General features: G+C 45.0%; 112 protein-coding genes, 1 tRNA gene and 1 pseudogene (2 of these 114 cut by a window edge). 35 read left to right on the top strand and 79 right to left on the bottom strand.

The window, feature by feature from the left end; all coding sequences use genetic code 11:
• The 3 genes from pth to ABD943_RS08925 all read left to right on the top strand — a co-directional run.
• Positions 1-383, top strand: the 3' portion of a protein-coding gene (gene pth, locus ABD943_RS08935) for an aminoacyl-tRNA hydrolase (RefSeq protein ID WP_345292847.1). Its footprint begins 211 nt before the window's first position; the window shows 383 of its 594 coding nt (coding positions 212-594); its start codon lies beyond the left edge, outside the window; its stop codon occupies positions 381-383.
• A 26-nt stretch (positions 384-409) separates the two neighbouring features.
• On the top strand, positions 410-1,501 hold the full coding sequence (gene ychF / locus ABD943_RS08930; RefSeq protein ID WP_345292846.1) for a redox-regulated ATPase YchF: 1,092 nt from the start codon (positions 410-412) through the stop codon (positions 1,499-1,501).
• A 172-nt stretch (positions 1,502-1,673) separates the two neighbouring features.
• Positions 1,674-1,750: transfer RNA gene (locus ABD943_RS08925), tRNA-Met, on the top strand.
• A 193-nt stretch (positions 1,751-1,943) separates the two neighbouring features.
• Here ABD943_RS08925 and ABD943_RS08920 read toward each other — a convergent pair.
• From ABD943_RS08920 to ABD943_RS08890, 7 genes are all read right to left on the bottom strand, one after another.
• A complete protein-coding gene (locus tag ABD943_RS08920) occupies positions 1,944-2,525 on the bottom strand; it encodes a hypothetical protein (RefSeq protein WP_345292845.1) in 582 nt (193 codons plus the stop codon).
• A 237-nt stretch (positions 2,526-2,762) separates the two neighbouring features.
• A complete protein-coding gene (locus ABD943_RS08915) occupies positions 2,763-3,056 on the bottom strand; it encodes a HigA family addiction module antitoxin (protein ID WP_345292844.1) in 294 nt (97 codons plus the stop codon).
• A 57-nt stretch (positions 3,057-3,113) separates the two neighbouring features.
• Positions 3,114-3,395, bottom strand: a complete 282-nt coding sequence (locus ABD943_RS08910) for a type II toxin-antitoxin system RelE/ParE family toxin (RefSeq protein WP_345292843.1) — start codon at positions 3,393-3,395, stop codon at positions 3,114-3,116.
• Positions 3,396-3,530: 135 nt separating this feature from the next.
• Positions 3,531-4,913, bottom strand: a complete 1,383-nt coding sequence (gene dbpA / locus ABD943_RS08905; RefSeq protein WP_345292842.1) for an ATP-dependent RNA helicase DbpA — start codon at positions 4,911-4,913, stop codon at positions 3,531-3,533.
• A gap of 192 nt (positions 4,914-5,105) precedes the next feature.
• Positions 5,106-6,329 (bottom strand): bifunctional alpha/beta hydrolase/OsmC family protein, encoded by a 1,224-nt coding sequence (locus tag ABD943_RS08900; RefSeq protein ID WP_345292841.1) that lies wholly within the window; start codon positions 6,327-6,329, stop codon positions 5,106-5,108.
• Between the two features lie 116 nt (positions 6,330-6,445).
• On the bottom strand, positions 6,446-8,161 hold the full coding sequence (locus ABD943_RS08895) for a DUF3592 domain-containing protein (RefSeq protein ID WP_345292840.1): 1,716 nt from the start codon (positions 8,159-8,161) through the stop codon (positions 6,446-6,448).
• A gap of 110 nt (positions 8,162-8,271) precedes the next feature.
• Positions 8,272-8,622, bottom strand: coding sequence for a hypothetical protein (locus ABD943_RS08890; RefSeq protein WP_345292839.1), 351 nt, complete (start codon positions 8,620-8,622; stop codon positions 8,272-8,274).
• Positions 8,623-8,807: 185 nt separating this feature from the next.
• On the opposite strand from ABD943_RS08890, the gene fabV reads away from it, so the two are divergent.
• Entirely contained in the window at positions 8,808-9,989 is a 1,182-nt protein-coding gene (fabV, locus tag ABD943_RS08885; RefSeq protein ID WP_345292838.1) for an enoyl-ACP reductase FabV, read from the top strand.
• A 434-nt stretch (positions 9,990-10,423) separates the two neighbouring features.
• Here the strand turns inward: fabV and ABD943_RS08880 are convergent, their stop codons facing one another.
• The 5 genes from ABD943_RS08880 to mpl all read right to left on the bottom strand — a co-directional run bounded on the left by ABD943_RS08880 (position 10,424) and on the right by mpl (position 14,838).
• Positions 10,424-11,029 carry an LON peptidase substrate-binding domain-containing protein gene (locus ABD943_RS08880; RefSeq protein ID WP_345292837.1) on the bottom strand — a complete coding sequence of 202 codons (606 nt, stop codon included), beginning with the start codon at positions 11,027-11,029 and terminating at the stop codon, positions 10,424-10,426.
• On the bottom strand, positions 11,022-11,783 hold the full coding sequence (locus ABD943_RS08875; RefSeq protein WP_345292836.1) for an ABC transporter permease: 762 nt from the start codon (positions 11,781-11,783) through the stop codon (positions 11,022-11,024). Before ABD943_RS08875 ends, ABD943_RS08880 begins: the two co-directional genes overlap by 8 nt.
• Entirely contained in the window at positions 11,780-12,715 is a 936-nt protein-coding gene (locus ABD943_RS08870; protein WP_345292835.1) for an ABC transporter ATP-binding protein, read from the bottom strand. The genes ABD943_RS08875 and ABD943_RS08870 overlap by 4 nt, the downstream gene beginning before the upstream one ends.
• A 150-nt stretch (positions 12,716-12,865) precedes the next feature.
• Positions 12,866-13,489: a flavin prenyltransferase UbiX gene (locus tag ABD943_RS08865; protein WP_345292834.1), complete on the bottom strand. Its 624-nt coding sequence runs from the start codon at positions 13,487-13,489 to the stop codon at positions 12,866-12,868.
• Complete coding sequence (mpl, locus tag ABD943_RS08860; protein ID WP_345293365.1) at positions 13,486-14,838, bottom strand: UDP-N-acetylmuramate:L-alanyl-gamma-D-glutamyl-meso-diaminopimelate ligase; 1,353 nt, start codon at positions 14,836-14,838, stop codon at positions 13,486-13,488. The genes ABD943_RS08865 and mpl overlap by 4 nt, the downstream gene beginning before the upstream one ends.
• 474 nt (positions 14,839-15,312) lie before the next feature.
• Between mpl and ABD943_RS08855 the strand changes: the two genes are divergently transcribed.
• A complete protein-coding gene (locus ABD943_RS08855; protein WP_046561762.1) occupies positions 15,313-16,578 on the top strand; it encodes a 6-phosphofructokinase in 1,266 nt (421 codons plus the stop codon).
• Positions 16,579-16,722: 144 nt separating this feature from the next.
• Here the strand turns inward: ABD943_RS08855 and ABD943_RS08850 are convergent, their stop codons facing one another.
• Positions 16,723-17,472, bottom strand: a complete 750-nt coding sequence (locus ABD943_RS08850) for an HNH endonuclease (RefSeq protein ID WP_345292833.1) — start codon at positions 17,470-17,472, stop codon at positions 16,723-16,725.
• 295 nt (positions 17,473-17,767) lie between these two features.
• On the bottom strand, positions 17,768-18,388 hold the full coding sequence (locus ABD943_RS08845; RefSeq protein ID WP_345292832.1) for an energy transducer TonB: 621 nt from the start codon (positions 18,386-18,388) through the stop codon (positions 17,768-17,770).
• A 150-nt stretch (positions 18,389-18,538) separates the two neighbouring features.
• Here ABD943_RS08845 and ABD943_RS08840 point away from each other — a divergent pair, with 150 nt between their 5' ends.
• Positions 18,539-20,002 carry a rhomboid family intramembrane serine protease gene (locus ABD943_RS08840; RefSeq protein ID WP_345292831.1) on the top strand — a complete coding sequence of 488 codons (1,464 nt, stop codon included), beginning with the start codon at positions 18,539-18,541 and terminating at the stop codon, positions 20,000-20,002.
• 19 nt (positions 20,003-20,021) lie between these two features.
• On the opposite strand, the gene ABD943_RS08835 is transcribed toward ABD943_RS08840, so the two are convergent.
• Positions 20,022-21,461, bottom strand: a complete 1,440-nt coding sequence (locus ABD943_RS08835) for a B-box zinc finger protein (RefSeq protein WP_345292830.1) — start codon at positions 21,459-21,461, stop codon at positions 20,022-20,024.
• A 165-nt stretch (positions 21,462-21,626) separates the two neighbouring features.
• Positions 21,627-23,630: a sodium-translocating pyrophosphatase gene (locus ABD943_RS08830; protein ID WP_345292829.1), complete on the bottom strand. Its 2,004-nt coding sequence runs from the start codon at positions 23,628-23,630 to the stop codon at positions 21,627-21,629.
• A gap of 323 nt (positions 23,631-23,953) precedes the next feature.
• Here ABD943_RS08830 and ppa point away from each other — a divergent pair, with 323 nt between their 5' ends.
• Positions 23,954-24,484 carry an inorganic diphosphatase gene (gene ppa / locus ABD943_RS08825; protein WP_345292828.1) on the top strand — a complete coding sequence of 177 codons (531 nt, stop codon included), beginning with the start codon at positions 23,954-23,956 and terminating at the stop codon, positions 24,482-24,484.
• A 76-nt stretch (positions 24,485-24,560) separates the two neighbouring features.
• Here ppa and ABD943_RS08820 read toward each other — a convergent pair whose 3' ends face one another.
• From ABD943_RS08820 to ABD943_RS08805, 4 genes are all read right to left on the bottom strand, one after another.
• On the bottom strand, positions 24,561-25,121 hold the full coding sequence (locus tag ABD943_RS08820; protein ID WP_345292827.1) for a hypothetical protein: 561 nt from the start codon (positions 25,119-25,121) through the stop codon (positions 24,561-24,563).
• 3 nt (positions 25,122-25,124) lie between these two features.
• The gene (locus ABD943_RS08815) at positions 25,125-25,685 is read right to left on the bottom strand and encodes an RNA polymerase sigma factor (RefSeq protein WP_345292826.1); all 561 of its coding nucleotides are present in this window, start codon (positions 25,683-25,685) and stop codon (positions 25,125-25,127) included.
• Positions 25,686-26,098: 413 nt separating this feature from the next.
• On the bottom strand, positions 26,099-27,106 hold the full coding sequence (locus ABD943_RS08810; RefSeq protein ID WP_345292825.1) for a DUF2333 family protein: 1,008 nt from the start codon (positions 27,104-27,106) through the stop codon (positions 26,099-26,101).
• A 24-nt stretch (positions 27,107-27,130) separates the two neighbouring features.
• Positions 27,131-27,589, bottom strand: coding sequence for a copper chaperone PCu(A)C (locus tag ABD943_RS08805; protein WP_345292824.1), 459 nt, complete (start codon positions 27,587-27,589; stop codon positions 27,131-27,133).
• A gap of 68 nt (positions 27,590-27,657) precedes the next feature.
• On the opposite strand from ABD943_RS08805, the gene ABD943_RS08800 reads away from it, so the two are divergent.
• The gene (locus ABD943_RS08800; protein ID WP_345292823.1) at positions 27,658-28,341 is read left to right on the top strand and encodes a fumarylacetoacetate hydrolase family protein; all 684 of its coding nucleotides are present in this window, start codon (positions 27,658-27,660) and stop codon (positions 28,339-28,341) included.
• A 42-nt stretch (positions 28,342-28,383) separates the two neighbouring features.
• Here the strand turns inward: ABD943_RS08800 and ABD943_RS08795 are convergent, their stop codons facing one another.
• The 7 genes from ABD943_RS08795 to dusA all read right to left on the bottom strand — a co-directional run bounded on the left by ABD943_RS08795 (position 28,384) and on the right by dusA (position 37,164).
• Positions 28,384-29,286 carry an MBL fold metallo-hydrolase gene (locus ABD943_RS08795; RefSeq protein ID WP_345292822.1) on the bottom strand — a complete coding sequence of 301 codons (903 nt, stop codon included), beginning with the start codon at positions 29,284-29,286 and terminating at the stop codon, positions 28,384-28,386.
• Positions 29,287-29,406: 120 nt separating this feature from the next.
• On the bottom strand, positions 29,407-30,513 hold the full coding sequence (locus ABD943_RS08790; RefSeq protein ID WP_345292821.1) for a phospholipase A: 1,107 nt from the start codon (positions 30,511-30,513) through the stop codon (positions 29,407-29,409).
• 122 nt (positions 30,514-30,635) lie between these two features.
• Positions 30,636-33,491, bottom strand: a complete 2,856-nt coding sequence (locus ABD943_RS08785) for a M16 family metallopeptidase (protein ID WP_345292820.1) — start codon at positions 33,489-33,491, stop codon at positions 30,636-30,638.
• A gap of 155 nt (positions 33,492-33,646) precedes the next feature.
• Positions 33,647-34,183, bottom strand: a complete 537-nt coding sequence (locus ABD943_RS08780; protein ID WP_345292819.1) for an SRPBCC family protein — start codon at positions 34,181-34,183, stop codon at positions 33,647-33,649.
• Positions 34,184-34,263: 80 nt separating this feature from the next.
• Positions 34,264-35,205, bottom strand: coding sequence for a hypothetical protein (locus tag ABD943_RS08775; protein WP_345292818.1), 942 nt, complete (start codon positions 35,203-35,205; stop codon positions 34,264-34,266).
• A 19-nt stretch (positions 35,206-35,224) separates the two neighbouring features.
• Positions 35,225-36,196, bottom strand: coding sequence for a hypothetical protein (locus ABD943_RS08770; RefSeq protein WP_345292817.1), 972 nt, complete (start codon positions 36,194-36,196; stop codon positions 35,225-35,227).
• A 35-nt stretch (positions 36,197-36,231) separates the two neighbouring features.
• The gene (gene dusA, locus ABD943_RS08765) at positions 36,232-37,164 is read right to left on the bottom strand and encodes a tRNA dihydrouridine(20/20a) synthase DusA (protein WP_425559473.1); all 933 of its coding nucleotides are present in this window, start codon (positions 37,162-37,164) and stop codon (positions 36,232-36,234) included.
• Positions 37,165-37,340: 176 nt separating this feature from the next.
• On the opposite strand from dusA, the gene ABD943_RS08760 reads away from it, so the two are divergent.
• Entirely contained in the window at positions 37,341-37,886 is a 546-nt protein-coding gene (locus ABD943_RS08760; RefSeq protein ID WP_345292815.1) for a DUF2799 domain-containing protein, read from the top strand.
• Positions 37,887-37,947: 61 nt separating this feature from the next.
• Here ABD943_RS08760 and htpX read toward each other — a convergent pair whose 3' ends face one another.
• From htpX to dnaB, 5 genes are all read right to left on the bottom strand, one after another.
• On the bottom strand, positions 37,948-38,847 hold the full coding sequence (gene htpX, locus ABD943_RS08755; protein WP_345292814.1) for a protease HtpX: 900 nt from the start codon (positions 38,845-38,847) through the stop codon (positions 37,948-37,950).
• A 207-nt stretch (positions 38,848-39,054) separates the two neighbouring features.
• Positions 39,055-39,765 carry a PepSY domain-containing protein gene (locus ABD943_RS08750; RefSeq protein ID WP_345292813.1) on the bottom strand — a complete coding sequence of 237 codons (711 nt, stop codon included), beginning with the start codon at positions 39,763-39,765 and terminating at the stop codon, positions 39,055-39,057.
• Between the two features lies 1 nt (position 39,766).
• Complete coding sequence (locus tag ABD943_RS08745) at positions 39,767-40,183, bottom strand: secondary thiamine-phosphate synthase enzyme YjbQ (RefSeq protein WP_345292812.1); 417 nt, start codon at positions 40,181-40,183, stop codon at positions 39,767-39,769.
• A complete protein-coding gene (alr, locus tag ABD943_RS08740) occupies positions 40,183-41,265 on the bottom strand; it encodes an alanine racemase (RefSeq protein WP_345292811.1) in 1,083 nt (360 codons plus the stop codon). The genes ABD943_RS08745 and alr overlap by 1 nt, the downstream gene beginning before the upstream one ends.
• A gap of 17 nt (positions 41,266-41,282) precedes the next feature.
• On the bottom strand, positions 41,283-42,674 hold the full coding sequence (gene dnaB / locus ABD943_RS08735) for a replicative DNA helicase (RefSeq protein WP_345292810.1): 1,392 nt from the start codon (positions 42,672-42,674) through the stop codon (positions 41,283-41,285).
• Positions 42,675-42,893: 219 nt separating this feature from the next.
• On the opposite strand from dnaB, the gene ABD943_RS08730 reads away from it, so the two are divergent.
• The 3 genes from ABD943_RS08730 to ABD943_RS08720 are packed head-to-tail and all read left to right on the top strand — an operon-like array spanning position 42,894 to position 44,140.
• Positions 42,894-43,289, top strand: a complete 396-nt coding sequence (locus ABD943_RS08730; protein ID WP_345292809.1) for a thiol-disulfide oxidoreductase DCC family protein — start codon at positions 42,894-42,896, stop codon at positions 43,287-43,289.
• Positions 43,290-43,292: 3 nt separating this feature from the next.
• Positions 43,293-43,700 (top strand): hypothetical protein, encoded by a 408-nt coding sequence (locus ABD943_RS08725; protein ID WP_345292808.1) that lies wholly within the window; start codon positions 43,293-43,295, stop codon positions 43,698-43,700.
• Between the two features lie 38 nt (positions 43,701-43,738).
• A complete protein-coding gene (locus ABD943_RS08720; RefSeq protein WP_345292807.1) occupies positions 43,739-44,140 on the top strand; it encodes a GFA family protein in 402 nt (133 codons plus the stop codon).
• 236 nt (positions 44,141-44,376) lie between these two features.
• Here the strand turns inward: ABD943_RS08720 and rplI are convergent, their stop codons facing one another.
• Genes rplI through rpsF form a run of 3 tightly spaced genes read right to left on the bottom strand, consistent with a single transcriptional unit; the run spans position 44,377 to position 45,503 of the window.
• Positions 44,377-44,841: a 50S ribosomal protein L9 gene (gene rplI, locus ABD943_RS08715; protein ID WP_345292806.1), complete on the bottom strand. Its 465-nt coding sequence runs from the start codon at positions 44,839-44,841 to the stop codon at positions 44,377-44,379.
• 24 nt (positions 44,842-44,865) lie between these two features.
• Positions 44,866-45,093, bottom strand: a complete 228-nt coding sequence (gene rpsR, locus ABD943_RS08710) for a 30S ribosomal protein S18 (protein ID WP_223578583.1) — start codon at positions 45,091-45,093, stop codon at positions 44,866-44,868.
• Positions 45,094-45,107: 14 nt separating this feature from the next.
• Positions 45,108-45,503, bottom strand: coding sequence for a 30S ribosomal protein S6 (rpsF, locus tag ABD943_RS08705; protein WP_345292805.1), 396 nt, complete (start codon positions 45,501-45,503; stop codon positions 45,108-45,110).
• A 373-nt stretch (positions 45,504-45,876) separates the two neighbouring features.
• Here rpsF and thrA point away from each other — a divergent pair, with 373 nt between their 5' ends.
• The 3 genes from thrA to thrC are packed head-to-tail and all read left to right on the top strand — an operon-like array spanning position 45,877 to position 50,545.
• Positions 45,877-48,321, top strand: coding sequence for a bifunctional aspartate kinase/homoserine dehydrogenase I (gene thrA, locus ABD943_RS08700; RefSeq protein ID WP_345292804.1), 2,445 nt, complete (start codon positions 45,877-45,879; stop codon positions 48,319-48,321).
• Positions 48,318-49,277, top strand: a complete 960-nt coding sequence (gene thrB / locus ABD943_RS08695) for a homoserine kinase (protein WP_345292803.1) — start codon at positions 48,318-48,320, stop codon at positions 49,275-49,277. The genes thrA and thrB overlap by 4 nt, the downstream gene beginning before the upstream one ends.
• Positions 49,277-50,545, top strand: a complete 1,269-nt coding sequence (gene thrC / locus ABD943_RS08690) for a threonine synthase (RefSeq protein ID WP_345292802.1) — start codon at positions 49,277-49,279, stop codon at positions 50,543-50,545. The genes thrB and thrC overlap by 1 nt, the downstream gene beginning before the upstream one ends.
• Before the next feature lie 17 nt (positions 50,546-50,562).
• Here the strand turns inward: thrC and asnC are convergent, their stop codons facing one another.
• Positions 50,563-51,030 carry a transcriptional regulator AsnC gene (gene asnC, locus ABD943_RS08685; protein ID WP_345292801.1) on the bottom strand — a complete coding sequence of 156 codons (468 nt, stop codon included), beginning with the start codon at positions 51,028-51,030 and terminating at the stop codon, positions 50,563-50,565.
• A 154-nt stretch (positions 51,031-51,184) separates the two neighbouring features.
• Here asnC and asnA point away from each other — a divergent pair, with 154 nt between their 5' ends.
• On the top strand, positions 51,185-52,177 hold the full coding sequence (gene asnA / locus ABD943_RS08680) for an aspartate--ammonia ligase (protein WP_345292800.1): 993 nt from the start codon (positions 51,185-51,187) through the stop codon (positions 52,175-52,177).
• Positions 52,178-52,233: 56 nt separating this feature from the next.
• Here asnA and ABD943_RS08675 read toward each other — a convergent pair whose 3' ends face one another.
• A complete protein-coding gene (locus tag ABD943_RS08675; RefSeq protein ID WP_345292799.1) occupies positions 52,234-52,944 on the bottom strand; it encodes a hypothetical protein in 711 nt (236 codons plus the stop codon).
• 121 nt (positions 52,945-53,065) lie between these two features.
• Between ABD943_RS08675 and ABD943_RS08670 the strand changes: the two genes are divergently transcribed.
• Genes ABD943_RS08670 through ABD943_RS08655 form a run of 4 tightly spaced genes read left to right on the top strand, consistent with a single transcriptional unit; the run spans position 53,066 to position 56,666 of the window.
• The gene (locus ABD943_RS08670) at positions 53,066-54,283 is read left to right on the top strand and encodes an Nramp family divalent metal transporter (RefSeq protein ID WP_345292798.1); all 1,218 of its coding nucleotides are present in this window, start codon (positions 53,066-53,068) and stop codon (positions 54,281-54,283) included.
• A gap of 7 nt (positions 54,284-54,290) precedes the next feature.
• Positions 54,291-55,052 (top strand): 5-oxoprolinase subunit PxpA, encoded by a 762-nt coding sequence (gene pxpA, locus ABD943_RS08665; protein WP_345292797.1) that lies wholly within the window; start codon positions 54,291-54,293, stop codon positions 55,050-55,052.
• A complete protein-coding gene (gene pxpB, locus ABD943_RS08660; protein ID WP_345292796.1) occupies positions 55,052-55,732 on the top strand; it encodes a 5-oxoprolinase subunit PxpB in 681 nt (226 codons plus the stop codon). Before pxpA ends, pxpB begins: the two co-directional genes overlap by 1 nt.
• Complete coding sequence (locus ABD943_RS08655; RefSeq protein ID WP_345292795.1) at positions 55,722-56,666, top strand: 5-oxoprolinase subunit C family protein; 945 nt, start codon at positions 55,722-55,724, stop codon at positions 56,664-56,666. Before pxpB ends, ABD943_RS08655 begins: the two co-directional genes overlap by 11 nt.
• Here the strand turns inward: ABD943_RS08655 and rlmB are convergent.
• The 3 genes from rlmB to ABD943_RS08640 all read right to left on the bottom strand — a co-directional run bounded on the left by rlmB (position 56,644) and on the right by ABD943_RS08640 (position 60,216).
• Positions 56,644-57,399 carry a 23S rRNA (guanosine(2251)-2'-O)-methyltransferase RlmB gene (rlmB, locus tag ABD943_RS08650; protein ID WP_345292794.1) on the bottom strand — a complete coding sequence of 252 codons (756 nt, stop codon included), beginning with the start codon at positions 57,397-57,399 and terminating at the stop codon, positions 56,644-56,646. The genes ABD943_RS08655 and rlmB overlap by 23 nt on opposite strands.
• A 10-nt stretch (positions 57,400-57,409) precedes the next feature.
• Positions 57,410-59,788 carry a ribonuclease R gene (rnr, locus tag ABD943_RS08645; RefSeq protein ID WP_345292793.1) on the bottom strand — a complete coding sequence of 793 codons (2,379 nt, stop codon included), beginning with the start codon at positions 59,786-59,788 and terminating at the stop codon, positions 57,410-57,412.
• Positions 59,789-59,922: 134 nt separating this feature from the next.
• A complete protein-coding gene (locus tag ABD943_RS08640) occupies positions 59,923-60,216 on the bottom strand; it encodes an outer membrane protein assembly factor BamD (protein ID WP_425559470.1) in 294 nt (97 codons plus the stop codon).
• 131 nt (positions 60,217-60,347) lie between these two features.
• Here ABD943_RS08640 and hldE point away from each other — a divergent pair, with 131 nt between their 5' ends.
• On the top strand, positions 60,348-61,781 hold the full coding sequence (gene hldE / locus ABD943_RS08635) for a bifunctional D-glycero-beta-D-manno-heptose-7-phosphate kinase/D-glycero-beta-D-manno-heptose 1-phosphate adenylyltransferase HldE (protein WP_345292792.1): 1,434 nt from the start codon (positions 60,348-60,350) through the stop codon (positions 61,779-61,781).
• A 46-nt stretch (positions 61,782-61,827) separates the two neighbouring features.
• On the opposite strand, the gene argH is transcribed toward hldE, so the two are convergent.
• The 6 genes from argH to ABD943_RS08605 are packed head-to-tail and all read right to left on the bottom strand — an operon-like array spanning position 61,828 to position 68,730.
• Entirely contained in the window at positions 61,828-63,144 is a 1,317-nt protein-coding gene (gene argH, locus ABD943_RS08630) for an argininosuccinate lyase (RefSeq protein ID WP_345292791.1), read from the bottom strand.
• Between the two features lie 12 nt (positions 63,145-63,156).
• Positions 63,157-64,083 (bottom strand): N-acetyl-gamma-glutamyl-phosphate reductase, encoded by a 927-nt coding sequence (gene argC, locus ABD943_RS08625; RefSeq protein ID WP_345292790.1) that lies wholly within the window; start codon positions 64,081-64,083, stop codon positions 63,157-63,159.
• Positions 64,080-65,402 carry an acetylglutamate kinase gene (locus ABD943_RS08620; protein WP_345292789.1) on the bottom strand — a complete coding sequence of 441 codons (1,323 nt, stop codon included), beginning with the start codon at positions 65,400-65,402 and terminating at the stop codon, positions 64,080-64,082. The genes argC and ABD943_RS08620 overlap by 4 nt, the downstream gene beginning before the upstream one ends.
• A complete protein-coding gene (locus tag ABD943_RS08615) occupies positions 65,395-66,504 on the bottom strand; it encodes an acetylornithine deacetylase (RefSeq protein WP_345292788.1) in 1,110 nt (369 codons plus the stop codon). The genes ABD943_RS08620 and ABD943_RS08615 overlap by 8 nt, the downstream gene beginning before the upstream one ends.
• A complete protein-coding gene (locus ABD943_RS08610; protein WP_345292787.1) occupies positions 66,504-67,712 on the bottom strand; it encodes an argininosuccinate synthase in 1,209 nt (402 codons plus the stop codon). Before ABD943_RS08610 ends, ABD943_RS08615 begins: the two co-directional genes overlap by 1 nt.
• Before the next feature lie 10 nt (positions 67,713-67,722).
• Positions 67,723-68,730, bottom strand: coding sequence for an N-acetylornithine carbamoyltransferase (locus tag ABD943_RS08605; RefSeq protein ID WP_345293363.1), 1,008 nt, complete (start codon positions 68,728-68,730; stop codon positions 67,723-67,725).
• Between the two features lie 418 nt (positions 68,731-69,148).
• Here ABD943_RS08605 and ABD943_RS08600 point away from each other — a divergent pair, with 418 nt between their 5' ends.
• From ABD943_RS08600 to efpL, 3 genes are all read left to right on the top strand, one after another.
• Positions 69,149-70,930 carry a choice-of-anchor I family protein gene (locus tag ABD943_RS08600; protein ID WP_345292786.1) on the top strand — a complete coding sequence of 594 codons (1,782 nt, stop codon included), beginning with the start codon at positions 69,149-69,151 and terminating at the stop codon, positions 70,928-70,930.
• A gap of 157 nt (positions 70,931-71,087) precedes the next feature.
• Complete coding sequence (locus ABD943_RS08595) at positions 71,088-72,590, top strand: S10 family peptidase (RefSeq protein ID WP_345292785.1); 1,503 nt, start codon at positions 71,088-71,090, stop codon at positions 72,588-72,590.
• A 290-nt stretch (positions 72,591-72,880) separates the two neighbouring features.
• A complete protein-coding gene (gene efpL / locus ABD943_RS08590; protein ID WP_345292784.1) occupies positions 72,881-73,450 on the top strand; it encodes an elongation factor P-like protein EfpL in 570 nt (189 codons plus the stop codon).
• A 124-nt stretch (positions 73,451-73,574) separates the two neighbouring features.
• Here the strand turns inward: efpL and ABD943_RS08585 are convergent, their stop codons facing one another.
• From ABD943_RS08585 to orn, 12 genes and pseudogenes are all read right to left on the bottom strand, one after another.
• Positions 73,575-74,876: an adenylosuccinate synthase gene (locus tag ABD943_RS08585; protein ID WP_345292783.1), complete on the bottom strand. Its 1,302-nt coding sequence runs from the start codon at positions 74,874-74,876 to the stop codon at positions 73,575-73,577.
• Positions 74,877-75,088: 212 nt separating this feature from the next.
• Complete coding sequence (locus ABD943_RS08580) at positions 75,089-75,274, bottom strand: DUF2065 domain-containing protein (RefSeq protein ID WP_345292782.1); 186 nt, start codon at positions 75,272-75,274, stop codon at positions 75,089-75,091.
• Positions 75,275-75,337: 63 nt separating this feature from the next.
• Positions 75,338-76,225, bottom strand: a complete 888-nt coding sequence (gene hflC, locus ABD943_RS08575; protein WP_345292781.1) for a protease modulator HflC — start codon at positions 76,223-76,225, stop codon at positions 75,338-75,340.
• A gap of 11 nt (positions 76,226-76,236) precedes the next feature.
• Entirely contained in the window at positions 76,237-77,295 is a 1,059-nt protein-coding gene (hflK, locus tag ABD943_RS08570; protein ID WP_345292780.1) for an FtsH protease activity modulator HflK, read from the bottom strand.
• Positions 77,296-77,395: 100 nt separating this feature from the next.
• Positions 77,396-78,685 carry a ribosome rescue GTPase HflX gene (gene hflX, locus ABD943_RS08565; RefSeq protein WP_345292779.1) on the bottom strand — a complete coding sequence of 430 codons (1,290 nt, stop codon included), beginning with the start codon at positions 78,683-78,685 and terminating at the stop codon, positions 77,396-77,398.
• Between the two features lie 128 nt (positions 78,686-78,813).
• Positions 78,814-79,137: pseudogene (hfq, locus tag ABD943_RS08560) on the bottom strand (RNA chaperone Hfq); the annotation flags it as partial.
• Between the two features lie 177 nt (positions 79,138-79,314).
• Positions 79,315-80,220, bottom strand: coding sequence for a tRNA (adenosine(37)-N6)-dimethylallyltransferase MiaA (gene miaA / locus ABD943_RS08555; protein WP_345293362.1), 906 nt, complete (start codon positions 80,218-80,220; stop codon positions 79,315-79,317).
• Positions 80,221-80,258: 38 nt separating this feature from the next.
• Entirely contained in the window at positions 80,259-82,031 is a 1,773-nt protein-coding gene (mutL, locus tag ABD943_RS08550; RefSeq protein WP_345292778.1) for a DNA mismatch repair endonuclease MutL, read from the bottom strand.
• A gap of 19 nt (positions 82,032-82,050) precedes the next feature.
• Complete coding sequence (locus tag ABD943_RS08545; protein WP_345292777.1) at positions 82,051-83,367, bottom strand: N-acetylmuramoyl-L-alanine amidase; 1,317 nt, start codon at positions 83,365-83,367, stop codon at positions 82,051-82,053.
• A gap of 47 nt (positions 83,368-83,414) precedes the next feature.
• On the bottom strand, positions 83,415-83,912 hold the full coding sequence (tsaE, locus tag ABD943_RS08540) for a tRNA (adenosine(37)-N6)-threonylcarbamoyltransferase complex ATPase subunit type 1 TsaE (RefSeq protein ID WP_345292776.1): 498 nt from the start codon (positions 83,910-83,912) through the stop codon (positions 83,415-83,417).
• Positions 83,913-83,928: 16 nt separating this feature from the next.
• Positions 83,929-85,518 (bottom strand): NAD(P)H-hydrate dehydratase, encoded by a 1,590-nt coding sequence (locus tag ABD943_RS08535; protein WP_345292775.1) that lies wholly within the window; start codon positions 85,516-85,518, stop codon positions 83,929-83,931.
• 3 nt (positions 85,519-85,521) lie between these two features.
• Positions 85,522-86,082, bottom strand: coding sequence for an oligoribonuclease (orn, locus tag ABD943_RS08530; protein WP_345292774.1), 561 nt, complete (start codon positions 86,080-86,082; stop codon positions 85,522-85,524).
• 116 nt (positions 86,083-86,198) lie between these two features.
• Here orn and ABD943_RS08525 point away from each other — a divergent pair, with 116 nt between their 5' ends.
• The 5 genes from ABD943_RS08525 (at position 86,199) to ABD943_RS08505 (ending at position 89,874) form a co-directional block, all read left to right on the top strand.
• Positions 86,199-86,582: a 4a-hydroxytetrahydrobiopterin dehydratase gene (locus ABD943_RS08525; RefSeq protein ID WP_345292773.1), complete on the top strand. Its 384-nt coding sequence runs from the start codon at positions 86,199-86,201 to the stop codon at positions 86,580-86,582.
• 21 nt (positions 86,583-86,603) lie between these two features.
• A complete protein-coding gene (rsgA, locus tag ABD943_RS08520) occupies positions 86,604-87,581 on the top strand; it encodes a small ribosomal subunit biogenesis GTPase RsgA (protein ID WP_345292772.1) in 978 nt (325 codons plus the stop codon).
• A gap of 367 nt (positions 87,582-87,948) precedes the next feature.
• Positions 87,949-88,800 (top strand): archaetidylserine decarboxylase, encoded by an 852-nt coding sequence (gene asd / locus ABD943_RS08515; protein WP_345292771.1) that lies wholly within the window; start codon positions 87,949-87,951, stop codon positions 88,798-88,800.
• A gap of 118 nt (positions 88,801-88,918) precedes the next feature.
• Positions 88,919-89,458 (top strand): cytochrome b, encoded by a 540-nt coding sequence (locus tag ABD943_RS08510; protein ID WP_345292770.1) that lies wholly within the window; start codon positions 88,919-88,921, stop codon positions 89,456-89,458.
• A 29-nt stretch (positions 89,459-89,487) separates the two neighbouring features.
• Positions 89,488-89,874 (top strand): MGMT family protein, encoded by a 387-nt coding sequence (locus ABD943_RS08505; protein WP_345292769.1) that lies wholly within the window; start codon positions 89,488-89,490, stop codon positions 89,872-89,874.
• An 18-nt stretch (positions 89,875-89,892) separates the two neighbouring features.
• On the opposite strand, the gene ABD943_RS08500 is transcribed toward ABD943_RS08505, so the two are convergent.
• The 3 genes from ABD943_RS08500 to ABD943_RS08490 form a co-directional block, all read right to left on the bottom strand.
• Complete coding sequence (locus ABD943_RS08500; protein WP_345292768.1) at positions 89,893-90,258, bottom strand: TraR/DksA family transcriptional regulator; 366 nt, start codon at positions 90,256-90,258, stop codon at positions 89,893-89,895.
• 28 nt (positions 90,259-90,286) lie between these two features.
• Positions 90,287-90,625, bottom strand: coding sequence for a YqcC family protein (locus ABD943_RS08495; protein ID WP_345292767.1), 339 nt, complete (start codon positions 90,623-90,625; stop codon positions 90,287-90,289).
• A gap of 129 nt (positions 90,626-90,754) precedes the next feature.
• Positions 90,755-92,980, bottom strand: a complete 2,226-nt coding sequence (locus tag ABD943_RS08490) for a TonB-dependent receptor family protein (RefSeq protein WP_345292766.1) — start codon at positions 92,978-92,980, stop codon at positions 90,755-90,757.
• Positions 92,981-93,170: 190 nt separating this feature from the next.
• On the opposite strand from ABD943_RS08490, the gene ABD943_RS08485 reads away from it, so the two are divergent.
• Together ABD943_RS08485 and greB are read left to right on the top strand one after the other, a co-directional pair.
• On the top strand, positions 93,171-93,383 hold the full coding sequence (locus tag ABD943_RS08485) for a hypothetical protein (RefSeq protein WP_345292765.1): 213 nt from the start codon (positions 93,171-93,173) through the stop codon (positions 93,381-93,383).
• A gap of 9 nt (positions 93,384-93,392) precedes the next feature.
• Positions 93,393-93,881, top strand: coding sequence for a transcription elongation factor GreB (gene greB, locus ABD943_RS08480; RefSeq protein WP_345292764.1), 489 nt, complete (start codon positions 93,393-93,395; stop codon positions 93,879-93,881).
• A gap of 13 nt (positions 93,882-93,894) precedes the next feature.
• Here the strand turns inward: greB and ABD943_RS08475 are convergent, their stop codons facing one another.
• Genes ABD943_RS08475 through uup form a run of 4 tightly spaced genes read right to left on the bottom strand, consistent with a single transcriptional unit; the run spans position 93,895 to position 97,883 of the window.
• The gene (locus ABD943_RS08475; RefSeq protein ID WP_345292763.1) at positions 93,895-94,920 is read right to left on the bottom strand and encodes a lipid A deacylase LpxR family protein; all 1,026 of its coding nucleotides are present in this window, start codon (positions 94,918-94,920) and stop codon (positions 93,895-93,897) included.
• Between the two features lie 18 nt (positions 94,921-94,938).
• Positions 94,939-95,340 carry a hypothetical protein gene (locus ABD943_RS08470; protein ID WP_345292762.1) on the bottom strand — a complete coding sequence of 134 codons (402 nt, stop codon included), beginning with the start codon at positions 95,338-95,340 and terminating at the stop codon, positions 94,939-94,941.
• 11 nt (positions 95,341-95,351) lie between these two features.
• Positions 95,352-95,933: a DNA endonuclease SmrA gene (smrA, locus tag ABD943_RS08465; RefSeq protein ID WP_345292761.1), complete on the bottom strand. Its 582-nt coding sequence runs from the start codon at positions 95,931-95,933 to the stop codon at positions 95,352-95,354.
• Positions 95,934-95,984: 51 nt separating this feature from the next.
• Entirely contained in the window at positions 95,985-97,883 is a 1,899-nt protein-coding gene (uup, locus tag ABD943_RS08460; protein WP_345292760.1) for an ATP-binding cassette ATPase Uup, read from the bottom strand.
• A 43-nt stretch (positions 97,884-97,926) separates the two neighbouring features.
• On the opposite strand from uup, the gene ABD943_RS08455 reads away from it, so the two are divergent.
• Positions 97,927-98,574: a class I SAM-dependent methyltransferase gene (locus ABD943_RS08455; protein WP_345292759.1), complete on the top strand. Its 648-nt coding sequence runs from the start codon at positions 97,927-97,929 to the stop codon at positions 98,572-98,574.
• 59 nt (positions 98,575-98,633) lie between these two features.
• Here the strand turns inward: ABD943_RS08455 and ABD943_RS08450 are convergent, their stop codons facing one another.
• The 7 genes from ABD943_RS08450 to ABD943_RS08420 all read right to left on the bottom strand — a co-directional run bounded on the left by ABD943_RS08450 (position 98,634) and on the right by ABD943_RS08420 (position 107,077).
• Positions 98,634-99,404 (bottom strand): DUF4097 family beta strand repeat-containing protein, encoded by a 771-nt coding sequence (locus tag ABD943_RS08450; RefSeq protein ID WP_345292758.1) that lies wholly within the window; start codon positions 99,402-99,404, stop codon positions 98,634-98,636.
• A 55-nt stretch (positions 99,405-99,459) separates the two neighbouring features.
• The gene (locus ABD943_RS08445; protein WP_345292757.1) at positions 99,460-101,307 is read right to left on the bottom strand and encodes an AsmA family protein; all 1,848 of its coding nucleotides are present in this window, start codon (positions 101,305-101,307) and stop codon (positions 99,460-99,462) included.
• A 363-nt stretch (positions 101,308-101,670) separates the two neighbouring features.
• A complete protein-coding gene (locus ABD943_RS08440; RefSeq protein WP_345292756.1) occupies positions 101,671-103,353 on the bottom strand; it encodes a glutamine--tRNA ligase/YqeY domain fusion protein in 1,683 nt (560 codons plus the stop codon).
• A 176-nt stretch (positions 103,354-103,529) separates the two neighbouring features.
• Positions 103,530-104,105 carry a PqiC family protein gene (locus ABD943_RS08435; protein ID WP_345292755.1) on the bottom strand — a complete coding sequence of 192 codons (576 nt, stop codon included), beginning with the start codon at positions 104,103-104,105 and terminating at the stop codon, positions 103,530-103,532.
• The gene (locus ABD943_RS08430; RefSeq protein ID WP_345292754.1) at positions 104,102-105,079 is read right to left on the bottom strand and encodes an MlaD family protein; all 978 of its coding nucleotides are present in this window, start codon (positions 105,077-105,079) and stop codon (positions 104,102-104,104) included. The genes ABD943_RS08435 and ABD943_RS08430 overlap by 4 nt, the downstream gene beginning before the upstream one ends.
• A gap of 79 nt (positions 105,080-105,158) precedes the next feature.
• Positions 105,159-105,956 carry an ABC transporter ATP-binding protein gene (locus ABD943_RS08425; protein ID WP_345292753.1) on the bottom strand — a complete coding sequence of 266 codons (798 nt, stop codon included), beginning with the start codon at positions 105,954-105,956 and terminating at the stop codon, positions 105,159-105,161.
• Between the two features lie 2 nt (positions 105,957-105,958).
• Positions 105,959-107,077: an ABC transporter permease gene (locus ABD943_RS08420; protein ID WP_345292752.1), complete on the bottom strand. Its 1,119-nt coding sequence runs from the start codon at positions 107,075-107,077 to the stop codon at positions 105,959-105,961.
• Between the two features lie 191 nt (positions 107,078-107,268).
• Between ABD943_RS08420 and ABD943_RS08415 the strand changes: the two genes are divergently transcribed.
• From ABD943_RS08415 to dxs, 3 genes are read left to right on the top strand one after another with little or no spacing between them, the layout of a single operon-like run.
• Complete coding sequence (locus tag ABD943_RS08415) at positions 107,269-107,517, top strand: exodeoxyribonuclease VII small subunit (protein WP_345292751.1); 249 nt, start codon at positions 107,269-107,271, stop codon at positions 107,515-107,517.
• A 38-nt stretch (positions 107,518-107,555) separates the two neighbouring features.
• Positions 107,556-108,446: a (2E,6E)-farnesyl diphosphate synthase gene (gene ispA, locus ABD943_RS08410; protein ID WP_345292750.1), complete on the top strand. Its 891-nt coding sequence runs from the start codon at positions 107,556-107,558 to the stop codon at positions 108,444-108,446.
• Positions 108,447-108,464: 18 nt separating this feature from the next.
• Complete coding sequence (gene dxs, locus ABD943_RS08405) at positions 108,465-110,321, top strand: 1-deoxy-D-xylulose-5-phosphate synthase (RefSeq protein WP_345292749.1); 1,857 nt, start codon at positions 108,465-108,467, stop codon at positions 110,319-110,321.
• A 706-nt stretch (positions 110,322-111,027) separates the two neighbouring features.
• Here dxs and ABD943_RS08400 read toward each other — a convergent pair.
• The 7 genes from ABD943_RS08400 to ABD943_RS08370 all read right to left on the bottom strand — a co-directional run.
• The gene (locus tag ABD943_RS08400; protein WP_345292748.1) at positions 111,028-111,366 is read right to left on the bottom strand and encodes a hypothetical protein; all 339 of its coding nucleotides are present in this window, start codon (positions 111,364-111,366) and stop codon (positions 111,028-111,030) included.
• Positions 111,354-111,848, bottom strand: a complete 495-nt coding sequence (locus ABD943_RS08395) for a phosphatidylglycerophosphatase A family protein (RefSeq protein WP_345292747.1) — start codon at positions 111,846-111,848, stop codon at positions 111,354-111,356. Before ABD943_RS08395 ends, ABD943_RS08400 begins: the two co-directional genes overlap by 13 nt.
• Before the next feature lie 21 nt (positions 111,849-111,869).
• Positions 111,870-112,895: a thiamine-phosphate kinase gene (gene thiL / locus ABD943_RS08390; protein WP_345292746.1), complete on the bottom strand. Its 1,026-nt coding sequence runs from the start codon at positions 112,893-112,895 to the stop codon at positions 111,870-111,872.
• Between the two features lie 52 nt (positions 112,896-112,947).
• Complete coding sequence (gene nusB, locus ABD943_RS08385) at positions 112,948-113,376, bottom strand: transcription antitermination factor NusB (protein WP_345292745.1); 429 nt, start codon at positions 113,374-113,376, stop codon at positions 112,948-112,950.
• A 34-nt stretch (positions 113,377-113,410) separates the two neighbouring features.
• Positions 113,411-113,884, bottom strand: a complete 474-nt coding sequence (gene ribH, locus ABD943_RS08380; RefSeq protein ID WP_345292744.1) for a 6,7-dimethyl-8-ribityllumazine synthase — start codon at positions 113,882-113,884, stop codon at positions 113,411-113,413.
• A gap of 113 nt (positions 113,885-113,997) precedes the next feature.
• Positions 113,998-115,116 (bottom strand): bifunctional 3,4-dihydroxy-2-butanone-4-phosphate synthase/GTP cyclohydrolase II, encoded by a 1,119-nt coding sequence (gene ribBA / locus ABD943_RS08375; RefSeq protein WP_345292743.1) that lies wholly within the window; start codon positions 115,114-115,116, stop codon positions 113,998-114,000.
• A 10-nt stretch (positions 115,117-115,126) separates the two neighbouring features.
• On the bottom strand, positions 115,127-115,343 hold the final stretch of the coding sequence (locus tag ABD943_RS08370; RefSeq protein ID WP_345292742.1) for a riboflavin synthase. It continues 386 nt past the right edge of the window; only the last 217 of its 603 coding nucleotides appear in the window; its start codon lies off the right edge, out of view; the stop codon is at positions 115,127-115,129.

The following is a 115,343-nucleotide window of genomic DNA, read 5'->3' as shown; positions in this document are numbered from 1 at the left end:
TAAGTGGCAAAGCCATTCAGGCCGTCGCTAACTTTTATAAAATTAACCCCGAAGAAATCCTCGTCGCTCACGACGAACTGGATATCGATCCGGGTACGCTAAAGCTCAAAAAAGGTGGCGGACACGGCGGTCACAACGGTTTACGTGACACCGTCAGTAAATTAGGTAACAACAAAGACTTCATGCGCTTGCGCGTTGGCATCGGCCATCCAGGACATAAAAGCCAAGTCACGGGATACGTGCTTGGAAAACCGAGTCCTGATGATCGTAACGCCATCAACCTCGCCATCGATGAAGCCGTACGCGAAACCCCAACGCTTTTAAATGGCGACTGGGACAAAGCCGTACATCGACTACACAGCGTAAAAGCAGGCGCTGAATAACCCAATCAATCGTAGAGAGAAGTAACATGGCACTAAATTGTGGAATCGTGGGCTTGCCCAATGTTGGAAAATCAACACTCTTCAATGCACTGACTGACGCAGGCATCGACGCTGCCAACTACCCTTTCTGTACTATTGAACCGAATACTGGCGTGGTGCCAATTCCTGACCCGCGTTTAGACGCTATTTCAGCAATTGCTAAGCCACAGAAGATCTTGCCGGCCACGATGGAATTCGTAGACATCGCAGGCCTAGTGGCAGGCGCCTCGAAAGGCGAAGGCTTAGGTAACAAGTTCCTCGCCAACATCCGCGAAACTCACGCTATCGCCCACGTGGTTCGCTGCTTCACCAACGACGACGTCGTACACGTAGATGGTAAAGTTGATCCACTGGCTGACATCGACACCATTAACACCGAATTAGCACTAGCGGATTTAGAAGCGGTAGAAAAGCGCATGATTAAAACGGCGAAAGTCGCTAAAAGCGGCGACAAAGACGCTAAAATCGAATTAGAGCTGTTAGAGAAAGCCAAAGCCTGCTTAGACGAAGGCAACGCCCTTCGTAGCATGGACCTGGACAAAGACGAGCGCAAACTGATGCGCAAGTTTCAGCTGATCACGATTAAGCCAACTATGTACATCGCCAACGTCAGCGAAGATGGTTTTGAAGACAACCCTCTCTTAGACCAAGTTCGCGAGTTCGCAGCCTCAGAAAACGCCGAAGTGGTGCCTATCTGCGCCTCTATCGAATCTGAAATCGCTGCGCTGGATGATGAAGACAAAATCGACTTCCTAGCCGACTTAGGCCAAGAAGAGCCAGGTTTAAACCGCGTAATCCGCGCTGGTTACAACTTACTAGAACTACAGACCTACTTCACTGCTGGCGAAAAAGAAGTTCGCGCATGGCAAGTTAAAGTCGGCGCCACAGCCCCACAAGCTGCTGGCGTGATACACACAGACTTCGAAAAAGGCTTTATCCGCGCCGAAGTCGTCGCTTATGACGACTACATCGCTGGAAACGGCGAAGCAGGCGCCAAAGAAGCCGGAAAATGGCGCCTAGAAGGCAAAGACTACATCGTCAAAGACGGCGACGTCATGCACTTCCGATTCAACGTATAACCGATTACAAAAAAGGCGTATATTTTAAAATAGCACGTCATTACCCGGCTGGACCGGGTAATCTCGGCTCATAAAGATCGGACTTCCGATTAAAGAAAAAAATCTGATTGTTTTATCGTTTTAGGCTTGACATAAAGCCCCGAAATCACGAAAATACGCGCCACTGAATTAAGGCTATGTAGCTCAGCTGGTTAGAGCACAGCATTCATAATGCTGGGGTCGGTGGTTCAAGTCCACCCATAGCTACCATATTAAAAAAGGCTTACAGAGCAATCTGTAAGCCTTTTTTATTTATGAAGTTTTCTGTAAGTCCACCCTAAGTCCACGAGCAAAGGGCTTTAACAAAACCATACTGATACTTTACTTATAACTGTCCTACCAAATCAGTATATTAGGCTTCATTTTCTTACAAAATAACCTCCTCAGTGACAGCGGTCTAGCATTACTTCTTTATACAGTCCACAAGCATATTATTTATTGTTATTAGTTCTTTAACTATAGTCACAGAACTAATAAGTGTGGATACCGTCTCAATCATAAGCTCCTCTTTTCCCTTTCTCTGCTGAACAATATAACTCGGTGCGTCAAACTTGATTTCAAGAGGTGTTATTTCCTCCGCATCAAAGGGGAGATTAATGTAATTAAGCATTTCAAACACTTCTGAGCAGTTTGTACTATCAAACTCAAATTTTTCCACTTCAACTAGCTTAGCTGCTTCAACGAACATCAATTTTGGCGAAGTATTGAGAATATCATAAAACTGCTCCTTAATTGGCTTTCCTAGAGAATGTAAAGCATCTATTTTTTTATCCTTAAAGTTATATAAATACAGCTTTGTTTCTGAATTTTTCGTTCCAGTCTGTAAAAAATATAAGTCGTGGTTACTGCTTGAGTTTAAGTCAAAGTATCTATAATAAGCTTCGGTATAAATACGGCTCTGCATCATCAGATTTTCGGGTGATTGTTCCCCTCTAGAATGATGCATTACTGAGACTAGTAACGTTATCAACACTATGTATTTCATAAAGTTTAATCCTCAATAGTTCTATAGAGTTGATGGAGACAGACACATTTATTTAAACTTTCCTTTCTCTAAACTTTTTTTGCCTCTCATTTTACCGCCGTTAAGAAGTTGTAATGCGGCGTCGAGGATGTCGGTTTTGACGGCGACGTAGGCTCAGCTGTTGGCGATTTGGATTTTGCCAACGTTGCTGCCTTCGATGCGATAATTGCTGGTCAATGTAAATATAGCTTTATATTTTCAAGCTAAAGCTTCCAGCCTTTCGACTTCAGGAATGTCGCCTTTCTGTTCCTCTTCCCAAATATTCAAAGCATTTTGCATATTTAGCCAAGAAGCCACACTTGTTTCGGTAAAAATAGCTAAGCGATGAGCTAAGTCAGGTGTGCAAGGAACTCGCTCATTAACAAAGTTGGATAAGTGCTTTCTTGTTATGCCTAACATAGTAGCAGCTTTTGAAATTGACATCCCAATCGGCTCAAGCACATCCAGTTTGAACGCTAAGCCCGGGTGTGTGGGTTTACGCAATCTTCTCATAACTTCTCCATTCAAAGCGTTATTAACGCTTAAGGCCAGTGGCCTGCTATCATCTATTTAGTGGTAGTCTTCATAATCAACTACAACGGCATCATCATCATCGAACTCAAATGTAACACGCCAGTTACCGTTTACCTTAACTGCCCACCGCCCTTGTTGCTTAGGCTCTAGCTTGTGCAGTGCGTAACCAGGCAACCTCATATCCTCTGGCTCTTTTGACGAATCAAGTCTATCCAAAATTCGCTCAAGCTTATTATGATGATCTGCCCTAATTCCCTTTGTCTCTCCCTCATAGAAGAACTTTTCTAATTTTTTATTTCTAAAACTTTTTATCGCCACGCAGACTCCTTTCCCAACACTCCATCAACCTATTGTAACCAACCTGGTTACACTTTTCAAATTAATTACCGCTACAGTGTTGTAGCAACGCTTATCTCTTATTTCCATATTAATCGAGCTAAGGATAATAACCGCTTAAATCTTTCGTGCTCTGAACTTTTTGCCTTTCATTTTGCCGCCGTTGAGGAGTTGTAGTGCGGCGTCGAGGATGTCGTTTTTAACGGCGACGTAGGCCCAGCTGTTTGCGATTTGGATTTTGCCGACGTCGTTGCCTTCGATACGGTAGTCTGCTGTGAGTGCGCCTAGAATATCGCCGGGACGGAGTTTTTGCTTTTTGCCGCCGTCGATTTGGATGGTGGACATTGGGGCTTTGTAGGTTGGTTGGTTTAATAACTTGGTGTCGGGTAAGCCGAATGTTTCTAATTCTTGTCCTAGGTATTCGCCAAGGCGTTTTAGTTTATGCTTTTCTTTATTGATGACAATTGAGCAGGCGTGGCCTTTGTTGCCTGCGCGGCCGGTACGCCCGATGCGGTGCACGTGGACTTCGGGATCGCTGGCGATATGGTAGTTAATCACTAAGTCGAGTGAGTCGATATCTAACCCGCGAGCCGCAACGTCGGTGGCGACCATAATCGAGACGCTGTTGTTGGTGAAGCGTACGAGTGCTTGGTCACGTTCTTTCTGGTCAAGATCGCCATGCAACGCTAGGACGCTAAAGCCGCTACTTTTTAAATACTGAGTTAAATCTTTAACGTGACGCTTGGTATTACAAAAGACCACTGTAGAGTCTGGGCGGAACTGTAGTAACAGTAATCTCACCGCAACATCACGCTCTCCTTCATCACTGATACGGTAAAAGTCTTGCTCAATGCTGGGGTTGCTTTGCTGATCATCCGCTTTAACTGACACGGCTTCGACCATGACGTGATCAGCGATGGCTTGGATCTCTTTAGGGTAAGTGGCGCTGAATAGTAGCGTTTGTCGTGCGCGTGGGATTTCAGCGACGATGGCTTCCATCGCGTCTTCAAAGCCCATGTCTAACATTCTGTCCGCTTCGTCTAAAACTAATGTTGAGACTGAATCAAGGTCTAAGGTTTGCTTCTCTAAATGGTCCAAAATTCGGCCTGGCGTGCCGACAACAATATGGGCACCAAACTTTAACGAATCAGCCTGTGGCCTTAGCGGCGTACCACCACATAAGGTTAGTACCTTAATATTAGGAATGGGTCGCGCTAGACGACGAATTTCTTCCGCCACCTGCTCCGCCAGTTCACGCGTCGGACACATCACCACCGATTGCACCGAGAAATTTTTTGGCTCTAATTTTTGTAGAATGCCTAACCCAAACACCGCGGTTTTACCCGAGCCAGTTTTCGCCTGCGCGATGACATCTTTACCGTCTAGTACGTGTGGTAACGCTTGCTCTTGGATTGGGGTCATGCCCTCAAATCCTAACTCGGCTAGATTAGCGATTAGCTCTTGTTGAAGCTTTAACGTTGTAAAAGCGGCATGGCTCATTGTTATGTCCCGTGTGAGGTCGTTATGATGAAGTGTAGCAAGCTTGGTGTGCAGAAATAAAGCTACTGGCTGGCACCAGAATGTAGGATCTGGGAGCAAGCTCTTGAAGGTATGCGAATTATAGACACCTCCAAGGGGTTGTCAAAGAGTATTCTTGTCGAAGAGAGTATTCTCATCAAAGAGAGTATTGGCTCAGGAATATTCCAACACGGTTTCAATAATCGATTCGCTGTGCAGGGTTTTGTGCACCGGGCATAAGTCTGCGATTTCGAGTAGCCGCTGGCGTTGCTCTTCGGTGATATCCGCTTCAATAACGATACTTCGATGAAACTTGTCGATCTTGCCGTTTTTATCCCCTTTTTTGGCTTCACAATGATCACAATCTTCAAGGTGTACCTTATCGTGGCTAACATTAACGATGACTTTCGATACGTCGAGCTTTTTGCGGCGCGCATACATATTTAAGGTCATGGCTGTACAGGTTCCTAGCGCGGTAGACAAGAAGTCGTATGGTGTTGGTCCTAAGTTGGTGCCGCCGAGTCGCTCTGGTTCATCAGCTAAAAAAACATGCCCATTAGCGTTAACGCGATTCAAGAACCCCTCTCCAGTTTGTGCAGCGATCACAACTTTATCTTGAGCTTTGGGTAATAAGGGTTCTTCTTTTGTATCGATATAACGGCTGGCCCAACTCGCTAAAACGTGCCCAGCATACATAGAATCTTCGGTCTTACTCATGAGGTGATCGGCTTTATCCAGAGTGATAAAGCTCTTAGGATGTAGCGCTGACTTATAAATCGTTTCGGCTTCGCTGATAGAAACAGTATCGTCGATTGGCGAGTGCATCACCATAAGCGCCTTATTGAGCCCGTGAATATCGATGTTGTGTTGCTGCACATCATCCACGAAGTCTTGTTTAAAAGTAAAAGGACGTCCGGCGAGTTTGATCGTCGCTTCGCCTTTCTCTTTTAACGTTTGTAACTCGGGCTCCAGTTGATGCAGTACGTGTTCTGGGGATGCAGGAGATCCAATTGTCGCTACGGCTTTGGCCGAGGAGATATCTTTTGCTGCGGCCAGAATTGCTGTGCCACCTAGCGAGTGACCGATAATAATCTGTGGCGCTTCATAATCAGCTGCTAAAAAGTTGGCAGCATCGATCAGATCATTCACATTGGTGGTAAAGCTGGTGTCCGCAAAATCACCTTTACTCGCGCCCAGACCTGTAAAATCAAAACGTAAGGTGGCAATACCTTCATCAGCTAAGGCGTTGGCGATATTTACCGCTGAATTGATATTTTTAGTGCAGGTAAAGCAATGGGCAAACAGCGCATAGGCTTGAGTCACTCGATGCTCAGGGAAATGAATCACTCCAGATAATTCAAAACCATCTTTTGTGGTAAAGTTTACTTTCTTCTGCATCAGACCATCCCCTTTGTTCGGTGATTTCTTTTACTCGATACTTTCTTTTACTCGATACTTTCTTTTACTCAAGAATGACTATCAGATGGCTGACGTCTGCTTTTGTTACAAACACCCTAGCCAGCTATGCCAAGTTCACTATTCAGTTGCTCGATAAAATTATCAACGTCATTAGAGTTCAATAAGTACTTCGCAATAACTTCCTTGGTGCCGTCTTTGCTCTTCACAGAAAGGTGGTAATACTGCTTATTACCTGAACTCATATTACTTTCACGTGTAATTTTTTCGATGTCGCTTTTATTGAAACGATAAACTTTGCTGAATAACGATCCTTTTTTACAGATTAACACTCCAGAGCTCACGGCAATGCGACTCCTGAATAACAAGACATTCAGGCCAATAAAAAATATAAGAAGTCCCATGCCACCAAAAGCTATCAGGAACAAATAACTAGACTCCGCCATAAAAACCCCTAAACCAATAGCAAAAAATACCAGCCCAAAGATTAAGGTTCCGATTCCTAAGGCTTTGTGTCTAAAGGCTTTAAAGTAGTACTCTTTTCCGTAATTCGAGTGCGACTCTACGATATCCAAGTATCGCCAATCACCACCTTTCGATGTTACTGAGCCTTCTGTAGATTGCTCACTAAACAAATCTTCTTTCGGCGTTTCGGGCTCTATTCTGTGCGCCACGACAAACGCAGGAAGCTCAAACATCAACTGCAAGTCTGGGCCTTTTTGTTTCTGCTCGACTTTCACAACCCATTCAATTTTATTATTCACATCAGCATCGCTCGACTCAGGCAAGCCTTCTGGGATTTTTACGTCAAAATCCACAGCAAACTGTTGTGCTTGATGCTGTTGTACAAGAAGCCGCTGATCATCTTGCCACAGTATTTTTGTGGTAGTTCTAGTTTCTTTACCGCTACGGCGGCGAGTCACTCTTTGACAGCTCAGGGTTAGCATCACTTCCCGCTCTTTGAGCTCACCATTGATAATAATTTTTCCGGAATTACGCCCACCAATGACTAAAGGCGTTTGCTGTAACACGAGCTTGGAGTCACCAAACGCTTTTTCCCGACGGTAATAAATCACTGTCAAGACAATCATTCCTAAGCCAACTAAAGGGAACAAAAAAACCAAGAGCTGCAATGGCTCCTTAAAATAATTGCCTTCGTGAAGGACTCCGATAGTGCCCGGTAGCGAAATCAGATTCCAAATAATGGCGAAGCCGAGCATGACCTTAAAGGCACTTTTTGTTTGGCACCTAAAATCATTGCCCTGCCACTCTTTACGCCACAACCATGGTTCTTCGCTATGAGTTTCCTGGAATACTTCTTTTTGAGCTAAGCGCTTAGCTCCCCAGCGAGCCCACAACATAATACCCAATCCAACACCGCCGAACACTAGTAAGAAGATGGAATAAAAGCCCAGCATTCCCCAGCGCATGGTTCGATCCAGCACGCTTTCACTGGGACTTTCTGGGTTAACGTAGGCTTTGAGTTTCTGTTGGCTGCTTGCGTGCCTTAGATTCCGATAAAGTTGCTGCTGGTAGCTGCCGATATTATCCGTGCCAGAATAGAAAGACACTTGGTTCGATTGGTATTCTCGATCATTAAACATATAGCGGTAAGTCCCTTTTACGCCATAAGTCGTGCTGCCGTCGTCGGTAGAAGACACCTGCTCCAGGCTGATTATTTCCGCATCTACCACAGACCAGTCTTGGGCTCGCCAGACGTTAACGCTTGAGATAAGCCCCCAAACAAAAATAGCCAATCCGGCTAAGAAAAACACACCACCGAATAGGGTTAAACAGCCAGCGCCTTTGTTCATAATTGTTCTTTATAAGATATTTACCCGTACATTAGCAGAATTGCTCAGGGTCAACAATTTTCGGGGAGTCACTCACTCTTTAAGCTTGTTAATGCCATTAAATAGTGACGTTATGACACCGAAACATTCACAACCTTAATTTTGTCGTCTTGCACCATTAAATGCAGGAAAGCTAAATATTCGTTTCCCGATATCGTGTACCATTGCTTCCAATATATTCGTGCATCCGTTGCTTTTCGAACAACGCCCATCAACTCCCTTTCTGCAAAATAGCCTAAAACCTTTTGGTAGCTTCTGCATTGTTGTTCAAAATTTTCTTCCGTCACTATACGCTTCATATTATCGCTAAAGTCTCTAACATGACGCTCATAATCAATATCGGTAGAAGCTTGCATTAAGTTATCCATAATTGGCTCTGCAATAGCCATGACCTCAGAGTCCTTCATTTCTAACCAATTCATTCAGCTCCTCCACATCAACATTTACAAGAATTCATCGCCAGCTTAACACTATCAACCGCTATTCTTATTTGGAAATACTTAAAAAACACGATTGTTTCAAATTATTCATTCGCTATCTGGTAGTACCCCTTTCCCTTAAAAAAACGTTACAATAGCGCCATATTTTTATCTGGAGTTGTTTTTTTATGATTATTAAGCCGAAAGTACGTGGTTTTGTTTGTACTACGTCGCACCCTCAAGGTTGTATCGCTCACGTGAATGAGCAGATTGAGTATGTGAAGAAGAATAAGCCTGAAGTTACGGCTGATAGCCCTAAAAATGTGTTGGTTATTGGTTCTTCGACGGGTTATGGCTTGGCGTCGCGTATCGTGTCGGCGTTTGGTTATGGCGCTAAGACTTTAGGTTTGTTTTTTGAGAAAGAAGCGACTGAAAACAAGACAGGGACTGCGGGTTGGTACAACAACCGTGGTTTTGAGCTTGCTGCTGATGAAGCGGGCCTTTGGAATAAGTCGATCAATGGCGACGCTTTCTCGAACCAAGCGAAAGAAGACGCGATTAAGATCATTAAAGAAGAGATGGGCAAGATTGACCTAGTGGTTTATTCATTAGCCTCTCCTCGTCGTCAAGATCCTAATACAGGTGACGTTTATAAGTCTGCGCTTAAGCCTATCGGTGAAGCGGTGACTGAGAAGACGTTGAATACCGACAAAGGCTTGGTTCACGACATTTCCATCGAGCCAGCGACTGAGGACGATATTCAAAACACCATTAAGGTTATGGGTGGCGAAGATTGGGAGCTTTGGATGGAGGCTCTGGACGAAGCTGGTGTATTAGCCGATAACGTCAAAACAACCGCTTACACCTATATCGGTAAGAAATTGACTTGGCCAATTTATGGTCACGCGACGATTGGTAAAGCGAAAGAAGATCTGGATCGTGCTTCGCACGCGATTCATGAGATGTTGCAAGATAAGTACAACGGCTCGGCAAACGTGTCTGTCTTAAAGGCGGTTGTGACGCAAGCAAGTTCGGCGATCCCGGTGATGCCTTTGTATATTTCATTGCTGTATAAGGTGATGAAGGAAAACGACGTGCATGAAGGACCTATCGAGCAAATTCATGAGTTGATTGTTGAGCAGATGTACGGCGATAACGCGGTGTATGATGATACTCGTCGCTTCCGTCTCGACTTAAAAGAGCTTGATGACAAGATCCAAGAAGAAGTTGAGCGTCTTTGGGAGATTGCGACTACTGAAAATATTAGTGAGATTTCTGACTACAAAGGTTATCAGCACGAGTTCTTCAAGCTGTTTGGCTTCGAGGTCGATGGCGTGGATTACGATAAGGACACCAGCCCTATCGTTTAGTGCTTGGAGTCTTCATCAACATATCAATGTCTTCAAAAAGGCACCTGTTTAGGGTGCCTTTTTTGTTGATGCATCTTTGTTTACACGCCAGGGAGCACAAACCATATTTGCATTAATAATTCTTATCACATACATTTTAATGCAGATGTGATTTTGGCGTTAAGTCATACCTGCATAAACTGTCAGATTTATTTACATTCCCTTTGAAAACAAATACTTCCAAACGTGGATTGGTTAACATTTCTACATTATACGCTATGGAAAAAACCAATTAATAGGGTTAATCTATATCCATGTTTGAGCATCATTGTCTTCCCTACACTCAGACAAGTTAATTTGGAAAATAAGTTTATCAATGCGCAAGCCATTAGCCCACCACCTGGTGGGCTCTTTTTTGCCTGTATGAAAAGTTGCACTAGAGGGTTATGGTTAAACTACTTCAACCACGCCAGCATCTGATACAGCATGGCAATACGGGTTTCAAGGTGGCTTTCTTCTAAAACGGCCTGCTTCTGCGGTTCGGTGACCGGCAGGAACTCCGTCAAACGCTCGACAATAAAGTCCATGTGCTGCCAGCGCTCCGGTGCTTCTAAGATTTCTACCTGAGGATGCTTTCCTAAGTCGGTCAGCAAGTCGATCAACTCCCCCTGATTATCTCTAATAGGCACTTGTGGCAAGTTTTCTAAGAAAGACACATTGGCGCTAATAAGGTTATCAGGAAGAATGGAACTGGAGTTCACCTTAACTCTTTGCCGCCCTAAGCAGGTAATCAGCAAAATACCGTCTTCACGTTGATCAAAATCTACGATCTCAACATAAGTACCATAAGTGAAAGGTGTGGCGGGGATGCCGGTCTCGTTACCTTTCTTAATAAGGCAGGTGGCGAACCCCTGATTGTTCGACAATTGGCGCGCGATCATATCCAGATAGCGCTGCTCAAAAATTTGCAGCCGAAGCACGCTATCTGGGAACACGACCCGCTGTAGCGGGAAAATCGGTAGAACTTGGTTATCGCCGCCTAGGCTGCCAGTATCAGGCACGTAAGCCAATACCTCGGTTCAATAAGTACATCGCAAAGCTGGTGAGTAGCGCGATAAAGACTAGAATTATCGCAAAAGCAATGCCTATCTGAATATCCGACTTACCTAAGAAGCCATAGCGGAAAGCATTTACCATATAAATAATCGGGTTTAACTTCGAGACGCCTTGCCAAAACTCTGGCAACAAACTGATCGAGTAAAAAACACCGCCTAAGTATGTTAATGGCGTTAAGATAAACGTCGGTACAATCGCCACATCATCAAACTTCTTAGCGAATACCGCGTTGATCAATCCGCCGATAGCGAACAAAATCGAGGTCAAAAACACCACACTAATAACAACCCAGAAGTTATGGATCTGTAAGTCGACAAAGAAAGACGCGACGATAGTGACAATCAGGCCAGTGAATAATCCGCGTAGCACGCCACCGCCGACATAGCCCGCTAAAATCACCCAATTAGAGACCGGCGACACCATCATTTCTTCAATCGAGCGCTGATATTTCGAGCTAAAAAACGACGACACAACGTTGCCGTAGGAGTTGGTAATAACCGACATCATGATTAAGCCCGGCACGATATACTCCATGTAGCCGAAGCCATCCATCTCACCCACACGCGAGCCGATCAAGTTACCGAAGATCACGAAATACAAGGTCATGGTTATCGCTGGTGGTAGCAGCGTTTGCGACCAAATGCGGGTCCAGCGTGTTATTTCTTTGATGACAATGGTTTGGAAGGCAACTAAATTCATGACTTAGGCCCTCCATGTGGATTTTCAACCAGACGCACAAATAACTCCTCTAAACGATTCGCTTTGTTTCTCATGCTTAAGACCGTAATGTCATGTTTGCTTAATTCTTGGAACACGCCATTAACGCCTGCCCCTTTATTAACATCGACTTCAATCGTGGTTTCATCACGAACGCAAACGTCATAGCCATTGAGCTCAGGCATTTGCGCAGGCAAGCCCGTGGTATCCAGTACAAAGGTTTCAACATCCAGTTTTGACAGCAACTCTTTCATGCTGGTGTTCTCAGCAATTTCACCGTGATTAATGATGGCAATATTACGACACAAGCTTTCAGCTTCTTCTAAATAGTGAGTGGTCAATACGATGGTTGTTTTCTTGTCACGATTCAGATCTTGCATGAAGTCCCACATCGAACGACGTAACTCAATATCAACACCAGCCGTTGGCTCATCCAGAATCAACAGTTTTGGTTCATGAATAAGGCCACGCGCAATCATCAAGCGACGTTTCATACCGCCAGACAGTTCACGCGACTGCGCATTACGCTTATCCCATAATCCCAGTTGTTCCAAAATAGGCTGAGCACGCTTTTTTGCTTCTTTGCGCGAGATACCGTAATAACCCGCCTGCTGTACGATAATCTGCTCCACGCCTTCAAACATGTTGAAGTTAAATTCTTGTGGCACCAAGCCCAGTTGTTTTTTGGCATTGGTGAGATCGGTATCAATGTCATGCCCAAAAACTTCAACTTTACCGGCGCTTTTATTGACCAGCGCACTGATGATACCAATGGCGGTCGATTTACCAGCACCATTAGGGCCTAGCAGTGCAAAAAAGTCACCCTGCTCTACTTCAAGGTTGATCCCTTTTAAGGCTTGCGTGCCATTATCATAGGTTTTGCATAAGTCTTTAATCGATAATGCTTTTGTCATTTAAGTACCATGTTTTTATTTGTCACATCACTCCACAAGTAAACTCAGGAGCGCGGATATTGTCATCCTGAACTGGATTCAGGATCTCATAAAACGTAAATCTCATACCAGAAAAGATCCTGAGTCAAGCTCAGGATGACAGCGAAGCCGTCAATTACCGCTGTAACCCCAGCGATGTCCAAGGTCGTGCTCTAGATCCAAATGATCAAGAATACGCGCCACCATAAAATCGACTAAATCATCAATCGACTTGGGCTCATTATAAAAGCCCGGTGACGCTGGCATGATAGTCACGCCCATCTGCGATAAGCGTGTCATATTCTCTAAATGAATCGTATTGAACGGCGTTTCACGCGGGACCAAGATTAACTGTCCCCGCTCTTTCATCACCACATCAGCGGCACGCTCAATTAAATTATCCGAGGCGCCATGCGCTATAGCGCTCAAGGTTCCCGTGCTACAGGGACAGACGATCATTTGTTTCGGTGCGCTCGACCCACTCGCCACTGGAGACATCCAATTATCGCTAGAGAATGCTTCAAGCGCCCCAGCGTCGATGGATAACTGTTCCGCAAGTTCACGCTCAATCACACTCGGCGACTTGTTAACCTGCACTCCACACTCGGTCGCCAAAACGACGCGCGCAGCGCTGGACAGCATCAGGTAAACTTTGTGGTAATGCTTAGTCAGTTCTTGCAATAACTTCAAGGCATAAGGTGCGCCCGAAGCGCCCGTTATGGCGAGAGTGATTGCAGTGTTCTTTTTCATGCTCATTCAGCTAATAGCTCCAACAGCTTGCCGTGAATTCCGCCAAAACCGCCATTACTCATGACAAGAATTTGGTCATTGGATTGTATCATTTTTGAGACGGCATGCAGAATCGCATCCACATCCTCCAATATCTGTACGCTTTTGAGCTTTTCAAGCTGCGCTTGGGGGAACTGCCAGTTATACTCATTGGGTTTGTGAATAATCACTTCGTCAGCTTCAGCTAAGGTTGGAATCAAGGTGTCTTTATGGATGCCCGAACGCATCGTCGCTGATCGCAAATCCAAAATAGCAATAACACGCTTCTCACCCACTTTCTTTCGAAAACCGCCCAAGGTCGTTTGAATCGCTGTCGGATGGTGTGCAAAATCATCATAAACCGCTACACCGCCCACTTCGCCTTTTAGCTCCATTCGACGTTTCACATTGCGGAACTCGGATAGTGCATCGCAGCAATGATGGGCGGGGACGCCAGCGTGTCTAGCCGCAGCAATCGACGCCAAGCCATTGACGACGTTGTGCAAGCCGATCAACTCCCAGTTAACTTCGCCCTGTTTTGCCCCGGCAAAGAAAACCTCAAAATGACTGCCATCTTCTTTGAGTAGCTTGAATTGCCAGCCATCTTCCGGGCCAATCAACTCTTTCTCCGACCAGAAGCCCATGTCTACGACTTGTTGTAAATACTGTTCATCGTCAGGGTAAATGACTAAGCCATTGCCCGGGACGATTCGAAGTAAGTGGTGGAACTGAGTCTTAATCGCCTCGATATCCTTAAAAATATCCGCGTGGTCAAACTCAAGATTATTCATGATAAGTGTGCGCGGTCGGTAATGCACAAACTTCGAACGTTTATCGAAAAACGCCGTATCGTACTCGTCGGCCTCTACCACAAAAAACGGCGACTCGGTTAAACGTGCAGATAACCCAAAATTCTCAGGAATCCCACCAATCAAAAAGCCTGGATTTAGGTTCGAATACTCCAAGATCCAAGCCGTCATACTCGCCGTCGTGGTTTTACCATGGGTCCCCGACGCTGCCAGTACCCACTTGTCATTTAGAATATTCTCCGACAGCCACTGCGGCCCAGAGCGATAATTCAAACCCTGCTCAAGCACATACTCTACCGATGGGTTACCGCGTGACATCGCGTTGCCGACCACCACACAGTCGGTGTGTTCAGGTATGTGCTTCGGATCAAAGCCCTGAATTAACTCAATGCCCTGCTCCTCCAACTGAGTGCTCATCGGCGGATAAACGTTCTGATCGCTACCACTGACCGAAATCCCCTGCTGCTTCGCCAGCAAAGCAATCCCGCCCATAAAAGTACCGCAGATGCCTAAAATATGAATATGCATGTATGAATTATCAATAATCTGATGAAACTTTGCTGACAATCATAAGCCAAGCATGATTTTTCGTCATCTTTTCAGGAAAGAAATCTCAAAATACGGTAAAATCGCCACAAATTTGTCCTAATCCTCATGATTTTGTCAGGGTTAGGGGTGTTTCGGTGCTCAATAGGCTTGCACCAATAACCCCATAAACATTTGCCGAAGCGACTACAAAATTATAGTGCAAATTGGGCAAGGACAGCCCAATTTAATCAAAACGAAACAGGACGTTTCGTTTGATGGCACGTCATAATTTTTAGTTGCAAGGGAAGCCGAAGGCCGAATGTTTGGGGCGCCCTTTCTTTTCGCCCTTTTCTTTGGGCGAGCAAAGAAAAGGGTAATCAATACGTATAGAGATTTAGCACTATGAATGTCTCAAGTGCTGATAACGGGAAACTTGGTTATATCCCCAATTTAGAAATTAAGGTTTAATTTATTATGCCAAAGAAAAAGTATAACGCCTTCTACGCCCAATCCGGCGGCGTAACAGCAGTCATCAACGCAACAGCCTGTGGCGTGATTGAAACAGCTCGTAAATCACTCAACATCAATAAAGTCTACGCAGGTCGTAACGGTATTATCGGTGCTTTGCGTGAAGAGTTGATCGACACCAGCAAAGAAACCAAAAAAGACATTGCTGCACTAAAGCATACGCCATCGGGTGCTTTCGGTTCTTGCCGCTATAAGCTGAAAAGCTTGGAAGAGAATAAGGCCGAGTACGAGCGTTTAATCGAAGTGTTCAAAGCGCACGATATTCGCTATTTCTTCTATAACGGTGGCGGCGATTCGCAAGATACCGCGCACAAAGTGTCGCAGTTAAGCGAAAAGATGGGCTTCCCGATTACTTGCATCGGTATTCCAAAAACCGTCGATAACGATTTACCGATTACCGACAACTGCCCAGGCTTCGGCTCGGTTGCTAAGTATGTCGCGGTTTCGATTCGCGAAGCAGCTTTCGACGTTAAGTCGATGGCGGAAAGTTCGACCAAAGTTTTCGTGATGGAAGTCATGGGCCGTCATGCGGGCTGGATTGCTGCTGCAGGTGGCTTGGCTTGTGAAAAAGATGGCGATGCGCCACACATTATTCTGTTCCCAGAAATCGCGTTCAATAAAGAAAAGTTCTTAAAGAAAGTTGAGCGTACGGTTAAGAAACACGGTTATTGTGCAATCGTCGTATCTGAAGGCGCGGCTTATAAAGACGGTACTTTCTTAGCTGACGCAGGCACAGTGGATGCCTTCGGTCATAAGCAATTAGGCGGCGTAGCGCCAGTAGTGGCACAAATGATCAAAGGTGAGCTTGGTTACAAGTATCACTGGGCAGTGTGTGATTACTTACAACGCGCCGCGCGTCATATCGCCTCTGAAACAGACGTTGAGCAAGCTTACGCCATGGGTCAAGCAGCGGTTGAGTTTGCTGATGCAGGTAAAAATGCAGTGATGCCAACGATCGTTCGCAAAAACACAAAGTCATACCGCTGGACAGTTGGCGAAGCCAAACTGGCAGACGTCGCTAACGTCGAAAAAATGATGCCACGTAAATACATCTCACGTGACGGCTTTGGCATTACCGAAGAATGTCGCGAATACTTACAGCCATTAATTGTCGGCGAAGCCTACCCGCCATACAAAAACGGCTTACCGCAATATGTGGAACTTAAAAACGAACTTGTTAAGAAGAAACTTAAAACTAAGTTCGAGATTTAAGTATCTCGTCTGATATAAAAAAGGCCTCAATTGAGGCCTTTTTTTTGCTAAACCGATTCTAACTGGCTTCAAGTTACTACTGCAAACTTCCTAAAGCCTTGCTTATGGAAAGTGTGTGTATAGCGAGTATTTTTTCCAGTAGAGTTACTTATTAGATTTAATTTCATTAATTAGCTCCTCAATACTAATGCTACCTTTTCTATGCAGCATAGCATGACAGTTAGGACAAACTGGCCTTAGATCTGTTATAGGGTTGACCTCATATTCATCACCAATATCCGACACTGGGATAAGATGGTGAACATGAATGAATCCCTTACCTCTTCGTCCGTAGGTATTTTCAAAGTTAAAACCGCAAACAGTACAGCTTACTCCATATCTGTTGATGCACTCAGATCTGGCTTTAGAATTACGTTCGTAGGAGTTAACTGTAATAATTTTTTTACTCCCTTCTTTTAGTGCGCTAGGCACTTCTTCGGGATAGAGGTTGTCTGGACTTTCAATTCTATTGGAATGCTCTATGATTTTAATATGATACGATGAAAAATTATGTTCCGTACTATTTGATTGATTATCAACTAGGGGGGCGCTTAAGCTTAATTTATTAGTGTTCGCTGCAGAGATAAATATATCTGCTGTATTTTCCTTATTTCTAAATTTCGTTTTAGGTTCAGATATCGCTCCTGAAGGAATATGAACAAAAAGCATTTGTCCTGATTGCTCATTGTTTAGCACAAAGTACAGGTCTTCCTCAAATTTACCGAAAGGAACGTTTAACCACCAACCATTTTTCCCACCATAAGCAGATAGATTCGCCCAATGTGTATTCTTACCCGTAAGAGAAATATGCTCATGACTTTTATTGATTAGTGCTATTGCCTGATTCTTGTTCATAAGTTCGTTTTAAATCTAACTTTAGATTACCGGATAATATCGTTAACATTTTGATTTTAAATTGCGTATTTCACCTATACTAGCAAGATCAGTAGTTTAGAGGAAGTATGTGAGTGGGTAGGTTACCTACCAAGACGTACAGCCTACGTTTTCTTAATACGTCATTCACCACGGGTATTCCTTTCAGCCCCCGCGAAGGCGGGGATGACGTGCTTGCTAGAGAATGACAGTTTATCTCTTTAATTTTTAAAAAGATCCTGAATCTAGTTCAGGATGACAATCCTGTTGGGTTATATCAATCCTGATCCATATTGAATTCAATCTTGACGGTTTGCCCGACGCTGGCGATTGGCTGGCCGTTAGTCATGCCTGGTTTGAATTTCCACTTACGCAATGCTCGCACGGCTTCTTTGTCAAAAATCTTACGAGGCTCGGAGTCTATAACGGCGATATTCGATAAGGTGCCGCTGGTATCGACGTCGTATGTCAGCAGTACCCATCCTTCTAGCCCGCGCTGCTGTGCCACAATAGGGTAATTCGGTTGTGTACGATACATGGGCATGGCTTCGGACTCCTGCGAAAAATCCACTGCGGGAGCATCACCTAAACCATCAGGCAGCCCGATAACGTCTGGCGTTTCAATAAACACCCACTCTTCTGTTGAAGTATCAATCTCGCTTGAGTCTATGGGATCACCATCACTGTTCGGCGCGGGCTCAATCGCTGGTGGTTGAGGTGGCTTTACCACTTCAGGTCTCGGCTTAGACTTTTCCTCTGGAATAGTTATCTCACTCAGCTCTACCGTCGGTGGCGGCTCTTCCTCTTTAGTTTGCGGATCTTTGATCAGTAGGCTCATAAAAAATAACAAGCCTGCTGTAATAATGACAGCTAGCACGACCGATAGGATTGTTCTCATAATGTTCCCCTTTTTAGTACTTTCAACTCTATAAACGGCTAAACCAATAAAAGGGGTTAAATTTTTTGTCATTTGTTTATAATTAGCTCAATGACGATAAACAATAACCATTGAGAACCATAATAACGACGAAGGATCGGAGCGCTTGCCATGCTTTTATTACCCGCCGAAAACGGCATTTCTAAGAATAATCCACCCTACTTAACGATTGCCTTAATCTTGATCAATATTGCTGCGTATATTGTTCTACAAACGAATGACAACAAAGTGTTTAGCGATGCGGGCGAATACTACGTAAAGTCTGGATTGTTGAAAAAAGAGCGTGACGTGTTTGAGGAGTACGCTTTAGAAAATCGAACTGAACTCTATCACTCAATTCATAACAATCAGTTTTTACCCGATCAATACTTAGTCCAACTGATTCTCACTGATAAGCACTTTACGCACTACATTACGAAGCTTAGTAGCTATTCTCTTGATTGGCGGCAAAAGCGTAATACAGTTAATGAAACCTTAGAAGACTCATCCTATTACAGTTACGCTTATTACCCCTCCGAGCCGAGTGTATTCACGGCCTTTACTCATATGTTTATGCATGGCGGTGTTGAACATTTGCTCGGAAACATGCTGTTCTTATTTCTCTTTGGTTTTAATTTAGAGTTGTTATTAGGTCGAGGCAAAATGTTTGGCCTGTATATCGTTTCAGGGCTAGCTGCGGTTACATTCTTCTCCTTAACCACCAGTGATAAGTATGTGCCGTTAGTCGGTGCTTCTGGCGCTATTGCGGGCCTAATGGGTGGCTTTTGCGGCTGGTATGGACTTAAGAATATTCGTTATTTTTATTGGCTCTTCGTGGTTTTCGATTACGTTAAGCTTCCCGCGGCTTTGGTGTTTATCTACTTCCTCGCGAAAGAATACATTATGTCGACCATCAGCGATGATAATGTCGCTTACATGGCTCACTTTGGCGGGCTGATCGCAGGCTTTGCGTGCGCCATTCTATTTAAAATACTAGCCAAAGCGCCAAAGGAAGAAACAGCAGACGTATCGGTGCCGTCCCCTTCGGCAGCCGATAGAAGTCACGCAAAATATGAAGAAGCTTGTGCGGCTTTTCAGCAACTCGATTTCGAGCGAGCTCGTATGCTATTTTCACAGTTGATTGAACAGGATCGTCATCAAATCGAGTCCTACTCAAAACTTTATGCGCTGGAAAAGGTCAATCCGACATCAAAGAATTTTTCAAACCTAACGAATCTGATTGTCTTGCGTTCCACCAATGATCCAAGGTTGAACAAGTTAGCGGATATTGCGCTTGGCGAAATCACCAGTAACGGTAACGGTTTGAAAACGTTACCTGCTGAGACATTAATTCGTTACACCACGCAGCTTGTGAAAAAAGGGCAGCTTCACCAAGCCAAGCCTTTCGTTAATTTCTTGGTTAAGAACTATGACTTTAATGAGCAGGTGCCTAAGTTACTGTTCCAGTTTGGTTTGGCCTGCGAAGAAGATAATGACCATATCACTTACAAGAAGGTCTTTACTTTCCTCAGCAAAAAGTACCCTGATACTTTCATCGGCGAGGAAGCGAAGAAAGCTTTAGCCAAGTCCAACTAAAGCTTAAGTTTTTTTATCGCTATGACTTAGAAGGGATCGGTTGCTGCATCGACTGACACACTTGCCTAAGTTGCTGTGCTTCCCTTTGATGCGAGCCCCGAGGGTATTTGCTTAATAACTTGTTGATCATTGCTAATGCTGTCGTGTCATTATTCATGACTTCGGATTCAAAGCGTGCTCGGGACAGCATTAACCAAGGAATGTTAACATCACTCTGCATCTTTTCGCTGACTGAACTTAGCTTGTTCACTTCCTCTAAATAGCGCTTGTGCTTCATTTGATTGACCAGCACGGATCTCGCTTTAGCCGTCATCGGTTTAAAGCGGGGTTCAAACGCTGTAATCTCTTGATAAAGACGCAATGCATCTACACCAATACCTGATAAGTTAGGGTTTTGATAGTAGTTATTGGCTGCTTTGATCGCACCTACTGGATTTTTACGAACAATGTTCAATCGTACTAAGCGCTCAAGCGCTTTAACCGTATGTCTTTTGTCCTGGGCCAAGTCATATAACACCTCCTCAGCATCCTCGAAACGGCCTTCTTGGATATAGACATCGGCCTTCGCCAAAAGACGTCGCTCTAATGCGTTGTCACTCTCCGTATCCAGCAAGTTCTCTGCATCAATGCCATAGCCTAATTCGTTATGGTATTGGAAGGCGACATAGCCAAACATGCTAAACTTCACGATGTAAAAATACGCCAGCGCGGCAAAGAGCATTGGGTACGCAACCGCTTGCGGCAGCCAAAAATGCAGTTGACTTTGTGCGAACTCCAAACTGAAATCAATCAGGAAGGAAAAGCCAAATAATAATAAATAGGGCCAGCCGATGGCCTTAACGCAACTTGCGATTCGTGCTGGGTTTACTGCCGAGGAAACATGCTTCTCCATCGCTAAAATGATTAGCATGGCCGGAGTAGCAAACGAAACAACGGCTATGTAGGGGAGAATAAAACCACTGCCAAAAATATACCCCCCAATAAAGCCGTTGCCGATTAAAACACAATACAGGACAATGACTTTAAGCGTCATCGAATCAGAATTAAACGTTAAGGCCTCATCATAACTGGGCGCATCTAGTTTCCCCCGAGCTCCTCTAGTTAATACCGTAAACACATAACCGATACCAATCGAGTACAAGGCCAACAACAGTAGCAACTGGATCATCATAATTGGAATAAAGTCAGTGATCAGCCCTACAACAAAAGCAATTCCCATATACGTCAGCAAGAAGTTATAGGCATTTTTTTGCCACGGGTACTTATTGAATTCTGAAAGCTTATTCCAAAAAGGGGTGACCTTGTCGCTGACACCATAAGACTCAAGGTGCGTTCGGCACAACAAGCAACGAGGCGCAATTTCACGTTGGTTGATGTCACAACAATCAATACAAAATGAGGTGTCACACTGATGGCAAAACCACTGCGCTTTTTCTTTATTATGGTATTTACAGTTCATTCCTTGTCCTTTGACAGAATAATCACGTTAACTTTTTAGTTCTTATTTTTTAATATCTCCGTGTTACTTTACCAAAATGAGAATGGTTTCTCACTACGAAATCCTCCTGACAAACAAAAAACACCGCAGAGAAAGCTCTGCGGTGTTTCAAGTACCGCTCTTAGATTAAAGTAGTGGTGCAATCACAAGAGATACAATCGCCATCACATTAATTAAAATGTTCATTGATGGCCCTGAGGTATCTTTAAACGGATCGCCGACAGTATCGCCGACCACGGTTGCGGCATGTGACTCCGAACCTTTTCCACCATGGTGACCTTTCTCGACATATTTTTTAGCGTTGTCCCAAGCACCACCGGCGTTGGCCATCATTAAAGCCAACGCGACTGCCGTGATCAAGGCTCCACCCAACATCCCACCAAGCGCTTCGGCGCCAAGCAAGAAGCCAACCAGCGGCGGTGCGGCTACCGCTATCACGCCCGGCAAGACCATCTTTTTTAAGGCCGCTGTCGTCGCGATATCCACACACTTTTTCGTGTCTGGTTCAGCCGTACCTTCCAATAGGCCTTTAATTTCACGGAACTGACGCCTGATTTCATGGATCATGGCGAAGGCCGCATCCCCAACCGCTGTCATTGTAATTGAGGCAATCAAGAAAGGAATAACACAACCGATAAATAAGCCCATCAATACCGTTGGATCACCAATATGGAGCACAAAATCTTCAACCCCATTGTGTGCATCCAAGGTTTCCACAAAGGCGGCAATAATGGCTAGCGCCGCTAATGCCGCGGCACCAATCGCAAAACCTTTACCGATCGCTGCGGTTGTATTGCCCAGCTCATCCAATGAGTCGGTAATTTTTCGAGTGTCTTCACCCAGCCCACCCATTTCGGCAATACCGCCAGCGTTATCCGCCACCGGCCCGTAAGCATCAATCGCCATGGTGATACCTACTGTAGCCAACATACCTACGGCAGCAATACCCACACCGTATAAACCGGCCAGTTCCGTTGAAAGATAAATAATCGCGGCAATAGTTAAAATCGGTAAGACCACGGACTGCATTCCCACCGATAGCCCCGTAATCATTACCGTAGCAGAACCAGTTTCCCCCGATTTTGCGATTTTACGCACAGGCTTAGCGGAGGTGTAATACTCGGTCACGAGGCCGATAATAATGCCACCAACGGCGCCACATAAAACCGCCATCCACACATAGCTCGACACTTCCATGTAGCCAAGTAGGAAGTAGGCAGCAATAATAAAGAGTACCGCCGAGCCTATCGTTCCAACTCGTAACGCCACTTCGGGGCTTTTCTTTGACATGACCTTAACCAACACAATACCGAGGATTGAGCAGATTAAACCCACGGATGCTAAGGCTAAGGGTGCGGCCATGAGCGCATTTTTCGAACCTAAATCACTGCCCCCTAGAGTCGCTGCAATCGCGATGGAGGCAATCATTGAGCCACAATACGACTCAAAAATATCCGAGCCCATACCGGCAACATCGCCCACATTATCGCCGACATTATCAGCAATAACGCCTGGATTACGCGGGTCATCTTCTGGAATACCGGCTTCGATTTTACCGACTAAGTCTGCGCCTACGTCTGCTGATTTGGTGAAAATCCCCCCACCAACACGACTGAATAGCGCCACCGAAGAGGCTCCCATGCCGAACCCATGAATATAGTGTGCGCTAGTCGGATCTGAGCCAAAGTACCAATATAGTGACCCTAGACCGATTAACCCGAGCGAAGCCACGCAGAGCCCCATGATGGAGCCTCCAAAAAAGGCAACGCTTAATGCCTCGGCTGGCCCCTTACTATGCGCCGCGGTTGTGGTGCGGACGTTAGCTTTAGTCGCCGTATACATGCCAATATAACCCGCTAGCGCCGAAGATATGGCACCGACAGCAAAGGCTAAAGCTGTGTTATAACCGAGCGGAGAAAACCACAGTATAATAAGCAAAATGCCCGCAAAAATTGCGAGCATTTTATATTCTCGGTGCATAAAGGTCATAGCACCAGTATGGATAGCGTCTGAAATCTTTTTGATTGCACTATCCCCTTCAGGGTATTTCTTGACCACGCCGTAAATGATAAAGGCGATAATCAAACCCAGCACGCCGAGTGCTGGCGGCAGATATAGCATCTCTTGCATAAAGCCCCCAATTGATTTTATCTCATTGAATGTTATATAAATTTTCTTTTTTGCAAATTTAGTCTATAGCAGTTTTACCAGTTGTACAATTTATAAACAAGCTGATTATCAATTAACCAATTTATTTTGTGAACAAGCGCTTATCCGTGAGTTTCATGAAATATGGCCATGATTATCCTTCACTATAAGTAACCTTAGGTTGTGCAGAGTTATTTTGCTTTGGATTAAACGGCTCTCCACCCCTTAGAGGCGTGTATTTTCTAATCGATTGAGTATATAATACGCGCCCTCTGAAAGCCCTAACACGCAAAAAAGGTAATACAATGAGTTTGGATAACGTACCTGCGGGTAAAAACGTCCCAGAAGAAATTAATGTCATTATCGAGATCCCTGCTCACAGCGATCCGATCAAATACGAAGTTGATAAAGAGACTGGCGCGGTATTTGTTGACCGTTTCATGGCAACTTGTATGCACTACCCGACAAACTACGGTTATGTAAACCAAACGTTGTCGGCAGACGGCGATCCCGTTGACGTTTTAGTTCCAACTCCATTCCCGCTAATTCCTGGCTGTGTGATTCCTTGTCGCCCGGTGGGTGTACTTAAGATGACTGACGAGTCTGGCGAAGATGCGAAAGTTATCGCGATTCCAACAGGCAAGCTGAGCAGCATGTACCAAGGCATCCACAATGTGGACGAGCTTCCTGAATTGCTACTCAACCAGATTGAGCACTTCTTCCAACACTATAAAGATCTTGAGCCAGGTAAGTGGGTTAAGATTGCCGGTTGGGAAGGTGCTGAGTCCGCTAAGAAAGAAATTCTTGACAGCATCGAGATGTACAAAAACAGCTAATCAGTGCTATTTGTGCATAACCTGCAAAGCCCGCAACATTATTCATGTTCGCGGGCTTTTTTGTATTCTACCGATACTAGACAACCAACTGACGTAATATCGTTCGTTCCTTTTGATACAGCCAATACAGTCGTTGTTGTAAGCGCCCACTATCGGGATTTTTAGCCAAAGCATGGCGATATTGCTGTTGAGCATCACGCAAACTGTCAAGCGAGGCTAAGGTCTCCGGCGACACCAACTGACCATTCTCACTCACCATATAACCGAGCTTTGCATAATAACTGGCATTCGCTTGCTGCAAACTTCCAATGGTCAGCTGGTAAGTGCTTGGCACAGTTTTGGCTGGAGTCGTATCAGTCGCAGCACTTATCACCGTCTGATTGCTGATTGCTGAATCCTGAATTACCCCCTCTTGATCTAGGTAGATTGGCGACATAGCCGCGATCAATAAGGCGCAAGCGGCAACAGCCAAGCCCCATCGAATACGAAAGGTATGACGATTTTTGTGTTCAGGCTGCAACGGCTCAGCGCCAGCATCAGACTCTATAGCTTGTTGAATCTGTTGCCAGCGATCAGGCGCTTGCGCTTGATTCGGCAAGCCCTGTAATTGCTTCACTAATTCGTCATCTTTATTCATACATTAACTCTCGCTCTCGACCGTTAACAGGTCTCTCATCAAACTGCGCGCACGATTTAGGTGCGCCTTGCTCGTTCCCGCTGCGATATCTAGCTGCTGGCCAATCTCTTGATGGGTCATGCCCATCAAGTCGTGCAGTATCAGTACATACCTTGCTTGCGCTGGCAACTGGACAATGGTTTTCTCCAAATCAATTTGCGAAGCGCTATGGGTTGCTGACAGGCTTTGCTCAAACTCTCGTTCCCAGTCATGATCCTGCACCAGATCTAAGCGACTCTTTCGTTTATCCGCCAGCACAGTATTCACCGCAATACGGTGGATCCATGTTGAAAACTGACTATCGCCTTTAAAGGATGATAGGGCCTGCCACGCTTTAATAAACGTTTCCTGCATAAAATCTTCCGCATGCCCCTTGCAACCACAAAGACGTAAGCACAAGAGGAAGATTTGGTTGGAGTGGTGCCGGTACAATACTTCGAACGCACCAACGGAACCTTCCTGCGCTTTATTAACAAGCCAAAGAATATGTTCAGGTTCTAATGTTGTTGCTTCTATTGCTGACAAAGCATCTACTGCATGGTGTTTACTCGTTAGATGATGATTACAGCAAAAAGGTTTAAACGCAAAATAAAAAAAGCCCCGCATTAGGGTGCGGGGCAAAACAGAGTCATTTCTAAAAAGTTTGGGGAAGAACATGACTCGTGTGGCGTCCGTGCCAACTACTATTCAACTTAAGGAGTACAAATTTCAACCAACGGTTATACTGTAACGAGAACGGCGTGAAGGTTATGTCAACGCCATGATTTTCTATACAATCAATAACTTAACAATGGCTTAGTGCATTGAAAATGTCTCGGAAACCGTCTAATTGGCTGATATTAGGCTTTCATTATGGTGTGGATAAGGGTAAAAAGGAAATTGATTGATTTGATACTCGCAATAGTCTTTAGCTATTACGAGTATCTAGGCAAAGTTCTTTAGCCTCGCTTAAGCAGTTCAATTAAGTCAATAATCGCTGCATTAGCTCGCGAAATATAAGAAGACATCACCAGCGAGTGATTGGCTAAGAATCCAAATTCATTACCGTTAACAATCATGGGACTCCACACCGTCTCTTGGGTCGCCTCCAGCTCCATAATGATTTGCTGAAACGAAGCCACCGCATTTTTGTCACGCAGAACACTATCGAAATCATGCTCTACCGCCTTTAGAAACTGTATTAAAGCCCAAGTCGAACCACGCGCTTCCCAAAACACATCATCAATCTCCATCCACGGCGTTTGCACCGTGACTAACTGGCCTTTCCCTGTTGACTGTTGTGCTGAAGGATCGTTGGATAAATCGGTATTCATACGAGTACGGCCGACACTAGCACTTAAACGCTGCGACAGACCGCCAAGACGCTTATTCACCAGATAGAGCCACGAGCGGAGATTATCGGCCCTGGCATAGAACTGCGTTTCTGTATCTGAAGGGTCGGTCAGTCGATCTCGGTAATCACGCAGTAAATCAACGCCTTTTTGATATTCGCGTTCAGCTCGCGGGAACATCCATTTACGATGGTTGATATTAAAAGCAGGCTCCGCAAACTTCAACGCCTCATCTTCTAACGACTGTGATTGCGAACGGCTCATGTCATTTCTTAAGACCTGGACAATATCTCGAATCTGTACCAAGGCGCCAAACTCGTAGGATGGCATGTTATCCATGAAAACACTTGGCGGTAAAATATCATTACTTAAGTAACCGCCACTTTTATTGAGCAACGACTCAGCAACCTGAGCAACCGTCTCAACCGTCACATAACCCACAGGAGGATTTCCCGGATACTCCTTGACCACAGAATCAGCGCTAACAGGCTCCGGCTCAGAACTCCAAATAAAGGTAAAAACCAACATCAGGATCATTAACAGGACAAAGCCAGTTAAAATCCAAGTCCACTTTTTACGCTTCTTAGCCGATTGCGGCTGTGTATCAACATTCATTGTTTATCCAGTATTTTGCGAGGACTACTGATTAGCATCGCGCACTTGTGCAGTAACATCAAGTGACGGCTTGTTAGCAAAGTGTAACCTGATGTTATAGCTCTTAGCGCCGTCAGACATATCAAGCCCCATAATCATGACGTGTTTCGCTCCAGGCTCGAAATGAACGGTGTCCTCGATCACAACCTGCTCCAAATGCTCCATTTTAGCCATATCATTGACGACTTTTGTCTCGTGCATCATGACATGCCCAGCTTGCTCCATAGAGACTTGAGTGAGCGTTACAGGAGCGCCGGTGTGATTCTTGATGGTCATAAAAGCTGCCGTGTTGGTCATGCCTGGTGGCATCTTTCTAACCCAAGCATCACTGACTTCAATGCCCTCTTTGGGGGCTTCTTGGCTACACGCCAAGACCAGCGACGCCAGCAAAAGTGTTAATATCGCCTTTAAGTATAGGCTCAAAGAAATAGCTCGATTCATCATTCTTCCGTTGGCAAAAAGTCGTAAAGCCGTTATTGTACTTTGAACTTCCTCCAAACTCTATGCGAGTCATGACAACACTTTTTCCGATACCCAGCACTCCCCAGTTACCCATTCTCGGCAGTGAACTCTATTTCCCGGTTCGCCGAGTCTACTGCGTCGGCCGTAACTATGCCGCTCACGCCAAGGAAATGGGGCATGATCAGCGTGAAACACCCTTTTTCTTTACCAAACCAGCGGATAGCCTTGTGCACTCACCGAAGTCTCTCGCTTATCCGCCGATGACAAATGAACTGCACCACGAGGTAGAGCTGGTTATTGCGATCAGCGAAGAAGTGGTCGAAGCTAATGAACATCAAGCCGCGGATAGCATTTATGGCTATGCTTTGGGAATCGACTTAACCAAACGCGATATTCAAGCGGAAGCAAAGCAAAAAGGCCGTCCTTGGGATCTGTCAAAGGGTTTTGACCAGTCCGCGCCAATTACTTCAATTCAGCCAATAGCAGAACTGGATGAAATCACTCAAGGCTTTATTTCCCTCTCAGTTAATCAAGATATGCGCCAAGAAGGTCAATTAAAAGATATGCTTTGGTCGCCGACGGAAATCATTACAGAGTTATCCAAACACATCACATTAAAGCCTGGTGATCTTATTTTTACCGGTACACCATCGGGTGTTGGCGTGGTTGAGCGCGGGGATAAAATTGAAGCAAAGCTCAATCAAGAACTTGCACTCAACTTTTATATCGAATGATGGCTTGAGTGATGAGGGGGAACTCCCCCTCGATAGTTTTGCTTATAGACTGTTGTAGATAAAAGTCACGATTTGATCTGGCTTGATAAAGTTTTTACCATTCTTTTCATCAAACTCAGCACTCGGCTTAGCCGCAATAACGGCTTCTAGCGATTTGCCCTTGCTCTTAAGCGCCGCAACGTTACCCCGCAAACTTGTTAACATCGCAACATAGTCAGCCATTTCCGCTTTAGTCGACATCGGGCCGTGACCAGGAATAATTTTAGTCTTGTCATCCGACAGCTCTAACCCCTTTTGCAAAGCAGCGATGTAGCCATCTATCGAGCCGCCACTATCGGTATCAATAAAAGGATAGCCAATATTGAAGTAAGTATCGCCCATGTGCAGAACATTATCTTTTGCGAAATAAATAATCGCATCACCATCGGTGTGGGCATTTGCGACATGGTAAACCCGCATCTCATCATTGTTAAGATGTAGGCTCAGCTCGTGATCAAAGGTGACCACCGGCAGCGCTGCCTTCGGAGCGGCTGGGACTTCTCGGTCAAAGAACGCCATCACTTGATCACTGTTCATACGTTTACGGACGTTATCATGAGCGACGATGGTAGCGCCCGCCTTGCCAAAGTTCTCATTGCCACCGGTATGGTCGCCATGCCAGTGAGTATTGATCACAAACTTAACCGGCTGATCACTAATGTCATCAATAGCAGCATTAATTTTGTCAGTAAGGGGCGCATACTGGTCATCAATAATATAGACCCCGTCATCGCCCACAGATAAGCCTATGTTGCCGCCCTGTCCAAACAAAACGTATAGCCCGTCTGATAGCTGCTGAGCCTTGATGGTAACCTCTGGCTGCTTTTCACCGTGCGCCATTACAGTTGGTGTCACCGTCGTTAGAGCTAAGCCCATGGCCCAATAAATTCGGTTGATGAGTGTCATATCAAATAATCTCCATAAGTAAACCGTCTCAATACACTACCACAAGCCTGTGAAAAAACAGTAACTTTCGACAAGTTATGATTCCAACCATCAAAAAAGCGCCCCTCAGGACGCTTATTATTACAGCCAATCGGTTAAAACGAACCCTACCCCGAGGCGGTTAACACGCCGATTATAGTCAATCAGGCTTTCGCCATAACCATTGAAGTATTGGACATAGCCTCTGAGTTTTCCTTCATCATCCAAAGGGAAGGTCCAGTCAAACTGAACGGCTCCTTTGTTATCACTTCGGAGGTTATTTCGCAGTAATATTCCAAAGTTATGCTCATCCCACTGATACGCCGAATACAACTCAAAATACCCCATGAAATCATCAATATCGGGATTATCGTCACCATCCGGATCCATCGGATCGGTTTTACGCTCTTCCGGGATTCGCCACCAAGGTTTAAAGGCTAACACCCAGCGATCTTGCTCAAAGGCAAACTCAGTATAAATTCGGTTCCAACTCCTCGAACTTAATCCCGAACGTCCATTGGACTGGTGCGAAACACCCATCGAAAAGTAAGGGATCTGCCAACCACCTAACTGCCAATCTGTAGCCCAGGCAGCAAAAATTTCGGGTTCATGGTTCGTTTCGCGAAAGGGGCTTGAGACGTCTTTATTATAGGCTTGCCAATAGGACTGTCCGGTGTAAGCAAAAAACAAGGCGCTGTTTTCCCCAAAAGGTTTTTCCCAAAAAGGGGTTTTGAAACTGACCTGAAACTTGATTTCAACATTATCAACTTGTCGCTCGTCACCTGCGTTATCTAAGCTTTCTTGGTTAGGAGAATTATTAAAGGTCACCGGTAACAAATAATTTGGTTTATGCGGAATAATCGCAAAGCGGTTATCACGAACTCGGTACTCCATTCGCAACCGTTTTTTTAGCAGTGCAGAACCTTCCTTGCCCTCTTCGCCTTCAGCTGAAGCATCATCATCTTCGTAAGTCAGTAACTCTTTGCTTGGCCTAAAAATAGCCAAGTCGCTGCGCTTTTCACAATACTCTTTAACCTCTTTAATGCTGGTATCATCACCGACCAACTCAATTCTTTGCAAGATGCATTCTTCGTACTCCATCTGCGCTTCTTGCTCTACATTGTCCGCTGCTCGCGACAACGAAGGCATGACAGCGATAGAAGAAAGCATTGATGCGGATAGGAGTTTCCAGTGAAAATCACGACTCATGACGACAAGATCCTTAAGCTATTTGGCATGAATTGTAGCAAATCAGGCCGATTGTTCTATCACAAATACAAAAAAGGGCCTGTACAGGCCCTTTTTCTTGCTGAATTTTACAAATATAACTATTACAGCTTGTTGCCTTCAGCATCGATTTCGATAATGTCATAGCCGAGCTTTTCCAATCCAGGCATCACCGATGCTTTATCGCCAACAACGACAATAATCATCTCATCAAGGATTAAATGTTTTTCAGCTAGGGCATTAAGCTCTTCAAGCTCAATCGACTGCAAAATATCACTTTGCTCATCAACATAGTCTTCATCGAGGTTATAAGCCATGATTTGACCCAGGAAACCAAGCTTCTGGCGAGGCGTCTCGTAATCACGCGCGTCACGTTGACCGAGTGAGTTACGCATAAACTCCAGTTCAGCTTCGCTCATGCCACTATTGTGGTAGGTCTTAATTTCTTTAAGAAACTCGATAATAGACTTATCCGTCACATCCGTTCTAACGCCCGCTGAAGCAACGAAATAACCGTAATCCTCACTACCACGGAAACCTGAGCGCGCACCATAGGTATACCCCTTATCTTCACGCAGGTTGATATTAATACGGCTATTAAAAGCACCACCCAAGTTATAATTCATCAGACTCACGCGATAATAGTCACCCGTAGCATCATACGGTAAAGAACGTTTACCCATACGAATTTCAGACTGAGCCGCACCAGGCTTGTTAACGAAGTAAATCGCTTTTTCCAACTCAGGGAAAGGCTTCACCGCTACAGGCTCAACACTATCACCTTCCCATGAACTGAAACGCTTAAGTTTGGTGCTCAAGGCATCTTGCTCTAAGTCTGAAACAGCGACAATCGACGCTATAGCAGGCGAGTAGTAAGTCTTATAAAAGCTCTTTACATCTTCTAGGGTAATGTTTTTTACCGTTTCTAACGAGCCTGAAGATGGGAAAGCGAAAGCATTCTCAGTACCGAAGAGTAACTTTTGATAAACGTTACTGGCGACTACTGACGGTTGTTTCGCAGCACTTTTAATCCCTTCAATGGTTTGCTCTTTTACGCGCTTAAAATCAGCCGGATCAAACTTTGGCGCGCGTAATTTTTCGTTGGCAATCTGCAAAGTACGATCAAGGTTTTCAGTTAAACTTTGGATCGTTAACTGAGTGTACTGCTCGCCAGCAGAAACGCTTACCGAACTACCCAACTTTTGCAGAATATTACTGAGCTCTTCGTTTGAGTAACTTTCGGTCGCTTCGTTAAGCATACTTGCTGTCATGCTGGCTAGACCAATTTTATCTAATGGGTCATTCGCCGTGCCCGCTTTAATGCGCAGGCTAATTGCCGTAGTTGGTGTTTCTTCATTAATAGCACCAAGCACTTCGATACCGTTTGACAACTCACTGCGCCAAATTTCTGGCACCTTGATAGTCGGGTTATCGCCCGCTTCTGGCATTACGCTGCGATCAAAGTCATCTGTAGCCACTCGTAGCTCAAGATCTGCTTCCGTCACTTCTTTGTACTCTGGAATATTGCGTGGCGAAGGCTTCCAAGTATCTTCATGAGCGACCATAGCCTTCATACCTTTTGGAACGACACTCATGATCACGGCGTGTTGACCTTTCAAGTATTGTTCATAAACGCGCATCACATCTGCTTCAGTCACATTGTCATAACGCTCCAACTCTTTTTGAATCAAGTTAGGATCGCCTTCAAACGTCTGATTAGCAGCTAACTGAGAAACTTTGCCTGAAACGCTTTGTAGTCCATAAATCAGTCGAGATTTAATACCCGCTTTGACACGCTCAATATCGTCGGCTTTAACGCCGCGCTTTTCAAACTCTTTGAAGCTCTCACGAATCGCACCTTCTAAATCCGCCAAACCTTTGCCTGACATTGGATTGGGTAAAGCATACAGCACAAATTCACAGGACAACTCTTTACAGCCGTGATTGACACTGCTTTGAACCGCTTGGCCATTTTTGACCAAATTCTTGTACAGAATCGATGTTTTGCCTTGCCCAATGATTGACGCAAGTACATCCAGTGGCGCTTCATCTGGGTGCAGGCGGTGAACCGTTGGGTAAGCCATATAAATCAATGGCAATGACACATTGTCTTCCAATGAAATATAACGGTCACTGTCTAAAGAAAGCGGCGTCGGCTTCGGATCGGAAACTTCAGGGCCGCGAGGGATAGAACCAAAATACTTCTCAATCCATGCCAAAGTTTGCGCTTCATCAATATCACCACCAATGGTCAATGTGGCATTATTAGGACCATACCAACGCAGGAAGAATTTCTTCACATCATTAACATTCGCGCGGTTTAAGTCTTCCATATAACCAATAACGGGCCAAGAATACGGGTGGCCTTCTGGGTATAGCGCCTGTCCAACACGCTCACCCAAACGTCCATAAGGACGATTATCCACACGTTGACCACGTTCGTTTTTTACTGTTTCACGCTGAACTTCAAACTTTTTCTGGGTGACCGCGTCTAGTAAAAAGCCCATACGGTCCGCCTCTAACCACAGCATCTTTTCGAGTTGATTAGCAGGAACCGTTTCAAAGTAATTGGTGCGATCAGAGTTAGTCGTGCCATTTAAGGTACCGCCTGACTCAGAAATGATTTTAAAGTGCTGCTCGTCGGCCACATTTTCAGAACCTTGGAACATCATGTGCTCAAAGAAATGGGCAAAACCAGACTTACCAATCTCTTCACGACCCGAGCCAACGTGATAGGTCACATCCACGTGTACTAAAGGGTCACTGTCATCATTGTGCAGAATAACCGTCAATCCATTATCTAAAACGTACTTCTTATAAGGAATGACCAACTGCTCTTCTTGTTGCTCGACAACCTCAACTAAACTGATTCCTTCAGAAACCTCTGACTCAGTTGATGGCGAAGAGGCACATCCTATTAAACCGGCCACTAAGACTGTGGTGATTGCTTGTTTAAACATTCTAATCTCCTCCAAAATAGTGGCTACATTATACAGATAGACGCCTAGAAATGGCTGTCTTACATATTTTGATACACTTTTAGAAGTATGGTTACAGAGACAAAAAAGCCCTGGCAGACTGCCAAGGCTTGAGTTGTGAGATGGTTGGAAACTATTTAGCTTTCAATGTCTTCTTTTAACGCTTGAAGCCCCTCTTCATATTTTGGCCCAAGCATACCATCCATAAACATGCCAAAATAACGGCCAACAATATTATTGCCAAAATCCGCGTCAAACGCCCAAGTTAGCTTGCTTTGCCTTGGCCCAAGTTCTTCGATGGTGTAGCTAATATAACCAGGATTTGGATCCTCACCAAACAACAGCTTGGCTTTGACAAAGTTTGGATAAGTGCTTTCAACAATCTCCTGCGAGCCTACGCCGACCTGAGCTTTTTCACTGTCCCATGCCATGGTAGCTCCAACACCAGAGTCTGGCCCACTAAAAGTGTACTCTGCATCAGGATCCAGCTTAAACCACGGTGACCAGTTATTATAGTTCTCGAAACTGTTAACTTCTTGGAACACCGTATCTTGTGAAGCCTCAATAACAATGGAACGCTCCACATGCGACGTCTTTGGAAGGAAAAAACCAACCACCACCAACACGACTGCCAATACAACAATAACGATGAATAAATTCTTTAGAAACTTCATAGTTCCCCCGCTAAGCAAGATAGACCTTTTTTACTTTAGACTAAAACAATGTAATTGTGCAAGAAATAACCAGCGCAAAACTAGCCACACTCTTTATTTTTATTTTTCATATGCTGCTCTAAATGTGCTGGAAATCTATCAGGATAAAGAGGCAGCCCAAGCACTTCTCTATTTTGCCTCCAATAATCAAACAAACGCTTCTGAATATTATTAGCTTCAGTATGTACGGCCTGTAAATCAGTATCTGGAAACTGTTTACTGTACTTATCTAACAAGTCATCTGACTGATTGGAGTATAAAAACCCCTCCATAAGATCAATATCTTTTGCAAAAACTTGTTGTAATAAGCTTCTATAAGCGATACTGAGAATCATGGCATTCTTGATACTCTCTTTGTTGTTACTACTTTCGATTTGGCGCTTTAAAATATAATGATGCAATGTGGTTAGCTCAATAATACCACCAAGCTTTCCCGCAACAGCTGCATCCATCAAATACTTTGCACCCTCCTCCAGCATGGGCAAGTCCAATTGATGACTATTAGCTAACTCTTGCCGTTCTTGTTGAGATAAAACTTGTGTGCGGTTCAAATCATTAAAGTAGAATCCAAATCCATTTTTCCAAATCACCTCAGTACCATAATGAAACATAGCATCAGGATTACCTGCGTCAGCATAAGACTTTACAGCCTCTAACGGCATCTGCTGAAAGTAATGTTCCCCGGTCATCTCTTCTATCGACATATAGAGAGATTCAAAAATATCATTTATCTCTTTCCAGTTTTCATGCTCTTGAAACCATTGATGACACTTTGCAGAATTCTTGAATACTGGTTTACCCGTAAGCTTTATGTCAGGTTTTACTTCTTTTTCATCTTCATGACCAACGATGTCAGAAAATTTTTCTTTGCTTAATTCAATCTCAATTTCGTTTTGTTCTTGACGGTTATCACTTGCTATATTTTCTTTAACCCCATAAAAATTCCAAGCAACCAATGCAGTTACCGTGAGTATTAGAAGCATGACAACCTTCTTCATCAATCTATCGACACTCGTTCTTCATTTCTTCTAAAAGTGAATCTAGTCGCTCTGGAATGACATCAGGATAAGGTTCAAGACCGAGAGATAGCCTATCTGACTCCCAGCGTTCTCTCAGCTTTAACGAACGCTCATCAATGTCCGTTTTAATCCTCTCAAGAGTATCAGAGTCAGGGCCAACCACGCCATACACCATTGTTAAATCGCCTTTAATTTCTTCATCGTTTTGAAAGAACAACAAAAGCTCAGAATCATTTTTATGAACTTGCTCTAAGAGGTTTAGGTAAGCATGACGATGAATCAAAAACTCCTCGATATCCTCACGTTGGCGTTGCGAACGGACCATTTTTCGCAATACGCTCTTGCTAACCAGTGAGACTTCCAAAATCCCACCGAGTTTTCCATGAACAGCCGCTCTGTAAGCATAATTAGCGCCCTTGTGAAAAGCTTCTAAATCAACTTTGTGTTGTTGAGCTTTTTCCTGCCTTTCCTTGGTTGTATTTCCCGGGTTCTGATTAATTGGATTAAAGTATAAACCAAAGCTTGAATTCCACATGGTTTCCGAACCAAAATGAAACATTGCGTTGGCATCACCTGCATCGGCATAGGACTTTACAGCGTCTAATGGAATTTGTTGATAAACACCCTCGCCTGCAGCTTCCTCACCACTCATGTAGATAGAGCCAACTATCGCCTCAATGTCTTTCCACTCGGGTTTTTGCCTGTATTTTTCGAAGCATGATAACTCTTTCGTTTGGTTCGCTGAGTTTAGTTCAAGCTTCGGATTATTACTTTCGTCGGCCTTGTTAGCGGGGTTGTTTCCATGCTGCTTAACGAGGGATTCAGGTATTTGTTTTGCAGATTTAGAGAAGCTGACTTTTTCAGTAACTGATTGAGATTCTTCTGCGGTTGTAGACCATAGAACAAACACAACGACTGCGCATAAAGCCAACAAAATAAAAATGACTTTTTTCATGATTCCCTTCTTTCTCTTTCTATTCTGGTGGTAATTTATTTAAATAATGTTAACGCCTCTTCGATGACCTCAAGACCTGCGCCTTTCTTGTAAGCATTCTCACTTAAATGTCTGCGCCATAGTTTACCTTTAGGCTGGGCATAGAACAGCCCCAGTATGTGTCGCGTCATGTGGCCAAGATACACGTCCTGATCAAGTTGGCTTTGGACATAGTTACAAAATTCGTCCGCAACTTCAATCCGACTTGGGATGGCATTGTTTTGATCATAAAAGCGATTATCGACTTCAGCCAAGAAATACGGATTATGATAAGCTTCTCGCCCTATCATGGCTCCATCTAAGTGCTGCATATGTTCATCAACTTGCTCCAAAGTGGTAACGCCACCGTTGACGATAATTTCTAAGTCTGGAAAGTCTTTTTTTACTTGATAAGCGACATCATATTTGAGCGGTGGAATTTCACGGTTTTCCTTAGGACTCAAGCCTGACAGCCACGCTTTTCGTGCATGAATAATAAACGTTTTAACGCCTGACTGACGCACCGTATCAATAAAGTGGTGGAGATGCTCATAAGCGTCTAAGTCATCAATGCCTATCCGAGTTTTAACAGTAACTGGAATATCCACCACATTCGCCATGGCTGCCATACAGTCAGCCACTAACTGCGGCTCTGCCATCAAGCAAGCTCCAAAACGACCGTTTTGTACACGGTCACTAGGGCAGCCAACATTCAAATTAATTTCGTCGTAACCATAGTCTTCGCAAACTTTTGCACAATGAGCCAGATCGTTAGGGTCACTCCCTCCCAGCTGAACAGCAACAGGATGCTCCTCGTCATTAAATTTGAGGTGTCGCTCTTCACCACCATGAATAATGGCTCCGGTAGTAATCATTTCGGTATACAACACCGCATGCTTCGATATACAGCGCATAAAGCGGCGCTGGTGGCGATCGGTCCAGTCGAGCATCGGTGCGATACAAATTTTTCGGTCTATCGTTTTTGTCACTGCTAAAATTCTTTGTGGATATAAACCAATGGCGAGCTATTATATAATCCTTTAAGCTCATACCCTAATTTTGTGGCGAAATTAAGCCTCTCCCCTTTATGAGCTGGTGACGTAACTACAATGATGAAGAGTTAACCATGACTAAATTACGCTTATTGCTGATCTTATTGTCAGCGGCACTGACCCTAACAGGCTGCTCAACCTTATCAGAGTCGGAGTGTGCTGTCGGTAACTGGTACCAAATTGGGTTTAAAGATGGAAAGCGAGGCAAAGACTCAGATTATGTGATTGAGCATGAGTCATCTTGCGCGGAATACGGTGTTTTCATCGATCGAGAAGAGTATGAGCAGGGAAGACAACGTGGTCTTGATCAATATTGTGTTGGCGCCAATGGTTACCAGCGCGGAAGCTCAGGTTCATACCCCAACCAAAGCTGTAGTCAACGCTATGTGGATTACCACCAAAGTTACTACGATGGATTATTAGCCCGCTACGATTCTTTACAGATAACGCTAGAAGAGTTACACAAAGAGCACGAGATACTGCGCCAAGTTATCCGCCGAATCGACGATGAAGAGGAAATTGAGCGTTTGAATCTTGAGCTTGATGAGATTGATGACGACATTGATTCCGTTCAGTCGAGCCTTACTCGAACCCGGAACTTACTTGATCGCTTCCGCTAGAAGCGCTACATCCTACAAAAACGGGGCATATTGCCCCGTTTTTACTGCTAACTAAGAATGTCTAGTAGCGGTTACGCAATGCCTCAATTCGAGCATCCAATGGTGGATGCGACATGAATAAGTGTCCAAACTTCTCTTGGAAAGAGCCTGTACGGCCATTCTTTAAGCCAAACGCGGTAAAGGTTTCCCCCATATCCGACGGCATATTGTATTCAGCTTTAAGCTTTTCCAAAGCACCGATCATTGCTGCTGAACCTGCCAGTTGAGCGCCCGCTTCATCCGCTCTGAACTCCCGTCGACGCGAGAACCACATAACCACCATGCTGGCCAGAATGGTCAACACAATTTGCGCGATCATCACAGAAATAAAGTAACCAATGCCATGACCTTGTTCATTCTTTAGAAGAACACGGTCTACGAAGTGACCAATCACTCGTGAGAAGAACAGTACGAAAGTGTTCACCACGCCTTGGATCAAGGTTAAGGTAACCATATCGCCATTTGCCACGTGACCAAGTTCGTGAGCCAGAACAGCACGAACCTCATCACGATTCATGCGCTGTAGTAAACCTTCACTGACCGCGACTAATGAGTTATTTTTATTCCAACCAGTCGCGAATGCATTGGATTGAGGCGATGGGAAAATACCGATTTCCGGCATTCCAACACCCGCATCTTTTGATAAGGTTTCAACCGTGTTCACCAGCCACTGTTCCGTTTCATTACGCGGCTGATCAATCATTCTGACGTGCATGAACTTTTTCGCCATCCACTTAGAGGCGAGTAAGGAAATTAATGAACCTGCGAAACCAATAACCGCACACCAAATAAGTAACGCCGTTAGATTTAAATCAACGCCGTTCTGCGCCATGATGCTGTCGAAGCCAAAGAAACTTAAAACAGCTCCAGCTAATAACAAAATGGCGAAGTTGGTTAATAAGAACAAACCAATTCTTAACATCGAAGTCTCCAAATAAGATCAGTTAACTGTATTAATTATGGGGGTTATTAGGGGATAAACAAGTTAATTAAAACGACAAAATCGTCAATATTGTAAATATTCGTGTCTAACTAAATGAGGTACTTAAATATCAATAACTTAATCAACCAGAAAAGGCCTAAAATGACGACAATGGATAACACAATGGGCTTCCATTTGCGCTTCAGGTTAGGCACGTTTCCTCGCTCGTTTGGTTTTAAAAAACGTTAATTTAATCACCAAATACAAGCCGCTCAAACTCATGAAAGTTGCCAGAATAGCCGCAATCACAAGCAACGGATTATTGAAATCTGTTCTGTTTTTATAATCCATGATGTGGAGCATCCAGAAAAAATCGAACAATCGCCACGTGTCGTTACGCCTTGCGACGACCTCACCACTTTGTTGCGAGACATAAATTCGAGTGTCATCCTCATCCGTAAAGTTGACTTGCCACAGCGGTAAACTTTTATTACGGACTTCCCCTAGAGGCTCTTCAATCAGCACCACTTGTGAAATTGGCTCATCACCTAAGAAATCCGCTAAGGCAACTTGTCGTGCACTTGCCTCACTCAACGGCGAAATCAATTCACCTGTTAGCGCATTAACCAAAGCCTGATTCTTGCCCTCAGAAACCAACCATGTCGGCTTTCCGAGCCAGGACTTTAATACCACTTGCTGCGCTACTAACCCTGAAATGTCTATTGCCTCGATAGCCGTCACGGCAATCGGTTGTGATAAATCGGCTTTGGGTTGCTCGGCAATTCGATGTTCGCCACGGACTTGCTGGATATCGAAAAAACTCATGACGAATCCACCAACGACCCACAAGACCAGTTGCAGTCCTATGATCAATCCAAGCCACTTGTGAAATTTTCGGAAAAAGATAACAGGTTTCATGTTATGCACTAATATGAAGAATAATTTTACGGTTATTAGAATGGTGGCGGTGTTCCCAAAGGTACAAGCCCTGCCAAGTGCCAAGCGCCAAACGGCCGTTCACAATAGGAATACTCAACGAGACATTCGTCAAAATAGCCTTTATATGCGCTGGCATATCATCCGGGCCTTCCATCGTATGGGTGTACAAAGGATCGTTTTCTGGCACCAACCGATTGAGCCAGTTTTCAAGATCAGTTTTAGCACTTGGATCAGCATTTTCTTGGATGGTGAGGCTGCACGAAGTATGTTTAACAAACACATGACAAACGCCAACGTCTGTTGCTTGCTCTTGCACCCATAACTCAGCATCACGCGTGAATTCGTACAAACCTTGCCCTCGTGTTGCAACGGATAGTACCTTTTGTTTCGACGACATCAAACACCTCCTCGATAGACAAAATGTACACGTCCTGTAACACCACAACTTAAGGTATAAGGGATAGTATCTGCATTATTGGCGACGATTTCAGCGGGTAATTCTTTGCCCCATAAGACCACACGATCACCAATTTTTTCATTATGATCTGGACCAAGCTCAACCGCTAGCATGTCCATCGACACACGTCCGACTAATGGTACGGTACGACCATTAACCCAAACTGGTGTGCCGTTTTTAGCATGTCGAGGGTAGCCATCACCATACCCAATAGCCACCAACCCAATCACGGTGTCCTTGTCAGCGAACCAGTGACGCCCATAACCAGTGGACTCACCTTTATTCACATGTCTGATTGACATAATTTTGGACTCTAAATTCATCACCGGTTGCAAGCCATAATCAGCCCCCGTAGTACCAATCATCGGTGAGCAGCCATAGAGAATTAAGCCCGGTCTTACCCAATCAAAATGTGCATCTTTTGCTTCCAAAATACCCGCAGAGTTTGCCATCGAGCGCTCTAAAACTAAATGCTTTGTACTGTTAAGAAACGTCTCTATCTGCTGTGAAGTAAAGCTATCTTTTGGATCATCGGCGCTCGCGAAGTGCGACATCAAACGAATCGGCTCATTGATACACTCAACGTCCGCAAGGTCCTGTTCAATCTGTGGCAGTTCTTCCACTTTGAAGCCAAGACGATTCATACCAGAATCAACCTTCAACCAAATATTGATTTTCTTGTCGGTTTTTAATCGTTTTAGTGCATCAATTTGTGGGCTGTGATGTACCACCAGTTGTAGGTCATTCTCGACAATTCGCGGTAATTCTTTTGCCTCGAAAAAACCTTCCAACAACAAAATCGGCTGTTGAATACCGGCTTTGCGCAGCTTATAAGCTTCGCGCGGTGTGGCGACGGCAAACATTTCTGCTTGTGGTAATGCTTTTGCGACTTCGACGAGCCCGTGGCCATAAGCATCGGCTTTAACCACCGCCACCACACGGCTACCGGCCGCGATTTTTTGGATGGTGTTAAAGTTGTGGCGTAAAGCATCAAGGTCGATAACGGCTGTGGTTGGTCGCATAAGTTTAAGAGTAAACCTTAGTAGCCTTCACCCAAGGCTTCATAATCGTTGTGAGCCAAATTATCGAAGCGACAATACTGCCCTTGGAAACTCAACTCTACAGAACCAATAGGACCGTTACGCTGCTTGCCAATTTTGATTTCAGCGATGCCCTTGCGTTCGGTTTCAGGGTGATACACTTCATCACGATAAATAAAGAGAATTAAGTCCGCATCCTGCTCAATCGCACCAGACTCACGCAAGTCAGACATCACCGGGCGGCGATCACTTCGCTGCTCCAAGGAGCGGTTAAGCTGTGATAAAGCGATCACTGGCACCTCAAGTTCTTTGGCAAGCGATTTCAATGATCGGGAAATTTCACTAACCTCAAGAGTACGGTTATCACTCATGCCGGGGACCTGCATCAACTGCAAATAATCCACCATAATCAACGCAATCCCACCGTGCTCACGCGCTACCCGTCTTGCACGAGAGCGCATTTCGGCAGGCGATAAACCGGCTGTATCATCAATCATTAATTTGGTGTGATTTTTGAGTTGTAAGACGCCGCTGTTGAATTTGTCCCAATCTTCTTTACTTTGGATTTGACCCGAGCGGACTTTATTTTGCTCAAGTCGGCCCAGCGACGAAATCGAACGCATAATGATCGACTCATTCGGCATCTCAAGACTAAAGACCAAAACAGGGAGCTCGCTGTTCAATGCCGCATTCTCTACAATATTCATCGCGAAAGTGGTTTTACCCATCGAGGGACGAGCAGCAACAATGACTAAATCTGCTGCCTGCAAACCTGACGTCATATTATCCAAATCCGTAAAGCCGGTCGCTAAACCTGTAATACTGCCTTTGTGCTTCTGAATCTCCTCAATTCGCTCGATGGTCGACTTAAGAATATCTTCCACCTTACTCGGTCCTGCGCCTGTCGTTTCACGGGATTCAGCAATCGCAAAGACTTTGCGCTCGGCCAAATCCAGTAACTCAGGCAAGGTTCGACCTTGAGGATTAAAGCTCGCATCAGCGATTTCGTTTGACGCCGAAATCAACTGACGCATAATTGCACGTTCGCGCACAATCTCTGCGTAAGCACGAATGTTAGCGACAGTTGGCGTATTTTGCGCTAACTCACCAAGATAGGATAAACCGATATCAACCTCACCCTGCTGCTCTAAATGCTCAGATAAGGTAATGACGTCCATCGGCTTTGCCGTATTCGCCAACTCCGTCATCGCTTTAAAGATTTCACGATGGTTTTTGACGTAAAAATCCGTCGCCAGTAACACTTCCTCGACTTTTTCCCACTGGTCATTATCGATCATAACGCCGCCAAGCACGGACTGCTCAGCCTCAATGGAATGCGGAGGAACTTTTAAATCTTTGATTTTATTATCAGATTGTTGTGCTGATAGCATGATATTTTAGTAACCAAATAGATAGAGGGTTTACATTGAGTTAGCTTATAGAGCTACTCCAAAACTATTCTATACTCTAACAGTTTTAAGGCAATACAATAAGTCTGTGGATAAGTTATGAATAAGTTTATGGTTGGTTGTCATACGCTTGAGGGACATAATGTCAGTAATGACTACTAGTATTGATAGATGCCACCTTATAACGAGGGATATCACGACATGACTGCAACCATCTTATTCGACGGCGAGTGTGTATTATGCTCTAAGTGGGTACCTTTCGTGATTAAGCGCGATCCTAATGAACACTTTAAGTTCTGCGCCGTGCAATCGCCAAAAGGGCGAGAAATGCTACAATCCCTAGGGTTACCCACTCATAGCTACGAAACAATGGTGCTGATCAAAAACGGGACGCCCTATTATCGTTCGGAAGCCTTCTTTGAAGTGATAAAAGATCTCAAAACACCATGGCCTTGGCTCCGCGTACTTAGAGTCTTTCCCCTTAGCTTTCGAGACTGGGTCTACGACCGTATCGCTTTGAATCGCTATAAGCTGTTTGGAAAGCATGATTACTGTATGGTGGCTACAGAGGAGCTATCAGATAGGTTTATAAGGTAATTTATGAGTAAGACAGAGAAATGGCTTAAGTTTATCGCCATAATCCATATTATCGGTGGCGTGTTGCTTCCCTTAGTAGTATTTACCCCAATCGCCACGCCCTACTTTGAATATCTTCTAGGAACATTCCCACAAGGCGACTTAACCTCTATGAGGTTCCTAATAGGAGTGTTTGGCCCTACCGTTGCCAGCTGGGGACTTTTGTTCTATTACACAGTAGGTAAAGCATTTCAAAGCAGAACAACAAAAGACTGGTGGTTTTTAGTAACGGCAATATTAATTTGGTCGGTCCTAGATACGATGTTCTCACTTCACTTCGGTGTCACATCGCATTTTTATATCAATGCTCTCATTGTACTTTTACTGCTTATCCCTATTTTGATTCAAAAGTCGCAGTTTTCAAAAGAATAGTGGTAGAGTAAAAATAATCATCAGCAATGGAGTTAAATATGAGTAACAAAGGTTCATGCTTGTGTGGTGAAGTTAAGTTTGAAGTTGAGGGTAACTTTGAGAAACTCTTTTTCTGTCACTGCACTCGCTGTCAAAAAAATACGGGATCAGCCCACTGCGCCAATTTATTCTCAGGTTCTGCGAGTATCAACTGGATATCAGGAAAAGAGCAGGTAAAAACTTATCACCTTCCAGAAACGCGCCATGCGAAAAGTTTTTGCGTAAATTGTGGGTCAGCCATGCCGACTGAAGTCGCCGGAGGGAAAATGATCGTGGTTCCGGCAGGTTGCTTGGATGATGATGTTACTATTCAGGCTAATGGGCATATTTTTATGGACGATAAAGCTAGCTGGGAATCTTTACTTGAAGAAACACCAAAATTTTCAAAACTTCCTGGCTAAAAATAGTCGCTAGCTTACTTAGTGATCACCTAACCTCTTCGAAAGCGCAATCTTAACCTTTTCTGGCTTTTGAGCTAAGTCAAGACGCGGCAAACCGTTATAAAAATGCGCAATGTATATTAAATACTCGAGCACATTTTTATAACGGTTTAACAAAGTATTGGCGACGCTCAAATGCTAGAAACAAAAAAGGCACCCGAAGGTGCCTTTCTTAACTCTTTCTGCTTAATTTAGAATTAAGCTTGAGCTTCGTCGAATTCACCAACAACAATAACTTTGATGTTAGCTTCAACTTCTGGGTGTAAATGTACTTCGAAAGTATATTCGCCCGTTTGACGGATAGCGCCTTCTGGCATACGAATTTCTTTCTTTTCTAACTCAACACCTTGCTCAACAACTGCTTCAGCGATGTCAGCTGTACCAACAGAACCGAAAAGTTTACCTTCGTCGCCAGCGTTAGCAGCAACAGTAACTTCGATACCAGCTAGTTTATCAGCACGAGCTTGAGCAGCAGATAATACTTCTGCAGCTTTCGCTTCTAGCTCAGCACGACGCTCTTCGAAGTGCTTAATGTTTTCTTTTGTCGCAGGAACTGCTTTGCCCGTAGGGATAAGGAAGTTACGACCATAGCCTGCTGCTACAGTTACCGTATCACCTAAATCACCAAGGTTGCGACGTTTTTCAAGTAAAATGACGTTCATCGTTATACCCTCTCAAAATGCCGCTTATTCGTGGCTATCAGTGTATGGCAAAAGAGCCAAGAAGCGTGCACGCTTTACAGCGCTAGCTAATTGACGTTGGTATTTTGCGCTAGTACCGGTAATACGGCTAGGAACAATTTTACCAGTTTCAGTGATGTAGTTTTTCAACGTAGCTGTATCTTTATAATCGATCTCAGTTACGCCTTCAGCCGAGAAACGGCAGAACTTACGACGACGGTTAAAACGTGCCATGATATGTCTCCTTATTACTCAGCCGCAGCTTCAGTTGATTCTTCTTTCTTAGCTTCTTCTTTAGCTGGCTTTTCGTCACGAGTAGGTTTCTCGTCTTTCTTAGCCATTGGAGAAGCTTCTGTGATTGCTTCTTTACGACGCATGATCATGTTACGTAGAACAGCATCGTTATAACGGAAAGCATCTTCTAATTCTTCGATAACTTCACCAGTCGCTTCAACATTCAAAAGAACGTAGTGCGCTTTGTGAAGTTTATTAATTGGGTATGCAAGCTGACGGCGGCCCCAGTCTTCTAGACGGTGAACAGTACCAGCAGCATCAGTGATCATTTTGCTGTAACGCTCGACCATACCTGGAACTTGGTCAGACTGATCTGGGTGCACCAAGAATACGATTTCGTAGTGTCTCATTTAAAGTCTCCTTTCGGTTTCCAGCCACCTATAGCAGTAACTAAATTATTAGCAACTATAAGCAACAAGGAGTAAACCTGATTGTAAAAAGCTTGGCCACAATGACCAAGGGCGCGTATTTTAAGGATTTAGCGCCTAAAGATCAACCAATTTAACTGCTCAAACCATTGAATCAGCCGTTGACACTCAAAATATTTCAGGTTAATCTCAGCTCAATGATTATTTCTCGCACAACAACTACCACCACAACGATTATCCTAACGGAGGTCGGCGGCTAGTTATTGTGTAGAAAAATACGAATACTTAAGCCCGAGGCCTCAAAACCTCGGGCTTTTTTTTGCCTCAACATTTTATCCATTAACAGGACAGTATCATGAAAGTTTTAAAATTTGGTGGTTCTTCACTGGCCGATAGTGCTGGTTTTCGCAATGTTGCTCAAATTATTACTGCTCAGCAAACGCGCAGTATCATTACCGTTTCAGCGACAGCGACCACCACCGATACGTTGCATCTGTTCATGGAGACTAAGGATCAGACTGCCGCTATGGAGCTTCTCGCCAAGCTTTTTAAACGCCACAAACAGTTGGTCAATGAACTTTCCATAAAAGAATCTGGCTCACTATTCGGCCGATTTGAGCACATGGAGCTGCGCTTGATCAATTTGTGGGACAGCCACCACAACTCGACGTCTGTCGATCCTCACCTTCTGAGTGAAGTCTTCTCTGCTGGCGAATACCTCAGCTCACAATTGCTGCAGCAATACATGAGTGAGCTTGGTTTCAGCAGCCACTGGCTAGACAGCCGTGAGGTGATTAAAGCAAGCGGCCCAATTTTAGAGTCTAAAGCCAACTTGGTCGCTAGCCAAAAAGCATGGAACGCCATGCCTTTACCGTCAAACGTTCGCTTCATTATTGCGCCCGGCTTTATCGCCACGCACGATAATAGCCAGCCGTGCTTACTCGGACGAAATGGCTCCGACTACTCGGCAGCGATATTGGCTCACCTTTGCAACGCCAATGCACTGGAGATATGGACCGACGTTTCGGGGATCTACAATGCCGATCCGAAGAAAATTACTCAAGCCAAGCTCATCGATAACATGTCGTACCGAGAGGCGATGGAGCTGGCGCATCACGGCGCTGGGGTTATTCACCCGAAAACAATTGGTCCTGTGCGCCAAAAAGGCATTCCTTTAAAAGTCAAAAATAGCTTCGCCCCCGAACAAGAAGGCACGGTGATTGCACCTAGCTGCTCTAATCGGGCGAAAGTCAAAGCGGTTTCAAGCCAACACGCCATCAGTCTGGTGAATATCAGCGGCAGTTATTTGTGTGATACTTATGGCGCAGCGGAGCGTATTTTTGGCTGTTTGGCGAGGCACCATATTTCTATCATTCTGATCAGTCAATCTTCCTCCGAGTACAGCGTGTGTTTTGCTATCCGACAGCAGGATGCAACAGTCGCCAAACAATCGTTACAGCATGAGTTTGCCCATGAGCTTGATCAGCACCAACTCGATCCAATCGATATCCGCGCTAACCGAGCGATTATTACCATTGTCGGTCAGGGACTGATTCATGAAAAAGGAGTGTCCTCAAAATTCCTTAGCGCCATCTCCTCCGGCGGTGCGAATATTGAAGCGATTGCTCAAGGATCTTCTGAATTATCCATTTCGGCAGTGGTTGATCAGCATCAATTATTGCCAGCGTACCATCGAGTGTATGCCGAGTTTTTCGACAGAAAACGTCAGGTCGATTTGTTTATTCTTGGTTGCGGTAACGTAGGTAAAGAATTAATCCGGCAAATTCAATCGCAAAAACCTTACTTAAGCAGTAAAGGGATCAGCGCCAACGTTCGTTTAATTGCTAACTCCAAATTCTACTGCGATGATACACATCATGAGCTTGAACACTGGCAGCCGCTTCTAGAGCAAAGCCAACAAGTACTGAGTCATGACAAGCTCGAACAATTATTGCAGTCCGGTCGCTACGTTAACCCAACGATCGTCGACTGCACCTGCTCGGAAGAAGTCAGTGCTAACTATGCTGACTATCTTGATATGGGATTTAATTTAGTCACGGCTAATAAAAAAGCCAACTCAAGTGATATGCAACATTACCGCAATATTCGCCAGTCGGCCTCACGCCGTTTTAGGCACTTCTTCTACGAAACCAATGTTGGCGCTGGTTTGCCCATCCTTAAGACTCTGGACTCTCTACTCTGCTCAGGAGACAGGGTTCATGATATTTCAGGGATCTTATCCGGCTCGCTCTCCTATATTTTAGGGTTGGTAGAAGACGGTATGCCCATGTCACAAGCGGTGGAGCAAGCTAAACAACAAGGCTTCACCGAGCCTGATCCGCGCGATGATCTAAGTGGCATGGATGTTGCGCGCAAGATCTTGATATTGGCTCGTGAGCTGGGCGCCGAATTGAATATCGACGACATTCAGTTGGACTCTCTACTGCCGAGTGACTTTGATGGCAGTGGAGCTATAGATGAATTTATGCAGTCGCTCACTGATGTTGACGATCACTTTCAAACCCTCTTTGAGAAAGCCCGGTCTAAAAACGCAACCTTGAAATATGTAGCGAGCTTTAAAGACGGTAAGCTGGCGGTTGGACTACAGCAAGTGGCTGCCGAACACCCGCTCTACTCGATCAAAGGTGGCGAAAATGCGATAGCCGTTTATAGTGATTACTATTCTCCGATACCTTTCGTGATCAAAGGGTATGGAGCCGGCGCTTCGGTTACTGCTTCCGGAATTTTTTCCGACATACTACAGACCTTGCCGCATCGTGAACAGGAGTTAGCATCATGAGTATCAAAATATTCGCACCAGCTTCTATCGGTAACTTTTCGGTGGGTTACGATTTATTGGGTGCAGCAATTACTCCTATCGATGGCGCATTACTCGGCGATGTGGTTGAAGTTGCCGCCAGCTCTCAGTATCAAATCGTATGTGATGGTGCTTTTGCCGAACAATTACCAAGCGACGTTACTGATAACATTATTCATCACTGTCATGAACTGTTTCGTGCTGAGCTTGCTGAAAAAAGTGTTGAGCCTCAAACGCTAACCTTGAAGCTCTCAAAAAACTTACCAGTCGGCAGTGGACTCGGCTCCAGCAGCAGCTCAATTGTGGCTGCCATTATGGCGCTTAATGAATGGTATCAATCACCGTTTACACCGCACGAACTACTCATGATGATGGGCAAGATGGAGGCACAAATCAGCGGCAGCCTGCATTACGATAATATCGCGCCCTGTTACCTTGGCGGGCTGCAACTAATGTCTGCTGATGACGCCATCAGCAAACCTTTACCGTGGTTTGACGACTGGTATATTGTGGTCGCTAACCCTGGCACCAATATTCTGACCAAAGCTGCTCGTGACGCCATCCCCAGCTCAGTGCCTTTATTGCAGGCGACGGAATACGCCCAAAACCTAGCGAATTTTATTCAAGCGCTGTATAGCGAGGATCAAGCCAGTGCTGTGCATCATTTAAAAGACGTCATCGCTGAGCCTCACCGTCATTCGTTGTTGCCGAGATTTACTGATCACAAGAAAGCGTTACTGAACATAGGTGCAGAGGCCGTCGGAATTTCTGGCTCAGGGCCGACGCTGTTCGTCGTATGCTCTGATCTCACCAAAGCCAAATCAGTACAACAGTACCTACAGTTCCACTACCGCGAAAATGACCGTGCTTTTAGCCATATTTGTCAGTTACACTCTGATGGCGCTCAACCTCTCAATAAAGTGCATGGAGAACACTAATGTCCTTTATCAATATTTCACAACAACACCAACGAGTATCGTTCAAGGATGCAGTACTTAATCCTATTGGGGAAAACAGTGGCATCTACTTTCCGCATGATATTAAGCCACTCGATAAAGACATTTTTGAGTGTGGAGACTTTCACCAAATTGCCGTTGAAACACTACATAACCTAACTCACAACGAACTCTCTAAAGATAAACTCGGCTCAATGGTCGCCCGTGCTTTTAACTTCCCACTCGAGCTGCACTCTTTAACTGACAAGAACCATATTCTAGAGCTGTTCCATGGACCAACTTTGGCTTTTAAAGATTTCGGCGCGCGTTTTTTAGCGGAATGTTTAACCGAATTCAATCAGCAAAAAGCGACCATCATCACAGCGACGTCAGGCGATACCGGAGCCGCTGTAGCTCATGCCTTTCATGGTCAGCCGAACGTTGAAGTGGTTGTGCTTTACCCGGAAGGTAAGATCTCCAAAGAACAAGAACAACTTTTCTGTACCTTGGGCGACAATATTCGCACGGTTAAAGTTGATGGCAACTTTGACAATTGTCAAAGCTTGGTCAAACAAGCTTTCAACGATGAGGAAGTTAACAATAAACTTAACCTCAATTCTGCAAACTCAATCAATGTCGCACGATTGCTGGCTCAGGTTTGCTACTACACCGCCTTGCCAACGCTGATTCAACAGCCTATTGACAACCTCGTGGTGCCGAGCGGTAACTTTGGTAACATCACCGCTGCTTTAATCGCAAAACACATGGGAGCACCAGTTGGCCACCTTATCGCAGCAACTAACGCTAACGATACCGCGCCACGCTTTTTCAATCATAAACAATGGTTACCGCAAGTCACCCAACGCACTCTGTCGAATGCGATGGACGTGTCACAACCGAATAATTTCTCACGGATCTTGTATTATTATCAACATAAGCTTGATCAGCTTTTTGTGGATATGAGTGCCCTTAGCATTAGCGACGCCCAAACTCGACAAACGATAAAAGAACTCGATACGCAAGGCTACCAAGTCGACCCGCACACCGCGGTTGGCATGCATGCTTTGAGTAAAATGAATGTTGGCCAGACGAATAATCTAGTGGTTTCAACAGCGCATCCAGCGAAGTTTGCCGACGTGCTTGAGGGTATTTTGCAAAAACCAATATCGCGTCCATCAGCAATTAGCGAATGCTTAACCAAGCCCAACCTATCGATTCGAATAGCGGATGACTTTGATGACTTTAAGGAGTACCTGCTTGCTTTAGATTAACTTACCTCTGTTCAAGGTTATATCAATAACCCATCTATATCCCTGTAAATTGGGTTTTGCAGGGATATCAATGTCTCCGTTGAGCCAACCTCTTCGATAGACTGCAACTTATCGATCAAAATATGTTGAAAACGATCAATGTCTGGCGCGATAACCTTTAGCAAAATACTGTACTGCCCGGTCGTGTAGTAAGCTTCTATCACTTCTGGAATGTTAATTAATTGCTCTTTGACCGGGTGGTAATCTTTAGCTGACTTTAAATAGACGCCAACGAAACAGCAGACATCATAACCAAGCGCTTTCGCATCCACCTTGACCTTCGTCCCTTTAATGATGCCGGCTTGGCGCATTTTTTCAATTCTTACATGGATGGTTCCAGGACTAACACCCAAGCTTTCGGCAATTTTAGCGTACGGTGTACGAGCCTCTTCCAATAATTGTGCCAAAATCTTTTTATCCAAATTGTCTATTTCATAATTTTTCATGCAAAACCCACAAACAAATCATATGCAAACTAAATTTATTATCATTTATTAGATTACATATATCAACAAGGCGTTTTTATTAAACATCTATTGAGCATTTTGCGATTTTAGATATAAATATAACAACGAACAACAATTATGAATAAGGAAAACAATGAAAAAGTTACCGAAAGAAGCCTTTATTCACGATCAAAGGCTGATCCAACGCACAAAGTCGTTCTTTATGGAGCGGTTAAGTCAAGAACTGTCGTTATTGGAGGTTCAAGCTCCGATTCTGACCTATCAAGGTAATGGGGTCCAAGACGATCTTAATGGCACTGAAAAGCCTGTCACTGTCCAGAGCCAAACCTTGGACAAGCCACTAGAAATCGTGCAGTCACTGGCAAAATGGAAACGTCAGCTATTGGCCCGCAGTGACTTTGATGTCGGTAGCGGTATTATCACTCAAATGCGAGCCATCCGTCCCGATGAAGAGTTTCTAAGCGAACGACATTCGCTGTATGTTGAGCAGTGGGACTGGGAAAAGGTTATCGCTGACGACGATCGAACATTGGATTACCTTAAAGACACAGTCGAGAAAATCTATAAGACCATGCTTGAAACGGACCATGTGGTCGCTAAGGCAACCTTGAGAGATTCTTTATTGCCAAAGACCATCACTTTTATTCATACCGAAGATCTCATGAAGCAGTACCCAGATCTCACACCTAAGCAGCGCGAGCAGGAAGCCTGTAAAGAATATGGTGCGATTTTCTTGATCGGAATCGGCGGCGAATTGAGTGATGGCTCAATCCATGATGGCCGCGCTCCAGACTATGATGACTGGACGACCGGAACGGACCAAGGACGCTACGGACTAAATGGCGATATTTTAGTCTGGAACCCAGTGTTAGAGGATGCCTTCGAGATTTCCTCCATGGGAATCCGGGTTTCCCCACAAGTCATGCAACAACAATTACAAATTCGCGGTTGCGAACATAGGCTTAACTACCTATGGCATCAGCAACTGATGGCAGGCCATTTGCCACAAACCATCGGTGGCGGTATCGGTCAATCTCGCCTCGTGATGTTCCTTTTACAAAAAGAGCACATCGGGCAAGTACAGTTTAGCGTTTGGCCAGAAGCGTTGGAAGTTGCCGTTCTTTAACCGCTTACCCTCGCGGCCTTTACGCCCCCCTATCGGTAAAGGCCGCACTTTATTACCTAATGCCCACCACTCGACTCTTCGAGATAAATATAGACTGTGTTGTCCTCACTGTTATCCCTCGATATTGAGTCAAAATCCTTATAGTTGCTATCTTCTTGTAACAATTTAAGGAAATCAAAGTAAGCCCCGACACTTGCTCCTGAACCTTGCTGTAGAGGTGTTACCGAAACGCGGCAGCTGGTTGATCGACAATCAATTTCGTTCAAACTCACTTTGCCGAGTAAATCAGAGTTATTCACAATTTCGGCTAAATCACGTTGTGTTTTATACGCCCAATCTTGGTCAATAGTATCACTTTCATACCGCGCCACTTGAGCGTCACCTTGCTTTCTCATTTCCTCAATAGTCATGCTTTCATACGGCTTTTGTTCGCTTTCGTCCTTATTTTCAACAACATCCTTTTTGGGCTCCAGTTCTTGATTCAATTTTGCAGCTGACATCTCTGACTCTAGACCTTCAACTTGTCTTTGAAGACGGGAAACCTCACTTCTAGACTTTTCTAACTTGTCGCTCAACATAGCGATTAACTCGTCTTTCTCTCTATCGTTGATATTATTAGTATCCAATACCGTACTCTTGGTTTGATTGGATTCAAGGGCGGCACTTTGTACTTCAGAGTGATATTTCGCGGCCTTTTCTTTGCCTATCAGGAGATAAGTATTGAGCGCCAAGGAAAGTATGAGAAGTGGGATAATAATTTTACTCATTGGTAACTCCATGTTTTATATTTATTGTCGCCGGTTATACCCAATTATGAGAAATTAGGCAAATTATTGCGAGGGTCAGTATTTACCTGTAACCTCATAAAAAAATCAATTCAGTATCAGTATGGCGAAATCTAAATTTTCTATTGGCCCAGCGGCGCTTGTCGCAGCGGCTTTTATTGGGCCAGGAACAGTAACCGTTGCTACAAAAGCTGGGGCAAACTTTGGATTTAGTTTACTTTGGGCCCTACTCTTTTCTGTAGTCGCCACAATCATTTTGCAAGAAATGACGGCGAGACTTGGAGTCATTGGCCAAAAAGGATTGGGGCAATCGATTCGTGAGCTGGTGAAAAATCCCTTACTCAAAGTTCTATCCGTTATTTTAGTGGTCAGTGCGATCATCATCGGCAATGCCGCCTACGAAGGTGGGAATATTGCTGGCGCTACGCTAGGAGTGCAGGCTGTTTGGAATTACCCAAGCATTGCAAACTTGGACTTGGCCGCACTATTGATTGGCTTAATCGCCTTTATTGTTTTATGGACAGGCAGTTACCGCTTTATTGAGAAAATTTTAATCGCGGTCGTTTTACTCATGAGCGTTGCCTTTTTGGTCACTTTCGTTATCACTAAGCCTGATCTGGGTGCTCTTTTTAAAGGCCTCTTAGTGCCTTCGCTTCCTGATAGTGCGACCTTAACCGTGATAGCTTTAATTGGTACAACAGTTGTTCCTTACAATTTATTTTTACACTCTTCGAGCGCCAAAAAGAAATGGAGCACGCCTGAAGAGCTGTCTCAAGCTCGACAAGATATTTATATTTCAATTCCTTTGGGTGGCTTAATTTCAATCGCTATTGTGTCGACCGCTGCCAGCGCCTTTTTTGGCAGTCAGTTGGAGATTGATAGCGCTGCGGATATGGCGAAAAGTATTGAACCTGCGTTCGGAAACCTAGCTCAATACATGATTGCTCTAGGATTATTTGCCGCCGGAATTTCATCAGCAATTACCGCCCCGCTGGCCTCGGCTTATGCCCTATCGGGATTGCTTAATATTCCAGAGGATCTTAAAAGCCGATCATTCCGGCTGATTTGGTTAGTTATTTTAGTGGTCGGAGTCGCCGTAGCATCGCTAGGTTTAAAACCCGTATCTGTGATTTGGTTTGCCCAAGTCGCCAATGGACTATTGCTGCCTATCATCGCCAGTTTTTTATTGTGGGCAATGAACCAAGGCTTTTTAGGTCAGCATAAAAATAATGCTTGGCAAAACGTGTTGGGCTTATTAGTAGTCATCGTTTCGATTATTTTGGGCGCGAAAAGTCTACTCTCTGCGTTCGAGTTGTTATAATCGCGATATGAGTAGAGTCATTGATATCAATTGTGATTTAGGCGAAAGCATCTTGCCCGAAGATTGGGCCAAAGATGCTGAGCTGATGCCTTACATTTCTTCATGCAACATTGCCTGTGGCGGTCATGCGGGAAATAGCGAAAGCATTCAAGCAGCGATTCATAATGCTACACAGCATCAACTGGCGATTGGCGCGCACCCCTCTTATCCGGACAGAGAGAACTTCGGTCGTCAATCAATGAAACTCAGCGACACTGAGTTACGAAAAACCTTAAGGCTGCAATTAAACTCTATTATTGAAGGCTGCAATCACCATGGCGTCACACTGCATCATGTAAAACCTCATGGCGCCCTCTACAATGACGCAGCAGATGATTTGCATCTAGCCATGATAATAGCTCAAGAAGTCGCTCACCTATCCGGTTCAATCAAACTGATGGGGCTAGCTGAGTCAGCCATGCTTGAAGCTGCTCATAAGGTTGGGCTCGACTTTATCAACGAAGGTTTTATGGATAGAAACTATCAGCCGAATAAAAGATTAGTGCCTAGAAGTGAGCCCACAGCGTTGCATGCCAATCTTGATGATAGCTTACACCAGGCTTTGCAGTTCGCCTTAGGTGAACCAATCTCGATACCAAACGGTCAGCAACTCATGATAACAGTAGACTCGATTTGTTTACACGGCGATAATCCTGATGCGCTAGCGATTGCACAAGCGCTTCACCAACGCTTAGCAGAACATAAAATTACAATCTACGCAGGACGTTAATGCCTCAATATACCGTTACCATCAACAGCGATAGCTCACTCATTATAGAGTTTGATGGCGAGATCAATCTTGAGCTGACTCGCTATATTCTTGGTGCGAAACAGCATATTGAAAAAGCAAAGCTGGCTGGTTTTATTGAAGCCGTGCCAGCTTATAATTCTTTGTTGATTATTTTTTCTCCCCTCTTCTTTGAGCCAAAACAGCGAGTCGGTGAGGTATCCGAATTACTTAAAGCAGTGAAACCTTTAGCATCTTCAGCCAGCAAAACTCATCGCATCCCCGTCTGTTATCACGCGTCCGTTGCTCCAGACTTAGAACATGTCGCGTCACACTGCCAGTTGACTACCGATGAAGTTGTCACTCTACACACGGCTAACGAATACCCTGTCTATATGCTTGGCTTCTTGCCGGGCTTTTTATACTTAGGCAACCTTAATTCGAAACTACATTGCCCGCGTAGAGAAGATCCCCGACCGAATATCAAGGCTGGTTCAGTCGCTATCGGCGGCGATCAAACCGGTGTCTACCCCATCAATAGTCCAGGCGGCTGGCATATCATTGGTCAGACACCAATAGCGCTTCTAAACACTGATGCTAAAGTTCCGGCTATTGCTCAACCCTTGGATACCATCGTTTTTGAAGCCATCAGCCTTGAGGAGTTCCAAAACTATGAGCATTAAGGTTTTAAAGGCTGGGCTTCTAACCACGGTCCAAGATCTTGGCCGCTGTGGCTATAGGGAGTTTGGTATCGCGACCAATGGAGTCCTTGATGAGTATAGTTGTGAAATAGCCAATTGGCTGGTGGGAAATGATAAAAACCAAGCGGTATTAGAAGTAACACACATAGGCCCAACCTTAGAGTTTACCACCGCAGTGACCGTCGGCATCGCTGGGGCTAAATTTGATATCTACATCAATGATCAACAAGTCATGATGAACAGCACCCTGCACTTAAAAAAAGGGGATGTTTTAAAATTTGGTAAGCTACACACAGGCGCAAGAGCGTATGTTGCGTTTGCGGGCAGGTTAACAATAAAGCCTGTTATGGGTAGTGCATCAACAAGCCTACTCGCTAACTTCGGTGGACTCGAGGGTCGCGCACTAAAAGACGGTGATGTCATCGACATTGAGCCAGCGGACTTTACAGACTCCCGAGTGACACCTAGTGAGCTATCAGAAGAGCATCACCATAACCTGTTGCAAAACCACATCATTGCACGAGTTACCGAAGGTCGGGAGTTTTCACAACTCTCATCATCGAGCCAAGCAAGGTTATTAGAATCAAATTATGAAGTCACCAGTTTCAGTAATCGAATGGCAATCAAGCTGGATGGCGAGGCTCTAGAGCTTTCTGAAGATTTATCAATGACCACGACAGCAATTGTCGCCGGCACCATTCAGCTGCCTCCAAACGGGCAGCCGATCATCACGCTAGCCGACGGTCAAACCGCTGGCGGCTACCCAAGAATTGGACAAGTTATCAGCGCCGATTTAAGCTTACTCGCCCAGTTGAAACCCAATGATACATTATCCTTTTACCAAGTGGATATTCAGAAAGCCGTAGAAACCCTAAAAGCTAAAAACCAGTATATTAAGCAGGTTTTAACGAGTTAGTCCTTTGCCTAACCGCTTCAAACAATGTGACTCCCGTAGCGACCGAAACGTTCAAACTGGATACTTCACCAGCCATCGGGATTTTAATTAAGAAGTCGCAGTTCTCACGAGTTAAACGGCGCATGCCATCACCTTCAGCGCCCATGACAATCGCCAAGCCACCAGTTAAGTTGGCTTGATAAATATCCTGCTCTGCTTCTCCAGCGGTTCCGGCGATCCAAACATTTCTTTCCTGCAGCTGCTTCATGGTACGAGCTAAGTTTGTCACTGGGACAAACGGCACCGACTCTGCAGCGCCACATGCCACCTTACGCACGACGTCGGTAATACCTACCGCATTATCTTTTGGTGCAATAACCATGTGCACGCCTGCTGCATCGGCACTGCGTAAACAAGCTCCCAAGTTATGAGGATCCGTAACACCATCGAGAATTAAAACGAAAGGTGGCTCATCAATAGCATCCAGAATTTCTGGAATATGCTTTTCATGGAACTGCTTTTGCTTGGACTGACGGCTCAGCGCAATAACACCTTGGTGTCGCTGGTCAGTCATTTCATCCAGTTCTTCACGGCTTTTTTGCGAGATTGGAATATCTTTTGACTGCGCTAATTTTACTAATTTATGGGCACGCTGATCGTGACGATTACTTTGCACATAAAGCACTTCGACTGCTTCACTATTTCTTTTAAGTAAAACTTCTACAGCATGCAACCCATACACTATTTCTGACATCAATACTTACCTATCGTCGATTCTTTTTTCCGCTTTTACCGCGTTTCTTTTTTACATTCTTAGCGCCCTTCTTACCATCCGCGTCGGCTTTTTTGCCTTTATGTTTAGAAGATGGCTTACCACTCTTGGAGAGTGAGCCTGAGCGCTTCGCTTTTGCATATAGCTTTCTTCGTTCGGAGCCTTTGACTTCCTCGCGCTTTACTTTTTCTCGCTCAAGCAACTCGAAGTCAATATTGCGCTGATCTAGATCAACTTTTGCAACCTTAATTTTTACTCGATCGCCGACTCGGAAACTTTGTCCTTTACGCTCTCCAATCAAGCGCATTTTCGTCGCGTCGAAATGGTAATAATCATCACCGAGTTCACTAATATGAATCAAGCCTTCAACAAACAACTCATCCAGTGCAACAAAGATACCAAAACTGGTGACCGTTGCTACGGTTCCCCAATATTCATCTCCAACACGGGTCAGCATGTATTCACACTTCAACCAATCAACCACATCACGCGTCGCTAAATCGGCTCGCCGCTCAGTCATTGAGCAGTGTTCAGTAAAATTCACCAACTCTTGTTCAGTATAGGCTTTACCACTCTCTGCACCGGTGATCTTATGCTGTTTAAGCAAAGCCTTAATAATTCGATGCACCAATAAGTCCGGATAACGTCGAATCGGTGATGTAAAGTGGGTATAAGAATCAAATGCCAGACCGAAGTGCCCCTCATTTTCAGGGCTATAAACCGCTTGCATCATTGAGCGCAACATCATGGTTTGAATCAGCTCATAGTCCGCACGACCTTTAATCGACTCATGTAGCTCTCGATAATTTTTAGGCTCAGGCTTATCACCACCAAAGAGGAAGATCCCAAGTTCACCTAAAAAGGCCCTAAACTTTTCCAACCGCTCTTCGGAAGGGCCTTCATGAATTCGATAGACACCAGCCAGCTCACTACTTTCAATAAACTCAGCCGCCGCAACATTAGCGCAGATCATGCACTCTTCGATAATTTTATGAGCATCATTACGAGTGCGACCGACGATATTTTCAATCTTGCGATTCTCATCAAATATAATTTGCGTTTCAGTCGTCTCAAACTCAATCGCTCCACGCTTTGTCTTGCGACTGATGCGTGCTTTAAATAACTCATACAACTCTTCGAGTTCAGCCACACGCGGCTGATACTCTTTACGCAGCTCCTCGTCGCCACTCAAGATGGCCCATACTTTCTCATAAGTAAAGCGTGCGTGTGAGTGCATGACAGCAGGGTAAAACTGCGAATCAACGACCTTACCCTCGGCATCAATATCCATTTCCGAAACCATGCATAAACGATCCACATTTGGATTCAATGAGCACAGGCCGTTAGATAATAATTCTGGCAGCATGGGTACCACGAACTCAGGGAAATAAACCGAATTACCACGCTCAATCGCTTCCTTATCGAGGGCGGAGCCTGGTCGAACGTAGTGACTCACATCCGCTATCGCGACCCAAAGCTTCCAGCCGCCATTTTTTTGCTTTTCGCAATACACCGCATCATCAAAATCACGAGCGTCGGCACCGTCGATAGTGACCAAAGGCAACTTTCTCAAATCAACCCGACCTTCCGAATCAGTCGCCGACACTTCAACCGGTAACTCGGTTACTTCTGAATTAACCTCTGCCGGCCACTCATGCGGGATCTGGTGATTACGAATTGCAATTTCGATTTCCATACCAGCGGATAAATGGTCACCCAAGACTTCAGTGATAATACCGCGAGCATGTTGATTCTTTTTAGGTCGCTGCACGATTTCAGCAACAACGACTTGGCCTATTTTTGCACCAAGAGTATCATCCGGAGAGATAATCAGATCGTGTAAAATTCGTGAGTCGTCAGATGAAACGAAGACTAATCCACTTTCTTCAAACAAGCGGCCAACGACATGGTGAGTCGAACCATCAAGAATCTCAACGATAGCGCCTTCAGTTCGGCCTTTCTTATCGATTTTCTTAACGCGAGCTAGGACTTTATCGCCATGAAACACGCTGTGCATTTCTCGCGGAGATAAATACCAGTCATCACCGCCCTGCTCGAGCGCAAGATAACCGTAGCCATCACGGTGCGCAAGCACCTTCCCGCGAACTAAGTCCGTCGCATCAACCAAGCAATATTTACCCTTACGGTTGCAAATAAGCTGTCCGTCACGCTCCATCGCGTTCAAGCGCTTGTGCAGTGCTCTTTTTTGCTCAGATTCTTCGATATTGGATTTTTTTGCAATGGTTTCAAAAGACACAGGCTCTCCTGAATCCTCTAACAACTGCAAAATAAATTGACGGCTGACAATAGGATTGTCGTACCGTTGTGCTTCTAACTCAGCTTGTGGATCTTGATGAGGCTTTTTTGGCATATATTCATCCTAATTTTTTGTCATTGTATCTATTATCCCCCCCACTAACCAAGCCTAATTCGGATATAAGGGCACAAATAGTAAAAAAGCGGCCATGTGACCGCTTTTTTGGTGTTATTCATGACCGTTTTGAGTTATTGCCCTTTTTTAGACTCACGAATGTAGTATCTCGCTTTCTCTGCGTTATTAACACAAGCATCATAACTCTCAAAAGTCTGGTTAGTTTTGGCTGCTGTTAACAAACTCGCTGCTTTGGTGTAATTCACCGTCCCAGCAAAACCTTCACTCTTAGCAAAGTTCAGCTCCTTGTAGGCCACATCGACTGATTGGCGACACTGTTCAGCACTGTAACCTTTTCTGGCACCTGCACACGACACTAACATCAGTCCCATGGCGCAAACAGCCATCAATACTAAAAACTTCTTCATTTCAAACCTCCAATCTGTAATTTACTGCGTAATAGTCTACCGTAAACTCTTTGATATTAAACAAAATATCTCTCAACTCTTACATCACCAAGGTTAACGCGATATGATTAATATACCCTTAACTTTGGCTCATGAGACAGAATTTGAACCTAAGTCTTCCAAAATTTAACAATTCTAGCGTGTTGGTGATTGGCGATATTATGCTCGATCGCTATTGGCACGGTAACGCAGCGCGCATATCTCCTGAAGCGCCAGTGCCCGTAGTCAACATCAATAACACCGAAGATCGCGCTGGCGGCGCTGGCAACGTTGCTTTGAATATTGCAGTTCTTGGCTGTGACGTTACTTTATGCGGCATCACTGGCGATGATGAAGCGGCAAGCAGTTTAGAAGAAATCTTAAAACACCATAAGGTTGACTGTCGCTTTGAGAAACGAAGCAATCAACAAACCATCACCAAGCTGCGTCTGATGAGCAGAAGTCAGCAACTGTTACGCGCTGACTTTGAGAAAGACTTCTCCCTGACCAACGGTTTAGATATTGAGCGCTTAAGCAAACTCATCGAGCAACATGATGTGGTCGTGTTATCCGATTATGGCAAAGGCACACTAGCCGATCCCCAGCCAATTATTCAGGCAGCCTTATTGGCCAATAAGCCAGTGATTGTTGATCCCAAAGGTTCGGACTTCACTAAGTACCGACAAGCAACGCTAATCACACCCAACCAATCTGAGTTCGAAACCATCGCAGGCAAACCAACTTCCGAAGATCATTTCCTTGAGTTAGGAAGAAAGCTTCGCCAGACGCTCAGCATTGATCATTTATTAGTGACGCGAAGTGAAAAAGGCATGGCGCTATTTAGTGCAAATCAAGAGCCTTATTTACAACCGACCCAAGCTCGGGAGGTTTATGATGTCACTGGTGCTGGCGATACCGTTGTGGCGACGCTAGCCAGTGCGATGGCCACAGGGGCGTCGCTCAAAGAATCGGTGCAAATTGCAAACTTAGCGGCGGGTGTTGTGGTAGGAAAACTCGGTACTGCAACGGTCAATACGCAAGAATTAAGCTACGCCATGTTACAGCAGCAACCACTGCAACAAGGCGTGATTGGCGAGCTTGAGTTAGTGGAACTCATTAAACAAGCAAAAGCCTCTGGCGAAAAAATTGTCATGACCAATGGCTGTTTCGATATTTTGCATTCAGGACATGTCACTTACCTCAAACAAGCGGCAAAACTTGGTGATCGCTTAATCGTTGCGGTAAATAGTGACGACTCGGTAAAACGTCTCAAGGGAGAGAGTCGCCCTATCAACCCGTCTCAGCAACGGATGATTGTTCTGGCTGAACTGTCGAGCGTAGACTGGGTCGTTGAATTTACCGAAGACACACCACAACGCCTTATCGAAGCGCTTTGCCCTGACGTGTTGGTTAAAGGTGGCGATTACAAAGTTGAACAAATCGCTGGCTCGGAGAGTGTTTTGAACAACGGCGGTGATGTCATCATCCTCGATTTTGTTGACGGTGTTTCAACCACAAAGATTATTGAAGCCGCCAAAAGTAAATAACCCCACTCCCACGGCGACAACAGTCGCCGTGCTGCCTCACTCAACCTCAAAGTTCAGACTTTAACGCCTTTAATCGATCCGAGATTTCCACCAACAACAAGTCTCCACAAGCGCCTGGCGACACTCGGGCCTTTATCGAGTCAGCAGCCTGCCGATCTTGCAATTCATCATAATTATGCTTGATATGACGATAAGCATCCCTAAAGGCCATCCCTTCATTAATCACTAATTCCACCGCTTTATCAGTAGCAAACATTGATGCGTCAATAGCCGCTTCACAACGCGAAGTATTGATGGTCAGCGATTGAAGTAGTTCAGGCAAAAGGTCGAGACACTGCGTCGCCGATTGAACGCCTCTCAACAATGCCCCTTTGGTATTTTGTAAATCACGTTGATAGCCGCTGGGTAAAGACAATAAAGATTCCAATTCATTATAAGCACCGACTAACTGAGAATAAGACGCTCGCATTAACTCCACCGCGTCCGGGTTATGTTTATTCGGCATAATAGAAGAGCCGGTACTAAAATGATCACCAACGTCAACAAAGCCATACTCCGCAGTCGAAAACAAACTCAAGTCCCAAGACAGACGGCGAACATCCAGCAACGCATTTTTAAAGTTGGAAAGCACTTGTAACTCGATCTTCCCTCGACTATTTTGTGCATAGATGGGATTCACTTGTTTACGATTGAAACTCAGTGCTTGCGTGGTGTAATCTCGATCCAGTTTCAAGTTAACGCCATAGCCCGCAGCAGTACCGAGTGGATTAGAATTGATCAGATCATGAGTATCTTTAGCTTGTGTCGCATTATCGACAAAAGATTCTGCAAAAGCAGCAAACCACATTCCCCAGCTTGAGACGACGGCTCTTTGTAGGTGGGTATAGCCCGGAAGTACCACAAACTCATACTTCTGGGCCAATTCTAAACAGGTATCCGCAATCGCAATAGATTGTTTTTGTAATCGTAAAAGTGCATCGCGGCAGTACAATCGAGTTGCAGTCGAGACTTGATCGTTACGACTTCTCCCTGTGTGAATTTTTTTCCCTGTCTCGCCAAGTTTATGGGTTAAGTACCATTCAATGGCCGAGTGACAATCCTCAAAGCGCTCATCCAGCACAAATGTTCCGCTAGCAAACTCTTGCGACAGTAACGATAAGGCTTCGTTAATCTGACTCAATTCTTGTTCACTCAATACACCAATTTTCATGAGTCCTTCAGCATGAACTTTGCTGGCCTGGATGTCATAGAGCAATAAATCACGATCTGAAATAACATCATGTCCCGACATAAAGTTGGTAATTTTCCCAAGTAAGGCAGAGCCGGCGTTATTCTGGCTTTTGCTCCAAAGTGGTTGCGTCATAAAGTGTACCTCTTATGTCAAAGCTTCAAGCTGTGGAAGCCCAAAAGTAATGTTGATATTCTGGATGGCCTGAGAAGCAGCCCCTTTGAGTAAATTGTCCAGCGCGCAATTCACGGCTAAGTGAGTTCCATCGTCCGATAAAGTCCAACCTCCAATGATGGCATGACAGGTCTTTGCGACTTGGGTTATTTGAGGCGCCTCACTCTGTACCTGCACCAGTTCGGCATTGTAGTAGTAGTCTTGATAAAGTGTTTCGATCTCACCTTCACTAACAGATTCTATAAGTGGAATGTGCGAGGTTAAACTTATGCCCCTAAAAAACTCGGCAACATGAGGTGAAAATTTAATGTCCACATCAAGCTGGTAGGACACTTCTTTTTCGTGCAAGTGATTCGCCAAGCTATAGGGCATAATATTACCAGCTAATAACGCGGTATTATTTTTATCCGAAGGGGTGGTTCCAGCACCACTATATCCCGACACGCCGAAGCAGCTCACTCTCGCCGCGATCAAATGGTTCACAGGCGCCAAGCTCAACTGCATTGCTGTCGCATAACACCCTGGATTACTGATTCGAGATGACACTTTCTGCTCAACAACTTCAGGTAAGGCATAATGCCAAGAAGGATCGAACCGATAATCCGCACTGAGATCAATCAAAGTGGTCTTCGGGCAGTGACTATCAATAGCGGTAACAAAGTCAGATGATAAACCATTAGGTAGCGCTAAAATAACCAAGTCTGGCGATAACTCAACTAAGTCTTGCGGACTTAAATCCCGATACACCAGCTCTTTTTTTCGATAGTGCTTTACTGCCTTTCCCTCAAGCTCCCTTGAACTCGCGGCGATTAAATCAATCGATGAGTGCCGAGATATCAGTGTCATTAACTCTGCGCCAACATAACCTCTAGCCCCAATTAAAACTGCTTTGATGCTCATATCGCCAGCCCCTCATAAACAGTGCGGTTTTTGCTCTCAGCAAAGTTAACGCAATATTCGATATCGGGATACTTCGTGATGCCCAGCCAGTAGACTTTCCACTGATCACACTTCATAAAGCCATCTGCAACAGAAGCATAAAACTTGTTGATAGGATTATTGAGACCCGCTCTCCAAAAAAGCTGTGAGTTTTTCCTCACCACCTTATCCCACAGTGCACGACCAATGCCCTCGCCTTTGGCATCATCACTGACCACAAATTTATCCAAGTAAGGAATACCGCCGGTCTCGACTAAAACAATCGCTGCTCTATAACATTCAGTGACATACACTTTATGTAATGGAACACTCAAAAAGTAATTCGTATCGAGCTGTTTGTTGAAGGATGACTCAATGAGTCTTTTAAGCTTCTCTTGGTCAATCCCGTCCCATGAATTTGAAACTACAGCTTTCTCGCCCATATTGACCAGTGTGCCGGACCCTTTATCGGTAAAAAGCTCTTTGGCTAGGAGATCAGGTTTCGTGATCGATACAGACGTTGCTGCTGGCATGACTTCCAAAATATCTTTAATCTTTTGTAACTTTAGTTTCATGCCTGAGTGAACCCACGGTTGTTGAATCAGATATTTGTAGTTATTCACAATACTGATATTAGGGATAATGAGCCCCTCCTTGTTAAGAACACCTCCCGTCTCAGTCAGAAAAATAATTTTGTAAGGTTGTATCGCTTTCGCCAAGCTAAAAGTTGCAGAGTCTGCATTAATATTGACTATCTGTCCTGCGCAAGTTTCACCTATGGGACTGACCACCGGAATCCGCCCTTTTTGAACGGAATTAAGTAATTGATCAACTTGCACAGAAGTAATCTCTCCAACCAACCCAAGTGATGATTGATGATCAAGATCACACTCAAAAACTCCTGAATAAAAGGAGGTCGCATCGACGCCAGCTTCTTTAAGCTTCGCAGCCAGGTTATGGTTTTCACCAATAAAAACATCACGCGCTGCTTTAAGAACTTCTGGGCTAGTGACGCGTTGCCCCTCAATAAATCGCGTATCAATATTATTCTGAGCTAACTTTTCGGTCAGCTGTGGGCCAGCACCATGAACAATAATCGGCGTTAAACCAACTTGCTTTAAGAACGTTAGCGATGTCACAAGGTTGCTCATATCTTCTTTTAAAATATTGCCACCCACTTTAATAACCGCGAACTTTAACCCCTGCTCTGAAGAAAATCGTTTCAGGTACTTCCTTATCTGAGTTTCGCTTTCCATCACGGTTAACAACTTATAAATCGTGTCCTTCACTGAGCTAGCCATGACTTAAAATCCTCCAATACTGCTTCATTACTTTTTCCAAGTCCGATTTTAATACCCACTCATTTGCGGTGTGAGCTTGCTCAATGGAACCAGGGCCAAATACCAGCGAGGGATAACCTGCTGCGGAAAACAGCGCCGCTTCGGTCCAAAAACTAACAGGGCTTCCTACTGGCAACTTTAGAGCATCTGCGAGTGCTTTATTGTCAAGATTCGACTGACAAGCAGGCAGTGATGGTGCTTTAAATCCAATGTCTACAGTACTGTTGTTTAAGTGAGTATCCTCCAACAATTCAACTAAAGTATCCTCAACATCATTACCTGGTAATGGCCGCATTCCAAACGTCACTTTTGTGCTTGGTGCAATGATATTGGGTTTAATGCCGCCTTCGACTTTGCCGATATTAAGGCAAACTCCAGTTAGATTGTCATACTGGTGATTGAGTTTTTCCTCGCCCCACTCAACGGCTTTTACCATCCAATAAGCAGCTTGATGGTTGCTGTTTTCCTTTAGTGCACGCGGCTCAGAACTGTGGCCACTTTCTGCTTCAAAATAAGCAGTCGCAGTAACAATGCCTCGATGGGCTAATACCGCTTTTGCTTGAGTTGGTTCTGCTACAATAACGCCTTGATACGAGTGTTTATCCTTGAGAAATGATGTTACGCACAAACTGTTTCCATGCTCCTCATCCGATGAAAATAGTACCGCATAATCATTTAAGCCAGCTTCAATACAGGCCAACAGACAAGCCGCCGCACCTTTGATATCACAAGCACCTAATCCATAAAACTTACCCTCGCCTTCATGCAGTTCAAAAGGATCGGTATCCCAGCCCTCGGTTACAGGCACCGTATCAATATGATAATTAAACAGATACTTGGGTTGGCCTTTAGTCGCCAGTATATTGACTGAACCATGACCATAATCCGTGACTTTAATGTCAGCATCATGCAATTGACTTTGTAAGTATTCGACTATCCCTGATTCAATAATATTTCTTGGAGGGTTGGTCGTGTCAAAGCTCACTAAAGCCCTCAAGTGTTTTTTAACCAGCCCCATTGTAGGAGCTGATTGAGTCTTGGCAATAATATTGAGTAATGACATCAGAAACCACCGTCTGCTTTCTGGACGCTTGACCAAGTCGCAGTGCTTTGGCCAAACAACTTGATAAAACCTGTAGCTTCCTCAATACCCCAGTTTGCTTTCTGCGCATACTCAACGTCTTTGTTGATGATCATATAAGAGCTATCGATAGCCACAGCTTCCACATGACCCGCGCTAACTTTAAGCTCAACTATGCCAGTAACATTTTTTTGAGACGATTCTAAAAACTTCTGAATATTCGCCGTCAGTGGGTCGAAATAAAATCCCTGGTAAACCAACTCAACCCACTTTTTTGCAAGCAATGGCTTAAAGTGATTTTGTTGTTGCGTCAACACCACTTCTTCTAAGGCTTTATGCGCAGCCAGTAACCCCATTAAAGCTGGCGCTTCAAATACAATTCGTCCTTTTAATCCAATAATGGTGTCGCCGGTATAGATGCCGCGACCAATGCCATAGCCTCCAAGCATAGTGTTTAACTGTTGCATGGCAGCGACACCATGCAGCGCCTCACCATTGATCGCCTTAAGCTCTCCTTCAACAAACTCAAGCTTTAAGTTAGTCGAAGTAGATGGTCTCTTCTCTGGCAAGCTCGTTAAAATATAAGTGTTATCTTCAGGCGCTAGCCACTTATCAATCGCACCTCCTGAGACGGTTACCCCAAGTAAGTTTTCGTTAATACTGTATTTTTTGTGAGTTGCAGAAACCTCATGTCCTTTGTTTGCTAGGTAATCAATTTCATACTGACGAACGTCAGTAATGTCTTTTTGAATGTCGCGTATGGGCGATAGTATTGTTAAATCACTTAGCGCCTTAATCGATAAATCAAAACGTACCTGATCATTCCCCATCCCCGTACAACCATGCGCCACATAATTGGTCTGTAATTTCTTACACAATTGGACAGCTTCTTTGGCTATTAAGTACCGATCTGCACATAACACGGGGTATTGATCTTGATACAATGCATTCCCCCAAACCAATGGCTTAATGATGGTGTTCCACAACTCCTGTTGACCATCAATCGTCCAGTGTTTTTCTGCACCGAGCTTAATCGCGGTTTGCTCTATCTCATCCACAACTTGAGTGCTCACACCACCGGTATTAACGAATAGCGTATGCACTTCAAATCCCTTATCAATTAAATAAGGCACGCAAAAACTGGTATCCAAACCGCCCGAAAATGCTAAAACAACTTTTTCTTTATTCACAATGCTCACCTTAAGAATGATTAATTAACGTATTCATAATGGATTTCTGGACATGCAACCGATTGCCCGCTTCCTCGATCGCAATACAGTTTTTCGAGTCAACGACTTCGTCCGACGCTTTTATATTTCGTCTTAATGGCAAACAGTGACTAAACAAGGCATTGTTGGTTTTTGCCATTTTTGCTTCATCCACCATAAAGTGCTTGTATTGATCTCTGATGGGCTTTTCTTTTTCCCACTGGCCAAAGTAAGGTAACGCTCCCCAACTTTTGGCATACACCACATCGGCCCCTTGGTAAGCACTATCAATATCGTGCGATACAGTCAGTTGATGACCGTGTTGGGCGCTGTAACTTTGTCCCAGAGCCATGTAGTGCTCATCCAGCACGTAATCGTCATTCGGACACAACAAAGTGACGTCCATGCCAAACTTACTGGCTATCATTAAGGCTGAGTTTGCTACCGCTGTGTTTAATGGCTTCGGATGATAAGTCCAAGTCAGGACATACTTTTTGCCCTTCAAGTCACCTAAATTTTCTTGTAACGCCATGATGTGCGCTAACTCTTGGCAGGGGTGAGTAATGGTTTCCATATTGATCACTGGTACGCTTGAGAAATGAGCTAGTGACTTAATCAGCTTATCCTGACGATCCTCTTGCCAGCTCTCAAACTTTGGGAATGCTCTGACGGCGATGAGATCACAGTAACTCGACAATACTTGAGCCACTTCTTTGATGTGCTCTTCGGCTTCGCCATCCATGATTGAACCCAGCTCAAATTCAATCGGCCAAGCATCTTTTCCAGGCTGCAAGATAACAGCTTGGCCACCGAGTTGATGCACGCCTAATTCAAAGCTCGTTCGTGTTCTCAAAGAAGGGTTAAAAAATAGTAGTGCAACCGACTTCTCTTTGAGCAGCGGTTGAAATTTATTGTTTTTGAGTGCTTTGGCAAAGTCGATCATCTCCTGCAAGGAGTGCTGCGACCAGCTTTCGGTACTTAAAAAATGTTGCATGGCAATTCCTGTTAGTCATGCCATCGGGAGGGGATTTTAGTGACGCATAAAAAAACCCAGCCGATGGCTGGGTTTTAAATTCTGTTGTTTTTTGAAGATACTTATTTCAACAACGTGCTACTCCCAGCCGGCATAATACGGCTGCGACGTCGTTGTTGTGTGGTATTACTGCTGTTAGCAGTTAAACATAAGTTAAGTATCATTCGTATTCTTTCTCTATATGTCTGTGTTTGGCTACATTCGCTGATTTAGGTCAATCTTTACTCCACGATAAGAGCAAGTTGGCGTCAACGACAATGAATTTACACTCTAATTTTTTTCTTGTAAAGCGTTTATGACTTTTTATTCTAAGGGCTAGATGTCATCATCCTGTCATAATATCGCCGCATAATCAGCAAAGATGTTGATAATTAACGAGTCTTTTATGAAAAAAGTCGTGTTCAGCTTATGTGTACTATCATCGCTATTAATAAGCTCACTGGTGGCCTGCAAGACAACGGCTCCAACCTCGCCTGCTGCTGAAAGCAGTTTGAAGCTCGAGCTGGTTGCACGCCATGTCTCTGGACAATACGGCGAGGGAGCGGCTGAAATTTTAGGCTATGATGCAAAGCATCATAATTTGTATGTGGTTAACGGCGCTGCTAAAGCCATTGATATTATTCCAATTTCAAGCTTACCCGACGAGGTACTTCCACTTCCCTTCAGCGGCCAAAACCTAACCAGCCAACGTCTCAACTTGCCTTCGTCGATTGATACCCATGAGCAAGGCAGATTAACTATAGGCTCTCCCAGCTCACTGAGTATTCATGACGAACTGATGGCCGTCGCGGTCACGCACAGCGATGAACAACAAGTAGGCGCCGTACTCTTTTATCAGCTTCATAGTAATCATACGACTTTTATTAAAGCAGTATCGGTCGGCTCACTTCCGGATATGGTGACATTCACTCATGACGGTACTCTTGCTCTAGTCGCCAACGAAGGCGAACCCAGTCACGATTACCGCAATGATCCTGAAGGTTCGATTAGCATCATTGAGATAAGTACTGAGATGAGTACTAAGATAGGTACTGAAATAGGTACTGAGATTGCTAATACAGCCACGCACCTTAGCTTTGCTCAGTTCAATAACCAAAGGGCTGAATTAGAGCAATCAGGGGTTAAATTTGCTAGCCCTGAAGGCACCTCTGTAGCCCAAGACCTTGAGCCGGAATACATCACCGTCAGCGTCAATAATGATAAAGCTTTTGTTAGCCTCCAAGAAAATAATGCCATAGCGATTATCGACTTAGCATCAAAACGTATCGATGCCATTAAAGGACTCGGCTACAAAGACTGGAGTCAATACAAGATTGATGTTAGCAACAAAGATGGCGTTAATGCGGCCTATTATGAAAACCTTTATGGCCTCTACCAACCGGACTCTCTAGCCAGCTACCAAGTTGACGGCAAAACCTATATTTTAAGCGCCAACGAAGGTGATGCCCGAGAATATATTTACTCAGCTACCAAGGCAGAGTGTTTAGCTGCTGGCCATAAGTATGATGACGAGGATGGGTGCATCAGCTACAGTGAAGAATACCGCGTTAAAAAACTCTCGATTAAGTCACCCTCGGTTATTGATTCCTATTACAAAAAAGATGGCATTGGCCGCCTCAAAGTCACTAACGTACTCGGTGATGACAACAATGACGGTATGTACGACAAACTCTACAGCTACGGCGCACGCTCATTCAGCATTTGGGATGAAGAAGGTCACTTAGTATTTGATAGCGGTGATTACATCGAACAATATCTTCTCAAACACTATGGCGAGGACTTCAATAACAACGAATCTGAGAACCAAGGCGATAGTCGTTCTGATGATAAAGGTGCTGAGCCAGAAGCACTCATCACCGGTGTTATTGAAGGCAGGACCTATGCCTTTCTGGGATTAGAGCGACAGGGTGGCATTATGATTTTCGATGTGAGCGATCCACGTCAACCGGTTTTCCAAAGTTATACCAACAACCGTGACTTCAGCCAAGAATTTGAGATCGATGATGATACAGATCCTGTTACCTTGAAGGGTGCTTACGATCAGGTCGGCGACTTAGCGCCCGAAGGGTTAGTTTTTATCAGTGCAGCAGATAGCCCAACGGGCAAGCCGTTACTGGCTGTTGCCAATGAAGTCAGCGGCAGCGTCTCTATTTATAGCATTCAGTAAGATATTGATTAATCAACGGAAAGTCGCTCAATTGAGTGGCTTTTTTACATCTTGTTACGATTTACTCAAATAACTATTCTCGTCTCACTTTGCCCACTAGCCGTTACTTGCTAGTCTCTATCTTTACCTTAAGGTTTTAACGCATTGGGGAGACACCATGAAACAGCTTGCCTACTCTGCTCTACTGGCAGTGAGTCTTAGTTTTAGTCCACTGGCTTTAGCCGAAGACAAAAAAGAATCGACACCAAACCCATACCCTGAAGAAAAGACTATCGTCACTGAACACTCTGCCGAGATTGGGAATAAAACCATCAAGTACAAAGCGACGACTGGTAACTCCTTTGTCTATAACGACAGCAATGAAGTAATCGGCTCTATCTTTTTTACGGCATATACCAAAAAAGGGACCAACTCCAAAAATCGTCCCATCACCTTTGCCTATAATGGCGGGCCTGGCTCAGCATCTGTCTGGCTGCATATGGGTGCTTTAGGTCCTAAGCGTGTGGTTATGGATAAAGAAGGTTTTCCTTTAAAGCCACCTTTCGATTTAATCGATAATGAGTACTCCATTCTAGATCTCACCGATATTGTCTTTATCGACCCTGTCGGAACTGGTTACAGTCGTCCGCACGATAAAGGTACAGCAAAAGATTTCCACGGTGTATGGGAAGATATTGAAACAGTCTCTGAATTTATTCGCCTTTATATGACACGCAACGAACGCTGGAGCTCCCCAAAATTCCTTGCGGGCGAAAGTTATGGCACTACTCGCTCAGCCGGTATCGCCTATCACATGGGACAGAACCACGGCGTCTACTTCAATGGCGTCATGCTGATCTCAAGCGTGCTTGACTTTCGTTTGGATGATTTCAGCGACCGTAATGGTATTTTAGCCCCAGTGACCATGTTACCGAGCTATACCGCCGCGGCCTGGTATCATAAAAAACTTAACGCCCCGCTTGATGCAAATTTACAAAACTCGATAGAACAAGCTAAAGAGTTTGCCATGAACGATTATGCCTTAGCATTATTGCAAGGCGACGAGTTAGAGTCTCGTCGAAAAATGGCTATCGCAGAGAGAGTCGCGGACTTTACCGGTCTATCCGTTGACTTGGTGATGGAAAAAGATCTGCGCATCACCCTGAATGATTTCTTGCACAACGTAAAGCGTAAAGAAGGCGAAACCATTGGTCGCCTGGACAGCCGCTTCACAACGCCAGAGTTAGACGCCATGAACAAGCGTGGCTATCGCGATCCAAGCTATATGGCGATTCATGGTACTTACACCGAAACACTAATGACTTATCTTTCAACAGAGCTCAACTACAAGTCTGACTTGCCTTACCACATTCTCGGTGGCGGTGTTAAAAGCTGGAATTACGAAGACTTCAACCGTCAAAGTAACGACATCAGCGATAAGTTAACCAGTGCCATGCTGCGTAATCCAGATATGCAAGTATACGTCGGTAACGGCTACTACGACTTCGCCACACCGTTCTTCGCCACCGAATACACCTTCTCACACATGGGGCTTCCTAAGTCATTAAAAGATAACGTACACATGTATTATTACGAGTCGGGACACATGATGTATATTCGTGAGTTCGACTTAATAAAGCTAAAGAAAGACTTGGCGGAATTCTTCAAAAAGTCTCTGTAAGACTTTAATCTTTTTACGCCCCCTTAGAGTTAGCCGAAGCCGATATAAAATCATAGAGTAAATTAGGCAGGGAAGCCTAATTTAGTCAAAACGAAACAGGACGTTTCGTTTGACGACTCGTTATGATTTTTATTGGCAAGGGTAATCCGCAGGATCTAACGACGGGGGTAGCCTTCTTTTGGTTACTTTTCTTGGCTACGCAAGAAAAGTAACAATCAAAATACTTCTACTTTTCAATACCCAAACAAGCCTTTACAATAAACTCAGTTTAAAACACAGAGACCATTCCAATGGCAAAAGCTAGTGATATAAAAAGAAACATGGCCGTTGAACATAACGGTAAATTGTTAGTGGTAAAAAACATTGAAGTCAGTAGTCCGAGTGCCCGCGGTGCTGCGACGCTGTATAAGATGCGCTTCACAGATGTTCAGGCGGGGTCAAAAGTCGAGCAAACCTTTAAAGGTGATGACCAGCTAACCTTAGTCGACTTAACTAAACGTGCAGCCACTTACTCTTATGAAGAAGGTGACAGCATTATCTTTATGGATAGCGAAGATTACAGCCAGTACACCTTCAACCGCGAAGATATAGAAGATGATTTACTGTTTATCACGGACGATATTCAAGATTTAAAAGTTGTGATTGCCGATGAAAAAGTGGTTGGCTTAGAGCTACCTCAATCCGTTGAGATGATTATTCAACAAACCGATCCTTCGATTAAAGGCGCCTCTGCGACAGCGAGAACTAAACCGGCAGAATTCGCCACAGGCTTAACCATCCAAGTTCCTGAATACATTTCTACCGGCGAGAAAGTCAAAATAAACGTCGAAGAAAAGAAGTTTATGAGTCGTGCGGATTAAATTTATTCTACTAATGATAAGTGTGTTGCACAGGCGACCTTACCTGCATGCTGTCAATAAACCGATTCCTCAACCACAATAAAAAAAGCGGCCTTCAGGCCGCTTTTTTATTAATATCTAACGCTTAGCTTTCAAACGGGTGGCGTTTAATAATCGTTTCAACGCGATCTGGCCCAGTTGAGACGATATCAACTGGCACACCGACCAACTCTTCAACTTTAGCAATGAAGTCTAATGCGTTTTGAGGTAAATCATCTAAAGATTTAGCACCAAACGTTGTTTCACTCCAGCCCGGCAATTCAATGTACTCAGGCTCAAGCTTTTCGTAGTCTTCAGCGCCACACGGCATGTTTTCTAACTCACCATTAATCGGGCAGTTATATTTAACAGCAATCTTTACTGTCTCTAGTCCATCTAGAACATCTAGTTTTGTCATACAAAGACCGGAAACACTATTGATATCAACAGCTCGTTTTAACGCAACAGCATCCAACCAACCGCAACGACGAGGACGACCTGTTGTCGCACCAAACTCATTACCGCGTTTAGCAAGCCCCATACCCACATCATCGAATAATTCTGTTGGGAACGGACCACCACCAACACGAGTGGTGTACGCTTTAGTAATCCCTAACACATAATCAATGTGACGTGGGCCAACACCAGCACCAGTAGCAACACCGCCAGCCGTCGTGTTGGATGAGGTCACATAAGGATACGTACCATGATCGATATCAAGCAAGGTACCTTGCGCACCTTCAAACATTAGTTTCTGACCATCGCGACGCATATTGGCTAGAATCGCAGGAACATCTGCCACCATAGGCTTCAACCACTTGGCGTACTCTTTGCACAATGCCAAAGTGTCCTCAATATCGATTGCTTCAGCTTTATAGTATTGAGTCAGTGCAAAGTTATGTAACTCCATAACCTCACGTAATTTTTCTTCCAAACGAGCTTCATCAAACAAGTCTTCAATTCGCAAGCCACGACGAGAAACCTTATCTTCATAAGCTGGCCCGATTCCACGACCGGTGGTACCAATTTTCTTTTCAGGGTGGCGTGCCGCTTCACGCGCATTATCGAGTGCGACATGATATGGCAAAATTAATGGGCAAGCAGGACTGATGCGTAGACGTTGCTCAACCGGAACATTACGTTCCTTAAGCATGTCCATTTCTTTTTTCAACGCATCTGGGGCGAGTACAACGCCATTACCGATATAGCACATGACATCATCATTTAAGATGCCTGACGGTATTAAGTTGAGTACGGTTTTTTCTCCATGAATGACTAGAGTATGACCCGCATTATGACCGCCTTGATAACGAACGACAGCGCTCGCTTGCTCAGTCAATAAGTCAACAATCTTACCTTTACCTTCATCACCCCATTGGGTGCCTAAAACCACAACGCTTTGTGCCATTACTAAACTCTTTACCCTACTTTTGTAGATGAATCGTTCGTTGTCCTAACTCGGACACCAAACCGCGCATTTTACCGTTATCGTCATCGAAAATCCCCCTTTTTTTATAAAAAAGGTTATTTTTTCAACAGCCGTTTTTACTATTTAGTGATACCTGCTATATATCAACAAGTTAGTCATGTGATCTATAGATCGCTTTAATCGAAAAGACACTAACTGATCAAGAATACCCAGCCAAGCCCGACTAACATCACAACTAGGCCAATCATGCGAAGTTGACCATCAGGTTTACTCGACATATCACTGACCATTTTTTTCCAAGCTTTAGGCGCCAATGTCGGAACCAAGCCCTCTAACACAAGCACCAAACCCATTGCTATTAACCACTCATCTGACATACCGCACCTCCTTAAGACCAATAAAAAAGGCCAGCTAAGCTGGCCTTTAGACTCGTCTTGCGACTAGTTTTTACCTTCGGCGTCTTTAAAGTACTTAAAGAACTCGCTATCAGGTTTAATCACTAAAATATCATCGGAATTTTGAAACGACTCACGATAAGCATCTAAGCTTCGTAAGAACGCATAAAACTCCGGGTTTTGATTATAGGTTTGAGCATAAATCTTTGCTGACTGAGCGTCAGCTCGGCCACGAATTTCACGAGCCTCACGATCGGCTTCCGCTAAAATTCGCTCAACTTCAGCGTCAGTCTCAGCAATAATAATACGCTTTTCTTTCTCACCTTCAGAGCGGTGCTCATTAGCAACACGTAAACGCTCAGTACGCATACGGTTATAAATCGACTCACTCACTTCTGTCGGTAAGTTAATTGTTTTAACTCGAATATCCACCACTTCGATACCCAGCTCAGGAGCAAGCTTCTTCACTTCTTCCAGTGTTAAGCCCATAACTTCTTCACGCTCACCGGATACTACCTGAGTACGAGTACGACGACCAAACTCTTCACGCAGAGTCGTTTCAACCGTATTATCCAATAAACGCTCGGCAGAACGGAAGTTTGCATTGGTCTTACGATAGAACTGGTCAAAGTCTGCAATCTTCCACTTAATATAGCTATCAACAATCAAGTCTTTCTGCTCTGAGGTTGAGATACGATCCGCTTCACCATCAAAGGTCTGGATACGCTTATCCATGATGATCGCTTTATCAGCGACAGGCCAGCGAAAATGTAGGCCGTGACCGTAAATTTTTGCTCTATCCTCATCATCTTTCTTAACATCACCAAACTGAAGAACAATCGCAGTTTCCCACTCTTTTACTTTAAAAGTACAAGTCAAGAATACGACCAAGGCGACTACAAGAATCACTAAAATACCAATTAACTTATTCATCGTTAGCCCCCTTACTGGTTGGTGTCATTTGATTGAGATGAAGAACGTTTACTACGCTGCATAATCTTATCCAACGGAATATACGTCATATTATTACCACCGTCTGTATCCAACATCACTTTCGATGTTCTACTCAATACTTGCTCGATCGTCTCTAAATAAAGACGCTTACGAGTCACTTCTGGTGCTGCATTGTACTCAGGTAATAGTTCTTTAAATCGAGCAACTTCACCGTGCGCTTTTTCAGTAACTTGCGCCTTGTACGCATTAGCTTTTTGGATAGCTTTTTGGGCATCACCTTCAGCCAGAGGTATTTGTTTACTACGATACGCTTCACCCTGATCTTGGTAAGCTTGCTGATCTTCTTCCGCCTTAATCGCATCATCAAATGCCGGTTTCACTGACGGTGGAACATCAACGTTACCAATTAAGTTCACACGGAAAATCTCAATACCGGTTTGATAAGGCTCAAGTATCGACTTCAGTTCTTTGGCAACGTTAGTTCGAACCAACTGCTTGCCATCTGTTCTGGCATCGCGCAGGTTAGTGTGGCCAATGACTTGACGCAGAGCAGCCTCTGTCGCGTGTTTCAACGTTTCTACAGGATCTTCGACGTTAAATTGGAACGCCATCGCATCACCAACTCGGTACTGAACCTTAACTTTAACTGTGGCAACATTGTCATCCTCAGTTAACATTAAGCCTTCGATTTCAATATCTTTAATACTTTCGACATCAACAAAATAGACTTGCTGAACCGGTGCGAAAGCAAAATGTAAGCCTGCCGTATCAGTACGCGTATGCTCACCAAAGGTTAGTACTATCGCTTGTTCTTTTTCGTTTACGATATAGGCTGACTTGACAAGATATACTGCTAGCAATACTAAAATACCGATGATAATACCAGCGCTACCGCCACTGCCTTTACCTTTGCCGCCGCTTCCGCCGCCAAATATACCACCAAGCTTTTCGCCAACTTTTTTGATCATATCATCAAGGTCGTTATTGTTATTTGGGCGTTTTTTGCCCCATGGGTCTTGATTGTTATTACCCGGTTCATTCCAGGCCATAGACACTTCTCCAATTACTGTTTAATTTGAATAATCACTCATAAAATAAGGGCTTAATAGCCCCAATCAATCATTCTTCGACGTTCTGATACCTATAATATCACGAACTCAGCACGAACTGGTTCAAATCTTTCTCCAGTTGGCGCCCCAAGCGGATCCAGTCAGCTTGTTCTAGCCTAATATCAAGCAGCATATCGCCATTTTCGGCAACGTTTTCTTGCTCAATGGCTTGTAACTCATACAATAAGCCTCGCAAGCGTCCTTCCTGCGGCGGCAACCTTAAGCTTGCGCTAAATTGTTGCTCTTCCGCGAGTTCTTCAATGGCTTCAAGCAGCAGCTCGATACCCTGCTCTTTTTTCGCTGAAGTCCACACACGGATCGGAACACCTTCATCATTGCGTTCAATCCGTGGCTCAGCGCCCTCTATCATATCAATTTTATTATAAACTTCTAAAGTCTGGATTTCATCAGCACCAATATCCGACAGCACTTCCCACACTTGCTCAATATTTTCTTCGCGACGCTCGCTCGCTGCATCTATCACATGCAAAAGGATATTCGCCTCGACCGATTCCTCTAGGGTCGCACGGAAAGCAGCGACCAGTTCATGCGGTAAATGTCGAATAAAACCTACCGTATCGGCCAAAATAATGTCACTACCCTGGGGTAAGGATACTCGGCGCAGCGTCGGATCGAGCGTTGCAAAGAGCTTATCTTCAGCCAGAACTTGTGCTTCGGTAAGCAAATTAAATAACGTCGACTTTCCAGCGTTAGTGTAACCAACGATGGAAACCGTTTTAATATTGGCACGCTTTCGAGAGCGACGTCCTTGCTCACGCTGCTTACCAACCTTATCCAAGCGCTTCTCAATATGCTTGATTCGGTCTCTGATTAATCGTCTATCGGTTTCGAGCTGGGTTTCACCCGGCCCCCGCATACCGATACCACCTTTCTGTCGCTCAAGGTGCGTCCAACCCCGCACAAGACGAGTGGCCAAGTGTCTAAGCTGAGCAAGCTCCACCTGAAGCTTGCCCTCGAACGTGAAGGCTCTTTGCGCAAAAATATCCAAAATCAGGCCAATACGATCAATCACACGACATTTCGCGACTTTCTCAATATTACGTTCTTGGGTCGGCGCTAGGTTGTGATTAAAGATGATAACGTTTGCTTCCGTTGCCTCTTTGGCACTTTGGATTTCTTCAATCTTACCTTTGCCAATAAAATATTTCGGATCCGGTGAATGACGCTTTGCGGTGACGATATCCATCACGGTCAAACCCGCTGAGCGTACAAGCTCGACAAATTCCTGTAGATCTTCTTGATTGGATTCTTGATCGAAATCGATATGAACCAAGATGGCTGATTCGCCACCACTATGACGGTCAAACAATAAACAACCTCAAAAGTCGGGAGTTAAATGATGAATAATAAGAATAGTGTAAAACGACCTGCTGAAATAAACCAGCAAGTCGTTGTATCAGAATATGTAAGATGGGTATTTAGTAAAGCTTACAGATCGCCCATTGGGCCGCCTGTGTAGCCACCACCGCTACCACTAGACATTGGTCCACCCATTCCACCTTGGCCGCCTTGGTCGTCACGCTGACCACCGTTTTCGTTATTCTGGTAATGACCACGAACGTTACGGATAGGAACTACCGTAGAGATCGCATGCTTATACACCATCTGGCTCACAGTGTTCTTAAGCAAAATCACGAACTGATCAAAAGACTCGATTTGTCCTTGTAGTTTGATGCCATTAACCAAGTAAATCGAAACGGGTACTTTCTCGCGTCTTAGTGCATTCAAGAAAGGGTCTTGTAGTGATTGCCCTTTTGACATTGCTCTCTCCTGTTCTTTATTAATTTATGTTTATTCAGTTAGCTTTTATTATTAAAACCTGCTCTAAAGCCAGCCTAAACTTATCTACTTCTACAAATCATAATGGAACGAATTCCAATAAAAGTGTACATCATTTACCTAACCAGATCGAGATATATCAATAAGATATGATTGGTTTTAGGGCAAATTTAATAATTGCGTCACGTCCTGATAAATCTCAGGTAAGGGGCGCTGAGAGTTAACCCAATGCAAGTCAGACCAACTCCGTAACCAGGTAAATTGTCGTTTTGCCAACTGTCTTGTCGCGATAATACCGCGCTCAACAGCTTCATCCAACCCTAGCTCACCTTCTAAGTACTGCCACATTTGGCGATAACCGACCGAGCGAATCGCAGGCAGCTCACTATTCAAGTCATGGCGTTGGTGCAGAGCTTTGACCTCGTCGAGAAAGCCTTGTTCCATCATCAGTTTGAAGCGCGTCTCAATTCGTTGATGAAGATAAGCTCGGTCGTCAGGTGCTACGGCAATTTGTGTAACATGATAAGGAAACTCTTGTTGCTGCTGCTCTTGGTGAAGTTGGGTCAGTGACTTCCCGGTAATTTGAAAAACTTCCAACGCCCGCAATGTCCGCTGAGGATCATTCTCATGGATTCGTTGTGCTGACTCAGGATCAACAGAAGCCAGTTCTTGATGTAATGATGGTAACCCCTTGTCATCAAGCCGCTGTTGAAGCGCTTTCCTAATATCGGGATCGGAATCCGGCAGGTTACTCATCCCTTCAAGCAAGGCCTTGTAATACAACATAGTGCCGCCAACCAATAATGGCGTGCGCCCGTTATTGACTATCGCCGCCATCTCACGCAGCGCATCATCTCGAAATTGTGCCGCAGAATAAGGCTCAGACGGATCACAAATATCAATGAGGCGGTGTGGTGCTTGTGCTAGTTCTTCTGCTGATGGTTTAGCCGAACCAATGTCCAAGCCTTTGTACACCATCGCTGAGTCGACACTGATAATGTCACACTGATGATCTTTCACCAGTCGCATCGCCAAGTCGGTTTTGCCAGAAGCCGTCGGCCCCATGATGAATATGGCTTTGGGTTTTGTCGATGCCTGCACAGCTAGCCTGCCTGCCTGTTCGATTTAGACTGTGTGGCGAGCCAGTGCCCAATATCACCACCGCTTAGATACTGACAATACTGAGACTGTTGCCAATTGTGTGGCTGTAAAAGTTCCAGCCACGAGTGCTTAGAATCCACCGCCCAGTGCGGTTCAAACTGCTTCAAAATCATCTCTTGTAACTGTTGTAGACTAATATTTTGGTCCTGAGCTGTGTGGTACAACACATCCTGCGTTAACGCTTTAATATCAATATGCAGCAAGGACGCAGGCACTTTTCTTAGTGCTACAGATTGTGGCCCAGTTAAAGAGAGATCAAACCCCAGCTTGGCCCAGTTGGTCAGGTAGCCTTCTGAAACAGACTCCACCGGCACTCCCAAACGCTCAGGAATTAACAAGGGTCTTTGCTTCACGTCATCACTTGCCCACTCGTCTTGTAGCAACTGAGTACTGTAGTCTAACCAAAAACTTTTGACGTCCAGCACCAATAACCCGTCGTCTTTGGGCTGCATTAAGTAGCGCTCAGCCACCAGAAAGTAATCACCAGCCCGCTCAGCATTGTTGGAAACCTGTTTGGGCGAATAAGAATGGTAAGTCTTTTCACGACTAATCGGTTGACGAGAACTGCGTTGCCCCGCGGTCGTGTCCAGAGATACGCCTGCGGCGAGTCTGGGGTGGTAATATTCATCATCGGCTCGACCACTTTGCGGCTGATAAGCTCGAGTCACTTCTTCAACGTGATTCAGCTCGCTTGCCAGTAAGGTTTCGTTCTGGGGCTGCAAACACTCTGCTACAGCCCTCGCAATAAAGTCATGCACTTGTCTTGCTTCCGAAAACCGAACTTCATGCTTGGTCGGGTGCACATTAACATCAACCTTCTCAGCATCAAGCTCAAGGTACAACACATAAGCCGGCACACGGCCTGTAGGCAGTAGATCTTGATAAGCTTGGCGTATGGCATGGTTGAGAGTTTTATCCCTGACCGCACGACCATTGACGAAAACATACTGACTTAAGTTTGAGTTTTGGTGATGCTGAGGACTCGACACCCACCCCCACAATTTTAAATTATCAATTCGGGTATCCAGCGCCAGCGCTTGCTGTAGAAAACTGTTACTGACGATAGAACCTATGCGTTGTTTTTGCTGCTCTTGCGAGCTAGCCGCAGGGATCCGTTTCGTTACTTTGCCGTTATGTTTTAAAGTGAACGCAATACTCGGCGAAGCCAGAGCAACCCGCTTCATGGTTTCTTCAATATGAACATACTCGGTGCGCTCAGCTCGTAAGAACTTTTGCCGTGCGGGCGTATTAAAAAACAAATCTTTGACTTCGACAATGGTTCCAGTGGGCATAGCGCGTGGCTGAATTTCAACCGCCATATCCCGACCCTGAGCAATTGCCGACCAACCCGATGACTGCTCATCATCAGAAGCAACTTTCGAACTCAAGGTAAGTTTCGAGACCGAACTGATACTGGCCAACGCCTCGCCGCGAAAACCTAATGTATGGATCGCTTTCAGATCGTCAGTATGCTCGATCTTACTGGTCGCGTGACGCGCCAACGCTAACTCCAATTGATCGCGACTGATACCGGAGCCATCATCAGTGATTCGAATTAAGCGTGTTCCGCCACGCTCAATATCGAGCTGAATTCGTTTTGCACCAGCATCAACGGCATTTTCTAACAACTCTTTAACCACTGACGAGGGGCGTTCAACCACTTCGCCTGCAGCGATCTGGTTAGCCAACAAAGGGGAGAGCTTTTTGATGAGCATCGACACAGTCCTGTAGCAGCTAGCTACGAGGGATCACTAATTTTTGACCAATACGCACTGTATCTGAGGTCATTTTATTAGCTTTTTTGATTTCACTAACGCTGGTGTTAAAGCGCTTAGCCACATTAATTAAGTTATCACCACGTTTAACATGATAAATATTCTTGCGATAAAGAGTAGCGAATTTAGTACCATCCGGCGCATGTTGCTTAAAGTAATCGACGATACCATTTTTAACAGCGCCCGCTAATTTGCGTCGGTAAGCTGTTGTTTTCAACAAACGTTCTTCGCCGGGGTTTGAAATAAAACCTGACTCAACAAGAATTGATGGGATATCAGGGTTCTTCAGTACCAACAATGAGTTTTCTTCAACATAATTCTTGTGCATTTTAGGCGCCACGCGCTTCATCGCCGAGTGCACCTCACGCCCCACTTTAAAACTTTCAGCAATCGAGCTTTCCATCTGTAAGTCAAGCAACACCGAACGCACCGAGTTATCGTATTCTGATAACACCACCGTGCTATCGACGCCGCCCAGCAACTCAGACTTTTCTTCCTGTAACTTCATCCAGCGCGCTACTTCAGATTTAGCACCATAAAGATTCAACACCCAAACCGAAGCGCCTCTGGCGCGTGGACTCTTAAACCCGTCGGCATGGACTGACACAAACAAATCAGCGCGGTGTTTTCGCGCTATGTCGGTACGCTTACGGTGAGGGATATAGTAATCCCCTTCACGTACCATTATTGCCTTTAACCCATTAACGCGATTAATGGCATTGACCAACTCTTTAGACAGCTGCAGCACGATATCTTTTTCGCGGGTACCGCTTGGACCCATAGCACCGGGATCTTCACCACCATGGCCTGCATCAACCGCAATAACGATATCACGCTCAGCGCCAGTGGCTGATTCCGGTGGTTTTATCACTTCACGCTTCTCATCCACCAGATCAATCACTAAACGATCGCCATATTCTTGGTAAGGTTTTAAGGCAAAGCTTTTAGGTTCAGCGGCTTTATTAAGATCCAAGACTAAGCGCAACACGCCTTCTTTTGGCGGCTTGCTTTGGCGTACGCGTTTCACCAAATCACTTTTAATATCCAGTTGACTGAGATCAACCGAGACACGGGATTCAGGAATATCAACAACAATTCGATCGGGATTAGTAAGGACAGTCAGCTCATGCTCGACTGGAGACGTTAAATCAAAAACGACACGGGTCGATTCCGGAGATTGCCAAAACCTCATACTCTTGATGACTGCAGCCTGTGCTGCAAAGCCAAGCATTAAGGTTGTGGCGAGTAATGTTTTCGTCAAATGCTTTTTTATCATTGTCACTTTGCAGTTACTGCTCCATTTGATTTTGGCATAATTTCACGTCATTTGGCTAGTTTTTGCCGGATTTTTTGTGCGATATTTTGACCTGCTGCAGCGTCCCTAAAAATAAACTCAGCCTTGCGGCCAGAATCTTGGTATTCCAACTCGATAACCAAGTCTGCTTCAGGGATCATACCGCTGCCCTTGTCGGGCCATTCAAAAATTACCAAGGCATCGTCATCCTGATACTCACGAATGCCAATAAACTCTAACTCTTCGGGATCGGAAAGGCGATATAAATCAAAGTGATAAATAGCTTTCCCCTTTAACTCATAAGGCTCGACTAAAGTATAGGTTGGGCTTTTCACCGCCCCCTTGTGCCCCAAGCCTTGGAGCAGACCACGAACAAATGTGGTTTTGCCTGCGCCTAACTCACCGTACATATAAATGACAAAAGGCAAGGCTACAAGTTCTGATAACGCAAAGCCCAACGCCACCGTTTCAGCCTCGCTTTCCAATAAAAAACTCAACCGCGGCTTATCAATTTCCGTCGTTCCCACTAGTCTCCCCCAAAGCTTATTTAACTGACCGTTCTAATTGATTGATCCAAACCACTAATTCATTGATCACTTCTGAGGCTAAAACACCTCTTTGGCGCGCTCCCGCAACACTTACAGCGGCTTCATAGTGTAACTGGGTTGCGACTAACGCTGCATCAAGCAGCTTCGCTCCCTGCGCGATGAGACTGGTCATTAACCCTGTCAGCACATCGCCAAGGCCAGCGGTCATCATGGCAGGATGCGCGCCCGCCAAGACAAAACATTGCTCACCATCACTGACGACAGTTCCAGCGCCTTTAAGCACACAAATCGCGCTGTACTTTTTGGCCAGTGCACGAGCAACATGGATCCGATTTTGCTCAACATAAGCTGTATCTACGCTTAACTGCGGTTCGATACGACCCGACGAGAAAACGTCCTCTTGCTGAGCGTTTAATAAACGACACGCTTCCCCAGCATGCGGCGTCATTATACACTTCGCCGGTAATTCAACGGAAGTATGTTGAGCCAGCCAATAAAGGCCGTCGGCGTCTAAAACACATGGAATATCAAGCTGATAGAGACATTTCATGCTACTAAGAAAGTACTGCTCAGCCGCTTCGCTGCGCCCCAAACCAGGCCCAAAGCCCACTGCTTGAAAGCGCTTAAAATCATTACTGACGGGGCTTTCAGGGTAGGCTTGCCACATCACTTCCGGACAGTGGCTCAACGCAGCTGTTTGGTTGTCACCATGCAGCCAGCAAGAGACCAGCCCTGAGCCGGACTTTATTGCCGCTGTCGCAGATAAGATCGCAGCACCGCCGAGATTCTGTCCACCGCCGACAATCAGCGCATGACCGCAATCAAACTTAGAGCCCACTTTGCCACGAGTCGGAATCTTGTCTCTAAGATGATGACTATCTACCGACCATGCTGTCGCCTGCTCGCCAAAAGCCAGGGGATTTTTAACGCCGAGTGTATCCAAGTACAGTTGCCCTTGGTATTCGAGCGCCTGATTCAGTCGCTGTCCAGTCTTTAAGGCAATAAAGCTGATCGTTGCGTCGGCTTTGAAGGCGATATCTTGACCATTGTATTTCGCACAGTTACCACTCTCTGCATAAACACCGGTTGGGATGTCTAGGGCTAGTTTTGGCGCCTCAAGTGAGTTCAAGCTTTCAATCATCAGACGATAATGGTCTCTTAATTCACCGTCAACGCCCGTACCCAACAGCGCATCAATAACCACTTCGGCGAAAGACAGATCCAATTCTTCAGCGTCATCAACACTCAAAATATCGAACGTTTGATGCGGCTCTTTTTTCATGGAGAGAAGCTCTTGCCACGCTTTTTTGGGATCGCCACGCAACTCAGCATACGGCTTTAACGCAATCAAAGTGACGTCAAACCCTGCCTGTAGCGCATGTTTGGCAACAACCAGGCCATCGCCGGCGTTATTCCCCGCCCCGGTTGCAATCAACCAGTGGCTGGCTTGTGGCCACAAGCGCCGCGCTCGCTCAAATGCACTAGCACCCGCTCGCAGCATTAATTCATACAGCTCGATGCCTTGCTGCTTAACGAAAGCCTGCTCAATCTTTTTAATGCTATCAACTGAAAACAGAGGTTGCATGGGCTAATGATCGTTTTCCGTTAAATCAATAAAATGCTCACGGTAATACGCACACTCAGCAATCGACTCGCGAATATCGTCCAGAGCCAAGTGAGTCGCGCTTTTCTTAAAGCCCGGAAGAATGCCCGGTTTCCAACGACGCGCCAATTCTTTCAAGGTACTGACATCAAGGTGGCGATAGTGGAAATAACGCTCAAGTTCCGGCATATGCTTGACCATAAAGCGGCGATCTTGGCAAATCGAGTTACCACACATTGGCGACTTTCCTTCAGGCACCCACTTTTGTAGGAACTCAATGGTCTGTCTTGAAGCTTCGACTTCGTCTACTTGACTGTCTTTAACTCGCTGAGTGAGCCCTGACTTACCATGCTGCTCAACACACCATTGATTCATATTAGCCAATGTATCATCGTCTTGATGAATGGCTAATACCGGCCCTTCTGCCAAAATATTAAGATCTTTGTCCGTTACAATGGTTGCGATTTCGATGACTTTATCAGTTTCAGGATCCAATCCTGTCATTTCGAGATCCAGCCAAATTAAATTATCTGCGTTTTGAGCCACAAAACACTCCCGTTCTTTGAGTTTTGCTAAAAATATGGTGTCACTTCAGTTATTATAGACACAAATTTAAACACATGTGGCGCTTGCCACAAATTTTAACGATTTTTGGAGTATCTATGGAACAGTTAGCATCATTGCAACTCTCTAAGCAAGAGTGTGTACATAACGACGACTCAAAAAAGCCACTCGACGATGCCACCCGCGACTCTTTACTCAAAGAACAGCTTCCTGAATGGACCTATAATGCTAATAAAGGTGAAGTGTCCCGTAAGTTTAAGTTTAAAAACTATTACCACACGATGGCATTCGTCAACGCAGTCGCTTGGATCGCCAATAAGCAAGCTCATCACCCTGATCTCGAAGTAAGCTATGGCCACTGCCTTGTACGCTACACCACACACGATGCAGGTAATAGCTTGTGTCTTAACGATCTGATCTGCGCCGCTCATATCAGCGCACTGGAAAACAACGGCTCTTTCGGCCCGAACTTTCAAGATTAATACAAAAACAGGACTCAAGCATTGGGAAAAAAACGTAAGCACAACAAACAACAGCGTCAGGACAACCTCGATGACGCTAAAGTGAATTCCGAAGAGCTTGGGCCCGAAGAAGAAGGTATCGTCATCAGCCGCTTTGGTCAGCAGGTTGATATCGCCGATCACAACTTCGAAACCATTCGCTGCTTTCTAAGACGCGCTAAAGAAGTCCCAGTGGTTGGTGATAAGGCTATTTTTCAGCGCCAAGAAAAACTGGATACCGGTGTTTTAGTAAGATTTGAAGAACGAACGTCGTTGCTCAAGCGCCCGACCCCTCACCACGGCATCAAACCGGTAGCAGCCAATATCGACCTAGTAGCCCTGCTATTAGCGCCAGAGCTTGGCTTTTCAGAAATGTTACTGGACCGCTACCTGGTTGCGGCGGAATCCAGCAAGATTCCCGTATGGTTAGTGTTTAACAAGTGGGACTTGCTGAATAATGAAGAGCGAGACGAGATACAAAGCCGCTTAAAAACCTACCAAGATATTGGCTACCCGATCTATTTTATTAGCGCCAAACAAGGTCATCAAGTTGACAAGCTTGTTGAAGACCTTCGCGGTAAGCAACTGTTACTGGCCGGTCAATCAGGTGTTGGTAAATCTACGCTAATTAAGTACTTATTCCCCGATTTAGAAGTGGTGACCGCAGACATTTCAGAAACTTCAGGACTCGGTACCCACACCACCACCGCCTCACGACTTTATAAGCTGGATGATGAAACCTTCTTAGTTGACTCACCTGGAGTGCGCGAATTTGGCTTATGGCATCTAGAAGATCACGACATCCAACAAGGCTTTGTCGAAATCTACAAGCTCGCCGAAAACTGTAAGTTCCGTAACTGTAAGCACATCAAAGAACCCGGTTGTGCCGTACTCGACGCAGCAAAAGAAGGCAAAATCGCTAAATCACGCATGAAAAATTATCATCACCTGATTCAGAATTACGATCAGCAGTTTAGTTAAATCTCAAACTTTCGCTGAATCAAAGATACCTAAATTGCGCTTTTCGCTTTTATAGCGAGTTCCTTTTCTTGTGTGGCCAAGAAAAGGAACCAAAAGAAAGCCACCCCGTCGTTAGGTGCTACGCACTTCCCTTGGCAATAAAAATAATAACGCGCCGCAAAACGAAACTTCCTGTTTCGATTTTGCTAAATTGGGCTATCCCTGCCCAATTTACGCTATATTTTTTATCGCCATCGGCTAACTCCAAGGGGCAACAGCCCACTTAACTCTTAACAAAACACAGAATTGCTTGCCTCAGAGCATAACAATAGTCTGCTTTACTAATTTAAGTTACAATTCAATCAATCAAAGCAAACTTCAAACCATCATGGCTGATAAACTCAAAGTCTTATTACAGTACCTGATCCCGCAGCATGGCTTATCCTTGCTGATGGGGAAAATTGCTGAAAGCAAAAATCCCAGAATTAAAAACACCTTTGCGAAATGGTTCATCAAAAAGTACGGCATTGATATGAGCATCGCGGAGCGTGAAAATCCTGAAGATTATGAAACCTTCAATGATTTCTTCACGCGTAGTCTAAAAGAAGGCGTTCGTCCGATTGCGCAAGGTGATTCGGTTATTGTCAATCCAGCCGACGGAAAAGTAAGTCAGTTAGGCCCCATTGAGAAAGGTTTTATTTTTCAGGCGAAAGGCCATCGCTATAGCGCTAAAACCTTATTAGGTGGCAATGCCGAGTTAGCTAAACCGTTCGAGAATGGTGAGTTTGCTACCATTTATTTATCGCCAAAAGATTACCATCGGGTACACATGCCGATGAACGGTAAACTCACAAAAATGATTCACGTTCCCGGTAACTTATTCAGCGTTAACCCACTAACAGCGCGAAACGTACCGAATTTATTTGCTCGCAATGAACGTGTTGTCGCTATGTTCGATACCGATATTGGGCCGATGGCAATGGTCTTGGTAGGCGCAACCATTGTCGGTAGCATCGAAACCGTTTGGGAAGGAACCATTACCCCACCAACTCGTGACGATATTAAAGCTTGGGATTATCACGATAAAAATATCACTCTTGATAAAGGTCAAGAAATGGGGCGCTTTAAACTTGGCTCCACCGTTATCCTACTGTTTCCTAAAGACACTATCGAGTGGGAAGCGGATATGAAAGCCTATGCCCCTACCGTTATGGGCAGCCCTCTAGCGTCAACCAAATAACTGAATCTTGGCGCTATTTTCAATAGCGCCAACTTGCCTTTAAAAAGCATCTCTGCCATTCTTATTCCAAATTATTGATAACATTCCACTAACAACAATCCCCATTGGAGTTACGACTATGGCAACAGATCGTACTAAATACACTTTGCTGATGCGCATTTTGCACTGGCTAATCGCTGTTCTTATTTTGGGCATGATTGGTGTTGGTTGGTATATGGCAGGCTTGCCCGATGAACACCCGACCAAATATGATATTTATGCCATTCATAAATCTATTGGCATCACGCTACTTGGATTGGTAATCATACGGTTGCTGGTGCGTTTTTTCAGCCCAATTCCCAAGCTTCCTCACGATCTCGCTTGGTGGGAAAAACTCCTCACCAAAACCGTCCATTTCTTGCTCTACGCTTTGATGCTATTGGTTCCAATATCAGGCTATCTGATGTCTGATTTCGCAGGATTTCCCGTTGAGTGGTTTGGTATCGAAGTGCCCGGACTGGTTGACGATGATATGGACCGTTCACAAGGTGCGTTGGCCGCACACGGTATTTTGCCTTATATTTTATTAGGACTGATTGGATTACATCTACTCGGCTCTCTCAAACATCGATTCTTTGATAAAAATAAAGACAATGACGTGCTTAAAAGAATGCTTTAAAAGATTTGTAGAGCGATTGCGGAGGGTTTATGAGCGAACGAATGGAGCACTTTAAAAAGCAAGTTTATTACTGGGTCGCACAAATCCCTGAAGGTAAAGTTACCAGTTACGGTACCATTGCTAAGTTAGCGGGTTTTCCGCGCCATGCCCGGCATGTCAGCAAAGCTTTAGGATCTGCGCCGAACCGGAAAACACTGCCGTGGCAGCGGGTGATCGGTGCGGATGGAAAAATCGCATTTAACCCAGACTCTGATCATTTTGCGCTTCAACAATCGTTGCTTCAACAAGAAGGAGTAGCGGTGCTCAAAGGAAAAGTCGATTTAAAGCTGTATGGCTGGAAGCATCCATTGCAAAGCGATAATGAGAACGAATCAAAGAATAACAAAGGCATTCAGGCGGAAGATTTTTTCCGCTAGAACTCGTCTTTCAAGCCACTAAGGTTGACGCTTTTGTCGTTGCTCCAGTAAGGATTGGCAATCTAGACACAGCTCAGTCTCAGGTGCCACGTCTAATCGCTTCATCGTAATGTCTTCGCCACACTCTAAGCAAAAACCATAGTCGTCATCATCGATACGCTTAAGCGCTTTACGCACTTTCACTAAATGTTTTTCATCTCGCTGATGTGCAGCACTGACCATGGCTTGCTGCTGCATCGCATCACCTCGTGACACCCGCCCCATTCTGGCCTGATCCAATTCAACGGCTTTGCTTGACTCAGAGGTCAACCCCAAACACTCCATCAGCTCTGCTTCTAACGACAGCAGCTGCTTTTTGAAATGTTGGATGTGGGTTTGTTTCATCTTGATGGATAACGGCTAATGTTAATGACTAATGCAAATGGCTTAGATGAGACACTTCGTCGAACTTTTGAATGGCCCGAATCAGTTTGTCTGAATCATCGGTTTCTTTAAAAGCCTCTTGCGCGATAGGTGCAATTTGCGCGGGGCCAGGTGGTAACTGCTTACGCTCCACGCTTCGGTGCATTCTCGGCAGAAAGACGAACTGCAACCACTGCTCGAGCTTCAGCGTATCGACGCAAAATGGCATCGAACTTTCCAAAGCTTCCGGCGCCGGCCGCTTTTCCGACCAAAGGTCTAATTCCATTAACCTTTTTTCAATTTTTTCAAAGACTTTTAAGTATTCTTCAAACCAATCTATTTGTTTCATGACTTATTACTTCTGTGAGGACTCTACTTAATGTTACACCATTTAGCGCTCGATTTCAGATCAGGTTACTCTGTTTCAGCCACAAAAAAGCCCGCAATAATGCGGGCTTTTGTCACCATACTCACTGGCTTAGAAAGATAGTTTTACACCAATCTTAGCAGTTCTTGGTTTATCAGGACGAGCACCATAAGGCTCACGTGCCACAATAGTGTCTTCGTCTGTGATGTTTTCGATAGTCGCGTAGAATGCAACATTCTCATTCGCCTGAATTTCACCAGACAAGTCGATCAAAGTACGCTCATCAGTACGCTCGAACTCACCACAAGCTGGCTTAGTACACAGCTCGTCAAAGTAGTTTACGCTAGCAAGAACGCTCCACTCTGAGTTGTCATAACCGAGCATCAACTGAGCTTGGTTTTCAGGGATATATGGAATCGGTTGACCTGCGTCAACATCACCCCAAACATTGCTGTCAAACGAGCTACCAAACTCAGTTTCAGTAAATGTATAGCTTAAACGTGCAGGCCAGTTTTCTGCTAGCTCACCTGTAACCAGAAGCTCAACACCTTTAACTTCAGCTTTACCGCCGTTAAATTTGTCACCTTCGTTATTAATGTCACAGCCGCTGTTAGCCAGTGTACATTCACCCAGCAAGTTCTCGTAATCGCTGAAGAAAGCAATCAACTCACTTGAGTACTGAGAGCCGCTAAAACGTAGGCCCATTTCGTAGTTCCAACTTTCTTCAGGCTTGTCGTCAGCGCTGCTTCCTGGAGGAGCAAAACCTTTATGAGCACCGAACAAGACACTGGTCGTGTTGTTAATCGCCCATACTGCACCAAAGCCAGGGAGCACTTCTGAAACGCTGTTTGTACGAACGCTTGCCGAGGCTGAACGATCTGGAGCAGAACCCCAGTTTTCACGCTTAAGCTCGACGTCTTCGTAACGTACGCCTGGCGTTAATGTCCAGTCACCCCAAGTAATAGTGTCAACTAGGTAATAAGCGTTAGCTTCTGCTGAATCAATACGATTACCAGCATCACCCCAAACACCAGGGTCCACAACTACTAGCTGACCATTTTCTTGTGCGAAGAAACCACGGCGCTGGAAACGATCGGCCTCATCTTCATGCACACGGATGCCAAGTTGCATGTAGTGATCCGCTGATCCCGTCATAAAGTTCCAGTCTAAACGAGCTTGAATGCCTTCGCTTAAATAGGCACGGTTACCGTCAACTTTATCAATCAAGTCATTGCCGCTATCAGCGCCATCTAAAATTGATTGATAGTAATTAGCTAAAGAGCTACCTGGGTTAGTGTTAACTTCACCCACAACAGACGACCAGCTCACACTGTTGTAGCTGCCTGGATTCGCGCTGTCTTCCATGTAGAACTTACCCGTTTTATACCAGTTACGAGCAAAATCATTTTGGTAGGCTGTAATATTTAAGTCGAAGCTGTCACTAAGATCAGCAAAGTAACTTAATACCACCTGCTGGTGCTTACCTTTAAAGTTATCACCCGCTGAAACGCCATACATTCTGTAAGGGTCTGCGGCGAAATCGACATCGGTTAAACCCATGTAAGACTGATCAGACTCTTCATAAGAGTTCTGTAATTTAATATCAAACTGCTGATAAACCGCTGCGTCTGAGTCCGTGTTAAAACGTAGTTTGACGATTTGATCAGACTTCTCAAAACCAGTCTGCTGTCCAACACGATCGATCGTTTTAAAGCCATCAGACTGATGATCATTCACTTCAACTAAGTAGCCAAAGTTATCAAAGCTGTCACCATAGTATAAATAGCCGTGCAACTCTTCATGCTGGCCTTTCTCAAGCTTTAGCTGACCTTGAGCATCTTGTGGGATCTGGCGAGAAATTAAGTTAACTGCGCCACCTACGGTAAAAGGACCATACTTGATGTTTGCAGGCCCTTTTAAGACTTCAATGCCAGTAATCCGATCAAATGTTGGGAAATAGTAAGCTGATGATGCCGCGTAAGGTGCTGGAGCGATCAAGACGCCATCTTCCATCAAGCTGACACGACCTGAACGGCTCGTCCCAGTACCACGCAAACCAATGTTAGGGCGTAGACCTAAGCCATCTTCAAGCTGGACATAAACGCCCGGAACTTGTCGAACCGCTCGGTTTACATCACTGTATTTAAATTGCTCAAGTTCCGCTTCAGTCACGATATGTGCTGAACCAGCAACTTTTTTCGCATTAGAACTATCGCCAATAATCGTGATAGTTTCTAGATCTTCTTTTTGTTTTTCTTCGGCGATTGCTGGAGATGCAGCCGTTATCCCCAATACCACGGCAGACGCCACGATACTAAAATGAAAAGGAGCTTTCATGTAATTACCTAACTTGTTTATCTGCAGAATGTGACTTTCGGGCGGGATTATAAATCTAAATGAGAATGATTACCATACATATTTCACTTTTTTGGTGAGTTTTCTCTACCTTTTCTTGAAGTTTGCTAATCTAACGGTTGTTGATACAGCACACCCTTCTTATAATGACTTTTTTTATAGGAAAAAACTTATGAAAATCTTGATTGCCCTGCTAAGCATCAGCTCTGTGTTACTATTATCGGGCTGTAACGCTGAGCCAGAAGAAAGAACAGAGCTAAGCGACTATAAAAAGCAGCAACTGGATAAAGCCAAAGCTGTTGAAGACGAAATGAATAAGCGTGTTGATACTATTAATAAACAGCTTGAAGAACACTCCAAAGAAAGCGACGACGATACGCTATAAAACTCACTGATGAAACGCTCAAATCTGATCACGGCAGCAGGTGCTACTCGGCTGCGAAACGAACTTGCCCATTTATGGAAAAACCTTCGCCCGGAAGTCACTCGCGCCATCAACGCAGCCGCGGCCGAGGGTGATCGCAGTGAAAATGCGGAATATATTTATCGCAAAAAACAGTTAAGGGAAATCGACCGTCGAGTCCGATACTTACAGAAACGCACCGCAGAGATGCAAGTCATTGAACACACTCCACAGACTCAAGATAAAGTATTTTTTGGCGCAGAAGTCACGGTGATTGACGACAGTAATGATGAAACACTGTACAGGATTGTTGGCTCTGACGAGTTTGATGTAAAACCTGAATACATTAGCGTCGACTCACCCATGGCAAGAGCTTTATTGGGTAAGATGATTGACGATGAAGTTGTGGTTAAACTTCCAGAGGAAACTCGAAGGCTGTGGATCGACAAAATTCGATACCCCAGCCCCCACGAGGAATAGCCTGAGTTAAAACCTAAAAGCGGTAACTAAAGCTCAGTGAGCCAAAACGTCCCCGCCCTTTTCTTTCTTCAAATGCTGAGCTGGTTTCAGCAATGGAAAAGAGCAGTCCCCACTTTTCCCAATTCCAAACGGCTCCCGTGGAAAGAGTGAAACCTTCATGTTTTAAGGTGACCGAGTGACTGTCACGGAAAGTATTACCATCAACAAAGATATCGTTAAAAACATACCGTGCCTGCGCACCGAAGAACAAATAGAAGTGATCCGTATTAGATCCTGCCAACGGGTTAATATCTCGCCCCGGCAAAATGCTGACAGCAGGGAAAGTCTCTGCGAGACCTGAGCCATAACGGACCATAGCAGATGCTGAAACCTCAGAGTTAAATGTTCCAATGCTGCCACTTGCGAAGGTTAGAAAGTCTGTCCCAAAACCTTCTCCGTTGCTCATATCAAAGCGCCAGCTGCGTTGGCCATTAATGCTAAACACCAGCTCGTTATGCAATTGATTGTCCCAGCCTTGTGGCTTCTCTGAGCCGGTAATTCGATGAACGATCTTTTGTGTATCTTCTGCCAGCGATGCCGGTCCTACGATACCTAACACCACCGAAAACTGGTCGGCCACATCATTATCCCAAGCATATAAAGTACTGCGCCAGCCAAGTAATCCTGCGTAGGGTAAGTCATCCTCGATCAACGCTTCGGTTTGAATATCTTCCGGGGTCTGCATGCCTTGGAAAATACTGAAACTCACCGCTTTCTCTCTAGGATCGGAGGTATGGATAAACAGCATGTCGCTCAGCCCAACAAGCCAACTAGGCGCACTCGACTCCGCATAATCATCATAAGGCCCATAGCCCCAGCTAAAACCAATTCCATTTGTGTAACCGCCATCTTTACCTGCAAAGAGATCGTTCTCTAATGTCAAAGTGGCAAACTCTCCTACTTGGGGATTCGTTCCAGCAAAACCCTCATCTTTGGGCTCCGCCTTCAGCGCTGACATTGAAAAAAGGGATAAGCCCCACACCTCTACAAAAAATCGCATCCTGAAGTTCCTTATACCTTAATCTTGACGAAATTGCGTTTTCACACGCTGCTTAATTGTTTCGACTAACTGCTGAGTACTTTGTGAGTTCTTAACGTCTTTTTTCAACACATCCTCGACAATATCCGCCAGATCATCTACCGTAACGGACTTTTTCTTGTCGAATGATTTGTGTTGGAACAAATTAATATGATGATCACTCTGACGGCCCCACTTCATGAGCCTATTCCAATGGTGGTCGTCCTTACTGTCACTGAATAAATCCATCAAGTAACAAACAAAACCTATCGGCATTAAAGCGAAATCCCTCAAAGCATCAATCCACAACTTCAACTGTAACAACAGTAAGTTGCGTGTTTTACGCCAAGTGTTGGTCGAGGTTTCTTCGGTCAAAATCAGCACCTTATCTTTCTGTTCCATTTCTCTGGTCCTTAAACCGTTTTATTATAGGTTTCTCGGTTCAGCTGCTTATCCAGCTCGTTCTTTTTTAACAACACATACACCGAGCCCAAACCACCATGTTTTTGCTGTGCTGAATGGAAAGCCATCACAGAGTCATGTTGCTGTAACCAGTGATTAACGTGGCTTTTTAACACAGCCTGAGGCACGCTCCTTTCACCTTTACCATGAGTAATTAATACTGTTCGCTTACCCCGTTTTACGCATGCCTTTATGAAATAAAAAACCTCGTCACGCGCCTCGTTAACGGTGAGCCTATGGAGGTCAGTTTGAGCCTGTATATCATACTTACCCAGCCTCAATTTTTTGTAAACGCCCTCTTGCACCCCTGAACGCTTATATTCCAGCCATGAGTTTGGTTCGACAGGCGCTACAAAATCAGTGCTTAAATAATTAGGGTCATGGTTTGGCTTGCGCCCCAAGGCTGCTTCTTGGCGGGCTAACTGTGATAGTGATGGTTCATCTTTTGGGCTATGCAAATTCACGCGATCATTTTTGATCGGTTTAACACCACCCAACTCTTTCTTAAATAAATCAAAATCATCATTTGCCATATCATCACCCACTTAAACCCGCCAACGTGGCATTCATCATTACAGCTAAAACTACGCCTCGCTTTCCAGCGCTTCCTTTTTAGCTTCTAACTCTTCCCAGCGCTCAAAACATTGCTCCAACTTCGACTCTAAAGCTTCTAGATTGGCACTAGTTTGTGTCACTTTATCATTACCTTGTTGATAAAACTCAGGGTCTGCCATCTCAGTGTGCAGCAGCTCAATGTTTTTTTCGATATCAGCGATATCAGCCGGTAACTGGTCTAATTCTCGCTGGTCTTTATAACTCAGCTTAGCAGATTTACGGCGCGACTTTACTTTCGACTGCTGTGACTGAGAACCACCGGCACCAGAAGAAGAGTCTTGTTTGGTTTTTCTTTGGCGTAACCAGTCGTCATAACCACCAACATACTCTTTAACCTTACCCTGACCTTCGAAAACAATACTGCTAGTGACTACGTTGTTAATAAAGTCTCGGTCGTGCGACACCAGCAGCATAGTGCCGCTATAATTCTCAAGCATGTCTTCCAGTAACTCTAACGTCTCAATATCCAGATCATTGGTCGGCTCATCGAGAATTAACAAGTTAGAAGGCTTTGCTAAGATTTTAGCTAACAATAAGCGATTTCGTTCACCACCGGATAAGGCTGTAATTGGCGCTCTTGCTCTTTCTGGGGTGAACAAGAAGTCCTGCATGTAACTGATCACATGGCGTTCTTTACCATTAATCATCATCATGTCTTTACCTTCCGAGACGTTGTCCATCGCAGACTTTGTCTCATCCAGCTGTGCTCGGTGCTGATCGAAATAAGCAATGTCGAGCTTTGTTCCTAAGGTCACCGTGCCCTGCTCCGGCTTTAAATCCCCCAGCAATATTTTAAGTAAAGTCGATTTACCGCAACCGTTAGGCCCAACGATACCGACCTTATCGCCTCGCATGATCAAGGTTGAAAAGTCATCAATCAGCTGACGGTCTTGATAGCTCATGCTAATGGCTGAAGCTTCGATCACTTTTTTGCCCGACAATTCAGCCTTCTGCGCTTTCATATCAACGTTGCCAATAAGATTGCGGCGCTCTGAGCGCTCTTTACGCGCAGCCTGCAAGCGCCTAACCCGACCTTCGTTTCTTGTCCGTCTGGCTTTGATACCTTGACGAATCCAAGCCTCTTCTTGTGCTAATTTTTTGTCAAACTCAGCGTTTTGCTTTTCCTCTGCGGCGAGTCGTTCCTCTTTTCGACGGAGGTAATTGTCATAATCCCCAGGCCACGACGTTAGCTCTCCACGATCAATTTCAACGATTCGTGTTGCTAAACTTTTTAAGAACCGTCGATCGTGAGTAATGAATAAAATACTCCCCTTGTAAGCTTTGAGAAAACCTTCTAACCACTCAATCGAGTCGATGTCCAAGTGGTTGGTTGGCTCGTCGAGCAACAGCACATCAGGCTGCTCAACCAATGCCTGAGCCAGTAATACACGACGCTTCATGCCACCTGACAGAGCTTCGAACTCCACATCAGCATCCAGCCCAAGCCGGTTAATCACCGACTGAACCCGCTGATCCATGGCCCATCCATCCTCGGCTTCAATTTTCTGCTGCACCTGAGCCATCCGATCTAGCGCTGAGGCATCAGTGCTAACACTCAACTGACGAAACTGCTGGAGCAGCTCGCCGACATGACCCAGCCCAGATGAGACCACCTGGAACACGGAGCCATGAGTATCAGAAGGGACTTCCTGAGTCAGCTTGGCAACTTTCACCCCTTCTTGAAAACGCAGGGAGCCATCATCAGGAATAATTTCTCGATTAACCACTTTAAGCAGCGTCGATTTACCAACGCCATTACGGCCAATAATACAGATCCGCTCGCCGGGCTCGATGGTGAAGTCCACTTTATTTAGCAGCGCAGGGCCGCCATAGCCGACTTCGACTTGTTGTAAGGTTACTAAAGACATTAAAATACAGTATCGAAATTTTGGGACATTTTAACGTAAAATCATGACTATCGCTTGCCCTCTTTGCCTCTCAAGCGAGACAAAGCAGTATTTTGAAGATAAAAATCGGCGTTACGAGATCTGTAAGCGTTGTGATTTAATTTTTGTGTCTCCAGAATTCCATCTAAATCAAGCTGATGAAAAGAAGATCTATGATTTACACCAAAACTCTCCTGACGATGAGGGCTATCGTCGATTCCTCAATAAACTACTCACTCCGCTCACTCAAAAGCTGCCTCAAGCCGCTTCTGGACTAGACTTTGGATGCGGCCCGGGTCCGGCGATTCAACCACTGCTGGAGTCCCAAGGCTACACAGTGAGTAATTACGACCTCTATTACTATCAGGATAATACCGCTTTAAACCAACAGTATGACTTTATTACTTGCACCGAAGCGATTGAACACTTTTCCCAGCCGCGTAAAGAGCTTGAGTTATTGGACGAGCTCCTCAAAATCGAGGGCTATCTCGGCATCATGACTAAACGACCGTTATCGGTCGAAGCCTTTGCCAATTGGCACTATAAAAATGATCCTACTCATATCAGCTTTTTCTCAGAAGCCACCTTTCACTGGATTGGCGACTGGCTGAACTACACTGTGGAGTTTCCTAGCAACGACACCGCCATATTACACAAACTGGCAACCCCATAAAAAAAGCGACCCTCAAGGCCGCTTTTTAAGTACTCATTATTAATAAATAACGAACGCCGTTACTTTTTCCGAACGTCGATATCACCGTTTACCGTATCGAACTTTAAGCTAGCGCCACCGTTTTTATACTTACCGTCCATGTCAGCGCCAACGTACTCACCTTCATCAACGTTAATGCCGAACTCATTGCTCAAATCACCGTTAACCGTTTCGGTGCGAAGTTCAAAGCCATCGTTTTCTGGCAAGTATACTTCGATATCACCATTGACAGTATCACCTTTAATTCGGTGTGAACTGTGTAGCTGGTCAAGATGCACTTCGACATCACCATTGACGGTGCCGAACTTTACATCCTGCGCCGCGTTTCGAATAACGATTTTTCCATTCACGGTCTCGGCTCTAATCTCACCAGAAACGCCTTCAATTTTAATGCTGCCATTGACTGATTCGATTGAGTTCAAACTAACACCTTTCGGTACTTTTAGTTGAAATGACACTTCGCCAGAGTTACCGCCCCAATTCATAAAACCGCCTGACTCAATGTCCACTTCCACATCAAAATCTTGTTCGCTGTGCTCAACTTCAACTTTGACATTTTTTAAGTCATCAGTATCATCCGCGGTGATCGTGTATTCAAGTAAGATCTCATCTTTATCCCAACCGCTCACTTCAATACTACCGTTGATGTTATCTAGGTTGATACTACCGTGCTTAAAGAAATCATAGCTCTGAGAAAACGTTTTCGTTTCATCAGCCGCTACGACCATAGAAGCTACGCCTAAAGCGACAGCTGAGATTCCACCTAACCATTTATTTACTGTTTGCATCATACACCTCAATAATTGCTACCATTTACTCTTTTGATGCAAACGGTAGCAAAAGGGTTTACTTATCGCTGTCTTTTTTACGATTGAAGATATCACCGAGTTTATCGTTGAGTTCATCTTTCGCTTTATCTTCAAGCTCTTTTTTCTTGTCATCGATCTTGTCTTGATATTCAGCTTTTAACATCGCTTCAATATCAATGCTCGCCTTAGGCTCAGCCCAAGTGCCTTTTAGCTCAAACGGTAACTTCTTATCTTTAAGCTTTGGATATTTCGCTTCCATCGCTTCCTTAAGCTTCCCTTTTAACACCAGCTGGAAATTACCCGCCAAAGTCTCTTTGTTGGCATTGGTCGAGGCTTTACCAATCAAGTCAAACGCAGGTGAGTTCAATTGAAAATCAGGCAGTTCGATCAACCCTTGATTAGCTTTGATATTACTGCTGAGGTTAGCGAAATTTGTCTTACCACTGTAATTTTCCTTGTTCAGCGACTGCAAACTCAAACCTGACTGAACCAGCTTTGCAATATCGATACCATTAAAGGCACCATCGCTCAGGGTTAAGTTACCCGTACCATTAAGGTTCTGTAGCATTTGTTTGACGTCAGCACCTTTGGTCTTCATGTTCAGATCGAGTTCGCCCAGCCCTGACAATTTATCCAACTCAAAAAACGCTGCCAATAAGTCGCCTATTTGAATATTGTCAAAGTCTGGCTGAATCGATAACGCCAAAGGTTTTGATGCGAAGTCCACACTGGCAATCGTTTCCATATTGCCTTGGAAAGCATCCGCTTTAAACGGATCTAAAAACAAGGTCGTTCCTTTGTTTCTTAAATTAGCCGAGACATTACTAAAGGTCGCATTCTTCAATATCAGTTGCCCAACATCAAGCTGCCCCTTTACTCGAGCACGCTTCAAGAAATCAGCAACCGGCGATAGATCCATAGCACCGGACTTCTTGGGCGCTTTTTCGCCAGCACTTGCCGCTAGAAATTGCTCTAACTCTAAACGCTCGGCACTTAGCGTCACATCAATATCTTTAAAAGTACTGAAGCCAGCATTCAACTTAAGATCGATAGGCTGTCCATTTAAATTCATTGCTCCCACATGACTAAGCTTGGTGGTTTTATCTTCCATGCTGAGCTCGAGGTCGCCGCTTAAACCGATGCTTTGTAGCTGCTGACTTAACCCTTCTAGCTCGGCATCAAGTTTGCTCACTTTAAACTGCTTAAAATCCTTCGCCACCCATAAATCACCGGATATTCCCCACTCAGACTGAGCCTCACTACTTTTTAAGCTACCTTGAGCCGTAACTGGTGTTACCGCTTCAGGTTCAAAATCGTTAACCTCTAGACTCGTCAGGCGGAAGCTCTGACTCAACTGTTGATTATAGTCATACTGGTTGAGGGTGAAGTCCTTTAGCGACAAACTATCAAGACTTAAGGCTCCTGGTTGAGATGAGTCAGTCGTGCCTTCTTCAGCGACCGCCTCTTCGCTACCTTTAGCGTTAACCATGGCTTCAATATTGGAGCGACCCGCCTTATCACGAAGCAAATTTAGCTCAGCCCCCGAAAGTTCGACCGAACCGACTTCGATATCACCGCTCAATAGCGGCATCAACTTAATGCTCGCCGCAACTTGATCAACCTTGAGCAGTGACTTATCACTCTTGAAGGTCGCAGGTTGAGACAGGGTGACACCACCCGTTTCGATCTGTAACCAGGGGAAAAAGCCCAGCGATAACTCCTGCTCAATGACGAGATCCGCTGTCGTTTCTGCTTTTACTTTCTTCACGATCTGATTTTTAAGCTCGTCACTGTTAAAGAAAATCACTGCAACGATGCCTAAGACTAGGATAAGTGCGACAAAAGTGCCGACTAGGCCTAAAATCCATTTAAATAAACGTTTCATAATCACTCACAATATCAATAACTTGGGTGTATGTAACTTAGAGTAACGCCATTAGAACAATGTTCCAACCGAATTTATCACTATTTATTTGAACTATTTGTAAAAACTGCAGACTAAAGTTATGAAAGGATAAGATTTCTTTGTTGTTGTTCTTCTTAAATGAAGAGTTTTAAAATACATGTTATTGAAATTGCTACAAAGTTTTGTCGTGTAAATTTCTTTGTAAGTGTTTAAAGAGTGTTTTAAAGAGTTGTTAGTCATAAAGAATCAGGCCAACCCTAGGGTTGGCCTTTCTTTTGCCTGCTATTGGCTAACCTTAAAGCTTTAGCCAATAAAATCAATAGGTTAGTCTATTTTGAGACGTTAGCCATTCCACGAATCACGCAAAGTCACCGTTCGGTTTAACACAAGACTGTCTGCGCTGTGTTCATAACGATCGGTCGTAAAGTAACCTTCACGCTCAAACTGGAAGCGAGTCTCAGGCTCAGCATCCGCCACACTCGGCTCAACCATAGCCTTAATGACGCTCAATGACTCTGGATTTAATGCCTCGTTAAAATCATCCATGGCACCAGGGTTTGGCACATTGAACAAACGATCATATAAACGCACAGTCGCTTCTTTAGCGTATTTCGCTGAAACCCAATGAATCACGCCTCGAACCTTACGGCCCTCGGGGTTTTTACCCAAGGTATCCGGATCATAAGTGCAGTGAAGCTCTTTAACTTCACCATTATCGTCCAAAATCGCTTCATCAGCACGAATCACATAAGCGTTACGCAAACGTACCTCGCCGTCTTTAACCAGCCGCTTGTACTTTTTATTGGCGCTTTCACGGTAATCGGCGCGGTCTATGTACAGCTCACGAGTAAAGGACAAGTCACGTGTGCCCATATCTTCGATTTTCGGGTGATTCATTCCCTGAAGCATTTCTTCTTTATCTTCAGGGTAGTTGGTAATAATGACTTTGATCGGGTCCAGCACCGCCATGCGACGCTCAGCCGTATCATTCAAGTCGTTACGTACCGCATCTTCCAGCAGCGTCATGTCGCTGACGCTATTGACCTTACTGATCCCAACCGCTTTACAGAAATCACGGATCGACTGCGGCGTATAGCCTCGGCGGCGCATACCGGCAATAGTCGGCATACGTGGATCATCCCAGCCATCAACCTTGCCGCTATCCACTAATTGCGTCAGCTTACGCTTTGAAGTAATGGTATAAGCTAGGTTTAATCGTGAAAATTCAATCTGTTGTGGTCGCGCTGGCGCATCAATATTGTCTAGTACCCAGTCGTACAACGGACGGTTAACTTCAAATTCAAGCGTACACAGCGAGTGGGTAATGCCTTCGATCGCATCAGAAATACAGTGGGTAAAGTCATACATCGGGTAGATGCACCACTCGTCACCAGTACGGATATGATGCAGACGACGAATTCGGTACAACACCGGGTCACGCATCAACATATTGGGGTGCGACATGTCGATTTTAGCGCGTAATACCATTTGCCCATCAGCATACTCACCGGCCTTCATTTTGCGGAACTGCTCTAAGCTTTCTTCCGCTGGGCGCTCACGATAGGGGCTATTTTTGCCCGGTGTTTGGAAATTGCCTCGGTTTTTCGCGATGTCTTCGGCAGGCTGCTCATCAACATAGGCCAAATCTTTGGTGATCAGCTCTTCAGCAAAATGATAAAGCTCATCGAAATAATCCGACGAGTGACGAACTTCGCCATCCCACTCAAAACCTAGCCAACTAACGTCGGCCTCGATAGAGCGAGCAAACTCTTCACTCTCTTTCGCCGGGTTGGTGTCATCAAAGCGCAAGTTACATGGCGCTTGGTAATCTTCAGCAATCCCGAAATTTAAACAAATCGATTTCGCATGCCCAACGTGCAGATAACCGTTTGGCTCTGGTGGGAAACGCGTGTGCACACGACCATCATTTTTACCCTCAGCAAGATCTTGGTTGATCTTGTTACGAATAAAGTTGGTCGGTGTTGAATTTTCAGTGGTTTTTTCCGTTGAATTTGTCTCAGACATATTGGAATTGCTCACACAGTATCAAGTTGATTAAATCAAGCCACAGGCTTGTGCGCCCAAACGCAGGCTTTCAGCTCAGGCGTATTCGTTTCGCAAGCCAGTGATTTTAACGAGATTTAAAGGCTAATGCGATAGCTATTAGCCTAATAATTGGGGCTTTGGCTCAAAAAGCAAGATTATTGCTGCTCAATAATCGCCGCAATTTGCTGTGCCAATTGTTTCAGTAGGCGACGCTCCGCAGATACCGCGGCAGCATACGAATTTCGCTCTATGTTTTCAGTTAAAGCGAAAGCTCGGGCAACCGACTGACCATCCGTGCGCGATAGCACCATTTTCGCTTCTAAATAAGCCGATGATTCCTCAAAGCTGGCATCAAAGCGCTTGATGTCCAATTGAACCGAGACATCGACTTGATCAGACTTGCGCCAGGGGAACTCAAATACATTGTTGGTGTTCAACTCATTGCCCAAATCATGCTGTAAAGCGCTGATAATGAGCCCTCTTAAGTCCGAAGCCCAACGGTCAAACTCGGAAAAAATAATCTGGCTGGTTTGAGTGCGAATGGCTATTTGTGGCTTTTGTAAATAGTCCGCCACCGACACTGGGCCTAATCCCACTCGAAGACTCCCTGTTCGCTCACTCTTAGTCAGCTCATTCTCCAACAAATAAAAGTTTGAGTTTGGCGAGCGGGTTGAACAAGCGCTTACTAGCAGCATAGACGCCGTCATTAAAGTAATCAGTAGATATTTCATTGCTTATCCTTACCATAAATCAGTGCTTCCGGATGACGTTCCAAATAATCGGTCAATACGCTAATCGAGTGCGCAGCCTTCGATATTTCATTTAACGTTTGGTTCAGCTGATACTGCAATTCTGAGTCTTGACCGTAGGAATGATCGATAGAGGCCACCAACTTTTGAGTATCGGCGAGCACCTTTTCTAGTGCATTAAAGCTATTCTCCATACTGCCAACCATCTCAGGAACGGAACGGTTCAAGTTTTTCGCTAAATCCTCATACTCGTCCATGGTTTGCTTAAACTCATCAGCCACCGGTTTAATTTCTGTGTTGAAAGTTTCCGCCACTTCGCGATAACGACTAATGGTTTCATTCAAATTCTTTAGGCTACTGTCCATATCCGGGCTGGTAATCAGGGTATTGGCATTTTCCAGCAAGGTATTCATATTTTGTGCAATATCTGCCAGCGGCAGCTTCGACACTTCATCAGCAAAAACACTTAAGGCACTAGGCGCAGTTGGGAACTCGGTAACGTCTTTAATAATTCCTTTGCGTTTAAGCGGCACTTCAGGGCGAAACTCTAGTGCAATACGCATCTTGCCGGTAACCAAGCTTTGAGTTTCTAAGGTCCCTTTTAAGCCCTTTTCCACAATACGATTGGTAATGTCTTTCATATCTGCTTCGCCAGCGTGCCCATTCAGACCTTTGAAGCTATCAGGATAAATATTGACGTAAACCGGCGTATAGATATCAAGACTTTCGCGATCTGAGACGACCTCGATTTTTTTAACAATACCAACTTTGACACCTTTAAAGACCACTGGTGAACCTTCATCCAGCCCCGCCAGTGAGCTATCAAAAAACATCACAAACTGGTTCACTGGCTCGTTAAATCGAGCTTTAGCAAAAAACATTATAGCGCCAACCAGCAATACAATAGCGCCTAAGACGAAGCCACCGATTGCTGTGGATTGCGATTTATTGCTCATGATTCATTATTCCTTACCGGTATAACCGTCGCTTTATTCACTCTCTCTTTATTCGCTCTTGCTTTTCTCACTGCCGCTCTCACTCACCATCACCACGGGTTAAAAACTTTCTAACGGTTTCGTGCTCTGAATGTTTCACCAGTTCGTTGGGATCGCCAGTAGCCAGCATGGTTTTCGTTTCTGCATCAAGAAATACCGAATTATTACCAATGGTAAAAATACTGGCCAGTTCGTGGGTCACGACCACCAAGGTACAGCCCAAGTTGTCTCTTAACTGTAGTATCAGGTCATCCAACAGTCGAGCGCTAATCGGATCTAACCCCGCCGACGGCTCATCCAGAAACAAAATATCCGGCTCTAGCGCTAATGCTCTAGCCAACCCTGCGCGCTTACGCATACCGCCGCTAATCTCCGCGGGGTAATAATCCTCAAAGCCATTAAGCCCGACTAAAGCTAACTTTAACGAGGCCAAGTGCATAATGTCTCGCTCCGGAAGATCCGTATATTCACCAAGCGGCAAAGCGATATTCTCAGCCAAAGTCATTGAACTCCATAAAGCTCCGCTTTGGTACAGCACTCCGCAACGCTGCATTAATTGCTGCCGCTGGCTTTCTTCAGACTGCCAGAAATCAATATAGTCAGACTGCCGTCCCGCCACAGTAGAAGATTGATACAAAATTCGCCCTTCAGCGGGCTCTTTTAAGCCGATAAAGTGCTTCAGCAAGGTACTCTTGCCACAACCACTACTGCCCATAATAATAAAAATATCCTGAGGCTTAATGTCGAAGGTCAGGTTCTTCTGCACCACATAATCGCCGTAGGCCATGGTCAGTTGTTCGGTTTTAATCGCGCTCTTGCTGGACTGTTTATCGGCCATGGTTAAATCCCCAACAAACTGGTCACAATCGCAAACAGCCCATCGATGACAATGATAAAGACCACTCCAGCGACCACAGCGGACGTTGCAGCATTACCCACAGCAGAAGCACTTCGCCCTGAGAGCATTCCGTTCATACACCCAGTAATCGCGATAACGATGCCAAAGATAAAGGCTTTGATCAGCCCTAAACTAATATCAGTCATATCAATCGCATTAACCGTTTGATTCCAATACTCGGTAAACGTCAGTCCCATGGCGCCAATACTGATCATGGCACCACCCAAAATACCCAATACATTGGCGTAGAGGCACAATAACGGCATCATAATAATCAGCCCAAGAATTCGGGGTAAGACGATAAAGTCCATCGGTGAAATGCCCAAGGTTCTATAGGCATCGATCTCTTCATTGACCTGCATGGTACCGATGCGCGCGGCAAAAGCTGCGCCAGTTCGCCCCGCCATAATGATCCCTGTCATCATGCAGCCCATTTCACGTACCATGGCAATACCGACCAAATCCGCGACATAAACTTCCGCACCGAACTGTTTCAACTGAACTGCGCCGACAAAGGCTAAAATAATCCCCACCAGCACACTGATTAAAGTCACGATAGGCAGAGCTTCAGGCCCAGTGTCAGAGAGGATCTCCCTTAAGTCTCTTGCTCGAAAGCGCGCACGCCCTCTGAGTAACCGGTAAAAGCTCTTAACGCTCTCACCTAAGAAAAAGAAGAACCCGAGCGCCTCACGGTAATCGGTAAGTACTTTATCGCCGATATTCGCCAGTATCGTAGGTTTGGTTTTATCTTTACCTGCACCCTGTCGCTCAGGGACTTTGTTGGCCAATTGCAATAACTCTAAAGCACCACTTGGAAATGATTGGTACTCAAGGTGGCTGGACGATTCCTTGGCTAGGGTGTCGATACGAAGCAGTAAGCTGATCAAAGCGCTATCCCACTGTTCGAGCGCGCTGCCGTCTACAGTCGCAAAGGGTGAGCGCTTAAAATAGCTCACAATCTCATCAGCGGCACCACCATTGTGTTGAATGGTCCAGTCGCCACAGAGGATTAAGGCTGCTTGAGAGCCCTCACCTTGTATTTGATACTGACTACTGCTCATGATGGGTTTACATCTTCACTCTTTGATTTTAGTTGTTAATGTTAATATTTGTGACGCACAATCAGTCCATAGTAGCCAAGGACCACGCAAGCCGCAACTGAGCAAGGCTACCAGGATCTTGGCCAGTTACTTTTCTTTTAAGTCACAATATAGGACAATAGCAGGCCTTAATGAATTCTTCGTGAAGACCTATGTCTGCAAAACAAGTGCCCGCAAAACAATCGTCCAAAACGAACTTTGAAACTCAACTCACGGAATTAGAGTCGATCGTCGAGCAACTGGAATCCGGCGAGCTGCCCTTGGAAGATGCTCTGAAAGTCTTCGAAAAAGGGGTTAAGCTGTCGAGACAGTGCCAACAACTATTGTCTGAAGCTGAGCAAAAAGTCACGATCTTGATGGATAATCAAGAGCAAGACTTCGAATCTCCCGACGAAGCTTAATATCGACACCTTAGTATAGACACCCTAATATCAACATCATGACCATAGAACAGCATTTGCAGCAATGGCAAGGCCAGGTCGCGGCATTACTAGAAGCGCGACTTCCTAACACAGACTCGGTGCCACACACGCTACACCAAGCCATGCGCTACGGTGCGTTAAATGGTGGTAAGCGTATTCGCCCTATCCTCGTTTTCGCCACCGGCCAAGCCTTAGGTGCTAATGAACAGGACCTAAGTTCTCCAGCACTAGCCGTAGAACTCATTCACTGCTATTCGTTGGTGCATGATGACTTGCCTGCGATGGACGATGATGACTTACGTCGCGGCAAACCAACCTGTCACATTCAGTTTAATGAAGCCACCGCCATTTTAGCGGGTGACGCGCTGCACACGCAGGCGTTCCAAGAACTGTCATCGTTCGAATTTAGCGCCCAAGCCAAACCGCAACAGCTTGAAATGATTCGCGTCTTAGCGGAAGCCAGCGGCTCTTTGGGTATGGGCGGCGGCCAAGCGATTGATTTAGAGTCAACACAGAAAATCATCGACCTGCCGATGCTGGAAAACATGCACCGCATGAAAACTGGCGCCTTGATTAAAGCCAGCGTCTTGCTGGGAGCCTTAAGCGCGGGCCCTTTAAAAGCTGAGGAACGCCAAGCCTTGGTCGACTATGCCGATGCTATCGGCTTGGCCTTTCAGGTCAAAGACGATATCCTCGACATCGAGTCGGATACCGAAACCCTGGGCAAACCTCAAGGCTCTGATCTTGAGAAAGAAAAAAACACCTATCCGGCATTGCTCGGAATCGAAGGTTCACGTCAAAAACTCGACGATTTATTACAATTAGCGCTACAAGCTTTGGCTAAGTTACCCTACAATACGCAGTTGTTAGCCGATTTGGCTGAATTTATTGTCCATCGAAAATCCTAACGGCATCTATCTAGACCTATGAGCACTGATCTTTACCCACTATTGACGCAAATCAATAACCCACATGACCTGAGAAAACTTGATAAAAATCAACTGGTTGATGTGGCTGATGAGCTTCGCCAGTACCTGATTAATACGATCAGTCAGTGTGGAGGTCACTTCGCTGCGGGCCTAGGAACGGTAGAGTTAACGGTAGCGCTGCATTACATGTTCGAAACGCCGGAAGACCGTATTGTATGGGATGTGGGCCATCAAGCCTATCCGCACAAGGTTTTGACCGAGCGCCGAGAACAACTGCACACGATCCGCCAGACCGATGGACTGCATCCTTTCCCCGTTCGTGTTGAGTCAGAATACGATACGTTTGCCGTCGGACACTCCAGCACCTCCATTAGCGCAGCTCTGGGCATGGCTCTAGCCGCGAAGCAACGTGGTGAAGAGCGTCAATGCGTGGCCGTGATTGGTGATGGCGCCTTAACCGGCGGCATGGCGTTTGAAGCGATGAATCACGCTGCTGATACCGACGCCAACCTGTTGGTTATCCTGAACGACAACGAAATGTCGATTTCTGAAAACGTCGGTGGCATGAATCGTTATTTAGCAAAGCTACTTGCCGGTCGCTTTTATCAGCGTGTTCGTGAAACCGGCAAAAAAGCGTTGCATGGCATTAAGCCACTATCTGAGTTCGTTAGCCGCGCCGAAGAACATATGAAGGGCATGGTATTGCCGGGCACTTTATTTGAAGAGCTCGGCTTTAACTACAATGGCCCCATTGATGGTCATGATTTACCGACCTTATTGAACACGCTCAATAATATTAAAGAACTCAAAGGCCCGCAATTTTTACACGTGGTCACGCGCAAAGGTAAAGGCTACGCGCCAGCGGAAAATGATCCGATTGCTTACCATGGCGTGCCGATTTTTGATCCAAAAACCAGCGAATTACCCAAAGGTGTAAAACCAAAAACTTATTCCAATATTTTTGGTGACTTTATGTGTGATATCGCGGCTAAAGACGAACGCGTCGTCGGTATTACGCCAGCCATGCGAGAAGGCTCGGACTTGATCCGCTTCTCAAAAGAATTTCCAGAACGTTACTACGACGTTGGTATTGCCGAGCAACATGCCGTCACGGTATCAGCCGGCTTAGCGTGCGAAGGATTAAAACCTGTTTGTGCCATTTACTCCACGTTTTTACAGCGCGGCTATGACCAGCTGATTCATGACGTTGCGTTGCAAAACCTTGATGTTCTGTTTGCGATTGACCGTGGTGGCCTAGTCGGTGGCGACGGTGCAACCCATAACGGCGCTTTCGACCTAAGTTATTTACGTTGTATTCCAAACATGGTCATCATGGCGCCTAGCGACGAAAACGAATGCCGCCAATGCCTATACACCGGTTATTTATACGAAGGTCCTGTTGCCGTTCGATATCCACGCGGCATGGGCTCCGGCATCCAAGCTGAAAAATCCTTCACGCCGCTTGAAATAGGAAAAGGTCGTCTTGTTAAAGAGAGTACCAAAACACAAGGTGAAAAAGTCGCCATTCTAGCCTTTGGCTCCATGGTACAAACCGCATTAGAAGCAGCAGAAAAGATCAACGCCACAGTAGCCGACATGCGCTTCGTCAAACCACTCGATAAACAACTGATTCGTGACCTTGCCGAAACTCACGACCAATTTATCACCATCGAAGAAAATGCCGTACAAGGCGGCGCTGGCTCAGCTATTAACGAATTTATTCTCAACAATGACATTCAAATCAAAGTCAAAAATTTAGGATTACCGGATAGGTTTGTTGAGCATGGTAGTACCGGGGACTTATTAGAAAGAATTGGCTTAACAGCGGACGATATCGTTAAGGTTGTTTCGTAGTTTTTCTTTACCCTGTCATCCCGCGGCATGACAGCGAGATCCAGTGACTCTGACTATTGTCATTCCAAACTGGATTTGGAATCTGAAATCCCCCTAACTCTTTCGCACCTCAGAATCTATAGGCTGGGTTAGCCGCCAGGTGTAACCCAACATTGTTTATGCTTTGTCATTCCAAATTTAATTTGGAATCTAGTGCCTTTATAGTTTTTCTACGCTCTTACCCTTTTCTTTGCTCGTCCAAAGAAAAGGGCGAAAAGAAAAGACGCCCCTATATTGAGATTATTCTACGAATAATTACCTTTACTCCGTATCAGTCACTTAACGCACCGTGAAATACAGTCCCTCCATGGCCTGAATTTCACTATTCAAATCATCCACGATTTGAATTGCTATGACTGCTTCTTCGTTCAGCTCAATATAAAGGGTGCTATGGTGCTAACCTTATATTTCGCACCAAAATTTTAACTATAGCAAACACTGTCAGGTTACGATTATCCCCTTAAAGTTAGCTGAAAGAGAAAAAGTTATAGTGCAAATTAGGCAGGACGCCTAATTTAGCTAAAGCGAAACATGGATGTTTCGTTTAGCGGCACGTCATTAACTTTTTTGAATGAGGGGAGCCTGTAAGGCCTAACGTCTGGGGTGTCTTTCTTTTGGTTACTTTTCTTGGACACGCAAGAAAAGTAACTCGTTAAAAAACCAAAACTTAAATCAATTCATATTCTTTTAAAGCTTTTCCCCACAAAAACTCTTTGTTTTCGCGAAAATAAGCTTTAAGCAGTTTATCTACTTTAGAGCTTTCTAAATCATTAGATAATATCGCACTAATTAAATAGTTGGAATCATCAAAGCTAAACTCGCTAATTAAGGTTGAATCAATATTATGACATCCGTAACCGTCGTACGAGATTCTAATCAAATAAAGACAACCACAATCGTTTATATTGAAATCAGCAAAGATACTATCCTCACATAGCGAAAGGGAGTATTTACAGCTTCTTGTTGCTGAAAGGCTTGCTCTTCTTATTACCATCAAAGTAGCCACGCTGTGGCTTGCAAAATCCCCAAAGCAAAACCACCCGCCAGTAAATCATCCACCATAATCCCAAATCCTCCATGGACTTTTTTGTCGAGCCATTTAATTGGCCATGGCTTTAGGATGTCGAAGAAGCGGAATAGGAAAAAGCCGGCGAGAGCCCATTGCCATGTTGCGGGGATGGCGATCATGGTGATGAGGTAGCCGCAGATTTCGTCCCAGACGATGCCGGGGTGGTCATGGACACCGAGTTTTTTGGCGGTGTAGTGGCAAAGTCCGATGCCGATAATGGACAACGCGAGTGTGGCGATTAGGTAATAAGGCAGTGTGAGAAACGATAACCCATACCATACCGGTATCGCGGCGATGGTTCCCCATGTGCCTGGGGCTTTCGGCATGAGTCCTGAGCCAAAACCAAAGGATAAAAAGTGTAGAGGGTTGGTGAAGACCATTCTTTTGATTAGGGTTTTATCAGCTAATGGCACCGTCATAATTTGCTTATTCTTTTGTCGTTATTGGTTAAAGTGTTGCCAGCTGGCACGATTACTTTCGAAAGGCTGGCCATTTAGAGTCAGCTGCAACCCAGCCTCATGAATTTTTCCAATTCGGGTAACGTTGATACTGCACCGTTCAGCTAGGTTTAAAATTTTATTGCGATGTTTGTTAGAGGCGGTGAAACACAGTTGATAGTCATCACCACCGTTCAACGCATACTGCCTTGCTTGCTCAAGCCCGACGACCTCGATAAGCGCTTCAGAAATAGGCAATGACTCCACAGAAAGCTTGGCGCCACACTGACTTTTCGACAGTATATGACCTAAATCAGCCGCTAAGCCGTCGGAAATATCAAGCCCACAGCAAGATATTTTGGTCAGTTTACGAGCAAACTCCAGAGGTGGCAGCGGACGAGTTAAGGCTTGCCACAGCTCAGACTCGGCAGCAGTCAATGCTTCTTCGCGAACCAGCGCTTTATCTTGTAACTCCAGCGCTGCCGCGGCTTCGCCTAAATACCCCGTAACCCAAATATCATCGCCAACCTCTGCGTTATGACGCTCAAGCAAACGGCCTTTCTTTACTGAGCCATAAGCGGTAATGTTGATATTCAGCGGTCCTTGAGTGGTATCGCCGCCCACTAGTGGCACCTTAAAGCGTTTACTGGCTTTCTTTAAGCCTTTACTGAAACCAGCGAGCCAATATTCGTTAATCTCAGGCAAGCTGATCGATAATGTGAAAGCTAATGGCTTAGCGCCCATCGCGGCTAGATCGCTGACGTTAGCGGCAAGCGCCTTATGCGCAATCAGCTCAGGGTCTAAGTCAGAAAAGAAATGAACGCCATCAACCAGAGTGTCGGTTGACGTCACGAGTTGATATTTACTGGGGATGTCAAAAATGGCGCAATCGTCGCCAATACCTTTGACGACGCGCGGTTTTGATGTGCTTTTCTTGGTGCTGGCCTGTTTAGGGTCATCATCGTTCGAGTGTTGATCAAAGTCATACTCGAAAGTGAAGTAACGTTCTATCAGGTCAAATTCGGCCATACACTCTTAACTCAACTCCTTAACTCAATTCCTTTGTTTATGCTGCCGCGACTTACTCGTGTGGGCGCAACTCTTTACTGATTTTATCCAGAACACCGTTAATAAACTTATGGCCATCAGTCGCACCAAAGGTTTTGGCTAACTCGATGCCTTCGTTAATCACCACTCGACGCGGAATGTCGATGCGATTTTTAAGCTCAAATGCAGATAAGCGAATAATAGCACGCTCCACTGGATCAATATGCTCCATCTCACGATCAATAGCCGGAGAAACAGCTTCATCAATATCGTGCAATCCCGTCAGCACGCCACTGAACAACTCTTGAAAGTAAACGATATCGACTTTCTTACTATTCATGGTCGCAAGGTATTGCGCCTCAATCTCGCTCAAGGCATTCCCCGTCATTTGCCACTGATAAATCGCCTGCATCGCGTATTCACGTGCTTTACGGCGTGCTGCTGGTTTAAAATTTTGTTCCATAATAAACGCTCTTCGTCTCAGTTAGCTTGGGTCTTTAACCTAGTTTACGGGTTAAGTTGATCATTTCTATCGCAGTCGCGGCGGCTTCACCACCCTTATTCATTTTCTTAGGGTTAGCGCGCTCTTCAGCCTGCTCATCCGTGTTCACGGTTAAAATGCCAAAAATCACGGGCAGATTATGCTTTAACGACACATCCATCAAGCCACGACTCGATTCGGCACAAACATAATCAAAATGCGGCGTATCGCCACGAATCACCACACCAATTGCAATCACCGCATCATACTGACCGCTCATGGCAACCTGTTGCGTTGCATAGGGTAGCTCATACGCGCCAGCGACATCAAAGCGCGACACTTTATCGGCAGGCACTTCAAGCTCAGCAAATTTCTGCTCAACACCATCAATCATCATATTAATAATGGGTTGATTAAAGCGTGCGTGTACGATGGCAATCTTACCACCTTGATACTGTGTTTTCGAAAAGTCTAATTTAAAGTCGCTCATGTGACATTAGGCTCTTAACGTAGGGATGAACTGATGTGTAATCAAAGAAGGCTTGACCACGGTTATAAGCGCGTATTGTATTATAACCGTGGCATAATCACTAATGATTCGAGCTATTTTTTAGGCGTAATATGCTCCACAATCTCTAAGCCATAACCGCCAAGTGCTGTGTATTGAGTGCCGGAGCTTAACAAGCGCATCTGTCTCACCCCTAAACTCACCAGAATCTGTGAGCCAATACCCACGGTACGTTTCTTTTTGCGTTTCTGTTCTTGAGTTAAGGTTTCGCCATGATCCTCACGCTCGAACTGTCGAACACGATCCAACAACTCATCGCTCGACTCTTTCTTCGCAATCAGAACAAGAACGCCCTCGCCTTCCTCAGAAATCTTTTCTATCGAGTCGCTCACGGTCCAGCTTTTGCTTTTGCCTCGCTGCGACTCCAGCAAGTCAGAAAGGCTGTCGGTTAAGTGAACACGTACTAACGTCGAGGTATCATTCTTTGGGTTGCCTTTAACTAAGGCAAAGTGAATTTGCTCGTCGATAGTATCTTTAAAAGTGTGCAGTCTAAAGTCACCATGCTCCGTTGGCCAGTGACATTCGCTGATTTTCTCAACGGTATGCTCTTTCTCAGTTCGGTACTCAATTAAATCGGCAATGGTTCCCATCTTCAAACCATGCTCTTGAGCGAACACTTCCAAATCAGGACGACGCGCCATGGTGCCGTCTTCATTCAAAATCTCAACAATCACGGCAGCGGGATCAAACCCGGCTAAACGCGCTAAATCACAACTCGCTTCGGTGTGTCCCGCACGATTTAAGACACCGCCTTCTTGCGCCATGATCGGAAAAATATGGCCCGGTTGAACGATATCTTCTGGCTTGGCATTTGGTGCCACGGCAGCTTGAACTGTTCGCGCGCGATCGGCTGCTGAAATTCCCGTGGTAACGCCCGTCGCCGCTTCAATCGATACCGTAAAATTAGTGCTAAATTTCGCACCATTACTGGCTGACATTAACGGCAAATTAATTTGTTCGCAACGCTCACGAGTCATCGGCAAGCAAATCAAGCCTCGACCATAACGCGCCATAAAGTTAATGTCTTCAGGGCGAACTTGGCTTGCAGCCATGATCAAATCGCCTTCATTCTCACGATCTTCATCGTCCATCAAAATGACCATTTTACCCTGACGGATATCTTCGATGATTTCTTCAATACTGTTTAGCTTCATAACGTTGGCCTTACTCGGCTTTGTCTGCGTTCATTAAGCGCTCAAGGTAGCGCGCGATAAGATCAATTTCTAAATTTACCTGCGTCCCTACTTGATAACTATCAGCGATAGTTTCCTGTAATGTATGAGGCACTAAATTAAGGCTAAACTGGTCTTTTTCAAGGTCATTCACCGTTAAACTGGTGCCATCAACTGTAATAGAGCCTTTGATCGCGATATATTTTAAC

The organism is Kangiella marina, from assembly GCF_039541235.1.
GTDB classification, from domain to species: Bacteria; Pseudomonadota; Gammaproteobacteria; order Enterobacterales; family Kangiellaceae; genus Kangiella; species Kangiella marina.
The sequence above is the reverse complement of the archived record's forward strand: the minus strand, read 5'-3'. Positions and strand labels throughout refer to the sequence as shown.

Excerpts from the sequence above, each read along its gene's own strand:
- rlmB (WP_345292794.1), bottom strand. The coding sequence starts at position 57,399 with ATGTCAGAAATAGTGTATGGGTTGCATGCTGTAGAAGTTTTACTTAAA.
- rpsF (WP_345292805.1), bottom strand. The coding sequence starts at position 45,503 with ATGAGACACTACGAAATCGTATTCTTGGTGCACCCAGATCAGTCTGAC.
- ABD943_RS08475 (WP_345292763.1), bottom strand. The coding sequence starts at position 94,920 with ATGCGATTTTTTGTAGAGGTGTGGGGCTTATCCCTTTTTTCAATGTCA.
- ABD943_RS08430 (WP_345292754.1), bottom strand. The coding sequence starts at position 105,079 with ATGAGCAATAAATCGCAATCCACAGCAATCGGTGGCTTCGTCTTAGGC.
- ABD943_RS08500 (WP_345292768.1), bottom strand. The coding sequence starts at position 90,258 with ATGAAACAAACCCACATCCAACATTTCAAAAAGCAGCTGCTGTCGTTA.
- ABD943_RS08470 (WP_345292762.1), bottom strand. The coding sequence starts at position 95,340 with ATGGAACAGAAAGATAAGGTGCTGATTTTGACCGAAGAAACCTCGACC.
- efpL (WP_345292784.1), top strand. The coding sequence starts at position 72,881 with ATGGCAAAAGCTAGTGATATAAAAAGAAACATGGCCGTTGAACATAAC.
- dxs (WP_345292749.1), top strand. The coding sequence starts at position 108,465 with ATGAGCACTGATCTTTACCCACTATTGACGCAAATCAATAACCCACAT.
- ABD943_RS08795 (WP_345292822.1), bottom strand. The coding sequence starts at position 29,286 with ATGACACTCATCAACCGAATTTATTGGGCCATGGGCTTAGCTCTAACG.
- alr (WP_345292811.1), bottom strand. The coding sequence starts at position 41,265 with ATGCGACCAACCACAGCCGTTATCGACCTTGATGCTTTACGCCACAAC.
- ABD943_RS08820 (WP_345292827.1), bottom strand. The coding sequence starts at position 25,121 with ATGAATAAAGATGACGAATTAGTGAAGCAATTACAGGGCTTGCCGAAT.
- ABD943_RS08510 (WP_345292770.1), top strand. The coding sequence starts at position 88,919 with ATGGCAACAGATCGTACTAAATACACTTTGCTGATGCGCATTTTGCAC.
- ABD943_RS08900 (WP_345292841.1), bottom strand. The coding sequence starts at position 6,329 with ATGCAGAAGAAAGTAAACTTTACCACAAAAGATGGTTTTGAATTATCT.
- ABD943_RS08730 (WP_345292809.1), top strand. The coding sequence starts at position 42,894 with ATGACTGCAACCATCTTATTCGACGGCGAGTGTGTATTATGCTCTAAG.
- pxpB (WP_345292796.1), top strand. The coding sequence starts at position 55,052 with ATGCCTCAATATACCGTTACCATCAACAGCGATAGCTCACTCATTATA.
- uup (WP_345292760.1), bottom strand. The coding sequence starts at position 97,883 with ATGTCTTTAGTAACCTTACAACAAGTCGAAGTCGGCTATGGCGGCCCT.
- ppa (WP_345292828.1), top strand. The coding sequence starts at position 23,954 with ATGAGTTTGGATAACGTACCTGCGGGTAAAAACGTCCCAGAAGAAATT.
- ABD943_RS08615 (WP_345292788.1), bottom strand. The coding sequence starts at position 66,504 with ATGTCATTACTCAATATTATTGCCAAGACTCAATCAGCTCCTACAATG.
- fabV (WP_345292838.1), top strand. The coding sequence starts at position 8,808 with ATGATTATTAAGCCGAAAGTACGTGGTTTTGTTTGTACTACGTCGCAC.
- ABD943_RS08800 (WP_345292823.1), top strand. The coding sequence starts at position 27,658 with ATGACAACACTTTTTCCGATACCCAGCACTCCCCAGTTACCCATTCTC.
- ribBA (WP_345292743.1), bottom strand. The coding sequence starts at position 115,116 with ATGAAGCTAAACAGTATTGAAGAAATCATCGAAGATATCCGTCAGGGT.
- ABD943_RS08830 (WP_345292829.1), bottom strand. The coding sequence starts at position 23,630 with ATGCAAGAGATGCTATATCTGCCGCCAGCACTCGGCGTGCTGGGTTTG.
- htpX (WP_345292814.1), bottom strand. The coding sequence starts at position 38,847 with ATGTTAAGAATTGGTTTGTTCTTATTAACCAACTTCGCCATTTTGTTA.
- rplI (WP_345292806.1), bottom strand. The coding sequence starts at position 44,841 with ATGAACGTCATTTTACTTGAAAAACGTCGCAACCTTGGTGATTTAGGT.
- ABD943_RS08420 (WP_345292752.1), bottom strand. The coding sequence starts at position 107,077 with ATGAGCAGTAGTCAGTATCAAATACAAGGTGAGGGCTCTCAAGCAGCC.
- ABD943_RS08840 (WP_345292831.1), top strand. The coding sequence starts at position 18,539 with ATGCTTTTATTACCCGCCGAAAACGGCATTTCTAAGAATAATCCACCC.
- ABD943_RS08920 (WP_345292845.1), bottom strand. The coding sequence starts at position 2,525 with ATGAAATACATAGTGTTGATAACGTTACTAGTCTCAGTAATGCATCAT.
- argC (WP_345292790.1), bottom strand. The coding sequence starts at position 64,083 with ATGAGCATCAAAGCAGTTTTAATTGGGGCTAGAGGTTATGTTGGCGCA.
- ABD943_RS08810 (WP_345292825.1), bottom strand. The coding sequence starts at position 27,106 with ATGAATGTTGATACACAGCCGCAATCGGCTAAGAAGCGTAAAAAGTGG.
- ABD943_RS08745 (WP_345292812.1), bottom strand. The coding sequence starts at position 40,183 with ATGTCGTCGAAACAAAAGGTACTATCCGTTGCAACACGAGGGCAAGGT.
- smrA (WP_345292761.1), bottom strand. The coding sequence starts at position 95,933 with ATGGCAAATGATGATTTTGATTTATTTAAGAAAGAGTTGGGTGGTGTT.
- ABD943_RS08865 (WP_345292834.1), bottom strand. The coding sequence starts at position 13,489 with ATGAGCATGAAAAAGAACACTGCAATCACTCTCGCCATAACGGGCGCT.
- rnr (WP_345292793.1), bottom strand. The coding sequence starts at position 59,788 with ATGCCAAAAAAGCCTCATCAAGATCCACAAGCTGAGTTAGAAGCACAA.
- ABD943_RS08915 (WP_345292844.1), bottom strand. The coding sequence starts at position 3,056 with ATGAGAAGATTGCGTAAACCCACACACCCGGGCTTAGCGTTCAAACTG.
- ABD943_RS08445 (WP_345292757.1), bottom strand. The coding sequence starts at position 101,307 with ATGAAACGTTTATTTAAATGGATTTTAGGCCTAGTCGGCACTTTTGTC.
- ABD943_RS08780 (WP_345292819.1), bottom strand. The coding sequence starts at position 34,183 with ATGAAGTTTCTAAAGAATTTATTCATCGTTATTGTTGTATTGGCAGTC.
- hflC (WP_345292781.1), bottom strand. The coding sequence starts at position 76,225 with ATGAATAAGTTAATTGGTATTTTAGTGATTCTTGTAGTCGCCTTGGTC.
- ABD943_RS08485 (WP_345292765.1), top strand. The coding sequence starts at position 93,171 with ATGAAAATCTTGATTGCCCTGCTAAGCATCAGCTCTGTGTTACTATTA.
- ABD943_RS08545 (WP_345292777.1), bottom strand. The coding sequence starts at position 83,367 with ATGATAAAAAAGCATTTGACGAAAACATTACTCGCCACAACCTTAATG.
- thrC (WP_345292802.1), top strand. The coding sequence starts at position 49,277 with ATGTCCTTTATCAATATTTCACAACAACACCAACGAGTATCGTTCAAG.
- ABD943_RS08790 (WP_345292821.1), bottom strand. The coding sequence starts at position 30,513 with ATGAGTCGTGATTTTCACTGGAAACTCCTATCCGCATCAATGCTTTCT.
- ABD943_RS08490 (WP_345292766.1), bottom strand. The coding sequence starts at position 92,980 with ATGAAAGCTCCTTTTCATTTTAGTATCGTGGCGTCTGCCGTGGTATTG.
- ABD943_RS08835 (WP_345292830.1), bottom strand. The coding sequence starts at position 21,461 with ATGAACTGTAAATACCATAATAAAGAAAAAGCGCAGTGGTTTTGCCAT.
- miaA (WP_345293362.1), bottom strand. The coding sequence starts at position 80,220 with ATGGGGCCGACGGCTTCTGGCAAAACCGACTTGGCGATGCGACTGGTG.
- asd (WP_345292771.1), top strand. The coding sequence starts at position 87,949 with ATGGCTGATAAACTCAAAGTCTTATTACAGTACCTGATCCCGCAGCAT.
- ABD943_RS08495 (WP_345292767.1), bottom strand. The coding sequence starts at position 90,625 with ATGAAACAAATAGATTGGTTTGAAGAATACTTAAAAGTCTTTGAAAAA.
- thrA (WP_345292804.1), top strand. The coding sequence starts at position 45,877 with ATGAAAGTTTTAAAATTTGGTGGTTCTTCACTGGCCGATAGTGCTGGT.
- ABD943_RS08870 (WP_345292835.1), bottom strand. The coding sequence starts at position 12,715 with ATGACAAAAGCATTATCGATTAAAGACTTATGCAAAACCTATGATAAT.
- ABD943_RS08505 (WP_345292769.1), top strand. The coding sequence starts at position 89,488 with ATGAGCGAACGAATGGAGCACTTTAAAAAGCAAGTTTATTACTGGGTC.
- ABD943_RS08770 (WP_345292817.1), bottom strand. The coding sequence starts at position 36,196 with ATGAAAAAAGTCATTTTTATTTTGTTGGCTTTATGCGCAGTCGTTGTG.
- ABD943_RS08805 (WP_345292824.1), bottom strand. The coding sequence starts at position 27,589 with ATGATGAATCGAGCTATTTCTTTGAGCCTATACTTAAAGGCGATATTA.
- thiL (WP_345292746.1), bottom strand. The coding sequence starts at position 112,895 with ATGGCCGAATTTGACCTGATAGAACGTTACTTCACTTTCGAGTATGAC.
- ABD943_RS08725 (WP_345292808.1), top strand. The coding sequence starts at position 43,293 with ATGAGTAAGACAGAGAAATGGCTTAAGTTTATCGCCATAATCCATATT.
- ABD943_RS08675 (WP_345292799.1), bottom strand. The coding sequence starts at position 52,944 with ATGAGTAAAATTATTATCCCACTTCTCATACTTTCCTTGGCGCTCAAT.
- ABD943_RS08425 (WP_345292753.1), bottom strand. The coding sequence starts at position 105,956 with ATGGCCGATAAACAGTCCAGCAAGAGCGCGATTAAAACCGAACAACTG.
- rpsR (WP_223578583.1), bottom strand. The coding sequence starts at position 45,093 with ATGGCACGTTTTAACCGTCGTCGTAAGTTCTGCCGTTTCTCGGCTGAA.
- ABD943_RS08855 (WP_046561762.1), top strand. The coding sequence starts at position 15,313 with ATGCCAAAGAAAAAGTATAACGCCTTCTACGCCCAATCCGGCGGCGTA.
- ABD943_RS08395 (WP_345292747.1), bottom strand. The coding sequence starts at position 111,848 with ATGACGGTGCCATTAGCTGATAAAACCCTAATCAAAAGAATGGTCTTC.
- ABD943_RS08720 (WP_345292807.1), top strand. The coding sequence starts at position 43,739 with ATGAGTAACAAAGGTTCATGCTTGTGTGGTGAAGTTAAGTTTGAAGTT.
- ABD943_RS08415 (WP_345292751.1), top strand. The coding sequence starts at position 107,269 with ATGTCTGCAAAACAAGTGCCCGCAAAACAATCGTCCAAAACGAACTTT.
- ABD943_RS08850 (WP_345292833.1), bottom strand. The coding sequence starts at position 17,472 with ATGAACAAGAATCAGGCAATAGCACTAATCAATAAAAGTCATGAGCAT.
- ABD943_RS08760 (WP_345292815.1), top strand. The coding sequence starts at position 37,341 with ATGACTAAATTACGCTTATTGCTGATCTTATTGTCAGCGGCACTGACC.
- ABD943_RS08640 (WP_425559470.1), bottom strand. The coding sequence starts at position 60,216 with ATGAAGAAGTTTTTAGTATTGATGGCTGTTTGCGCCATGGGACTGATG.
- thrB (WP_345292803.1), top strand. The coding sequence starts at position 48,318 with ATGAGTATCAAAATATTCGCACCAGCTTCTATCGGTAACTTTTCGGTG.
- ABD943_RS08895 (WP_345292840.1), bottom strand. The coding sequence starts at position 8,161 with ATGAACAAAGGCGCTGGCTGTTTAACCCTATTCGGTGGTGTGTTTTTC.
- ABD943_RS08890 (WP_345292839.1), bottom strand. The coding sequence starts at position 8,622 with ATGAATTGGTTAGAAATGAAGGACTCTGAGGTCATGGCTATTGCAGAG.
- ABD943_RS08435 (WP_345292755.1), bottom strand. The coding sequence starts at position 104,105 with ATGAAATATCTACTGATTACTTTAATGACGGCGTCTATGCTGCTAGTA.
- dusA (WP_425559473.1), bottom strand. The coding sequence starts at position 37,164 with ATGCTCGACTGGACCGATCGCCACCAGCGCCGCTTTATGCGCTGTATA.
- hldE (WP_345292792.1), top strand. The coding sequence starts at position 60,348 with ATGAGACAGAATTTGAACCTAAGTCTTCCAAAATTTAACAATTCTAGC.
- dbpA (WP_345292842.1), bottom strand. The coding sequence starts at position 4,913 with ATGAGCCATGCCGCTTTTACAACGTTAAAGCTTCAACAAGAGCTAATC.
- mutL (WP_345292778.1), bottom strand. The coding sequence starts at position 82,031 with ATGCTCATCAAAAAGCTCTCCCCTTTGTTGGCTAACCAGATCGCTGCA.
- ABD943_RS08750 (WP_345292813.1), bottom strand. The coding sequence starts at position 39,765 with ATGAAACCTGTTATCTTTTTCCGAAAATTTCACAAGTGGCTTGGATTG.
- ABD943_RS08580 (WP_345292782.1), bottom strand. The coding sequence starts at position 75,274 with ATGTCAGATGAGTGGTTAATAGCAATGGGTTTGGTGCTTGTGTTAGAG.
- ribH (WP_345292744.1), bottom strand. The coding sequence starts at position 113,884 with ATGAGCGACTTTAAATTAGACTTTTCGAAAACACAGTATCAAGGTGGT.
- ABD943_RS08600 (WP_345292786.1), top strand. The coding sequence starts at position 69,149 with ATGAAAAAAGTCGTGTTCAGCTTATGTGTACTATCATCGCTATTAATA.
- dnaB (WP_345292810.1), bottom strand. The coding sequence starts at position 42,674 with ATGCTATCAGCACAACAATCTGATAATAAAATCAAAGATTTAAAAGTT.
- ABD943_RS08785 (WP_345292820.1), bottom strand. The coding sequence starts at position 33,491 with ATGTTTAAACAAGCAATCACCACAGTCTTAGTGGCCGGTTTAATAGGA.
- ABD943_RS08535 (WP_345292775.1), bottom strand. The coding sequence starts at position 85,518 with ATGCAACCTCTGTTTTCAGTTGATAGCATTAAAAAGATTGAGCAGGCT.
- hflK (WP_345292780.1), bottom strand. The coding sequence starts at position 77,295 with ATGGCCTGGAATGAACCGGGTAATAACAATCAAGACCCATGGGGCAAA.
- ABD943_RS08455 (WP_345292759.1), top strand. The coding sequence starts at position 97,927 with ATGACTATCGCTTGCCCTCTTTGCCTCTCAAGCGAGACAAAGCAGTAT.
- nusB (WP_345292745.1), bottom strand. The coding sequence starts at position 113,376 with ATGGAACAAAATTTTAAACCAGCAGCACGCCGTAAAGCACGTGAATAC.
- ispA (WP_345292750.1), top strand. The coding sequence starts at position 107,556 with ATGACCATAGAACAGCATTTGCAGCAATGGCAAGGCCAGGTCGCGGCA.
- ABD943_RS08440 (WP_345292756.1), bottom strand. The coding sequence starts at position 103,353 with ATGTCTGAGACAAATTCAACGGAAAAAACCACTGAAAATTCAACACCG.
- ABD943_RS08525 (WP_345292773.1), top strand. The coding sequence starts at position 86,199 with ATGGAACAGTTAGCATCATTGCAACTCTCTAAGCAAGAGTGTGTACAT.
- ABD943_RS08775 (WP_345292818.1), bottom strand. The coding sequence starts at position 35,205 with ATGCTTCTAATACTCACGGTAACTGCATTGGTTGCTTGGAATTTTTAT.
- argH (WP_345292791.1), bottom strand. The coding sequence starts at position 63,144 with ATGACGCAACCACTTTGGAGCAAAAGCCAGAATAACGCCGGCTCTGCC.
- ABD943_RS08845 (WP_345292832.1), bottom strand. The coding sequence starts at position 18,388 with ATGAGAACAATCCTATCGGTCGTGCTAGCTGTCATTATTACAGCAGGC.
- ABD943_RS08620 (WP_345292789.1), bottom strand. The coding sequence starts at position 65,402 with ATGGCTAGCTCAGTGAAGGACACGATTTATAAGTTGTTAACCGTGATG.
- pxpA (WP_345292797.1), top strand. The coding sequence starts at position 54,291 with ATGAGTAGAGTCATTGATATCAATTGTGATTTAGGCGAAAGCATCTTG.
- ABD943_RS08670 (WP_345292798.1), top strand. The coding sequence starts at position 53,066 with ATGGCGAAATCTAAATTTTCTATTGGCCCAGCGGCGCTTGTCGCAGCG.
- asnC (WP_345292801.1), bottom strand. The coding sequence starts at position 51,030 with ATGAAAAATTATGAAATAGACAATTTGGATAAAAAGATTTTGGCACAA.
- ABD943_RS08875 (WP_345292836.1), bottom strand. The coding sequence starts at position 11,783 with ATGAATTTAGTTGCCTTCCAAACCATTGTCATCAAAGAAATAACACGC.
- mpl (WP_345293365.1), bottom strand. The coding sequence starts at position 14,838 with ATGCATATTCATATTTTAGGCATCTGCGGTACTTTTATGGGCGGGATT.
- ABD943_RS08595 (WP_345292785.1), top strand. The coding sequence starts at position 71,088 with ATGAAACAGCTTGCCTACTCTGCTCTACTGGCAGTGAGTCTTAGTTTT.
- asnA (WP_345292800.1), top strand. The coding sequence starts at position 51,185 with ATGAAAAAGTTACCGAAAGAAGCCTTTATTCACGATCAAAGGCTGATC.
- ABD943_RS08585 (WP_345292783.1), bottom strand. The coding sequence starts at position 74,876 with ATGGCACAAAGCGTTGTGGTTTTAGGCACCCAATGGGGTGATGAAGGT.
- ABD943_RS08655 (WP_345292795.1), top strand. The coding sequence starts at position 55,722 with ATGAGCATTAAGGTTTTAAAGGCTGGGCTTCTAACCACGGTCCAAGAT.
- ABD943_RS08450 (WP_345292758.1), bottom strand. The coding sequence starts at position 99,404 with ATGATGCAAACAGTAAATAAATGGTTAGGTGGAATCTCAGCTGTCGCT.
- ychF (WP_345292846.1), top strand. The coding sequence starts at position 410 with ATGGCACTAAATTGTGGAATCGTGGGCTTGCCCAATGTTGGAAAATCA.
- greB (WP_345292764.1), top strand. The coding sequence starts at position 93,393 with ATGAAACGCTCAAATCTGATCACGGCAGCAGGTGCTACTCGGCTGCGA.